This window comes from Nibrella saemangeumensis (assembly GCF_039541915.1).
Taxonomy (GTDB): domain Bacteria; phylum Bacteroidota; class Bacteroidia; order Cytophagales; family Spirosomataceae; genus Nibrella; species Nibrella saemangeumensis.
Genome location: NZ_BAABHD010000080.1, coordinates 57,672 through 169,048, shown reverse-complemented (window position 1 = coordinate 169,048; position 111,377 = coordinate 57,672). Strand labels below are relative to the sequence as shown.

Below are 111,377 nucleotides of genomic sequence, written 5' to 3'. Positions count from 1 at the left end.
GGGCAGTGATGTTGAACAGACATGACAGGTAATTCAAGTTTGGCGACTTAAAATTACCGCCCGACTGGGCTTTTCACTTCATATCATTACTTTTTCAGGACTACCGAAAGTAAGACTTTTAATAATACGGAGGTTAACCTTTTGATTTAGCGGTAAAGTATCTTTAGGCTTTTTAGCTTGATTTGAAGATAGAAAAATCTTAAAATTTATGTTTTGACTTTTTGGTTAAAGAAGGGTATTTATAAAGTTTTACCTTGTTGCTAATACATTACAGACTATTATATCGTAGCTGATTGCTGATGAATCGTGATGAAAGGTAAGCTTTAAGTAAATATGAAAAGAGCAGAGTTTACGAACAAATGGATTTATCAAACGGTAAAAGCAAACCCGACTGTCGTAGTCGGGTTTGCTTTGGCTTAAAGAAAAATACATAGTTTGAAACTCGCCCAATTTAGTACAACAGGAAACGCGTTTATATCGACCCGTTCAGCACGGTGTCAATGGGGGCGGGTTGACCGTTTGGCTGAGGTTGTTGCTGGGGCTGGGTCTGAGGTATCTGCTGTTGGGGGTACTTTTGTTGCTGTGGTGATTGCTGCTGCGGGTAGCCGGGTTGGGGGCCGGGGAGGGCGGAGCCATCGTAGTAGGGACGCTGGTAGGGGTTGTTGACGATTTCTACGCCGGTGATGAAGTACTTGGTGTCGCCATTCCAGGGCAGGCGGACCAGCTTTTCCTCGTAATGCAGCGTGATGCGCTGGCCGGTTTTCACGGCCTGATTAATTCGATTCGCTATAGAGTCATTTTTTACGGAAAACTCAAAGAATTGTGGGGTCAGGGAGCCGGTCTCGCCGGAGAAGCCGCCGACGTTCAGGACGCCTTCCCAGGTTTTGAATACATAGCCCCGGCGGCTGAACTTGGATACCGTGCCGGCACGTTCGCCGTCGCTGTAACTCCAGGCGGTGAGGTAATAGAAAACACCAAAAACGATTAGCAGAAATATCAGGAGGAATAGGCCAAGTCTCATAACTATGGGGTGCTTATATAGGATAATTCACAAATGAACAAAATATTTGGAATATGCTCATAGACTTAACCTGCTATCGGGCTGGGTGGTTTACCGAATTTAGATTGTGGTAGCCATGTCTGCCAGCTTATCGGTATATTAGGAGGTATTTTCCTGGGATGCTGTGTGTTGCAACCATCCCTGACCTGACCATGAACGATGTACGTTACCTCCGCCGGCTGTTTTTAGTAGTCGGGCTTCTCTATATAGGCATATCTTCTTTGCTCGCGCAGACAACGGTACAAACTACTACGCTGACCGGGCGCGTGACCGATGCCGCTACGGGTGAGGGCCTGCCGTTTGCCAATGTCTTTATCAACGCTACTACCAAAGGCACTACCACCGACGAACAGGGCCGCTACCGCCTGACCGGTGTACCGCTGGGTACGGTCGAGCTGGTAGCGTCTTATTTGGGCTATCAACCCGCCAATCAGTCGCTCCGTCTGGAGAGTACGCAGACCCGTGAGGTAAATCTGGCGCTGACTAGTACCGGCGTTACGCTGGATGCGGTTACCGTAACTGTAAAGAAGGATAAAACCTGGCAGCGGCAGATGCGGACCTTTGAGCGTGAACTGCTGGGCGGAGGGCCGTTCGGCCGTCAGTGCGAAATTACCAATAGCCATGTGGTGACATTTACTGAGTATAATGGCCACCTGAAAGCAGAGGTGTCGGAGCCACTGGTGATCGAGAATAAAGCGTTGGGGTACCGGTTACGTTATGAGATGCAGCATTTCGACTATAACAAAACAATTACTTACTACGGCGGAAACAGCCGGTTTGAGGAAATGCAGCCGGAAAATCCGAAGCAGGCAGAACGCTGGCGGCTGAACCGGCTGGTCGCCTATGAGGGTTCACTCCGTCACCTGATGGCCAGTCTGGTGGCTGGTAACTTTGAACAGGAGGGATTTCTGGTGTATCAGGTTAATCCGTCCATAATGCGCACAATGGACCGGCCGACCTTGTTGCGGGATGTAGGGCGTCGGTTACAGCCTGTCAGCCTGGCTACGCTGATCCAGCCGGGGCGGCTGTCGTTTGAGCGCCGGCTGGTGTCGGCGGCCCCGCTGGAAATTTTTTATACGAAAATCAATTCCCGCACTTCGCCCTATTCGGATGTGGCCTATGCCTGGTCGCAGATGGCCTTGCCGCAACGCACGATGGAAATGACCGCCGACGGCTGGATTACCCTGCCGAATGGTATGGAGGTAAAAGGGTACCTTGGCAACGAGCGTTTAGGGAGCCTGCTGCCCGCCGACTGGAAACCGGAGGTCAAGCCGGCCGTGAACAGTGAGCAGCTGGCAGGGGAGGGGCAGGTACTGGCGGCTGACCGGCGGCAGGATTCGCTGAGCCGGGCCTGGACGCAGAACCATACCCGACCCACGCCGGCCGTTTACGTTCAGACGGACAAGTCACTCTACGCGACGGGTGACCGGCTGTGGCTGAGCGCGTACGTGCTGGATGCCGTCTCGCACCGTAAACTGGATGGGGAGGATGCCCTGCATATCGATCTGGTGTCGCCCGATGGTAAGGTGATTCAGCATCAGTGGCTGCGGGTGGCCGACGGACGCGCTACGGGCGATTTCCGATTCTCCGATACGCTGGCAACCGGCACGTACCGGCTGCGGGCCTATATCGATGAGGAGCGGGTCTTGCCCCGCCCGGCGTTTGAGCGTACGCTATCGGTGTATAATCTCGTACGGAGTACATTTGCTGGAAAAGCTCTTAACACCGATAGTCTTGACGTGCAGTTTCTGCCGGAGGGTGGGCAGTGGGTGGGTGGCCTGTCTACCCGCTTAGGCTTTAAAGTGGTTGGACGTGACGGGCTCGGCAAAACTGTATCCGGGCGGATCGTTGATGAACAGGGCAACGAACTTGTTTCCTTTACCAGCAATGCCGTTGGCATAGGCAGTGTTCTGGTTACCCCGCAGGCTGGCCGTAGCTATCGGGCGGACGTTCCGGCGGGGACTGTCCGGCAAACGGTGGCGCTGCCGCCGGTAGCAGCGGAGGGGCTGGTGCTGACGGCCGATATGGTGAGTGATACCCATCAGCTTGTGTTGCGGGTGCAGGCCTCGGAGCGGTACCGCAGCCAGCCTGTGTACCTGGCGGTGCAAAGCCGGGGTCTGCTGCTGTATCAGGCCAGGGTGCAGTTGCAGGACGGAAAAGCCCGGCTGTTCGTGCCGGCGGCCAAGCTGCCGGAAGGGATTGCTCAGGTAACCTTGTTAAACGCGCAGGGCCATCCGCAGGCTGAACGACTGGTGTTTGTGCCGGAAAGGATCGCTCCGGTGGCGGTGAAGGTAGTAGCCGATAAATCGGAATACAAACCCCGCGAGCGAGTCCGCCTTGACCTCAAACTGAATGATGCTTTCAATGCCGCACCCGTCGGCTTTTTCTCCGTAGCCATTACGGATGCCGGTCAACTGCCAGACGACAGTGTTGCTGCAGACATCCGGACGCACCTGTTGCTGACGGGTGACCTCCGTGGCCGGGTTGAACAACCGAACCGCTATTTCACCAGTAAACGTGTGGAAACGCGCCGGGCACTCGACGATCTGCTGCTCACCCAGGGCTGGCGACGCATCAGCTGGATCGGTGCCGATGCAGTGACCGATACCATCGGCGGTATTGTACTGAACGGGCGGGTGCTGGACGAGAAGCAGAAACCGATCCCGTACGCCGAACTGCTGATTTCGTCGCTGAATACCCGGCCCTCTTTTTCCAAGTCGGTCGGAGCGGACCGGGATGGCTTGTTCCGACTGAACGGCCTGGCCTTTGCCGATACGGCGCGGCTGGTGGCGCAGATCATGGACCCCCGGCTGAAGCCCCTGAAAGGAAAGATTGTGCCGGAAAAGCCCGAAGCACTCTTTGCCCGGTCAGCCATCCGGACGCAACCGCCCGATTGGTCGCTGCTGAAGGGTCAGCTCGAAGCTGCTCAACTGCGGCAGCAGGCCGATCCGGAGCTGTACCGCGACAAGCAGGCCAAACTACTGAAGGAGGTAGTGGTTCGGGGGTTCAAACCAGCAGAGCGGCCGGCGCATGTGCAGCGGGTCAGTATCCACAACAGCGCCGATGCCACCCTGCTCTTTGATGAGAAGTCACCCCGGTTTGGCAATTTGTACGATATGCTGATTGGCCGGATAGCCGGGGTGCAGGTAACCCGAGGGAATGATCCCGAAACGCAGGCGATGCGTTATCAGGTGACCGTTCGCGGCATCGGTAGTTTCATCAGCAGTACTCAGCCGCTATTTTTAATGGACGGTGTACCTATTGAAGATCCCGACGGAAATGCCCTGATGCCCTTCAATCCGAATGATATTGAGCGGATTGAGGTATTGAAAAATGGCGGTACGGCCGGCATTTACGGGGTACGGGGCGGCAATGGAGTAATCGCCTTTTATACTAAGCGCACTGTATCGGAGGTATCAAAGGAGCCGGGCAAGGGTGTCAGCGCCTTCTCACTGATTGGTTTTTCCGCCCAGCGGGAGTTTTATACGCCCCGCTACGGCAGCGAAGCGCCCGACCTCAACGACCGCATCGACCGGCGGGATGTGCTGTACTGGAAGCCGCTGATGCAGACCGACTCCAAAGGGCAATCGGGCATCGCGTTTCCCTTGTCTGATGTGGTCCGCACCCTTCGCGTTGTCGTCCAGGGCATCACCGCCGACGGCCGGCCGGTTTCGGGGACAACATTGATCAAGGTACAGTGACACTATTTGGAGCGAATGGCGATGACTGGGTCCATGCGGGCGGCTGCAAGAGCTGGAATGATACCGGAGATGACGCCAATAATAGACGATACCCCCAGACCGAGCAGGATATTGCCGAGGGAGAGCTGGATGTCGAGTGAGCCCAACTGCATGAATGACAGCAGGTACACCAGCAGGATGCCGACCAGCCCACCGACCAGGCTCAGCAGCACGGCTTCGAACAGAAACTGAAACAGGATAAAGTAATTTTTGGCACCCAGCGATTTCTGGATACCGATGATGTTGGTGCGCTCCTTCACCGACACAAACATGATATTGGCGATGCCGAAGCCACCTACCAGAATGGAGAAACTGCCGATGACCCAGCCGGCCAGCGTCAGCACACTAAAGATACCGCCGATGGCAGCCATCAAAGCCTCCGGCCGGTTGATGGAGAAGTTGTCTTCCTGGGCGGGTTTAAGGCTGCGCCGGGCGCGCAGGACGCCCCTGATCTCACTTTCCAGTTCCATTAAATCTTCGTCGCCGGCCCTGCCTTTTACCGCTATCGATACACCGGGACGGATGGACTGGAATAGCTTGGCAAAGGTGGGATAGGGGATGATACACCGCTCATCGGGTGGACCGTTCACGTCAATCAGACCCGTTCCCTGCCGCTCCTGGACGCCAATAATTATAAAATTTAAGCCACTAACCTTCAGCGTTCGGCCAACGGCATACTGACCGGGAAATAGATTATCCGCCAGGTCGGCACCAATGATCGCTACGTTACGCCCGGCCTCCATCTCCTGGGGTTGAAAATAACGACCCTGCTCGATGGGTACCTCCATGATGACATTATACGCGTACGTTACCCCAAACACGCGGGCTTTCATCACGTTGTTCTGGTTCTTGACCGTTACGTTACCTTTACCGCTCATAGCTGTAATAGCTTCGGCATTCTCCAGCCGGTCGGCCAGCATCCGGTACTCAGCATAGGTAGGTTCGGGGCGCTGGAAGTACCGCCACCAGGGGAAGCTGGGGTCAAACACAAACGGCCACTTCTGCACGTACAGGGTACGGTCGCCGATCACACTGAGCCGGTCTTTGATACTGCGTTCCAGCGAATCAACCAGCGTGAAGACGGCGATAATGGCGAAGATACCAATGGTGACGCCCAGCAGCGAAAGGGTAGTGCGCAGCAGATTGGACCGGAGCGCCTGCCAGGCAAAACGGAAACTTTCGAGAACTTGGCGGAGAAATCGCATGGTCGTTAGCTGTGATCAGTAAGCAGATTGCCGTTGGTCGTTACTTGTCAAAGTTACCTTTTTTAGACTCGTTGCCAAAACGTTTAGGGCTAAACCGTAGTACGCATGGATTATTGGCTTGTTTTTGTAGTTTAGTGGTTTGAGCGTATTACAACCTGTGATTCATGAACCGTTCCTTATCACTTGTCACCGTTTTCCTGTCGGTTGTTCTGCTGACGTCGTCCTGCCGCAAACCCGTCAGTTTGCGCGAGGGGCAGGGCGTCTACCAGTACGACAGCGAAAAGTCCCGTACCGGCTCCGACCGCTTTTTCTCCAATAAACCGGGAGTGATAGCTTCCAGCGGCATGGTGGCCTCGGCGCACCCGGAGGCTTCCCGGGTTGGTGTCGACATCCTCAAAGCTGGGGGTAATGCCGTCGACGCGGCCGTGGCCGTGCAGTTTGCGCTGGCGGTCGTTTATCCGGTGGCCGGGAACATCGGCGGAGGAGGTTTCATGGTGTACCGGGACAAAGCGGGTACTGCCTATACCCTAGATTTTCGCGAAAAAGCACCCGCTAAGGCGCATAAAGACATGTACCTCGACGCAGCCGGCAATGTCGTTCCCGATCTGAGTACGCTGGGCCACCTGGCAGTTGGTGTTCCCGGTTCGGTCGATGGTATGGTCGAAGCCCACCGCCGGTTCGGGAAGCTGCCATGGACGCAACTGCTTCAGCCGGCAATTGATCTGGCCGAAAAGGGTTTCGCGCTGACCACCATTCAGGCGGCCGGATTAACCAGTACCCTGCCGCTGATTCGTCAGGTAAACCCCGGTAAAACCTATTTTCAGAAAGCAGATACTACCGCCTGGCAACCGGGTGAACAACTGGTACAGAAAGACTTGGGTGCGGTACTTCGGCGCATTCAGGCCCAGGGGCGGGCGGGTTTTTATGAAGGCGAAACGGCCCGGCTGCTGGTGGCCGAGATGCAGCGGGGACGCGGCCTGATTACCGATGAGGACCTTAAAAACTACCGCTCAGCCTGGCGTGAGCCTATCGTTGCCCCTTACAAAAATTACAGGATCATTACCATGCCGCCCACGTCGAGTGGCGGAGTAGCGCTGGTGCAGCTCATGCGGCTGATGGAGCCCCTGCCGATCCGGCGCTGGGGCTGGAACACCGATTCGACCGTGCAGGTGATGATTGAAGCCGAACGGCGGGTCTATGCCGACCGGGCCAAGTTTCTGGGTGATCCGGACTTTGTGAAAATGCCGGTCGACCAGCTTACCTCCCGCGATTACCTGACGTCCCGCTGGGCCGATTTTAGTTATGCCAAAGCAACTGATAGCCGGCAGGTAAAAGGAGGCATGATTCCGGGTTACGAAAGTATGGAAACCACCCACTTTTCGGTAGTGGATAAAGACGGCAACGCGGTATCGATAACGACTACGCTGAACGGGGGGTATGGCAGCAAGGTTGTGGTGGGCGGAGCGGGATTTCTGCTCAACAACGAAATGGATGATTTCAGCGTAAAACCGGGGGTGCCGAATATGTTCGGGCTCATCGGCAACCAGGCCAACGCCATTGCGCCGGGCAAACGCATGCTATCGTCGATGACGCCGACCATTGTCGAAAAAGAGGGTAAGCTATACATGGTCGTGGGTACCCCCGGCGGTTCCACCATTATTACCTCCGTGTTCCAGACCATCATGAACGTGCTTGAACACGGCATGACAATGCAGGAGTCGGTGAATGCGCTGAAGTTTCATCACCAGTGGCTGCCCGACAAGACCACGTTTGAGAGTGGGGCTTTCTCGGAACAAACCCTTCAGTACCTCCAGAGCCGGGGCTATACGCTGGAGCGCCTGACCAACTCGCTCGGCCGGATGGACTGCATCATGGTTCGCCCTGACGGCACACTTGAAGGCGCATCCGATCCCCGGTCCGACAACACCTCCATGGGCTATTGATCACCTATAATCCCGGTTTTCGTCGGCAAACATCGCTCACCTCCCTGAGGTTGTATCTAAAACGACAACTCAACATGAAACGCATACTCCTTCTTTATTTGACGCAATGCCTGTTCTGTACCCTTGTGCTGGCGCAGCAGAAAGCCACTACCAGTGACCTGCGGGCACAATTGAACCGCATGTATACCGAAGACCAGCAACAACGGCAGGCATACGCCAAAACCGAGCAGCAATACGGTTGGGGCTCCAAAGAAGCGCAGGAGTTCCGGGCCAGGCTCAAAACTATGAACGACCGCCACCTACAGGAGGTAGACCAGATCATCAGCCGCCAGGGGTATCCAGGGCGTAGTCTGGTGGGCCAGCCGCTCGATCAGGTCGCCTTTATGATTATTCAGCAAAGTACCGACAAAGCCGTTCACCAAAAATACCTGCCGCTGATCACCGAAGCGGCTAATAAAGGTGAACTCGACAAAGCCAGTGCCGCCATCCTGACCGATCTGGTTCGTATTCAGAATGGCGAAAATCAGGTATACGGCACCCAGGTCCGCGTCAACAACCAGGGACAAAAGGAACTCTACCCCATCGAAGACCAGGCCGGCATTGACCGGCGCCGGAAGCAAATGGACCTCGAACCGCTGGATGCATACCTGCGGAGGATGGGGGTGAAGCAATAGCAGTAGGCAGTTCTCAGTAGGCAGAAAATGAGATCCGGTACATATGCCTACTGCTCACTGCCTACTGAAAACTGCACACTAAAACTTCGCCTGATTTTTAGCCGCGATCAACAGCGATTGCAGCTTGCCAGCGTCGATTTCGTCGGGGGATTCGAACTTGATATGACGGAGCAGTTTGCCCGTTCCCCGTAGTTTTCCGTCGGGGTCGGGGATGAGGGTGCCATAATGAAAACCCAGGTTGACGCTCGACGTCAGCGGAGCGATATAGCAGATTTCCTCTGACATATGGGGGCCGCTTCCGTACTTAATGGTTTTATATCCGGTATGAACTTCTTCGATGGCATCGGGCAAAACGGTGCGAACAAGTTCGCGGATTTTCAGCGCAATATCCTTGACTTCAGGCTTATAGCTGTCCAGGAAGTTTTCTACTGATGTTGTCATTTTGCAGTCGGTTTTGGGTTAAGGTACGGATTAACCCTATACGACGCAACGAAAACTTATCTATTTCTTATCCTGCAACAGCACCAGCCAGGCTTCGCGAACACGGTTTTCTTTGAGTAACTGTTTGGCTTTAGTATGCAGCAAATCAGGCAGATACTGACACCCGTTACGGGCTTCCTCAAACATATCATCGATGCCATCGGCCTGCCGAAAGTTCACAATTTCTTCACGTGCGGGCAGCTCGTCAATGGTCGCCAGTTTGCCTAAATCGCTGCCGGTCAGGATGCGGCTGTTGCGGATTGGGGCCGGTAACTGGTCAACTCCGATACCGCGTTGCGGCCGCGCTACCTCAAAAAGCGCTTCACCATGCGCCCGGCAGTAATACTCGCCCCCCATGCGGCCTACCAGATCAATCCGGCGCTGGTCAATTACACCTTTTTCGTCAAAAATATCGTCCCGAAAATGAGCCAGCCTTACTTCACAAATGACCAGGTTGGCCGCTCCGGGGCCATTCCCAATAGTTACGACCTGCTGCACGGCACATTCGTACGAAACCGGCGACTCGGCCACCCTCGGCGGGCGTACCCGCTCCGACGGTACCGGCGTAAAGCCCGCTTTGACAAATTCATCCACTCCCCGCTCATACTCGGCACTCGCCAGCGACATCTGCTCCACCATGTCGTAGTTCACGATATTGATGACCACCTCCGGCACCTCCTCGATGTTCAGCAGCGTATGTTTCTTCTGACCATGGCGGTTATTGTTGGGCGCAAACGCCAGCGTCGGCGGGTTGGAGCCGAAAACATTAAAGAAACTGAACGGACTCAGATTCACCCGGCCTCCGGCATCGACGGTGCTGGCAAACGCAATAGGCCGCGGCCCGATGGAGCCGATCATCAGCCGGTGAAACTCCGGCTGGGATAAGTCTTTTGGATCAATACTTCTCATATTATTACCTCCGTGAATCTCCGTGTTCCTCTCTGCAATAACTAAATTGTTTCACAGAGGAACAGGGAGATTCATAGAGAAGTTATGGTTCCGGTTACTTCACCAAATTCAACGGTCGTCTGGTCATTCTTTGCAATACCCCGCATGGTGATGGTATCACCGTCCTGCAAAAAGGTACGGGTAGAGCCGTCCGGCAAGGTCAGGGGCTGTTTGCCGTTCCAGGTCAGTTCCAGCAGGGAGCCGTAGCTGTTTGGCGTGGTGCCTGATATGGTCCCGGTGGCCATAATGTCACCGACATTGAGGTTACAGCCGTTGATGGTATGGTGGGCAATCATCTGCGCGGCATTCCAGTACAGGTGCCGGGCGTTGGAGCGACTGATGAGCATTTCTGGCCCATTGGCGGCCTGTAGCGTTACCTCCAGGGTAATATCAAAATGGCCGGGCTTTGCTGTCTGCAGATAAGGCAGGGGTACCGGCTCCTGCTTCGGCCCGGCTACCCGGAACGATTCCAGCGCATCGAGTGGTACGATCCAGGGCGAAATAGACGAGCCAAAATTCTTACCCAGAAACGGCCCCAGCGGCTGGTACTCCCACCGCTGAATATCCCGCGCCGACCAGTCGTTGAACAGCACAAATCCAAAAATGTAATCTTCCGCTTCTTCCACCGAAACCGGCTCACCCAGCTTAGATGATTTGCCAATCACTATCCCCATCTCCAGTTCAAAGTCCAGGGCTTTTGACGGACCAAAAACCGGCTTGTTATCCGGCCCAAGAAACTGTCCTTTCGGCCGGCGGATGGGTGTACCCGATACAACAATGGAGGATGCCCGCCCGTGGTAGGCCACCGGCAGGTGTTTCCAGTTAGGCAGCAGCGGTTCACCATCGGGCCGGAACATACGGCCGACGTTGGTTGCGTGCTCTTCACTGGCGTAGAAATCGGTATAGTCACCGACGCGCACTGGCATGTGCAGCGTCGCCCGCGAGCGGTGAATCAGTACCTGTCCGGCAACGTCTTTCAGTGCTGCCTGGTCGTTGGCCAGGAGGTCGGCGAGGTGCTGGTGGACCTCCCGCCAGATGGGGCGACCCAGTTCCATAAAATCGTTGAGATAGGGTTTGGTAAAGACGGCCGGGTCGATTGATAAATCATTAAAAAAGCCCAGCAGGCCAATCACCTCCAGGTCCAGAATATGGTCACCGACCAGAACGCCCGCCCGCGGGCTGCCAATATCATAACTGAAGATTCCGTAGGGATAGCTCATTCGTCGTGGTTAAAGTTGTTGTATATGGAGTCCATGATGCGGACGAAGTGCTGGTAGTCGTCTTCGCTGAGGCTACCCCAGCCTTTGCGCCGGATTTCGACGACGAGAGGGAGCACTTCATGGTATTTGTGTTTGCCCTCAAGGGTCAGGAAGATGAGGAATTTACGACGGTCGTTATCGGCCATGCGTCGCTCGGTCAGGCCTTTTTTGCAGAGCAGGTCAATGATGCGGGTTACGGTTGGCGCGTCTTTGGTGGTCATGTCCGCCAGCACGTTCTGACTAATACCGGGGTTTCGATAGAGGTGGTCAATTAGCACCCACTGGTCAACGGTCAGGTCCACATCAGCCTCGTTGAACCGCTTCTGCAAGGCATTTCTGATTCGCTTAATGGTGGTGTCAATCTTGAAAAAGTAAGCGCGCTGGTCCGACGGGTGCGTCATAGTTGTACAACGGTTTTCAGTACAACGGTTTTGTAAACCGTTCCTGCGGGAGAGTGTCCAGGATGCCTGGAATATAACGAGAAGAAACGGTTTGCAAGACCGTTCTACAGAACCAGCAACCCCTCCAGCTTCTCCTCAATCTCGGCAATGGAATGGAACAGTTGTTCGTACGACTCAATCACAAAATACTGATCCTGGTAGCGGTCGATGATGTAAGGGGTGCGCAGCAGCGTCTCCACATCATACGGGATTCGCTTCGGTACGTCGCTGTACAGGCTGTATGACGTCTCGCCCACCGATGACAGAATGCCGCCCCCATAGATCTTTAACTGCCCGTCTTCCTGAATCAGCCCGAACTCCACCGTGTACCAGTACAGCCGCGAAATCATCTCGATGGCTTCATCGCTTTCTATAAATCGCAATGCAATCCGGCTTAGAGCGGCCAGAAAATCGCAGAACGATTGGTTCGAGAGCAGCGGGACATGGCCAAAGGTATCATGGAACATATCCGGCTCCTGCAGGTATTCGAGCTGGTCGCGTCGGCGCAGCCAGGTGGTGGCCGGGAAGTTGCGGTTGGCCATCAGCTCAAAAAACTCCTTGTTGGCAATCAGCCCCGGCACAGCCGACACCCGCCAGCCTGTCAACTGCTCCAAGCGGGGATTCAGGTCTCGTTCAAAGTGGGGGATGTGGTCGGCCACAAACCCCGTCTTCTCAATGCCGTCCAGGTACGCCTGGCTGGCTTTACCCGGCAACTGCGCCATCTGGCGCTCAAACAGAATGCGCCAGACTTCCTGGTCATCGGGGGTGTATTTGTTATATTCCTGAGTCATAATGGTAAAGAGTGAAAGAGTGAATGAGTGAAAGAGCGGTTACACTACCTGTTTATCGCGCTTTCACTCTTTCGCGCTTTCACCTTTTAAAGCGTTCCTCTCAATTCCTGCTCCCGTTCTATTGCTTCGAATAAGGCTTTGAAGTTGCCTTTGCCAAACGATTTGGCTCCCTTGCGCTGGATGATTTCAAAAAACAGCGTCGGGCGCGGACAAATCGGCTTCGTAAAAAGCTGTAGCAGATACCCTTCCTCGTCGCGGTCGACCAGGATGCCCAGCGGTCGCAGCGTAGCGATTTCTTCGTCGATGTGGCCGACGCGGTCGAGCAGGTCGTCGTAGTACGTGTCGGGGACTTTCAGGAACTCAACACCCCGGTCGCGCAGCGCCATCACAGTTTCTACGATGTTGTCGGTTGCAACCGCAATGTGCTGTACGCCGGAACCGCCGTAGAAATCCAGATACTCTTCCACCTGTGATTTCTTCTTGCCCTCGGCTGGTTCGTTGATGGGGAATTTAATACGCCCGTTGCCGTTGCTCATCACCTTGCTCATCAGCGCGGTGTAGTCGGTCGAAATGTCTTTGTCGTCGAACGAGATCAGCTGCTTAAAGCCCATAATGTTGGCGTAGAAGTTAACCCATTCGTTCATTTCATTCCAGCCGACGTTACCGACCATATGGTCGACGTACTTCAGGCCCACCGGCTCCGGCCGGTAATACGGGTTCCAGGCTTGAAAGCCGGGCATAAACACGCCGTTGTATCCGTTGCGCTCTACGAAAATATGGACGGTGTCGCCGTAGGTATGAATACCCGAGCGGACAATATAGCCATGCTCATCTTCTTCGCGGGTCGGTTGCATGAACGGCCGGGCACCGCGTTGCGTCGTCTCCTCAAAAGCCGCCGTGGCATCATCGACCCAAAGGGCAATAACCCGGACGCCATCCCCGTGCTGGTCGATGTGGCGACCTACGTCGGTACCGCCTTTCAGCGGGGAGGTCAGCACCAGCCGGATTTTATCCTGCACCACTACGTACGAATCACGGTCTTTCAGGCCGGTTTCCAGCCCCGCATGGGCCAGCGGCTGAAAGCCAAACGCCGTCTGGAAGTAATGAGCCGCCTGTTTGGCATTGCTCACGTATAGTTCCAGATAATCGGTGCCGTTTAGTGGCAGGAAGTCCACTGCGTCGGGCGTCAGCAGGGCTTCGTTGGTTTCAAATGCTTGCATAACTGTTTGTTGATGTTGATGAGGTTATTCTAACCATGATTTATAATACTTGCCATCGTCGATTCGCATGGCCTGTTCCGTCAGCATCAGCGGGCGGAAGGTATCGACCATCACGGCATACTCCTGCGTCTCTTTCTTGCCAATGCTCCGCTCCATAGCACCGGGGTGCGGACCGTGCGGAATGCCGCCCGGATGCAGCGTAATGTGCCCTTTGGCGATGTCGTTGCGGCTCATAAAATCACCGTCTACGTAATACAACACCTCATCGGAGTCGATGTTGGAGTGGTTGTACGGAGCCGGGATGGCCTTCGGGTGATAGTCGTACAGACGGGGGCAGAACGAGCAAACCACAAAGGAATCGGTCTGGAACGTCTGGTGCACGGGTGGCGGCTGGTGTACGCGACCCGTTATCGGCTCAAAATTGAAAATGGAGAAACCGTACGGGAAATTGTAACCATCCCAGCCAACCACGTCGAATGGGTGTGATGCGTATACCAGCGAGTGCAGCGAACCCTGTTTCTTGATCTTCATCAGAAACTCACCCTTCTCGTCGTGCGTCTCCAGGTCACGCGGCAGAACAAAGTCCCGCTCACAGAACGGCGAATGCTCCAGCAACTGCCCGAAGTGGTTCCGGTAGCGCTTGGGCGTGTAAATCGGCGTGTGAGACTCCAGGTACAGCAGCCGGTTATCGTCGCTGTTGAACTCGATCTGGTAGATCATGCCCCTCGGAATCACCAGGTAATCGCCGTATTCGAAAGGGATGGTGCCAAGCAGCGTCCGCAGGTTACCGGAGCCCCGGTGAATGAACAGCATCTCGTCGGAGTCGGCATTCTTGTAGAAATACTCGGTCATGGACCGACGCGGTGCTGCCAGGCCGAAGATCACATCCTTGTTGACTAGCAGCGGCACCCGGCTCTCGATAAAATCGTCGACGGGGGTAATGTCGAAGCCGATGAGTTTGCGCGACAGCATATTTTTCTCCACTGCCAATTTCGGCTCCATGGCTACGCTCTCCAGCACCTCTTTTACCATAGTCGGACGGTGGATGTGGTACAGCAGCGACGACATGCCATCGAATCCGATGGTGCCGAACAGCTGCTCGTAGTATAGCCCCCCGTCCGGCTTCTCAAACTGCGTATGCCGTTTGGGAGGAATCTGACCGAGTGTATGGTAGAATGGCATGGGATACTAAATTTTGTTGGGTTTTATTCCGGCGGAGATACGAATTTGTACCTCCACCGGCGTTTATTGATGAAGTATAATTTAGTTGCTTAAACAACTATTGTTTTACTTACAATTATAACGCTAATTTCTCTATTGTATAACGATTCCAATAAAGTTTTATCAGTAATTATGATTAAGCGGTTTCCGAAGGCCACAAAAATAGCCGTTAGGTGAGCTGTACTGGTTTTTACTAACTTTGCCCGCCTTTACCAGTTAACCAAGCAAGCCATTAACTACTCAACCAATAAGGGCTTTACTCAAACGCATAACATCAATCGAATGCAACCTACTCTTCTCATTCTGGCGGCCGGCATGGGCAGCCGCTACGGAGGTATCAAACAGCTTGACCAGTTCGGCCCGAACGGTGAAACCATTATTGATTACTCCCTGTACGATGCCATACGGGCTGGTTTTGGCAAGGTCGTATTCATAATCCGTGAAGAGTTGCGGGATGATTTTGAAGAAGTTTTTAAACCGAAACTGGACGGCCGCATTGCCTATGAGTATGCCATCCAGAGCCTGCAATCGTATGTTCCGGCCGATCTGGGTGCCGTTCAGCGCACCAAACCCTGGGGAACCGGCCACGCCATGTTATGCGCCAAAGAGCAGACCGATACCCCGTTTGCGGTGATCAACGCCGATGATTTCTACGGGCTGGAAGCTTTCCAGATTATGGGTGAGTTTCTGCAAAATGATACCAACGACCAGCTACACGCTATGGTCGGTTATGAAGTGCAGAATACCCTTTCCGAGTATGGTTCTGTATCCCGCGGGGTGTGCGCGGTAGATGACAAAGGCAACCTGGCGTCGGTGATCGAACGGACGAAGATTTACCGGAAAGAGGGACAGATTGTCTACGAGGAAGCCGAAGGCCTGACACCGTTGACGCCGGACACACCGGTATCCATGAACTTCTGGGGCTTTAAGCCGGCCGTATTTCCGCTGGTGCAGCGGCAGTTTGAGGAGTACGCCCGCCTGAATTTTGATGCGCCTAAGGCGGAGTTTTATATTCCGACGGTGATGACGGCATTGATCCAAAACGATCAGGGAGCCTGTAAGGTGTTCCGGAGCCGGTCAGAATGGTTTGGGGTAACGTACCCGGACGATAAGCCGATGGTGCAGGCATCCCTGAAACGGTTACACGATTCCGGGACATACCCGGCCGATCTATGGGCGTAGTGAAAAGCTCCTGACGGGCTGAGTGGCCCGTCAGGAAATAAAGCTATATTATTCAGCAGCGTCCCGGGTCGTGCGAATCAGACTTATCCCGGTGAAGAAGAAGATCCCACCCAGGACAGCGTAGATTATGGATGCCCGGGCGACACCACCCTGCATCATATCCATGGCACCGTAAATCAGTCCGGCGATGCCAAGCAGCGTCAGGATGATTCCGAAAATTCGTTTGACATTCATAAGTTGAGTTGTTTATGTTTATCAGACACTTTTCCGTGTCGGAATAGATAACTACTTTTAAATCGAATCGTCCCTGAAACCTAGCGATTGGCCTTTGGCAGGACGCGTGTTAACTGGTTTGACCACCCACTTCATGAATGACTTTTTTGACCGTCGGCTGCTGCTGAACGGCTATATAACCTTAGCGGGCAGTATTCTGATGGTGATTATCATTAAAGTAACGCCCTCTATTCACCTGCCGTTTCTGGCGGCTGCCGCCCTGTCGGCCGGTCTCGGCTTTATTGAGCCGCGCCGGGGTTGGTTTCTGGCAATTCTCCAGGCCAGCTTCATCTGGCTGGGATACGAGCTGTTTACCAACCCGCCCCGCATCTCGTCCGACATCGAGATCGAGACGTTTAGCCTTTACGGTGCTATGCTGCTTACCTTCGCCGGTAGTTTCATTGGAGGAATGCTTAAGCGGGCGCTGGACAAGCCAGGTAGTCGCTGATGGCGTAATCCATTCACTCACGCAACTTTCGCTCCGGAGTCATCCATGATGGTATGGCGTCCGGATTTTTTGTAATTTTAAGGTATGTTTAAGCTATCGGCTACCCCGTTTCGTGATTTAGCGCAGTCGTTTGAAGGCGACTTGTATTATAATGATACCCCCCAGCATACCGCCCAACGGATGCTGTATGCTACCGATGCCTCCGTTTACCAGGAAATGCCCACGGCGGTAGCGCTGCCCCGTACCGTCGACGATATTAAACGGCTGGTGCGCTTTTCACGGCAGCACGGCATCGGACTTATACCCAGGGCCGCCGGTACCTCGCTGGCCGGGCAGGTGGTCGGAAACGGTATTGTGGTCGATATATCAAAATACTTTGGGGGAATATTGGAAGTCAACGCCGAAGAGCGCTGGGTGCGGGTACAGCCGGGCGTGATTCGCGATGACCTCAACGCCATTCTGAAGCCCTATGGTCTGTTGTTTGGACCGGAAACCTCTACCGCCAGCCGGGCCATGATCGGCGGGATGATCGGCAATAATTCCTGCGGTCTGCACTCGATTATCTGGGGCACCACCCGCGATCACCTGCTGGAGGCCAAAACCATCCTGAGCGACGGAGCCGAGGTAACGTTCGGACCCCTGACTCAGGACGAGTTTGACGCCAAATGCCACGGTGAAAACGTAAAAAGCCCGCTGGAACAGCAGCTCTACCAGCAAACCCGCGAGTGGCTGACCAATTCAAATATCCAGCAAAACATCCGCGAGGGTTTCCCCAAGCCCACTGTTACCCGCCGGAATACCGGTTATGCCGTGGATGCCCTGCTGCCGTTTTTTACCCACGCTGCCCAGCATATTTCCAATCCTCTCGTCACCGCTTCCGGCGAGATCGAGGAAACGCAGTTAGAAGCTGAACAGCGGATTGCAAATCCGCCACAGGACCGGTCAGGACCGGAACGACGAGCCGTTTCAAATCCTGACCAGCTCATTCCCTTCAACTTCTGTAAACTTATTGCTGGCTCGGAGGGAACGCTTTGCTTTGTGACCGAAGCGAAGCTGAACCTGATCCCGTTACCGCCGAAGGAAGTAACGCTGGTGTGTGCCCATTTTATGACTATCCGGGAAACGCTCGAGGCAAACCTGGTGGCCCTGGCGCATCAATGCTCGGCCTCCGAGGTGGTCGATGATTATATCCTGCAACTGACCAAGACCAACATTGAGCAGGCGAAAAACCGGGTGTTTGTCGAAGGTGATCCAAAGGCCATTCTGATGGTTGAGTTTCACGACGAGACGCTGGAGGGTGTCCGGCGTAAGGGTGAGGCTTTCATTCGGGCGTTGCAGGAAAAAGGGATGGGTTATGCATACCCGGTGCTGTACGGTAGTGATTCGAAAAAAGCCTGGGATCTGCGGAAAGCGGGTCTGGGCATCATGTACAACATTCCCGGTGAAGCAAAACCGGCCAACGTCATTGAAGACTGTGCAGTAGACGTGCGTGACCTGCCCGACTTCATCGACGAACTGGATCGCATGTCTACCGAGAAACATGGCCTTCAGCTGGAGTATTCGGCGCATGCCGGGGCGGGTGAACTGCACGCGCTGACACTCATGAACCTGAAGACATCGGAAGGCCGGAAGGCGTTTCGGGATCTGCTGGTCGATACGGCGGCTCTGGTAAAAAAGTACGGTGGGTCCCTGTCCGGAGAGCATGGCGACGGCCGCCTGCGGGGTGAATTTATCGGCTTTATGCTGGGCGAGGAGAACTTCCAGCTCATCAAAGACACCAAGCGGCTGTGGGACCCACACGGGGTATTCAACCCCGGCAAGATTGTGGATACCCCGCCGATGAACGAGTTCATGCGGAACGAACCCGACCGGGAGGTGCCGCAACCCCAGACCATTTTCGACTTCTCGGCCGAAGGCGGCCTGCTTGCCCTGGCCGAAAAATGCTCCGGCTCCGGCGATTGCCGCAAAACCGAAATTACCGGCGGCACCATGTGCCCCAGCTACATGGCCACCCGAAGCGAACGAGATACCACGCGGGCTCGGGCCAATATACTGCGCCATTTTTACACCAATAAAGCCAATCCGTCTGACTACGACTACGAGGCCGTAAAGGACGTGCTGGACCTCTGCCTCTCCTGCAAAGGCTGCAAAGCCGAATGCCCCTCCAGCGTCGATATGGCTCGGATGAAAGCCGAGTTTACGCAGCAGCACTACGCCGAAAAAGGCGTGCCGATGCGGGCGCGGCTGGTGGGCAATTTCACCAGAATGATGTCGCTGGCCAGCATTGCTCCCTGGGCCTACAACGCCATCTATAACACACCTGCCCTGCGTAAACTGGCCAACCGCCTGGTCGGCTTTCACCCCGACCGCACCATGCCGATGCTGGCAGATACGACGCTGCGGAAGTGGTTTTCCAGTAGGCAGTTGTCAGTGGGCGGTGGGCAGAAAGGAGTAGGCAGTAAACAAGGGGAGTCCAGTCTGCCTACTGCCAACCGCCAACTGCTGCCTGTAAATCTCTTCTGCGATGAGTTCACCAACTACAACGACGTAGAAGTTGGGCAGAAAGCCATCATGCTGCTGGAGCGGTTGGGCTACCCGGTAGCCATACCGGACCACATCGAGAGCGGCCGTACTTATCTGTCGAAGGGACTGGTCGAAGAGGCCCGGAAGATTGCTATCCGGAACGTAACGATGCTGAAAGACATTGTTTCGGAGCAGCAGCCGCTGGTCGGTCTGGAGCCGTCGGCCATTCTGACGTTCCGCGACGAATACCCGGACCTGGTGCCACACGACCTTAAAGCCGATGCGCAGCACATTGCCCGTCATACCTATCTGTTTGAAGAATGGCTGGCGCAGGAGGCCGACGCCGGACGTATTAAACCGGATGTCTTCAGCACCGAGACACGGCTGATTAAGGTGCACGGGCATTGCCACCAGAAAGCCTTATCGTCGCTGGTGCCGGTGAAGAAGATCCTGTCGCTGCCGAAGAATTATTCGGTGCAGTTGATTCCCTCGGGCTGCTGCGGGATGGCCGGTTCGTTTGGCTACGAAGCGGAACACTACGACGTCTCTATGCAAATTGGCGAACTGGTGCTGTTTCCAACGGTACGGCAGCAGCCGGACGACGTGATCATTGCCGCACCGGGCACCAGTTGCCGGCACCAGATCAAAGATGGTACGGGCCGTAAAGCCCAGCATCCGGCGGAGATCCTATACCAGGCGCTACGGTAAACTCACTGCTGGCACTTGTATACATAGGTGTGCTGGGTTTTACGCGTAGTGGGGTTGGTCTGGCTGGTGAGGTAGGATAGGCTCGTCTGCTCCTGCGCCGTTAGTTTCTTGAATTCATCGCGTGTCGACGTAAATGTGGTGGTTTCCCGACGGGTGCGGGTGTTGTTGGCTGCAACCGAGTAGGTGGTATAGCCCATAATAGTGCCGGAAGTCCAGAAGCGGCCCGGCAGCGTTTCTGCGCCCTGGGTCAACGCCACAAGCGTGAGAACTATCGGTTGAGGAACAGTGGCGAACGGAGAGGGTTGCGCATCCTGCGTATACTCGGTTTCGGTGGTCGTGACCGATCCGTTCCGGAGCTTGTCCTGAGCCCGCTCCAGGGTAATATTGCCGTTTGCATCGTACGTAAACGTAAACGTCCGCTCAATGATGTTCGAAGTGGAGGGGACTACCTGGCGATTTTCAACCAGGCGGCTCAGCTTACCGGTTGGGAGGTATTCCAGGCTGTAGACTGTTTGTAGCTGATTATTGCGGGTGTATGTGGCCCGGTAAGGCTTGTCGGACGCCTGCGTCAGCGCATACTCAAAGGCAATGGTCAGTTGGTTCTGGGTATCGGTAACGCGGGAAAGCCGGTTGCCGTTGTATTCCAGCCGAAAGCCCGCCAGTCGATCAGTGTTGCGCTCAAAAACTGAGGTAAGCTGCCCCCCCGTGTAGGTAAAGCTGCGTTCGACCAGGGTCGATAAGCGGCCGCTCTGGTCGAGTTGTTCGGTAGCGCCTACCAGGTCACAGACCGGCGGAGCCGCTACCTTTTTGGGTTCGCAGGCGAAAAAGCTCAGCAAGCAAAAAACCGATAAAAGCGGTAGGACAAAGCGATTTTTTCTCATTGTTCCGGAAAATGCAATCACAAATCTATCGCGTTTGTACAGGCGAACCAACGAAACCACGTTAATTTGTGTAGTATAGCAACCAAGCCGTCAGGCTGTTATTGACCCCTATGACCGCCGATAGTCAGCAGCAACTTTTAATTGAACGCATCCGGGCCATTGATCATCCCGAAGCCATCCGGCGGTACTTTGGGCTTCTGAAAGAGCTGATCGACATCATTAACCTGCCCAACGGCGATCCGCGGCTGGCCTTTGTGGTAGGAAAAGATAAATCGCTTACCGCTAATATTAATTTCTTCCCTGCTTTACGACTTACCCGCCCTTACAAGAGCGAAGTTGAATATGGCCTAACTATCAAAAAGGAGTGCCGGGAGCGATTGGCTGCCCTGACTGAGGTTGACTTTATGCCGGTAACTGAGAAATCAGATTACTGGATGGTGGTCATAGGTCAGTCTAATGTGCACCTATTGCATCACCCTGGGTTGCGGAAGTGTTGGGAGGATTGCTTATTAGAACTAGTCGAATCATCCAAGAGAGGACCGCATACGGCTCAACATAGCAGTTTGATATACCGGGCGGCTGAAGATGAGGGTTTAAGGGAAGACCTGATTCGTCGTTCAACAGGTAAAAGCGGGACTACACGTAGGTATTGGGTATTACATTCTAATCCGGATATTTACGATTCAAGGGCCGAACTGGAGGCAGCGGATAAAGGAGAGTTTAGGGTAGCTCAGGGAAATAAAGATAAACTGAATATTGGCGATGCTTTTGCTCTTTGGCAATCAGGTACAAAGGCCGGTCTGCTTGCTTTCGGGGAAATTATCGATAAGCCCTCCGTACGTACTCGGGCCGAAGATGATAACCGGTTTGTAAAGAATGCTGAACGACTGAAGCAGGAGCGGTTAGCGGTAACAGTCCAGTACAAAGAGAAGCTGCTTGAAAACCCGACAACCAAAAATACGATACTTGAGCATCCGTTGCTAGGTCGGCTGAGGGTGTTTCAAAATCCACAGGGAATCACTAATGCCGAATTAACCGAGGAGGAATTTATTACGCTTCGTCAGTTAGCCGGCCTGAACGGCTTATTTGAGGAGCCGGAAGAAAGCTATCAGAAAATTAGTATAAAGCCCGATATTCCCCGCAACCTGATCTTTTACGGCCCCCCTGGCACTGGTAAAACGTATCAGGTGCAGCAACTGGCCGGGCAGTTCGAGACCGATTTCATTACCTTTCATCAGTCGTACGGCTACGAGGAGTTTGTGGAGGGTATCCGGCCCGAAACCCGCAACAGCCAGATTACCTACAAAGTAGCCAAAGGTGTTTTTTACAAAGCCTGCGTAGCGGCCGTGCAGAAGGCCGGATACGCTACTCTGGCCGATTGCATGAACGACACGCCCGACCAGCGGCAGCACCGACTCCGGCAGGCCCCACCGCATCTGCTGGTAATCGACGAGATCAACCGGGCTAACATTTCCAAAGTATTCGGCGAGCTCATCACCCTGATTGAGCCCAACAAACGACTGGGCGAAGCCAATGAGTTGTGGGTTATGCTGCCGTATTCGCAGGAGCGGTTTGGGGTGCCTGCCAATCTGTACATCGTCGGTACTATGAATACCGCCGACCGGTCCATTGCTCTGCTGGATATAGCGCTGCGTCGCCGGTTTAGCTTTCGGGAGATGCTGCCGGAGCCGGCGTTGTTGTCCGTAGTCGATGACATTGATCTGGCAGCCCTGCTGCGCACTCTCAATGAGCGCATTGAATACCTCTACGACCGCGACCACCAGATCGGTCATGCTTATCTGATGCCGGTAACCTCGCTGCCGGAGCTGTGTGAGGTATTCCGCGACAAGATCATTCCGCTGCTGCAGGAGTATTTTTACAACGACTGGCAAAAGATTCAACTGGTGCTGGGAGACAACAAAGCCTGGGGTAAATTACCCGAACACAAACTCGTCCGGGTAAAAAAGCAGTACTCCGCGTCTTTAGCTAAAGAACTCTTCGGCGAGGAGCCCGACGAATACGCCGAGGTTATTACCTTTGAGGTTAATCCGCATTTGCTTCGGCAGGAATACGAGCTGGTTCCCAAAGAAGTGTTTGTGCATATTTATCAGAAGACTTGATTAGTACAACGGAATACAATCGCTTCGGCGATCCGATCCGTTGTACACGCAACCATGAAAGCCCTCGTTCTAACCGAATACAAGCATTTTGAGGTACAGGATGTACCCAAACCCTCTATTTATCCTGATGAAGTGCTGGTCCGCGTGAAGGCCGTTGGCATTTGCGGCAGCGATGTTCACGGCATGGACGGTAGCAGCGGCCGGCGGATTCCGCCCCTCGTGATGGGCCACGAAGCCTCAGGTATCATCGCTGAAGTAGGTGAAGATGTCACCGACTGGCACGTAGGCGACCGTGTTACCTTCGATTCAACCGTGTATTCGCTTGACGACTGGTACAGCCGTCGGGGTATGTACAACCTCAGCGATGGCCGCGAGGTATTGGGCGTCTCAACGCCGGATTTCAAGCGTCAGGGGGCCTTTGCCGAATACGTGGCGGTGCCGCAGCACATTTTATACAAAGTGCCCGATAACGTCTCGTTCACCCAGGCTGCCCTGGTGGAGCCGGTAGCGGTGGCGCTGCACGCCCTGAGCCTGACACCCATGCAGGTTAATGATTCGGCGGTGGTGGTTGGGGCCGGTATGATTGGCCTGTTCGTGATTCAGGCGCTGAAGATTGCCGGCTGCGGCAAAATTATCGCCCTCGACCTCGACAATGACCGGCTGGCGCTGGCTACCAAACTCGGTGCTGATGTGGTGATGAACCCGCAGGAGACCGACGTAACCGTTGAGGTAAAAGCCCTGACCAGTGGCCGCGGTGCCGATGTGGCGTTTGAGGTGGTGGGTATTGGGTCAACGGTCAACATGGCGATCGACTGTGTGCGAAAGGGCGCTACCATCACGCTGGTGGGTAATCTGACGCCAAGGGCAGAAGTGCCGCTGCAGGCCATCGTCACGCGTCAGTTGCGGCTGCAGGGTTCCTGCGCCATCAACGGTGAGTACGAAGCCGCCTTAAGCCTGATCTCTTCCGGCAAGATTGATGTTGAAGCAATTCTGAGCGCCGAAGTATCGCTGGACGAAGGGGCCAACTGGTTTCAGCGCCTGTACGATAAAGAGAAGGGGCTGATAAAAGTGGTATTGAAGCCGTAATAAATTAGCGGGCCTGGGTACCATCGTAGATAATAACACGCTCGGCCGGAGTGCCTAACTTCCGCGTAATTTCCATTCGCTCGGCATTCGTTAACTTGCTTTGATCGACCTGGCTACCGTCGCAACGGTACGTCAGACAGCCGATGCAGGACATATAGCTCATGTAAATATTGAAATAGTCCTGGTTGTTGACTGTAACCAGTGTTATGGTGGTAATAGCGGAATCTTTCCCCTGCTTTATGTCGCTGATTTTCTGCCGCAGCCAGGGTAGCTTGTTGGCCGGATCTTTTACCCCGCAGGCCCGTATGTTCTTCGACGCGGCTATTGTCCTGTCTCTCTGACAGGCTCCGGTCAGCAGGCCTAAAACAATCAGGAGTAGCACTGCCTGTTTCATAAACGTGTTCGCGTAAACGATTTTTTTGTTAAGACCCAACGGATTGCCAGTTGGTTGGAAAGACCGCTAAAAACAGTAGTGTAGGGGTTGGTAGTTACTATACAAACCCACGTCACTACCATGAAAGGCATTCGTTACCTGCTGTTAGCAAGCTATTTACCCATGGCTGCCCTACGGGCTCAGCCGGACACCGTGGCCCGCAGTGAACAGATCAGCGCCCGGCTGCACTACGGCTTTATCATTCCGCATTCCGAAAGCATTCGCGCCGTTTCCAATACCAATCCGGCCGGACTGGAACTGACCTACAGCCGGATGGCGCTGAGCCGCCGGGCCTGGGAAAACTGCAACTGTTTTGCCCGTATTGGTGCCTATCTGAACTATACCTCCTTCGCCAACCCGATGGTGCTTGGCGAAACGTTCGGCGCGGGGGGGTATTTTGAGCCGTTGCTGGCGTACCGGGGGCGCACTACGTTTTCGCTGCGGGCAACGGCGGGGCTCGCCTACCTGACGCGGGTGTATGATGAGCAAACCAATCCGCAGAACATGTTCTTCAGTATGCCCCTCAGCGGGCTGATGGCCCTAAACCTGAATGCCTACTATCGTCTTGCGGACCAGCTCCAGTTAGTGACATCAGTCAACTACAATCACATCTCCAATGGCGGCACCCGGCAGCCCAATAAGGGTATGAACTTTCCAACGGCTTCCATCGGTCTGGCGTACCAGCCGCGCCGGGAAGTAATACCCGACTCCCGGCAATGGCGGGCGGCCCCACTGACACAACGATGGCTGGCGCGGGCGTTGCTGTTCGGGACCATTAAGGTGCTGGAGTCCACCGACGAGTTTCCCGAAACACCCCGCACCCAATGGGGCACCACGCTGACCACCGGGTACCGGGTTAGCCGGCTCCATGCTTTCTCGGGGGGCTTAGAGTACGTCAATGATAATGCAGTTCGGGAATATATCCGGCGCGACAACCAGCCCGATAATTTCCGGCAACTGGCCCTGCTGGCCGGCTACGAACTATGGCCCGGCCGTTACACCTTCAGCATCCATATGGCGTACAACGCCCTGAGGCCCGGCCCTAATTATGCCGATAAGATTTATCAGCGCTACCAACTGCTGTACCGGGCACCGTCGGGCTTAACGGCCGGCATTGGCCTCAAAGCCGACCGACAGGTCGCCGATGGCTTTGATGTACGGCTGGGGTATGGATTTTGAGTATACCGATTATTGATCTTTATAAGTAGCGACCATATGTAAGAGTCTTTTTAGCTAAACTCTTATCACTACCCATGAACATTGCCCTTGTCGGTCCCGGCAAAGTAGCCCACCTGCACGCCCAGGCCACACGCCAGATACCGAATACCAAACTGGTGGCCATATACGGTCGTACTCCGGAAAAAACAGAAGCCTTTGCGCAGCAATACAGCATCAAGGCCTATACGGATGTTGCCGAAATGGTGACGCAGGAGCAGGTAGACATCACCATCATCTGTACTCCGCACCCCGCCCACCGCGACCCAACCATTGCCGCGCTGGAAGCGGGCTCGCACGTGCTGGTGGAGAAACCCCTGGCGGCTACCCTGGAAGACTGCGACGCCATGCTGGAGGCAGCGCAACGGTCGGGTCGGCAACTGAGTGTAATCAGCCAGCGCCGGTTTTATACACCCTGCAAGCGTATCCGGCAGGCGATTGATTCCGGTAAAATCGGAAAGCCGGTTCTGGGCACCGTGCATACGCTGAGCTGGCGCGATGAGGCCTATTACCGCAGCGATCCCTGGCGGGGCTCGTGGCAGGGAGAAGGCGGTGGCGTACTGGTCAACCAGGCTCCGCACCAGCTCGACCTGCTGCTCTGGTACATGGGCGAAGCGGAGGAGGTATATGGCGTCTGGCGCAACCTCAACCACCCATATATAGAGGTGGATGACACGGCGGTGGCGGTAGTGAAATTCAAAAACGGCGGCATTGGCAATATCGTAGTCAGTAATTCGCAGAAACCTGGCATTTATGGCCGGGTCCATGTACACGGGGAGAATGGGGCTTCAGTGGGTGTAAAGACCGATGGTGGCGCTATGTTCATCGCCGGTATGCTACCCATTCTCGACCCGCCCGTTAATGATCTGTGGACGGTGCCGGGCGAAGAGAAGCTGCTGGAAGGCTGGGAGGACGAAGATTCGGATGCTTTCCGAAACATTGATGCCTCTACCTACTATTTTGTGCAGCAGATCACCGAGTTCTGCGAAGCCATCCGGGAGAATCGCCCCCCGCTTGTGACCGGGCAGGATGGCCGCCGGGTCGTTGAGCTATTTACCGCCATCTATGAATCGACCAGAACGAATGGCGTGGTGACGATTGCTCAACTGTAAAATTACCATTTGGTATACTACATAACCTATTGCCTTCGTATGTAGTTGAGGGTATAATTCCTAATGACTCAACGACATATGAAAACCAGGACGGTTTTTTATCTGCTTTGCCTGCTGGTACTGGCCGGTAGCTGCCGGCGCGAAAACGTGCCGGATCGGGCAAAAACGACCAAGACAACCTCATCGACCTCAACTTCAGTCTGGGAAGAAAAGCGAAAGCAGGGAGTTGACTTCACCGCCTTCGGCGGAACGCCAGCCTGGTCGCTGGACGTTGATTTTGCTAAGAACATCCGGCTTAAAGCGCAGGGTAATAATGTGCTGACCACCTCCCTGCCCGAACCGAAACCCTATGGTAAAAACGGCGGGGTACTCCTCGACACAAAGACCGGGACAGGACGGTTGAGGGTAACGATTGAGCCAGCCGTCTGTAAAGACGACAATGGCCGGGAGTATGCCTACTCAGTTGTGGTGGAGGCCAACAAAAAACGGTATACCGGCTGCGGGGCCTTTCTGCGGGCGGAGAGTCGGCTGAACGATACGTGGGTCCTGGAGTCTTTTAAAGGGCAGCGGCTGCGGCCGGAATTATTCTCCGAACGCCGGTTACCGTATCTGGCGATCAATGTAAAAGACAGTCGGCTGGAGGGATATGCGGGTTGTAACCAGATTGGGGGTAAGGTGCAGACCGACGCCGATCAGGTGCAGTTTGAGCCGGTGACATCTACCCGTAAAGCCTGTGCGTCTAAATTTGAAAGTGATTTTTTAAATGCCCTGCGAAGCGCTACCTTGTACCGTGTTGGCAAAAACCGCCTGACCCTGCTGTCGAACGGCCAATACGTAATGACATTTCGCAAGAAAAATTAATGTATGAAGTTTTTTGTGCCCGCCGTTAAAGACGAAACTGAAGCGGAAAAAGTATACGAAATTCTCCGGAAAAAAGTAAGCCAGCAATACGGTTACCAACCGGGTCCTGCCCGTCTGTACCAGATTGTGTATGAGGATAATGGACAGGAGTTTACCGACACCGTAGGCGAACCAAGTCCGTTTGGTGGAGAGCGGGTTGTGGCGATCTTCCAGGCTGAAGATAAATACCTCGTCTGCACGGCCAACAAAGGGGTGGTCAAAGGTCTGCCAATGATGGTAGGCGACTGGGCCATTACACGGGTTGTTCCCTTCGAAGAGTAGCCGTTGGTTCTACTGAGCGGATCTGTTACCTTTATGGTATAAACTGTTTATACCATGTTATCCACATCACCACCAGACCAGCTTACGTCGGTCAACCTCGATGCGTACTTTCAGCGGATTAGCTACACGGGGGCGCAATCAGCTACCCTGGAAACTCTGCAGCGCATTCACTATCTCCATCCCCAGGCCATCCCCTTCGAAAACCTGAACCCGTTTCTTCGGCTGCCGGTGCGGCTCGACCTGGGGTCATTACAGGAGAAAATGGTGTTTGACGGGCGGGGCGGGTTCTGTTACGAACAGAATAACCTGCTTGCCCACGTGCTCACGGCGCTTGGCTTCACGGTGAAAGGGCTGGCGGCCCGCGTTCTCTGGAACCTGCCTGAGGACGTAACGAATCCGCGCACGCATATGCTGCTGCTGGTACAGGCCGACGGAAATCCGTACATCGCCGATGTGGGTTTTGGCGGCCTCACCATGACGGCTCCCCTGGCGCTGGTGCCGGATCGGGAGCAGCCTACTCCGCATGAGTCATTCCGCCTGCTGAAAGCCGGTGGAGAATTTATCGTAGAAGCGTTTGTCCGGCAGGAGTGGAAAGCGTTGTACCGCTTCGGGCTGGACCCGCACCTGTTACCGGACTACGAACTGGCTAGTTGGTTTTGTGCCACAATCCGGCTTCCCGCTTCCTGAACGAAATTATGGCTGCCCGAACGACACCCGACTGTCGCTACGCTCTGCGGAACACCGAGCTGGCTATCCACCACCGCAATGGCGAAACCGAGCGGCAACTACTGCTGTCGGCGACCGAGGTGCAGGCGGTTCTGGCGTCTGTGTTCCGACTGCAACTACCCCAGCCAGCTCTTTTGGCGATGGAACTCGATAAATTGCTGCTGAGGCTGAGCGCGGCCGAACAGCCAGCCACCAGTCAAAGCCCTAACTAAGCGAACCCCGTATGCCTTATGCCATCTGCGAGTACGGTCTTATCCGCCGGGCCGTTGATTTTGCCAATGTCCTGGACTCGCCGACGGAGTTGTACCTGCCCGATGAGTCATTTGATAGCTTAAAGACGTTCATTGCCGAAAATGATGCAGATGCGGTACTAACCTATGGCTGGCAGAAGGGAAAGGAGGTCATCCGCACGCGGAATTACGTAGGACTGCTGGAGACGCGGGAGGGCGTACAGGTGGAGATCTGGCCGAAGGTACACCCCCCTGCTCCCCAAACCAAGGGGGATGAGCCCCGGCGGGCCTTGCTGACGATGCTGCGGCATTTGCGGGATAGCCCGTTCCGGCACGTGGCCCCGATGCAGTCGGGGGCCGAGCGGCTGCCGTTGTGGGAGGTGTTTATTCAGGCGTTTCTGGACGAAATAACCGTGCTGCTGACCCGTGGTCTTCAGAAAGCCTATGTGTCCGAAGAGGCCGATCAGCGGTACCTGCGCGGAAAACTTCACCTGCCGGGCCAGATTCGCCGGAATACGCTCCATGCCGAACGGGTTGCCGTTATCTGTGACGAGTTCACCGCCGATCTGCCACCTAACCGGCTCCTCAAAACCGGCCTGCTCTATTTGCGTGACCGGGCCAGCAATACCCGTAACCAGAGCCGTATCCGTCAACTGCTTTTTGCGCTTGACGAGGTGCCGCCGTCTGTGCGGGTAAGTACCGACTGGCAGGCTGCCCGGGCCGCCAACCGGCTCTTTGTGCGGTACGGCCCGGCCCTGCAGTGGGTAGACGTACTGCTGCGCGGCCAGGTGTTCGGTATGGCAACGGGCCGGCACTGGCATCCCGCTCTGCTGTTTCCGATGGAACGGATATTTGAAGATTATGTAGCCGCCGGCTTTCGGAAGTATGCTCCCGACGCCGAGGTGCTGATTCAGGAGTCGTCGCAGTACCTGATCAGCGAGCATGGCGGATCGCAAAAGTTCAAACTTCGGCCCGACATTGTTTTGTACCGGCAGGGGCCGTATGGTCAGCAGACACTGGTGCTGGACACGAAGTGGAAAACAATCGACGGCACCGACCAGACCGGCACCTACGGTATCGACCAGGCGGATTTGTATCAGCTGTACGCCTACGGCAAGAAGTACAACGCTACCGAACTGGTTCTGATTTACCCCGCCAATGAGACTTTCCGGCACCCGCTCACCGTCTTCGGCTACGATGCCACCATGCAACTTCGGGTAGTTCCTTTTGACGTACTAAACAGCCTGGAAACGGAAGTACGGAAAATATTGACGGATGAATGATGTTGATAAACGCGGCTATGCGTTAACTTACGCCGTTTGTCGGTAACGCTACCTGCTCCGGCAGCGGCAACCCACTTAATAATACCCCTTTACTCCCTAATCAATGCCACTTGTACTTACCTTTCTGGGCATTCTGGCCCTGGTTTTCCTGGTTCTCTACGTCAAACTGGATACCTTCATTTCATTTTTACTCGTCTCCATTACCTTAGGACTTGTGGCTGGAATGGACGTGCCAGCCGTCGGAAAATCCATTCAGACGGGTATCGGTAGTACCCTGGGCGATCTGGTGCTGATTATCGGCTTTGGGGCCATGCTGGGCCGGCTGGTGGCCGAAAGCGGTGCCGCCCGGCGCATTACCAACGTGCTGATCGGCTGGTTCGGTATCCGGAATATTCAATGGGGGCTGGCGCTGGCCGGTTTTATCATCGGTATTCCGCTCTTCTACAATGCGGGTTTCATCATCGTGGTCCCGCTGATCTTTACCATTGCCATGTCGACTGGGTTACCGATGATGACGGTAGCGATTCCAATGTTATCAGCATTATCAGTAGCACACGGATACCTGCCTCCGCATCCGTCGCCGGCGGCAATTACTGCCCAGCTTGGGGCCAATATTGGTACCACCCTGCTCTACGGAATCATTGTGGCTATTCCGGCGATTATCATTGCCGGGCCCCTTTTCGGTAAAACACTGAAACGCTATAACCCGCGACCTGACCGGGATATCTACAATATCAAAGACGTGCCGGATACCGACCTGCCTGGCGTTGGTATCAGCTTTTTTGTGGCGTTACTACCGGTAGTGATGTTAACCGTTTTCGGACCACTGAAAAGCTTTTTTGCGCCCGATACGGTTGTGGGTAAGCTGGGTATGCTGCTGGCTGAACCCTATATGGGCATGTTAATTTCGGTACTGGTGGCTGTATATGCGCTTGGGTTGCAGCGTGGCCAGTCCATGAAGGCCGTGATGAAGGAACTGGAGGAAGCCATTAAAGCGGTCGCGCCCATCTTGCTGGTCATTGCCGGAGCCGGGGCACTTAAGCAGATCTTCAACGATAGCGGCACCAGTAAATACATCGGTGACATACTAAGTGGCGTACAGATGTCGCCCCTGCTGCTGGGGTGGGGCATTGCCGCTGTTATTCGGGTCTGTATCGGCTCGGCAACCATAGCGGGGCTGACAACTGTAGGTATTGTTATGCCTCTTATTCAGCAGCAGACGATCAAACCCGAATTGATGGTACTGGCAATCGGCTCCGGCAGCCTGATGTTTTCACACATAAACGACGCGGGATTCTGGCTGTTCAAAGAGTACTTTAACCTGAGTGTAAAAGACACGATCATGACCTGGTCAATCATGGAAACCATTGTTTCGGTGGTAGGGCTTTTAGGCGTTCTGGCGTTGAATTTGTTTGTCTAGCTCAGCCATGAAACGATTCTTCCTCGTGGTTGTGGTGCTGCTCGTTATCATCATAGCTGCGCTGTACCGGCCCGACATTCCCGTGGAGGTTTTGCGGGAGCGGTATAAGACGCCGGTTTCGCACGTGGTGGAGGTCGATGGCATGCCGGTACACTACCGGGCCGAAGGTGCCTCGCTGGACACGGTGCCGCTGATTCTGCTGCACGGCTCGGGGGCCTCGCTGCTGACATGGGACGGCTGGATACCTTACTTCAGGAATGATACCCGCATTATCCGGCTGGATCTGCCGGGGTATGGCCTCACGGGGCCGCACCCTAACAATGAGGGCTCCCCGGCGTATTATGCTAAATTTCTGGCGTTCTTCCTGGACCGGCTCAAAATCCGGCGGTGCGATATTGCGGGTAATTCGCTGGGCGGAGCCACCGCCTGGCAGTTTGCGCTGCGGTATCCTGAGCGGGTACGCAAGCTGGTCCTGATCGATGCGGCCGGGTATCCGAACCGGCCCGAAGCCGTACCGGTGGCGTTTCGCCTGGCGCGGCTTCCGGTACTCAGCAGCCTCTTTGCGCATATGACGCCCAAAGCCTTATTCCGCGCCAGTCTGGAGAGCGTGTATGCCAATAACCAAAAAGTAACCGATGCGTTGGTGCAGCAGTATTACGATATGTCGCTGCGGGCCGGCAACCGGCGGGCCTTTGTCCGGCGCGCTTACCAGCCCGATAGCACCTGGCAGCAGATCCGGACAATCCGGCACCCAACCCTGATTATGTGGGGACAGCAGGACCGGCTGATCCCGATCCTGACGGCGTACCGCTTTCACGACGATTTACCGAATGATACGTTACTGGTGTACCCCAATGCCGGTCATGTACCCATGGAGGAATTGCCCCAGCAAACCGCCTTGGATGCCCGACAGTTTCTGAAGAAGTAGACCGGAATTGAAATTCGGGAGATGCAGCTCGTACCAAAATTGTAACTTTGGCCCAACAAAGCTTACTGTTAATTTTAAGCCGGAATACAATCGCTTCGGCGATCCGATCCGGTCTACCTATATGACACCAGACGAACGATTTGCCCGATTGGGCCTCTCGCTGCCGCCGGCTCCAAAACCGATGGGCGTGTATAAACCCTGTTTGCGGGTTCACCTGTTTCTGTATGTGTCTGGTCACGGTACCGTCAAAGACGACGGCAGCCGGATCATTGGCAAAGTAGGGGTCGACATGGACGCCGACGAAGCCAAACTGGCGGCCCGGCAGGTAGGATTAGCTATTCTGTCTACCATAAAAGCAAATCTCGGGAGCCTGAACCGAATCAAACGGGTGATAAAAGTGTTAGGTATGGTCAATGCCACCCCGGATTTCGAGCGCCACCCGTACGTCATCAACGGCTGCAGCGAACTGTTTGCCGCCGTTTGGGGCGAGGAAAACGGCGTGGGGGTTCGCAGTGCCGTTGGCATGGGCTCATTACCCGAAAATATTCCGGTAGAGATCGAAGCTGTATTTGAACTGGCCAGCTAGATTGGGCCGGAACTACCATGTCGGGCAAATTCTTCAGAGAGGTTCTATTGAAAAGACCAGGCAGTGTGCGTATGGAAGAACATTGGTATACCGTTCAGAATGTGGAGCAGATTGACACACCGGCGCTGCTGGTGTACCCCGAGCGGATTGCCCAGAATATCCGGACGATGATTGAGATGGTGGGTGGGCATACCGAACGGCTCATTCCGCACGTGAAAACCCACAAAATGGCCGAGGTAGTGCAGATGCAGCTCGACGCGGGCATTATCAAATTCAAATGCGCCACCATTGCCGAGGCCGAAATGCTGGCTTCTACCGGAGCCCTTCATGTGCTGCTGGCGTACCAGCTGACGGGGCCTAAAATAAACCGGTTCCGTGCCTTGGTGCAGGCCCATCCGGATACCGACTGGGCGTCGCTGGTCGATAATTACGAATCGGCTGAGGAACTGGGGCAGGCTTTTGCGGCTATCAACCGCAAGGCGGTTATTTACGTTGATGTCAACAACGGAATGAATCGCACCGGGCACCTGGTCAACGGCGCACTCGGCCAGTTGTATCATGATCTTAGCCAGGACAGCCGGTTCGACCTGCGGGGTTTTCACGTATACGACGGTCACTTCCGGGATCCGGATTTCAACGACCGCAAGGCCAAAGCCGACGAGGCTTTCGGACAGGTTCGGGTGGTGGCCGATAAACTGGAGCGGAAAGGCTTGCTTTATCCCATGATGGTTGTCGGCGGTACGCCAACGTTTTCCGTACACGCCAAGCGGAAAGATGTCTGGTGCAGCCCCGGTACCTGTCTGTTCTGGGATTGGGGGTATGCCGACAGCCTGCCCGATCAGCACTTCAACTGGGCGGCCCTGCTGCTAACGCGGATTATCTCGAAGCCCGCTGAAGGCGTGGTGACCACCGATTTGGGCCACAAAGCCGTGGCAGCCGAAAACCCCCTGGCGAAGCGTGTGCAGTTTCTGAACCTGGACGGATACGAGGTAATTGGCCAGAGTGAAGAACACCTGGTGCTGCGCGTCGACGACTGGGAAGCCGTTCGGGTGGGCGATGTGCTCTACGGCGTTCCGTACCATATCTGCCCGACGGTAGCGCTGCACGACGAAGCCAATGTCATTGAAGAGGGCCGGCGGACCGAATGCTGGACTATAGCCTCCCGAAAGCGCCGGCTGCAATATTAACCGGGCTCGTCAGTAGTTTTCCGGCGGCTGCTGTCTTATCAGAAAAATAACTGTTTATATGCGTCTGTTTTCGTATACCATCCTGCTTGGTGCTTTATTGCTAACGACAGCCTTCGTTGCCCGTCCCCGGCGGATAATCTTCTTTGGCGATTCCATTACCCAGGCCGGTGTAAATCCCAGCGGCTACATCACCCGCCTGAAAGACATGCTGGCGAAGCAGAACCTGGCTGCCGATTACGAACTCATCGGGGCGGGCATCGGCGGCAATAAGGTGTATGACCTGTTTCTGCGGCTGGAGGATGATGTGCTGGCGAAGAAACCCGACCTGACCTTTGTCTACATCGGCGTCAACGATGTCTGGCACAAACGTACCCACGGCACCGGCACAGACCCGGATAAATTCGTCCGCTTTTACGACGCCCTTATTAAAAAACTGCAGGCGAACGGCAGCAAAGTTATTCTGGTCACGCCCGCCGTTATCGGGGAGCGCACCGACCACTCCAACGACCAGGACGGTGATCTGAACCGGTATTCCAACCTGATACGCGAGCTGGCCGCCAAACATAACCTGCCCCTCTGCGACCTTCGTAAGGTATTTCTGGACTACAATCTGAAGAATAATCCCAAAAACGAAGAAAAAGGCATTCTGACTACGGATCGTGTCCACCTCAACGACATCGGCAACCAACTCGTGGCCGATGAGATGTATAAATTACTGGTAACGGTTAAATAGTTTCAGCGGGGCCGCCCGGCGGTTCAATGTTTCAAGTTCCAAGTTTCGGCGGAGCAACATGAAACCTGGAACCTGAAACAAAATAAAACTATGCTCTTCGACGCTCACCTCGACCTGGCAATGAATGCGCTGGAATGGAACCGCGACCTAACGCAGCCGCTGGCTGTGATTCGGGAGCGGGAAAGTCAGTTGACCGATAAGCCGGATCGGGGAAGGGGTGTGGTGTCGCTGCCGGAGATGCGCCGGGGCGGGATCGGCTTGTGCGTAGCTACGCAGATTGCGCGGTACGTAAAGCCGGGTAACCCCATTCCCGGCTGGCATTCACCGGCGCAGGCCTGGGCGCAGACGCAGGGACAACTGGCCTGGTACCGGGCCATGGAAGATGCCGGGGAGATGGTGCAGATCACCGATAAAGCTGCCCTGCGGCAGCACTTGGCCCGCTGGCAGGGAGAGGAAGATAAAGCCACTTTGCCGGTTGGTTATATCCTCAGTCTGGAAGGAGCCGACTCCATTGTAAACCTGTCGTATCTGGAGCAGGCCTATGCGCAGGGGCTGCGGGCAGTCGGCCCGGCGCATTACGGGCCCGGTACGTATGCCTTCGGCACCGATTCGGAAGGCAGTATCGGCGCAAAAGGCCGGGAGTTGCTACAGGAAATGGCGCGGCTGAATATGATTCTGGATGCCACGCACCTGTCGGATACCAGTTTCTGGGAGGCCCTGGATGTCTTTCACGGCCCGGTCTGGGCCAGCCACAATAACTGCCGGGTACTGGTATCTCACCAGCGCCAGTTCAGTGATGCGCAACTCCGCGAGCTAATTCAGCGGGGAGCCGTTATCGGCTCGGTCCTCGATGCCTGGATGATGGTGCCGGGTTGGGTACGCGGTCAGACAACCCCCCAATCGGCCGGGCTGAAGCTGGAACGTATCCTCGACCACGTTGACCATATCTGCCAGCTGGCCGGTAATGCCAGGCATATCGGTATCGGCTCCGACCTCGACGGCGCCTTTGGCAAGGAGCAATGCCCCGCCGACCTCGACTCCATTGCCGACCTGCAGCGACTCCCCGATATGCTGCGCCAGCGCGGCTATTCAGAATCCGACGTTGAGCGCTTCGCCTGGAAAAACTGGGTAGACTTTCTGGAGCGGGTCTGGCCGTAATTTCACCCTGTTCAGATCACATTTCGTTCATCGGTCAGATTTTAGACCTGTCGATAACATTATCCAGCTAACATAAGTTACTTGGTAGAAAACCCGGGTGCGGCATGCAACACTGCTGCCGTCATTCTCGTATTTGTCCTAAAGCATGGCAGGTTGAAACGCACTGATTCTCAAACCTGACTGTCTTTCGACAACCGGCTCCTGGATAACGGCTGGCAAACTCGACGCACTGTGAAACGATTTTTTCTGACTGCTTTATACGTCATTCTGGCACTTCTGTTCCTGGTGGCTGGCTTTCTGGGCTTTGTTGCGGTAACTCCTTTAGGGCAGCAGTTCGTTACCCGACAGGTAAACCGTTACCTGGCCAAAAAGCTGAAAACACCTTTCTCAATCGGCAGTATTACCTACCGCTTGCCTGACTGGATTGCGCTTGACAACGTGTACTTCGAAACCCCGCAGGGCGATACGCTGCTGTATGGTCGGCGGATGTACGTCAACGTTGATATGATGGGCCTCCTGCAAAACCGGGTGGCGATCAATGATCTCCAGCTGGACAATATCCGGTTGTACTTGAAGCGGACACTGCCCGACACCACATACAACTTTCAGTTTCTGATCGACGCCTTCGATACCGGCGATACCACAACCGTCCGCGATACATCGGCGGCTCCGCTGGATCTGAGCCTGACACTCGTTGGCTTTAACAATGTACGTATCCGGTACCATGACGACGTGGTTGGGATGGATTCAAACTTTTTTCTGGACAGCCTGCGGGCCCGGTTTAATGAGGTAAATCTCCAGAAATCGCGGTACAGGCTGGATAGCGTCCGCGTTTATGGCTTAAATGCCACTGCCCGGATGTACGAAGGCGTAGGTACCAGTGAAGAAACTACCACACCCTCATCAGATACGCTCGATCTGGCGCTGGGTAACTGGAAACTAAATAAGGTGTGGTGGGATTTCCGTACCGACGGTAGTGGTTTTGAAACCAAAGGCAAAGTCGACCGGCTGGACATGACCTCCGACTACTTTTACCTGGCTGGTCAGAAAGTAGGCATCCGGTCGCTGTACATGGCCAATGCCGACATTTCGGCCTTGCAGGAAAAACAGGCCCGCACGGCCGCTCCGCCCAACCGCGAATCGCCCGAAGCCGAAGATGCCGGCTGGAACGTAAAAATTGGCCAGGTCCGCCTGGATAATAACCGGTTACGCTACGACGACCAGAACCAACGCGCCCAGCCCGCCGGCATCGATTATGCGCACCTGGATATGTCGGATTTCAGTGTAATGGGGCAGGGGATTTACTATAGTCCGGAGCAGATATACGGAAAAATCCGGCAGGGACAGTTCCGGGAGAAAAGCGGTCTTGTGCTGCAGCGGCTCGACGCCGACTTTATGTACAGCGACACCATGACCGCCCTGACGCGGTTTTATCTGAAAACCCCCGGCACCCTGCTGCGCGATAAAATGGTGATTCGCTACGATTCGCTGGCGCAGTTGAGCAATCCGTCCAGCCGCGTGGTGGTTAACATGAACCTGCGGCAGAGCTCGGTAGCCGTGGCCGATATTTTGCGATTGATGCCTTCGCTGGCCGATACCCCACCGTTTGCCGGTAACCGGAATGCTGTATTCCGGATCAACGCCAGAGCGGTTGGTACCACAGCCTCGCTTAACATCCCGACGTTCGACATGGCGACGCTGTCGGATACGCGCATCCGGGCCAACGGTCAGCTTCGCAACGTGACCGATCCGAACCGGCTGGTGATGAACATCACGGTGACCGAAGCAAAGACCAACCGGGCCGATATCAATAAGCTGATTCCGCCGAATACCCTGCCCGACTCATTTAGTTTGCCGCCCGCCATGCGGCTGACCGGCCGTATTCAGGGTCAGCTTGATAATCTGGATCTGGATACCCGCTTACAGACCGCCTGGGGAAATGCAACCTATGATGGCTCCCTGCGAGGCTTCTACACCGGCAAGGGGCAGGCGTACAACGGCACGCTGACGCTGGCCAGTTTGGACGCCGGCAAGTTTCTCCAGAACCCGCAGCAGTATGGGCCGATCAGCGGCCGGGCTACCTTTAACGGTCGGGGGCTGGACCCGAACACGATGAGTACCACCTTCGATGTCAACATCACCGAAGCAACGCTGAACGGCTACCGGTACCAGCGCCTGAACGCCGAAGGCCAGCTGGTGCAGGGCAATCTGACCGTGCGGGGCGGACTCGACGACCCCAATGCACAGATTAACCTGAATACCGAAGTCGGGCTGAAGCAGGAATACCCGAGCATTGAAGGTGAAATCAACATTCAGAAGCTCGATCTGGCTGCCCTCAAATTATACGAAAAGCCCCTGTCACTGAATGGTGTTTTCACGGTAGACTTCGAGTCGACCAACCCTACCGCTCCGGAAGGTAAGTTGCAGGCCCGTAACGCATCGGTTACCCTGGAAGGCAAGACGTACCCGATTGACTCACTCTACCTGGTAGCCGATACCGACCAGAACCGCAAGATCCTGATGGCGAGGGTGCCGTTTGGTGAAATAGCGCTGAACGGCGAGTTTCAGTACACGCAACTCGCCGATATATTCATCGGGGAGTTCAGCCGGTACTTCAAGATTCCGGATTTGACCTACAATCCGGTGCAGCCTCCCTACAGCGCCAATATTGAACTGAAAGCCTACCAGCATCCGCTGCTCCAGGCATTTGTACCGGGGCTTACCCGCATGGATACGGTACGGCTGGACGGCTACATCGATAACATCCGCGATACCACCTTTGCCGCCAACATCCGCACCGGGGTTATTGAGTATGACACCACCGTGGTGCAGGGGGCAACTATGTCGCTGGTAGCGGTGAACAACCGGCTCAACATCGACGGCAAAATTAATTCCGTTCAAAACCAGAGTATGAAGCTGAACGAGACCCGGTTGACGGGTACGGCGGCTAATAATCAGCTTCAGTTCTCAGCCGTTACCAAAGACACAACCGGCAAGGACCGCCATGGTCTGACCGGGGAACTGGCGATTGTAGAGAATAACTACCGGTTGAGTCTGAATCGTAATGGCCTGCTGACTAATTACCGTACCTGGGATGCCGATACCTCCGGGTTTGTTCAATACGGAAAAGACGGGATACTGGCGCAGCAGTTCAGGATTCGGTCGGGGCAACAGACACTGACACTAAATAGTGTTCAACCTCAACCTAACGCTCCGTTGCGGGTAGAAGCCCGGAACATCGATCTGTCAGACATGGCTTCTCTTGTTAATCAGGACACTACCATGGTTGGCGGTATTCTGAACGGCGACGTTATTGCCCGCGACATCACAACCAAGCCGGTTTTTACGGGCGATGTGCGGGTTGATAGTCTGGAGGTTATGCAGAAGCCGATTGGAACGCTGACGGCGAAGATGACCAATACGCCTGACGACCGGATTCAGGTGGCGGCCAACCTGTCGGGTACCTACAACCAGGCAGAGGTTACCGGATTTTACAATCCAGCATCGGAAAAAGCACCGCTGGATTTCCGGGTGAATCTGCAGCGGCTGGATGCCCGCACCATCGAAGCGTTCAGTTTTGGCGAACTACGTCAGGCAAAAGGCCAGCTGAACGGTCAGTTTACGGTTACGGGTTCTCCCGATGCGCCCCGGATGAACGGGGCCATCAATTTCGATTCGGTGGCCTTCAATATTGCCCAACTCAATACCACCTACCGGATCGATAAAGAAACCCTGCAGATGAACGGGCAGACCATTGCGTTCCAGGATTTCGCCTTAACCGACACCCTGGGGCGTACACTGATTACAAACGGTACGGTTACCCTGAAAACCATTCCGGACGTAAACTATGACCTGCGCGTGAGGGCCGACAAATTCCTGGTGCTGAATGCCGCCCGTAAAGATAATGATTACGTATACGGCAACGCGGCCATTACGGGTAATATGCGAATCACCGGCAGCGGCAGTAATCCATCCATCGTCGGTACGGTGCGGCTGGAAGACAATTCCAAGGTAACAGCGGTCTTGCCCGACGAATCGATGGATGTAAACGAGGCCCGGCAAACGGTGATCTTCATCGAGCCCGGCGATACCCTGGCGCTGCAGAAATACCTGACCCGCCCCCGGCCGGATACTACCCAGGCAAAGCTGTCCTTTGATAACGTTACCAATACCAATATCTCGCTGAACCTGGAAGCTACCGACCGGTCGGAGATGACGATCGTTGTGGATGAGCTGAACGGCGACTACCTGCGGGTGCGCGGCAACGCCCGGCTGAACGTGGTGATGAGCGCCAGCGGAGATGTCAACGTTTATGGTCGCTATGATGTGACCGAAGGGGAGTATGACATGACCTATCAGGTGCTTAAGCGGCAGTTCAAACTACAGAAGGGCAGCTATATCAACTTCTCGGGCGACCCCATGCGGGCCGATGTGAACATCACGGCAGTCTACGAAACGCTGGCTACCCCGGCCGATCTGATCGCCAACGAATTGCCCCGCCCGCTGCCGGAAGCCCGGCAGAAGATACCGTTCAATGTTCTGCTGAAGATGAGCGGCAACCTGGCCAAGCCGGATATTAAGTTTGACATTGTTGTTCCCGAAAAAAGTTTCGTGTCTACCGGTGAGGTAGTTCGGACGGTGAACGACAAGCTGACGCTTCTGCGCCAGGATGAGTCGCAGCTCAACAAGCAGGTGTTCGCGCTGCTGGTGCTCAATGGCTTCATCACAGAAAACTCGTCCAGCTTCTTCTCGGGTTCGGGCGAAGGCGGTGGTGCCGAAAACCTCGCCCGCAACAGCGTCAGCAAATTGCTGTCGGAGCAATTGGAGCGGATGGCTTCCAACGTGCTGAAGGGTTTCAACGTCGATTTTGATCTGATGTCGTCTAACTCGTACGTAGGAACCGGCTCGTCGTCGCCGGCTACCCGGACGGACCTGAATGTGGGCTTGTCGAGGAGTTTTATGCAGGGACGGCTAAGCGTAGCGGTTGGGCGCAATTTTGTTTTGCAGAACAACACTGCCATTGGCCGCAACCCGTCGGAACTTTTCGATAACGTGTCGGTCAACTATAATCTGACCCGCGACGGGCGTTATATGGTCCGTGCGTACCGGAACAATGCCTATCAGGCTATTCTGGAGGGCTTTGTGATTGAAACCGGGGTTGGCTTCGTCATTACCATCGACTACAATACGCTGCGTCAATTATTCGGAAAGGGGGCCGAATCGGAACTATGAAAGAACGATACCTGGTAGCCCTGCTTGGCTTAGTACTTGGCGGTATGCTGATGGGCGGCTGTAATGTGGCCAAACATCTGCCGGCCAATGAGCGCCTGTATGTTGGTACGGATGTATACGTCAAAGGTGATTCCAGCGTGTCGGCCGATGAGCAGAAAACCCTGAAAGGACAATTGAAAGATATGGCTCGCCCCAGGGCCAACAAAACCCTGTTCGGCTATCCGTATAAAGTTGCTTTGTACTACCTGATGGGCGAACCGAAACGGGAGAATGACTTCCGGGCCTGGTTTCGCAAGAAGTTCGGCGAGCAGCCGGTATTGGCGAGCGCCAAAGCTATTTCGTCGAACGAAACCGTCATGATGGCGTTTCTGGAAAACGAGGGTTATTTCCGGTCGGAAGTAGATGGGCGGCTGGAGGAGATCAAAGGTTACCAGGCCAAAGCCGTCTATGACGCTACCGTGCGGCCCCGCTATTATATTGATTCCGTGGGCTTTCTGATTGACTCCTCAGTGATTCGTAAGGAATTGGCGACCATACGCGACCGGACACTGCTGAAGAAAGGAGATCCTTACCGGTTTGAGGTCATCAAAGGAGAGCAGGCCCGCATCAGCGACCGGTTGAGGCTGCGAGGATACTATTATTTCCAGCCGGATTATGTAGCGGTGCTGGTGGATAGTGCCACGGGTAATCACCGGGTGCGTATGTACATTGCGCTGAAGCCCGATATGCCGGCCGCTGCCGAGGTACCTTACCGGATTCGCGACATCTATGTGTATCCGAGTTACAGCCTGAACCGCGCCGAGCGGGATACCAATCAGCAGAATGCCTATGTACACGAAGGCATCCATGTGGTGGACCCGAACGGTACCTATAAACCGGAACTGTTCACAGATGTGGTGGGCTTCCGGTCCGGTCAGGTATACAACAACCGGGTACAGGATCTCACCTTGTCCCGGTTCATCAGCCTGGGGCCTTATAAGTTTGTCCGCAACCGATTTGAGCCGGCCGTGCAGGGTGATTCGGCGGTGCTTGACGTACACTATTACCTGACACCCTATCCCAAAAAATCCATCCGGCTGGAACTGGCCGGTTTGACCAAGTCCAATAACCTGGCCGGATCGCAGCTGACGCTGAGCTGGCGCAACCGCAATGCCCTGCGCCGGGCCGAACTGCTGACCATCAACGGCACGGCTGGTTTTGAGGTGCAGGTTGGGGGCGGGGTGCAGCAGCCCGTTACCAACAATCGGTTCGGCATTGAAGCTAACCTGACGTTTCCCCGACTGGTATCACCGATTCGGTTCCGGTTTTACCGGCGGCAGGTCCTGCCAAAAACCAACGTGCAGCTTGGCTATGAGTTTATCTCCCGCCGGACGCTCTACAACCTCAACTCGTTCAAAGGGTCGTTCGGCTACATCTGGCGAACCAGCTTCCGCATGGAGCACACCTTTCAGCCGTTCAACGTCAACTACGTAAATACCTCCGGCATTACCGACCGGTTTATCGATCTGCTGCTGGAGGCTGATCCGTCTACGTTCCAGCAGTACTTTAATGTGCTGACGGCTGAGCAGCTTATTCTGAGTACGATTTACTCCTTCAATTTCAATTCATCGCCCCGGACATCAACCCCGCATACCTACCGGCTCAACATCAACCTCGAACCGGCCGGTAACCTGGCCGGGCTGGTTGTCAGAAAGCGCGATGATTTTGGCAATAAAGAACTGTTTGGGGTACCCTTTTACCAGTTCTTCCGCGCCGATTTCGACAACCGCCATTACTTCCACGTAACGCCGGGGCTGACCTGGGCCAGCCGGGTTTTTGCGGGGGTTGGTATCCCTTACGGCAATACCCCCTACGGCAACGCTCCACAACTGCCGTTCATCCGGCAGTATTTCGCCGGGGGAAGCACCAGTATCCGGGCGTTCCGGCCCCGTGCGGTGGGCCCCGGCACCTATTCTCGCAACGCCAATGGCCAGCGTATCCTGCTGCTTCAGGATGGGGGCGGAGACGTAAAACTGGAGTTTAGTACCGAACTGCGGCAGCGCCTGACCCAATACCTGCAGGGGGCTTTATTCCTCGACGTTGGCAACGTCTGGATGTACGCCGACGAAACCACGTATGGTCCAGGCTCAAAGTTTTCCAAAGACTTTTATAAGCAACTAGCCGTGGGTACCGGTGTCGGGTTGCGGATCGACCTGTCGTTCTTTGTGCTCCGCTTTGATCTGGCATTTCCGCTGCGCAAGCCGTGGCTGGACGAAAGCCAGCGCTGGGTATTCGATGAGGTTAAGCCCGGCAACAAGGCCTGGCGCCAGGAGAACCTGATTCTGAACGTTGCCGTTGGCTACCCCTTCTAAACAAAGAAACCCCCGCAGGCCTGCGGGGGTTTCTTTGTTTAGAAGGGGTTTACTCCACCTGCCCGCGAATTTCACCTCCGGGGTAAGCGGTAGTATGAACATTAAAGTAAATCCTGCCCTCTTCCAGCGCCGTACGCAGGTCCTCCAGTGTTTGGCCGGCCAGCGCTCCTCTCAGGTTAGCTGCGGTAAACGTTCCCTCGGCCACGACTCCATTTGACCGGCCAGGGATACCCGGCGGCATAATGAGGTCTACCACAATACCGCCGTTACTACCCGCCGGTGCCAGATGCAAATGCGCCATGGTGATGTCCATAATATTGGAGACAATCAATTTGTAGTACACTTCGGTGCCGTCTTTACTGAACCGCAGTATTCCCTGTCCCTGTGCCCTTGACTCTACGGGTGGCGTGCGAACTTCCTGAGCGCTGGTCAGGTGAGCCGTGAAGTTGTCCCGAACGCCTTTCCGGGCGCTGGCGGCTGAACGTACCGGATCAGGGGTGGCATCTTGCTGCTGGCAGGAAGTAAACAGAGCGGTGCTTACCGCAACGGTCAAAAGTAGTACGCTGACTTTCATGTTCTTTGGATTTAACGGTGAAGAAATTAGAATTAGTTTATAGCACATACGTATGAAAAGCCGCATTGGATGCTTCACCCGAAAAATACTTTAAGTCAGCAGGTTGCCATTATGGAGTAAGATTGGACCGGTACAGCAGGTACATGGTGAAAAAATACGTGATAACCATCAGCAGCGACCCATACGCCAGGACAAACCGCTTCTTTTGCGGCCGGAAAATCAGGCCTGTAATGGCAATGGATGCCATGATAATTGTAGCCAGGATGGAGACAATATGTATGGAAGAAGCTTCAGTAAAAATGGAGCCTTTCGTATAAGCGATATCGTCTATCGCCAGAATCCCGATGTTGAATAGGTTGCTCCCGAATAAATTGCCCACGGCAATGTCGAACGCGCCGATCCGGATGGCCGATACACTGACGACCATCTCGGGAAGTGACGTGGTGGTGGCCAGGAACAGCGTACCGACAAACCCCTGTTGCAGGCCCGTAGCCTCAGCCAGCCGCTCGGCATAGGAGGGGAGGAAGATAGCCGATACCACCACCAGTAACGCAAACAGGCTATACCGGGTAATAGCCGTTTTCAGCGACATGGGGTAGCTTACTACTTCGTCGGCGGGCGTTTGCTCGACTTTGATGTTGGCTTCGTGCCGCTGAATCATCCGAACAGACATCAGATAAATAGCCAGCGAGAGCAGGCTGCCGATGCTGACCCAGCCAAGGGTTGGTATGTGTTCCTGGAAAAGCAGCGAAAAACCGGTGGTGCCAACCAGAATGATACTGAGGGCAGCCGCCAGCGCGTGATTGACGCTTACTTTGGTCACGGCGGGTATGTGGTCCCGGATAAAGAGGTCCATCAGGGCGAGAATCAGCATATTGAACACGCAACTGCCGTATACGTCTCCCAGCGCCAGCTCGGGAGCGCCCACGTAAATGACCGAACTAAGACCGGTAATCAGCTCCGGCAGCGAGGTGACGGCGGCCATCAGGATCAGGCCGAACCAGGCCCCGCCCAGCCCTGTCTGCTCGGCAATGATGTCGCCGTAGTAAGAAAGTCGCGACCCGGCAAGCACAATGACCAGGGAGCAGAACAAGAAGCCACCAACAATTTCCGTTAGTTCAACCATGGCGATGGGGATTAAGTCTGGACGCTAAGCTAAGCAAATCACATCTTTATGCGACCCACGGGTGGTTGCCTTTTTAGCCATCAATGGCAACTTTTGCAACAGCACCGTCGGGCGTGGTAACACCGGGTGTTGTATCTTTGAGTATGAACAGGTTGAAACAGACGATCAGGCAGGAAAACGGTAGCGGCAGGTGGCTGGCACTGATCGCAGGATGGCTGTTCCTGACGGGCCCGGCTGGGGCGCAGGTGGCAGATATGTCGTTTCAGCACTACACCACCGACCAGGGTCTTTCCAACGATGAGGTAAAATGCATCCTGAAAGACCGGCGCGGCTTTATGTGGTTTGGCACCGTTAATGGCCTGAACCGCTTCGACGGGCAGCGCTTTACCGTATACCGGCGCTCCAAAGCGCTACCGGGTCTGCCCGGTAATTTCATCATTGGACTGACGGAAGATGCCGACGGAATTATCTGGGTTGCTACTAACCTGGGCCTTTGCCGGCTGGACCCGGCGCGCGAAGAATTTAGACACATTACTATTCCGCCCAACCGGGACCAGATCGGCGACAACGATGTGGTGTACCCTCTCATCCTTGACCGGGAGGGCTACGGTTGGTTTGCGGGCGTACACCAGCTGTACCGCATCGACCGGAAAACGCTTCAGCTAACTACTTTCCCGCTACCCCGGAATGTCCACTCGTCGTCGGTCCGGCTCTACCTCGACCGCCGTGATAACTTCTGGGTCTTTTCCAGCGGTACCGTCTACCGGTTTGATCGCGCCCGGCAGCAGTATACCTACATACTTGGCCGGGACCAGCATCATCCGCAGGCCAATATTCAGGCGTATAATTTGTTTGAGGACAGCCATCAGCAGCTGTGGCTGTTTAGCGCCGGGCATGGCCTGTTGCGCTATGACCCTAAGTCCGATCAATTTGTTGACGTTCCGGATAACCTCAAGACGGTGTATGCGCTCTGCGAAGACCGCACCCCGGACGGGCGGCTATTTTTCTGGGGAGGAGGGGCCGAAACCGGCCTGTTCAGTGTGGACCCGGTTACGCTGCAACATGCGGTTGTGAAGCCGGAGCCTCGCGATCCCCTGGCGCATAATGGTTCGCCGGTGGAGGCCTTTTACCGCGACCCACAAACGGGCGTGATCTGGATGGCTACGGAGTGGGGCATTCAGAAGATGGATCCCTATGCCCTCAAAGTAAAACGGAAGATGCTGCCGGCTCCGCTTACTGCTAGCCCGGCCGATCGGGTACGTTTTGTGCATCAGGATCGCTTTAACCCCGATCTATACTGGATAGGCACCCAGCGCGACGGCCTGTATCAGTGGAACCGGCGCCTGGATACCTTTACCCGAACGATGGACAGACGGGGCTTGCTGCGACAGGGTATGTACCGGATGGTGCAGGACAATCTGGGTAAAATCTGGCTGTCGCTGCCGAACGATTTAGTGCAGTATGATCCAAAACAGAATGTCTGGTTGTACAAAGAGGATTGGGTGCCTAAGACCGGGCACCAGCTTCCCAATGACATCTACCACCTCGATATTGACCGCAAAGGAGCCATTTGGTTTACAGCCGGGCCGCTGGTCTGTTCGTATAATCCGGTGACGAAACAGTTGCAGACCCGGTCGTTTCCGGTTGCGGTAGGCGGGGAGAACGGCCCGCGTATCTACGAATTCCGGGAGGACTCCAGAGGCCGGATGTGGGTGTATACGGTGGCAGGCCTGTTCCGGTTCGGTGAGCATAGTACCCAGGCGGAGCGGATACCCCTGCAACATGCGGATACCGCCCTACGCTTTTCAGACCGGATCTTTATTACCTTCTCCATTGATTCAAAAGACCGGTTGTGGATTGGTAATATCGGCTTTCTGGCGCAGGCTGATACGAGCGGACGCGTCGTCAGGATCTATAACTCCGATAACGGCCTGATGGCTGACCATGTGCTCGCCATGCAGGAAGACAAAGCCGGTCAGCTCTGGCTGGCGACGGATACGTACCTGCACCGGTTGAACCCGCAGACCGGTACGTTTCAGTCGCTTCAGAAAGAAAACGGCTTATTTTCCAACTTCATCATCACCAGTAGCGTCAACAGCATGAGCCGGAATGCGCAGGGAGAACTGTTTATCGGCTTTGTCAATGCCTTCAACTACTTCGATCCGCTGCGCCTGGTCCGAAATACGGTACCACCCCCGATTGCGGTTACGTCCGTCCTGGTAAATAACCAGCCCCGCACCCTGGAAGACGACCGGCTGATTGCGCTCCAGCCCGGTGATAACTCCCTGTCGGTAGCGTTTGTGGCCCTGAATTTCAGCCAGCCCGAAAAGAATCAGTATGCCTACCAACTGGTCGGCTTCGACAAGGGCTGGGTCCACACCAACGCCCGGACGGCTACCTATACCAACCTGGAGCCGGGCAATTATACGCTGCGGATCAAAGCCGCCAACAACGACGGCGTCTGGAATCAGGAAGGGCTAGAACTGGCGGTGCGGGTCATACCGGCGTATTACCAGACCTGGTGGTTTCAAGGGTTATGTGTACTGGTGCTGGCCGCTATCGGGTACGCCATTTACCGCAACCGCGAAGCGCAGCGCAAAAAGCTGGAAGGCATCCGCAACCGCATCGCCACCGACCTGCACGACGATATGGGCTCCACGCTCAGCAGCATCCGGATTTTCAGCGATGTGGTGCAGCAGCAGATTCAGCCGGTGCGGCCCGAAGCCGTACCGATCCTGCAGCGCATCAGCACCAGCGCTACCACGCTCTCCGAGTCCATGCAGGACATTATCTGGACTATCCAAACCAAATACGACAGCCTGGAGGATGTGGTCACCCGGATGCGGGAGTTCGGCCTGAAAATGGCTGAGGCCAAGGATATTAAGTTTACCATGCAGGTATCCGACAAATTTCACTCGACACGGCTCAACGTGGAGCAGCGCCGGAACCTGTACCTGATCTTTAAAGAAAGTATTAACAATGCCGTCAAATACGCCGACTGTACCACCATCAACGTATTTCTGACGGTTGTGGGCAGGCACCTGAAGCTGGTGATCGAAGACAACGGCCGGGGCTTCGATCCGGCAACGGTCCGACAGGGCAACGGCCTGCAGAATCTCCGGAAACGCGCCGATGAGATTAAAGGGCAACTGACGCTGGAGTCTGCCCCCGGTGCCGGCACACGCATTGAACTGGTAACCAAAGTGTGAGCAGTTGCTTCCGACAGCCCGCTTACACTTCTCAATCGAAAGACAATGATAAAGGTCGTTTATTACGAAGATAACCGGAACCTGCGGGAGGGCATCACCTTCCTGCTCCAGGCGACTCCGCAGCTTGAACTAGTGGGGGCTTTTGCCGATTGCAGCAACATCCGGGAAGAAATCAGGACGCTGGCGCCCGATGTGGTGCTCATGGACATCGACCTGCCCGGCATGACCGGTATTGAAGCGGTGCCGGTAGTAAAAGCCATCTCCCCGCAAACGCAGGTGATGATGCTGACGGTGTTCGACAATGAGGAGAAAATCTTTCAGGCCATCCGCAATGGGGCCAGCGGTTACCTGCTGAAACATACGCCCCCGTCGGAAATTGTCGAAGCTATCTTCGACGTCCACAAAGGCGGGTCACCCATGACCGCCAACGTGGCCCGCAAAGTGCTGCAGTTTTTTCAGCAGCAGCGGTCATCGAAAACAGAAGACTATAACCTGTCGGCACGCGAACTGGACATCATCAAAGGACTGGTATCCGGCTACAGCTACAAGCTTATCGCCGACGAACTGCACATCAGCATCGATACCGTGCGCTCCCATATCCGCCACATTTACGACAAGCTGCACGTTAACTCTAAAACCGAAGCTATCCTGAAAGCCATGAAAGAAGGGCTGGTCTAGGTATGCACCGACATTGCTGCTGCCGTTACCGGCTGGCCGAAACCGTTGCTTTTGATTTTATATACCGGTCGGCATAGCGCAGGAACGTGGGCCAGTTGGGGCCGGTGGTGTGTCCACCGCTATGCTGTCGGAAGGCAATATCGCCGTCGGTGAGGGCTGTCTCAATCGGCGGGAACTCCGTAGTGCCCAGATCTTTTTTGCCCAGCAGTTTGTACACAGGTCCGGCATATACACCGCCCAGAAACATGCCTTTAGCGTCGACCCACTGCCCTTCTACCGTAGGGGAGCCCACACTGATAAACACCGGACGGGGGGCACACAGGGCAACCAGTTCGTGCGCGTCAACGGGCAGGTCATTGGGGGTTAGCGGGCCGGCGTACTTGATAAAATTACCCGCCATCCAGTGGTATTCGGCCGATGATGCTACATTCTCGACCTGCTCGCCAAAGATTCGCCGGTGAATCTTTACTCCGCCTTCGCCCGATGAACCGATAAACCCGATGGCAAACCGGGGTTCGTACGCCATGGTCACAATGGCTGCTTTACCGTAGCGGGACAGCCCTTCAATGCCGACTTGTTTTGCATCCACAGCTTTGTCGGTCTCCAGGTAGTCCAGGGCCCGGCTGGCACCCCACGCCCAGGTCCTGAGGGTGCCCCAGTCGTCAGGTTTGCGGGTTTGTCCTTTGTTGACGAGGCCGATGATACCCTGTGTGAGTCCGGCACCGTTGTCGGCCTGGTAACTGGTCGGGTAAATAACCGCGTAGCCCCAGCCTTTGGCCAGCAGTTGCTGCTGCCAGGTGGGTTCGGCCGGGCGGTTGCCCTGATTGGCGGTCGTTGAGGTCGGGGGCCGGAACCCCGCCGGGAAGCGGAAGCCGTAGTTCATCATGACGGGTACCGGCCCCGACGCGTTGGCGGGTGTCGCCAGCGTCAGTTCGATAGCCACGTTGATGGCCGGGTAGGCAGAGTTATCGACATGCCCAACCAGGTTTTTGACAATAACCGGATATTCCCCGTTCGTTTCTTTTGTTTCGCTGACTACCCGCCAGCTTACCTTCGGCACATTGGCCGGCATACGACCATACACTTCCCGGTCAAAATCCTCAACGATCTCGGGCCGGCGTTTGGTCCACCACTCTTTGGCAGTGGTTACCTGCCTGCCGTTCTTCAGCGTTAGCGGATCGGGCAGGCTGGTGTAGGGCGTTGCTTTCGACTCGTCGGTATTGGCGGCATTAGGCGCCTGCGGATTACCGGAAGGGCCCGGCCGCAAGGCGGTAATGCCCAATTGTTGCATCATCTGCTTATGGTCCTCGGCCGACTTCTGCTGAATAACAGCCTGCGCGGCCATGAACGCTCTCCGCAGAGAGTCCTGATCCTGAGCCACGGCAGACAGGCTAAGTAGGAGGGGGAGTAGCAAAAGAAAGCCAAAGGTTTTCATGGTATCCGGTAAAGGGGTTGTCGGTATTTCTGTAAAAGCACCCGATGCCGGATTACTCCTGATTAGCCCGCTAAAAATATCAGGTGCGTATAATAGCTGGCTTTCCTGCTTTTTAGGGTACGACCGGCCGCCGGTCGATCGGTCAGAATCGTATCCAGATCTTTTTATGACGCTCTATAAGCCATCCCGACGTAACTTTCTCCTGACGACCTTAGGGCTTACAGCCGCCCATATGGGGAGGTCTGCCCCCAGCGCGCCCCTCACCGTCGGTCAGGTTATTGACCGCATCAAAGCCAATGTGGGTATCCCCTGGCGGGAGCAGACGGTCGACAACCTGATTGCCGGTAGTCTGGAGCAGCCCGTAACAGGAATTGCGACCACCATGATGGCTACGCTGGATGCACTTAAGCGGGCCTCTGCCGGAGGCATGAACCTGATCATTACCCACGAACCGACTTTTTTCACCCACCAGGACCGCACGGAACCCTTTCTTCAGGACCCCATCTACCAGCATAAGCGGGATTTTATTGCGAAGCAGGGAATTAGTGTGTTCCATTTCCACGACCACTGGCACGGCCGTCGGCCCGACGGTATCGCGACCGGCATGATCCGGGAACTAGGCTGGGAGCAATACGCCGATCCGCAGCAGCCCAAACTGTTTACCTTTCCCGAAACCACGCTGGCGCGTCTCGCCCAAGGCATAGAGTCGAAACTGAAGATCCGCACCATGCGGGTGCTGGGCGACCCAAATATGCCCGTCCGGCGGGTGCTGGCCAGTTGGGGGAATGTCGGGCTGATGCACGGCATCCCGTATGTAGAGCAGGCCGATGTTATCATTCTGGGGGAAACGCATGAGTGGGAACTGGTGGAGTATATTCAGGATGCCAATGCGGCTGGCCGGAAGAAAGCACTCATCATTCTGGGTCATCTGGTGTCTGAGCAGGCCGGCATGAAGTACTGCGCGGAGTGGCTGAAAGGATTCATTCAGGAAGTGCCCATCGGGTTTGTGGCTGCCGCTGAACCCTTCTGGCGTCCTGACCAACCCGTCCGATAGAAAGAGCAGAGAACGGCATAGCTGGTCGAACAGGCTGATTTGCCACGCTTAGGGTTTACCCTAATCCTGACGGTGTTTCCCCTAAAATTCATACTTCAGGCGGCTGCCGGGCGTAGTAAAGGCCGCAGAAAAGCATTATTTTTATATTCCTTTTAACGAAACGGCGGAACTTTGTATGGCAGAGGCTGGCTTATAGACCTGGATGGCTAAAGGCCGGACCTTGCCTGCCCATTCGTTTTCAATTGACCAATATACCATACGCTCTATAATCCCTAACGTACTTTGGAAAGACGAGTAGCGCTCAAAAACATGGCGGTGGCCCTCGGGGGTCTGATTAGTCTGCCGGCCTGGGCCGAAGGCTGGAACAGGGCTTCTGTCGCGTCGCTTCAGCCGATTCTGTCAGCGGATCAGGACCTGCTCCTGGCCGACATTGTCGAAACCATTATTCCGGCCACCGACACGCCGGGTGCCAAAGCCCTTGGCGTGCATTCCTTTATCCAGAAAATGGTCGCCGACTGCTACGAGAAAAGCGTACAGCAGAACTTCGTCAGCGGTCTGACTACTGTAGCGGGTCTGGCGAGGCAGACCGGCAAATCGTTTGGAGCGCTGGAGGAGATCCAGCGACTTAACCTGCTGAAGCAACTGGAGCAGGCGACGGACGCGGACCAGAAAAGCTTTTACCGCCTGGTCAAAAGCCTGACCATTCAGGGGTACATGACCTCGGAATACGTCATGACGAACATCACCAAATACGAACTGGTGCCGGGCCGCTACCATGGCTGTGTGCCGGTGAAAACGAAAGCTTTGACGGAAAAGAAATAACTCGTTTCAGGTTCAAAGTTCCAGGTTTCAGGGGCCAACCTGAAACCTGGAACTTTGAACCTGAAACTTTGAGCCTGAAAGAAAATGTCATTTATAAACATAGATTCAATCAAAGTAAATACGTTCGATGCCATCGTGATCGGCTCGGGCATCAGTGGCGGCTGGGCTGCCAAAGAGCTGACGGGAAAAGGGCTGAAAACGCTGGTGCTGGAGCGGGGTCGCGACGTAAAACACGTGGTCGACTACCCCACCACCATGATGAACCCCTGGGAGTTTGAGCACCGCAACCGGCTGCCGCTGGCGGTGCGGGAAGCCAACCCGATCGTCAGCAAATGCTACGCTTTTTACGAGGGTACCACGCAGTTTTTTGCCAAAGACGCCGAACAGCCCTACGTGCAGGAGAAACCTTTCGACTGGATTCGGGGCTACCAGGTTGGCGGCAAGTCGCTACTGTGGGCGCGGCAGACGCAGCGCTGGAGTAACTTCGATTTTGAAGGGCCCGCCCGGGATGGTTTCGCCGTGGACTGGCCTATTCGGTACCAGGACCTGGCGCCCTGGTACAGTTATGTAGAGAAGTTTGCGGGTATATCCGGGAACAAAGACGGCTTGGATACCCTGCCGGATGGTGAGTTTCTGCCCCCGCACGAGTGGAACTGCGTCGAAAGCCATTTTCAAAAGCAGATTTCGGGCAAGTACAAGGACCGCCATGTGATCATGGGCCGGGCCGCGCACATCACAAAACCGCAGCCCATTCATTTGCAGCAGGGGCGGGCGCAGTGCCAGCACCGCACCATCTGCGAGCGTGGCTGCCCCTTCGGCGGCTATTTCAGCAGCAATGCATCGACATTACCCTGGGCGGCTAAAACGGGGAAAATGACCCTTCGGCCGAACTCGGTTGTGCATTCCATCATCTACGACGAAAAGAAGGCCGGGCCGACGTTCGGAAAAGCAACCGGTGTGCGGGTGATTGATGCTGAAAGTAAGCAGATGATCGAGTTTTATGCCCGCATCATTTTTGTGAACGCGGCTGCGCTGAACACCAACCTGATCCTGCTGAACTCGACCTCCAGCCGCTTTCCTAATGGCTTAGGCAACGATAGCGGCCTGCTGGGCAAATACGTGGCTTTTCATAACTACCGGGCGGGGGTATCGGCTGAATACGACGGTTTTCTGGATTCGACTACGGATGGTCGCCGGCCGAACAGCCCGTACATTCCGCGGTTCCGCAACGTGTACAAACAGGAAACCGACTTCCTGCGCGGCTACGCGGCCGGTTTCTCGGCGGGCCGGTCTTCCCGCACCAATCAGGAGGGCATCGGCGCGAGTTTAAAACAGAACCTGCATAATCCGTCGCTGGGCGGCTGGCATGTCGGCTCACACATGATGGGCGAGACGATTCCGAAAGAAAGCAACTTTGTCGCGCTGGATCAGTCGCTACGCGATCCGTTCGATATTCCGCAGTTACGGATTTCGGTGGCGTACGACGACAACGACGACAAGATGGTGAAGGACTACCTGGAGCAGATGACCGAGATGTTTACGGCCGCCGGTTTCACCAACATCCGCACCCGCGACGATAAGCGCAACCCCGGCCTGGATATTCACGAAATGGGTGGCGTCCGGATGGGCAAAGACCCCAAAACCTCGCTGCTAAACAAGTGGAACCAGATGCATGCCGTAAAGAACGTCTTTGTCACCGACGGGGCCAGCATGACCTCTACCTCCACGCAGAACCCGTCGCTGACCTACATGGCCTTGACCGCCCGTGCCGTCGATTATGCGGTGAAGGAGATGAAAAAGCAGAGTCTTTAAGTAATATTGCAGAGAAGAGCCTGGCATGTAGTCAGGCTCTTCTTCGTTACCCAATTGGTATTATCCCTAACCCCTGCATTGTATGAAAATGAAGTATACCTTGTTCCTGGCGGGCGTTTTATGCCTGTTCGGTTCAACGATTTCTCCGGTGGTAGCGCAACAGCAGCAGCTCATCGGCCAGTTTGACGGCAGAGCCGATGTCGGCCCGGTAAAGCGTCCCGGAACCGCCACCTACAATGCCAGTACACAGGAGTATACCCTAACCAGCTTGAGCTCCGGTCCGGATGAAGTCTCGATGGTGTGGAAAAAGATGACCGGCGACTTTATTCTCCGTACCAATGTGCAGGGAATTGGCATGGGCGCAGGGCTGCACCGCAGACTGGGCTGGATGGTTCGGTCGGGTCTGGAGCCAGGCGCGTCTCAGGTTAGTGCCGCTGTACAGGACAATGGCGTTACCGCGATGCAGTTCCGCCGGACTACAGGCGGGCAGACGGAGGAAAAACGCTCATCGGTGACGGGTGCCGATGTTATTCAACTGGCCCGGAAAGGCAATACCTACACCATGTCGGTCGCCCGCAACGGCGATACGTTTGTGTCGGAAGAGGTCACCGATCTGGCGTTAGGCGATGAGGTGTACGTGGGGTTATTTGTCGGTTCGGCGAAGAAAGGGACCATGGACAAAGGTGTTTTCCACAATGTTCGCATAGTGGTGCCCGCCCGCGACAACTTTGTGCCGTATCGTGAATATATCGGGAGCAACCTGGAGATTATGGACGTAGCGTCCGGTCGCCGGAAAATCATTTACCAGTCGCCGGAATCGCTGCAGGCCCCCAACTGGACCCTCGACGATAAAGCGCTTATTTACAACAGCAAGGGGCTGCTGTACCGCTTCGACCTGGCCAGCCTGGTGCCGACGGTCATCAAGACCGGCTTCGTTACCAACAATAACAACGACCATGTACTGTCGTTCGACGGCAAAATGCTGGGCCTGAGCCACGGCAGTAAAGAAGACGGCAATAAGTCAATCATATATACCGTACCCGTAACGGGCGGAGTCCCTAAGAAGATAACGCCGATTGGGCACTCGTACCTGCATGGCTGGTCGCCGGATGGCCAGTGGCTGACTTTTACGGGTGAGCGCAACGGGGAGTTTGATATTTACAAAGTCTCCTCGGCCGGTGGCCCCGAAGTCCGGCTGACGACGGCCAAAGCGCTGGATGACGGTCCGGAGTATTCCCCCGACGGGCAGTATATCTACTTTAACTCCACCCGTACCGGAAACATGCAGATCTGGCGGATGAAAGCCGACGGCAGCGAACAGGAGCAGGTGACCACCGATGCCTTTAACAACTGGTTCCCGCATATCTCGCCGGACGGCAAGCAACTGGTGATTCTGTCGTTCCAGAAAGACATCAATCCCAACGACCATCCGTTTTACAAGTATGTGTACCTGCGGCTGATGCCTATCGTAAACGGCAAACCCGATGTATCGAAGCTGAAGGTAATCGCCTACGTATACGGCGGGCAGGGCACCATTAATACGCCATCGTGGTCGCCCGACAGCAAGCGGATTGCCTTCATCAGCAATACCAATTCCATTACCACGGCCGCAGCGGTGAAGTAGGCATCTCGTACCCCGGAATGAAATTCCGGGGCAGGCTTGACTCTCACATGCTGGAGGCCATGATTCCCTTTCTGACGGACCGGATTCCGTTCAAAGAATTGTTATCTTCAGCTTGGTATGATGCTGTATTAGCTGAAAATCGGACCGATTGAATGTACACAGTTCATTGCAGTATTGTTCCGCAATGGCAGTGTGTACGCAATCGCTCATGTGACTAAAGCCAATCTTATAAGCAATTTGAGCCGCTCGTTCAATGTGCTCAACAGTAACAGGAACTGGTTTTAACAGATAAAAAGTATGCAAGTGTTTTCTGATTTCATCTCGGCTGGCTGCCGCTTGTACTTTGGTCAGTGCGAAGGCTAGTTCATTAATGGACAAAGTAGAAATGAAAAACAGGCCATCAACGATGGCCTGTCGGATAAGTTGAGTTGCTTGGTTATACTTGGAAATCTCCTGCTCAACACAATGGTTAACGAGAACGTCGGTATCAAAATAGATCATTAGTGATTCCCCTCCCAGTACATTTCGTCAATTACTTTATTGATGTCAATGTCAGCCGGAATCCTCTTAGGAGGGTGCATCCTGCGAGTTTCGTCCAAATGGGCCAAAACTTCTTGCGGATTGTAACGAGATTCCTTTTCCGGACTGGTGGCAGTGATTGTTATAACACTATCTTCAGTTAAGTGCTCTTTCAACTGCTCCAGCCACTCTGCCGTTAGTTCCTCCCGCTTTAATACGAATGTCGTTTCCATAGCCATTTTGTTTCACCCTTAGCAAGATAACAAATTTTCCCTCAGCTTTGTGCTGAGTATCCAAAGCTGGTCCTTACCTACTTCTGGCCATTTCGGGTAAAACAAGGCGCAATTTGTGTTGGGCTAAGTGCGGCAATGCTTATTTTTGAACAATGATCTACCTCGACAATAACTTTCTGTCTTTAACGCTTCAGCAATCGTTATCTACCTAAACCGATTTTCTATGTGCCACCGAAAATTCTCCTTCGCTGGATAATGAACCTCCCCGAACGGTAGCCGTAAGGGTTGACCTTGAAACTGCTTTAGATTGTAAGGACTGGCTAAGGTATCGGCTAGTGTGGGGGAAACAACTACCCGCAACCGTTCGTCCACACCAATCATACCCCGGTCAAAAGCGGTATGCAAATTGGGGCAAAGCGCAATACCGTTTGTGACTCTGTCGTCTCCAGATATGCTGATTGGCACGATATGGCAGGCTTCAACTAAGGATGAGCCGCTGCTGGAGATAACTCGCATACCCGAAATAGCGCAAGTATGCTCATAAACCATAGGAACCAGCTTCTTAAAAAGACCACCTCGTACAAACCGGACTTCCTCGTCCTCTATTGGCTGCAGTGGTGTGATATACGTGCTTTCCTTTTCATTTAGCAAATAGTTTTCCAGATCCTGCACATAGCTTCTTCCGGCAGTTTTTACCTTCACAAACTCCGCTTTCACTTCGGAGAAATAGGTGTCCAGTAAAGTGGTTTTGAGTTGTAGCCTTGTGGGTATGTTTAGGAGTAGCTGATATAAATCGTCAGCGAAACAGGCGTAGTCGAGTCGTTCACTGAGTACCTGCACACTTCTTATATGTGAGTCAATCGTGACTCCTGGCTTTGGCTTAACAAACCATAACCCTTCGCTTTGCAGGTAAAAGAAGGGTTGAGTAAAGTCGTCCTTATGGGCAGTTTTGACCAGGAGCGCAAAGTTCTCCTTAAACGTACCTACCAGCTCAGGCGATACAACGATGCGATTCTCGCTAATGTTGTTTTTCTCAATTAGCTCAATTAACGTAAGCAGGAAAACCGGCTTATGGGGGGCCGAACCGTATTGCGTTCCTCCGCGCTTAAGCTTTCTGAAACGTTGAATGTATTTCTCTACTAATTTATTGTCAGCCGGTATCGACATGCTGTGGAGAATAAGGCCGTGCCAAACTAAATAACCTTCACTGCTTTGCCAATACCGATAAATCAAAAGAGTCGTAATTTGGGGCTACCATGAGAAAGAAGGTTGTTATTTTAGGTGGCTCCTCCGGTATCGGGCAGGCCACGGCCGAACGGTTTGCCCTCGAAGGCTGGCAGGTGCTCTTAACCGGCGCGGAGGCCCATCAGGGTGAGGAGGTCGTGCGCGGTCTGGCCGGCGAAGGGCACCACGCGCTGGTGGTCGACGTGCGCGACGATGCCGCCATTCAGAAACTGGCTCAGCTGGTTACCGATGAATTTGGCCAGCTGGATGCTTTTGTCAACAGCATCGGTATTGGGCAGAACCTGCCGGTGATCGGCTCCGATCTGGCAGCCTGGGACAATGCCCTGCAGGTTATGCTATATGGCTCCATAAAAACCTGCCGGGCGCTGGTGCCCCTGCTGGTCGACGGTGGACGGATTATTCACATTACCTCCATCCATCATGAGCGGGTGGCTGCGGGTAGTTCGGCCTACGGCATGGCTAAGGCCGCGCTCACCCAGCTGACCCGCTCGCTGGCGGTTGAACTGGCGCCCCGACATATTCTGGCCAATGCCATTGCGCCCGGCTTTGTGAACACGCCCTCATCCATTAAGGCCGATGGTAAGAACGAGCTCGAATCGGAGTGGTTTGTGGAGAACTACGTCAAAAATGCGCATTTGCCGTTGAAACGAGCGGCTCAGCCGGATGAAATTGCCGGGGTGGTTTGGTTTCTGGCCGGCCCGGATGCCAGTTACATGACGGGGTCGGTCCTGACGGTGGATGGAGGATTGACCATTACGTTCTGAGGGTACCCCGGAATACAATTCCGGGGTACTAATCCGGCAGGATGACCGTAAACGTCGAGCCCTGATCCGGTATACCGGAGGCAAAAATGACGCCACCGTGGTTTTCGACGATCTTCTTGCAGATGGCCAGACCGATACCAGTCCCTTCGTAGTCGTTTTTGTTGTGCAACCGCTGGAAAATGGCAAAGATCTTACCGGCAAAGCGATTGTCAAAGCCGATGCCGTTGTCGGTGAAGGTGAGCTGGATATACCGTTTGGCCTTGGGCATGTTGAACTGACCCACTTCTTCGGCGCTCAGGTAGGTGCAGGAGATGTGAATCTTCGGCGCTACGTCTTCCCGCGCAAACTTCAGCGAGTTGCTCAGCAGGTTCTGAAATAATTGCCGGAATTGCGACGGCACTATATTCAGGACCGGCAGCTTGTCGGCCTCAATAACGGCGTTTTTGCTCTCGATCCGGTGCTCCAGCGTTTGCAGTACCTCTTTCAGAATGGTCTGCAGGCTGAAGGGCTGGAACGACACATCGCCCGAGATCATCGACACCGACAGAATATCGTTGATCATCAGCTGCATCCGCTGCGATGAGTCAATGATTTTACTTAACGCAGCCTGCCCGTCGGTGGTGAGGTTCTCGTATTGCGTGACCAGCAGCCGGTCGCCGAAGGTCGAAATCTTGCGGAGCGGCTCTTTCAGGTCGTGGCTGGCAATGTAGGCGAACTCCTTCAGGCTGGCGTTGGATTGCTGGAGTTGCAGGGTCTTCTGAAACAGGCTGCGCTCCATGTCCTTCTGCTCCGAAATGTCGAGGGCCGCCCCCAGCACCTGCTGAACGTTACCTTTCCTGTCTTTTTTAAACACCATTTCCCGCACCAGCATCCAGCGCCAGCCCAACTCCTTGTGGCGCATACGGCATTCATACTGGTACATGTTCTTCCGCTCACCCTTGCCGTTGGATGCGTACTGCATATCGGGCAGTTTACCGGCATCGTCGGGATGAGACAGCACCGACCGGAACGACTCTCCCATGTCGAGGATGTCTTCGGCCGTATAGCCCAGCACCGAGGTAATTTCCTTGTTGACGTAAATAACCTGTTGCTTGGCCAAGTCGTAGAGGTACAGCATGGCCGGGGAGGCATCGGCAATATGCTCAATAAACAACTCCTGCTCCCTGATCCGCTGTTCGGCTTCTACCGTCTCCGTCACATCCATGGAAATGTTAAGCACGTGCTCGACATGACCATCCGGATTGCGGTCGAAAATAGTGCCGTAGGTATGGAACCAGCGGTACTCACCGTTTCGGTGGCGCATCCGGTAGGTAAACTCAACGATCATGTCGTCGGCCCCGGATTCATTGGCTTCTTTCAGCGCCTGTGCGTTCCGCTCCATCATCGAACCCATATCATCCGGGTGGATCAGATTGGCGAAGAAACTGACATCTGCTTCCATGACTTCCCGGGGGTTATACCCGAGCAGTTTTTCCAGCCCCTGGCTCACAAACGTGTACTTGCCGGTGTTGATATTGTAAGAGGCAATGATGGATGGTGTCGCGTCGGCAATCTTCTGAATAAAGTTCTGCTTCTCCAGTAGTTCTTTTTCCGTCGTTTTCTGCAAGGTCACGTCCTGCCCGGTGCCAATCATGCGGATAACCGTACCGGCCTTATCCAGCACAACTTCTCCTTTGGCGTGCAAAACTTTTACGGTGCCGTCGTTAAGAATAATCCGGTGAAAGAAATCATTGGGCTGCTGGTTATCCAGCGAGTTCTTTATGTGCTGGTACGTCAGATTCCGGTCGTCGGGATGAACCAGTTGCAGGAAGCGCTCGAACGTAACTTCGGCTGACTGCGGGACCAGGCCATAAATCCGGTACATTTCATCGGACCAGGCCACTTTATTGGCCGCTACATCCCAGGCCCAGTTGCCGATGTGTGTGAGCGCCTGCGCCTGTTTGTAGAGCGACTCACTTTGCTGAAGTTGCTGCACCATGCGGTGGCGCTCGGTCACGTTCATCACGGTGCCCTTCATAACGGGTACGCCGTTTTCGATGGATATGCTGCCCCTCGACCAGATAATCCGGTCGCCTGTTTCGGTCAGGTAGCGGTACTCGCTATCGTAGATATCCTGATTTTTGATGGCCTGTTCGAGTGCCTGTTGCACCCGGTCCTTATCATCAGGATGGATCTTTCCTAAAAAGCCAGGCAGGCCGTCACCGTCGTTAATGTTCAGGATACGCAACACCTGGGGCGTGTAGGTGGCCTTCATAGTGTGCAGGTTCCACTCAAAGCTGCCCAGTTCGGCTAGTTCCTGGGCCTCCAGCAACTGCTGTTCGCGGTACGCCAGTTGCTGGGCTGTTTCTTTCTCATGGCCGATATCGAAGGCGATACCAATAATCTGCGCCGGTTGCTGCTCGTTGCGCCGGAAAACGGTCTCGTAGCTGCGCATCCAGCGGTAATGGCCGGCTTTATGTTTTACCCGGAACTCAAAGGAGTACACCTCGCCGTCTCTGGCGTTGGCCAGTACCTGCGCGTGTTCAACGCCCCTGGCGATGTCGTCGGGGTGAAGAAGCTGCGTCACCAGTTCACCGCCCATGCGGTGCAGGTCGTCGCGGGTGATACCCAGAATCTTCTGCAGATTCTCGTTGGTATACACTTCTTTGCGCTCCAGCAGGTCGAAGACGAAAATGATACCGGGCGAGGTATTGGTAATGCGTTCAATGAAGTGCAGATGCTCGTTGATCTGCTTCTGCTGGAGGTTAAACAGCGTCTGGAACGACTGGGCCTCCGACTCCATGATATACTCGTCGAACTCCCCGATAATGGCCAGCGAGGTGGCCAGGTCGGTGGTGTAGAGCGGCAGAAACTTGTACAGGGTTTGTTTCCGGACGTAGTTGACCTGCGTAATATCGTCGGCCACGATCTGGTTCTGGTTCACCACCGGAAGCTGATTGGTAACCCACTGCTCCATGGCGTCGCGGATCTGGTCGGGGGCCCGGTTTTCGACAAAATATTGAAAAAACTGACCGGTCGTCAGTTTGGAAAAGGCTACGAGTTCCTCTTCCGGCATCGTGTCGAAGTAAGACAACAGGGTGTTGTTCAGCTGCCTCAGCAATCGGATCTGTTCTCTGACGAATGCCTCCAGGTGGTTGGCAACAATAAATGCCGCAAAACCCGGTAGATGGGTAAAGACGAGTCTGGCGGATTTAGGTTCAGCGGTAGGGGACACGGGGTCTACGGTTTACAGCGTACAAAATCTGAATTTATAAACTAAAAATAGCCAACGGATTGATTAGCAGCCAAAACGCTCAGGTGGTTTCTACCAGCGCTTCCGGTAGCGTGATGATGAACGTAGCGCCTTCGTTGGGCCGGCCTTCGGCCCGGATTACCCCGTTGTGCTTGTTTACAATTTTTTTGCAGATGGAGAGGCCAATGCCGGTACCCTCGTATTCCTGATAACTGTGCAGCCGTTTGAAAACTGCAAAAATTTTGTCGGCATTCTCCATGTCAAAGCCAATCCCGTTATCCTTTACGTAAATCTTGAAATAGCGCGAAGAGAGCCGCTCTTCGGGCAGTTCGGTGAAGTCGTCTTCCCGCATCGTCTCGCCGTAAATATAGATTTCGGGCCGGCTCCCGCGTTTGCAGAACTTCAGGGAGTTGGTGATTAGGTTCTGAAATAACTGGCGCAACTGGCTCGAACTACCCATGATCTGCGGCAACGGGCTGACGTGAAGCTGTGCCTCTCTCTTCTGGATCTCCTCTTCCATGTCGGAGAGCACCTCGTGGACAACCTGGTTCAGATCAACCAGTTCGAAAGTGCTGGATGCGTATTCGCTGCGGGAAAACTGCAGGATATCCTTAATCAGTCGCTGCATCCGGGTGGCGGCCACCAGGATCTTTTCCAGGCTATTGTCTACGTCGGCGTCTGCCTGTCCCAGCAACCGGTTACGAATGCGGTCGCTGAACATCATAATCTTCCGTAGCGGTTCCTGCAGGTCGTGGGAGGCTACGTAGGCAAACCGGTCCAGCTCTTCGTTGATGGCATGCAACTCCTGGTTATTTTTCACCAACTGGGCGTTGAGCAGCTTTACTTTCTGTTCAGAGGCTTTGCGCTCTTCGACTTCACTGGCCAGACTGGCGTTGATGTTCCGCAACTCGGTTTCCTGCGTCATAAGCTGGTTTCGTTGCCGGAACAGCTCCACAAAAATCCCTACCTTATAACGGAGCAGCTGCGGATTGATCGGCTTGTAAATAAAATCAACAGCGCCGGTGCGGTAGCCCTCAAACATACCCTCTTCGTCCTGGTTGAACGCCGTGATAAAAATGATCGGGATATGCCTCAGCTTATCGCGCTGGTAGATCAGCTCGGCGGTTTCGATGCCGCTCATGCCCGGCATCCGAACGTCCATCAGGATCAGGGTAAAATCGTGCTGGTTCAACAGGATCTTCAGCGCGGCTTTACCTGAATCAGCCTTTACAATCTGGTAGTTATCGCGTTCCAGAATGGTCTCGATCGAGAGGAGGTTATCCTCCCGATCGTCGACCACCAGGATTTTTACTTCAGTATCGCTATTCATGGGTGGTGTAACCTTATTTGTACAGCCAGATTCTCATCAGAGACAATAGCTGATCAATCTTCACCGGCTTGGTAATGTAATCCGATGCGCCTGCTTCAATGCATTTCTCGCGGTCACCTTTCATGGCTTTGGCGGTCACGGCAATAATCGGCAGGCTGTTGTTTTTATGCTCTCTTCTGATTTTCTGGGTGGTCTCGTAGCCGTCCATCTCCGGCATCATAATGTCCATCAGCACCATGTCGATCTGTTTGTTTTCCGACAGAATGTGAATGGCTTCCTGGCCGCTTTCGGCTGTGATCACGTTCAGATCATACCGTTCAAAAGCCGTGGTCAGGGCAAAGAGGTTCCGGACATCATCGTCAACCACCAGAATGGTTTTGCCGGTCAGCACATCCTCCTTCGTCCGCAGGTCTTCAATGATCTGCTGCTGGTCGGGCCGCAAATCCAGGTGGTTGAGGTGAATATGAAGAACGGTTTCTTCCAGCAGATGTTCCAGGAAACTACCTTCTTTTTGAAGAATCCGGTTGGTGAGGGCTTTCAAAGCAGTCCGGTCTTTGGCCGTGAGGTCTTTTTCGGTGTATACGAACACCGGCATCAGCGGGCGTTTTTCCTCGTGGACCTTCGCGATAAAACCCGTGCCGGCTGTATCCGGCAGGTCAAGGCTGGCAATCAGGCAGTCGTAGTTCCGGCCGGCCAGCAGGTGCAGGGCTTCTTTGCCGGTTTCGACCCGGTCAATGGTAATCCGGTCGCCGTTTTCGAGCATATTTACGATTGCCGATGCCTGTTGCGGGTTACCTTCCACGAGCAAAATTGTTTTGTTGCGCTTCCGGCTGTACTCGGCAATGTCGCTAAACAGCATGTCGAGCGCCTGATTTTTCAACGGCTTCAGCTGGAAGCTCCGCGCTCCGCGCTGCATGGCCAGCAACCGGTTTTCTTCACCCGAGATCAGGTGAACCGGAATGTGGCGGAAATTCAGGTCATTTTTGAACAGGTCCAGAATCCGCCAGCCGCTGGCATCGGGCAGCTTGACATCGAGCGTAACCGCCACCGGGTTGTAGCTGTTGGCCAGGTTCAGCACTTCGCCGAACGAGGTGGCTACTACGGCCATCAGTTCTTTCTCGTGCGCCTTCTCAATCATGATCCGGGCAAACCGCACGTCGTCCTCCACAATGAGCACGACCCGGTCGCCGGGTTCAATGGTGTTTCGGTCGTCACCAATCTCGTTGATGATCTCGCTGATGCTGTCCAGATCCCGTTCCGGCAGCTTTACGGTTGGTACCGATTGCAGCGGGGTACTGTCGTCGTCACCCTGTTCCAGCTGGTACTCGCTGATGGTAATGGATTTAGCGAGGGTATTCTGCTTATCCGGTTTCGCGTGCGCCGGATTGTAGTGCAGCGGCAGGAACAGTGTGAAGGTACTACCCCGGCCCGGTTCACTGTTCAGTTCGATGGTACCGCCCAGCAGTTCGGCCAGGCCGCGGCTGATGGAGAGCCCCAGGCCGGTACCGCCGTACTTCCGGCTGGTTGAGCCTTCGGCCTGCTGGAAGGCTTCGAAGATGATGTTCTGCTTGTCTTTGGAAATACCGATGCCGGTATCTTTAATTTCAAAGGCCATGACGCGGGTGGCCTGGTCCAGGGTATGATTCCCCCGCTTCCAGGTTCGGCTGGCTTCGTAAATCTTCAGCCTGACTTCGCCTTTATCGGTGAATTTAAAGGCGTTGGACAACAGGTTCTTCAGGATCTGGTTGAGTCGCTGGGCATCGGTCTCCAGGCTTTCCGGTACCCGCTCGTCCAGGTCGATGCTGAAACGCAGGTTTTTACTGTCGGAAATGTGTTTGAACGTCGTTTCCACGAAGCTGGTAATCTCGCGGAACCGAACCTTGCCGAAGTCGGTGGAGATATAGCCGGATTCGATTTTCGACAGGTCAAGAATGTCGTTGATCAGTTGAATCAGGTCGTCTCCGCAACTGTGGATGGTTTTGGCGTACCGCACCTGTTTTTCGCTCAGGTTACCGTCGTGATTTTCGTAGAGCTGCTGCGCCAAAATGAGCAGGGAGTTGAGGGGCGTCCGCAACTCGTGCGACATATTGGCGAGGAACTCCGATTTATACTTGGAGGTAAGCTGCAACTGCTCGGCTTTTTCTTCCAGCGACCGCCGGGCTTCTTCCACCTCCTTGTTTTTGGCTTCTACCTCGTCTTTCTGCTTCACCAGCAGGAGCGCTTTGTCCTGAAGTTCTTCGTTGGTGCGCCGGAGCTTCTCCGTCAGCGACTGCGACTGCGCCAGCAGTTCCTCTGTCCGGGAGTTGGTCTCGATGGTATTCAATACGATACCGATACTTTCGGTAAGCTGGTTGAGGAAGTCCAGGTGAATGGCGCTGAACGGCTCAAAGGAGGCCAGTTCGATCACGGCCTTGATCTCGGTTTCGAACAGCACCGGCAGCACGATCACACTCTTGGGTCTGGATTCGCCCAGACCGGATTTAATGCGGATGTACGACTTGGGTACGTTGCTCAGCAGAATACGCTCCTTCTCCAGCGCCACCTGACCCACCAGGCCCTCGCCCATGGCGAATTCCTTGGTTATATCCACATCGGCCCCGTAGGCGTAGGCCGATACCAGCTTCAGCTTTTTGTTCTGGAGGTCTTCATCCTGCTTCAGAATGTAGAACATACCCTGCTGCGCGTTTACCACCTGTGCCAGTTCCGACAGAATCCGGCGGGTTACCGTGTTCAGGTCTTTCTGTCCCTGAAGCATCTTGGTGAACTTGGCCAGGTTCGATTTCAGCCAGTCCTGCTCCTGGTTGAGCATGGTGGTTTCGCGGAGGTTGGCGATCATCTGGTTGATGGTATCCTTCAGCTCTTCCACTTCCCCTTTGGCATCGACCCGGATGGTTCGGGTCAAGTCACCCTTGGTCACGGCCGAGGCTACCTCCGAGATGGCCCGTACCTGGGTCGTCAGGTTTTCGGCCAGCTGGTTTACGTTCTCCGTCAGACCTTTCCAGGTACCCGACGCACCAGGCACGCTGGCCTGTCCGCCCAGCCGGCCGTTTACCCCTACCTCGCGGGCCACGGTGGTTACCTGATCGGCAAACACGGCCAGGGTATCAATCATTTCGTTGATGGTATCGGTCAATTGGGCAACCTCACCGCGGGACACGATGGAGAGTTTCTGTTTCAGGTTACCCGTGGCTACGGCCGTTACGACCTTGGCGATACCCCGCACCTGGTTGGTCAGGTTGGAGGCCATCATGTTTACGGAGTCGGTCAAGTCTTTCCAGGTACCACCCACGCCCTGCACTTCGGCCTGGCCACCCAGTTTACCTTCGGTACCTACCTCCAGAGCTACCCGCGTTACCTCGGAGGCAAACGAGTTGAGCTGATCCACCATCGTGTTGATGGTGTTCTTCAGGTCGAGGATTTCGCCTTTTACGTCGATGGTTACTTTCTTGGAAAGGTCACCGGAGGCCACGGCCTTGGTCACCTCAGCAATATTCCGCACCTGCAGGGTCAGGTTACCCGTCATCTGGTTTACGGAGTCTGTCAAGTCCTTCCACGTACCCGCTACGCCCGGCACGAACGCCTGGCCACCCAAACGACCGTCGGTACCTACCTCGCGAGCTACCCGCGTTACCTCGGAGGCAAAGGCCCGGAGCTGGTCCACCATGGTGTTGAGCGTCTCTTTCAGCTGGAGAATCTCTCCGCGCACGTCCACCGTAATTTTGCGCGACATATCGCCGTTGGCCACCGCAATGGCCACATCGGCGATGTTCCGCACCTGGGCCGTCAGGTTACCGGCCATCTGGTTTACCGAGTCTGTTAAGTCCTTCCAGGTACCGGCCACGCCCGGTACGTTGGCCTGCCCACCGAGTTTACCGTCGGTACCTACCTCGCGGGCTACCCGCGTTACCTCCGAGGCAAAGGCCCGAAGTTGCTCCACCATCGTGTTGATGGTGTTTTTGAGTTCGAGGATTTCACCTTTAACGTCTACTTCAATTTTGCGGGAAAGGTCACCGTTCGCTACGGCCGTTGTTACTTCGGCAATGTTCCGTACCTGAGCGGTCAGGTTGGAGGCCATTTTGTTTACCGAGTCGGTGAGGTCTTTCCACAGACCCTCCACGCCCGGTACATTAGCCTGTCCGCCTAGTTTCCCTTCCGAACCTACCTCGCGGGCCACCCGCGTTACCTCCGAACCAAAGGAGTTGAGCTGATCCACCATGGTGTTGATGGTGTTCTTCAGCTCCAGAATTTCGCCTTTTACGTCTACGGTAATCTTGCGGGAGAGATCCCCCTTGGCCACGGCGGTGGTCACCTCGGCAATGTTTCGCACCTGACCGGTGAGGTTGGAGGCCATCTGGTTTACCGAGTCGGTCAAATCCTTCCAGGTACCACCCACACCGCGTACTTCAGCTTGTCCACCGAGCTTTCCTTCCGAACCTACTTCCAGGGCCACGCGGGTTACCTCGGAGGCAAACGAGTTGAGCTGATCCACCATCGTGTTGATGGTGTTCTTCAGTTCGAGAATTTCGCCTTCTACGTTTACCGTAATCTTTTTGGAGAGGTCACCGTTAGCCACGGCGGTAGTTACCTCGGCGATGTTCCGCACCTGAGCCGTCAGATTCGATCCCATCTGGTTTACCGAATCGGTCAAATCCTTCCAGGTACCGGCCACGCCCTGCACTTTGGCCTGTCCGCCCAGCTTTCCTTCCGTACCTACCTCCAGGGCCACCCGCGTTACCTCCGAGGCAAACGAGTTGAGCTGGTCAACCATTCGGTTGATCACATCCTTGATCTGGAGGATTTCGCCTTTTACGTCTACGGTAATCTTCTGGGTAAGGTCACCGTTGGCGATGGCGGTCGCCACTTTGGATACGTCGCGGAGCTGCACGGTGAGGTTACCCGCCAGCTGGTTTACGTTGTCGGTGAGGTCTTTCCATACCCCGGCTACCCCTTTTACGGTGGCTTGCCCGCCCAGCTTTCCTTCTGAACCTACCTCGCGGGCCACCCGCGTTACCTCGGCCGAGAAGGAGTTGAGCTGATCCACCATTTCGTTGATGGTGTTTTTTAGCTCCAGAATTTCACCTTTTACGTCTACCGTAATTTTCCGCGAGAGGTCACCGTTGGCTACGGCGGTGGTCACTTCGGCGATGTTCCGCACCTGTGAGGTCAGGTTGGAGGCCATTTTGTTTACCGAGTCGGTGAGGTCTTTCCACAGACCCTCCACGCCCGGTACTTCAGCCTGTCCACCGAGTTTTCCTTCCGAACCTACTTCTCGGGCCACCCGCGTTACCTCCGAACCAAAGGAGTTGAGCTGGTCCACCATGGTGTTGATGGTGTTTTTCAGCTCCAGAATTTCTCCGCGTACATCCACCGTAATCTTGCGGGAGAGATCTCCTTTTGCCACGGCGGTGGTCACCTCGGCAATGTTCCGTACCTGGGCCGTCAGGTTGGATCCCATCTGGTTTACCGAGTCGGTCAGGTTTTTCCAGGTACCCGCTACACCGGGTACTTCGGCCTGCCCGCCCAACTGTCCTTCCGTACCTACTTCCAGGGCCACGCGGGTTACCTCGGCTGAGAAGGAGTTCAGCTGATCCACCATGGTGTTGATGGTGTTCTTCAGTTCGAGAATTTCGCCTTCTACGTTTACCGTAATCTTTTTGGAGAGGTCACCGTTAGCTACGGCGGTGGTCACCTCGGCAATGTTCCGTACCTGGGCCGTCAGGTTGGAGGCCATCTGGTTTACCGAGTCGGTGAGGTCTTTCCAGGTGCCGGCTACACCTTGTACTTTAGCTTGCCCGCCCAGTTTTCCTTCCGTACCTACCTCTCTCGCTACCCGCGTTACTTCAAAGGAGAAGGAGTTGAGCTGATCCACCATCTGATTGATTACATCCTTAATCTGGAGGATCTCACCTTTTACGTCTACGGTGATCTTCTGGGTAAGGTCACCGTTGGCGATGGCGGTTGCCACTTTAGATACGTCACGGAGTTGTACGGTCAGGTTACCCGCCAACTGGTTTACTGAATCGGTAAGGTCTTTCCAGACGCCACCCGCCCCTTTTACGGTGGCCTGTCCGCCCAGCTTTCCTTCCGAACCTACTTCACGGGCAACGCGGGTTACCTCGGCCGAGAAGAGGTTCAGCTGCTTCACCATGCCGTTTACCTCGCGGGCTATCTGAGCAAATTCGCCCTGCAGGACATGATCACCAATCTGCAGCGGCATCTCCTGCGACAGATCGCCTTTGGCCACCGACGAGATTACGTTCGCTATCTCAATGGTCGGGTGTACCAGGTCGGATATCAGCGTGTTAATGGATTCGACGCCGGTGCTCCAGGAACCCCGGGCAGACAGGACTTCGACCCGGTGGGTCAGTTTACCCTGTTTGCCAATCGCCTTACTGGCTTTATTAAGTTCGAGGGTGAGCTGCTCATTCAGGGAGATAATCTCGTTGAGCGTATCGCATATCTTACCGCTGATGCCGAGTTTGTCGATGGGCATCCGAACCCTGAAGTTGCCGTTGCGGACTTCGGAAAGGACACCCAGAAGTTCCCGTTCGTCGAGGCCTCCCCGTTCGGTCGCGGTGGCCCGGGAGAGCAGTTCTTCAAACGCTGCCCGGGATAGTAAGATACCTGGTTCTTTAGCAGCAAGAGATGACGCTTCAATGGTAACTGGTTCTGCCGCAGGCTTGCCGTCTTCGCCGTTGTTCTTGTTTATATGATCAGCCATGAAAATGCAAATTATGACTGGTAAAATTATAATGACCGGAAGGGATAGTCAGCCCGGTTAATAATTTTACCGCATGGCTTTAAAAGCTGCTGTTTACGGCTTTGGCGCAGCATCATTGAACACCTCCAGCACCAGCCGCCACCCGTTGCCGATCTCATGCTTCCAGATGCGGAGGTAACTTCCGTCGCGAACGGGCCCCTGAGCGGACTGGTAGGTGCCGTACACAAAGCCGAGATCACCCGACAAGGCTAGCTGGCCACCAACAGGCCGGAAGCGCATAGATGACTCTGTCTCGAACAGCTGTTTAATAGCCGTTGCTGAACCATAGGGCAGTTGGTTGGGCCGGTACAGTCTGGCTTCTCCGCTGAGGTGGACCGCGTAGGCTTTGGCCACACCCTGCACTATAATTTCATCGGCAAACTGCCGGTCTAACCGGAGCAGATCAGCGAACTGGTCCGAAGAACCCAGGCTCCGGATGGTGGTATAGGTTACGTTTTCGGGTATACGTTCGTCAGACGGAGCCGGGTGCTGAACGCCGGCGTCGATGAGAAAGCGCAGGCGGTTGTCGGGCCGTTGCGTACTCCAGACGGTATTGTAGTGGCCATTTGCTACCCGCTTTCCGTCGACCTCCACATACCAGGGACCGGTTGTGTAACCCATATCGCCGGAGCGGGAGGCATCGGCAAAGGCGGGCCCCCAGATGAGTTTGGCGGGTGATTCTGGTGCCTGGGTCCAGAAGGGTTTGGCGAGGGTGGGTTTCCCGTTGACGAAAACGATGGCAGAGTCAGCCATATAACTCAGAAAGGCCGTTTTGGTGTTCGTCTCCTGTGCTTTCAGGGCAAACGCCCGTTCGTACGCGACAAAGACATCGACCCGCGACTGCGGAAGTGCCGGCAGGGAAATCAGAACAAGACAGAGAGTAGATAAAAGCCTCATAGCAAATACGGCAATAGCATAACCATGTGATTCGCCTGGTCTGACATGACTCTTTTGGGTCATTGGCGTTGCCGAAAATACGCAGTCAGTTTAGATAAGCAAGCCCTGATCGGGTTCTCCGGCGGGTATCCCGCAGATGAACGGGTGATTGCCTCCACAAACGGTACCGGTGGCAGGCATTGCTACCCCTGCCTGGCCGGCTCCCGGCCCGTACCAATTTCACATTCTTATGCGATTGATGCGCGTGCCGCTAACCGCCAACTTTGCATCAACCAAACAGACACAAAAATCAGTACTATCCACACTTTACGAACATGAAAACTCTTTCCACATCTATCCACACCATAAAACGTAATGCCATGAACGGTTGGGCCGGTCTGATGCTCCTGATCGGCATTGGACTGGCCTCCAGCCCGGCGTTCGCCCAAACCACTGTTCCGGGGGTTACCGTACCAGGGACATCCGTTTGGGGTACCGTCTCCGGCGAGGTACGCGACGCGGCCGGTAGACCCTTGGAATTTGTCACGATGCTGCTGCTTCGGGCAAACGACTCAACCCTGGTAAAAGGAGCCATCAGCGATGCCTCCGGCCAGTACACGATCGACAATGTGGCTGCCGGATCGTACCGGGTGGCTACCTCACTGGTGGGATACCAGAAAGTATTTTCGGCTGTTATTGCCGTTGATGCCGATCATCCGAAGGTTATTGTACCCGCGCTGGGGACGAAGGAAGACACCAGGACGCTGGGTGAGGTGAAGGTAACCGCCAAGAAGCCCTTTATTGAGCAACTGGCGGACAAAACGGTGGTAAATGTGGAGAACAGCATTGTGTCCAGTGGCGGCAACGCACTGGAAGTGCTGGAAAAAGCGCCCGGCGTACAGGTTGATTCGCAGAATGACCGCATTAGTCTGAAGGGGCGCGACGGTGTGCTGATCATGATCGACGGGAAACAGACATTTCTGTCGGCGGCTGAGGTCACTAACCTGCTGCGCAACACGCCCAGCAACAGCATCCAGAGCATCGAAATCATCACCAACCCCTCGGCGAAGTACGATGCCGCCGGCAACTCGGGGATTATCAACATCAAAATGAAGCGGGGTACCAACCAGGATGGTACCAATGGCAGTGCTTCACTGGGCGGTGGCTACGGCCGCTTACCGAAAGCGAACGGTGGCCTGACCCTCAACCACAGGCAGGGGAACTGGGCGCTGTTCGGCAACTACAACTACGACTACCGCGAAGCCTTTGGTACCATTGATGCCTACCGGTATTTTAAAGAAGGTAACTCGGTGCGCAACAAAGGTTACCGCCCCAGTGAATTCAGTGGCCATACCTTCAAAACCGGAGCCGACTACTTCCTGGGCAAAAAGAATACCTTCGGCTTTATGCTGAACGGCATGGTGAACAGCAACCGGGCGCAGATCAACAACGATAACTATCTGTACGACAGCCAAAATTCGCTGCAAAGCCTGCTTACCATGATTAATACCTCGAAGCGGACTATGCAGCGGCTGGCCGGTAACGTCAATTACAAACATACGTTCGATAGTTCCCCGAACGGAGGTTCAGGGAAAGAATTGACGATGGACCTGGATTACTCCCGGTTCAGCATCAACCCCCGCGATAATATGGTTACCAGGACGTTTAATGCGGTAAACGAAGAAACGGCGCCGGCGCTTTTCCAGCGAAATACGACCCAGTCGGAGGTGATCATCCGGGCCGCGAAACTGGATTATGTACATCCGCTGGGCAAGAGCGCGAAACTGGAAGCCGGCTGGAAAAGCAGCTACGTGACGACCGATAACGATGTCAGGTTTGAGCAACAGACTGCCGGCGACTGGCAGATCGACCCGAACCGGACCAACCAGTTTGTGTACAACGAGACCATCCACGCGGCTTACCTGAACGGAAGCAAAGACTGGGGGAAATGGTCAGTACAGGGCGGTCTGCGGATGGAACACACCAACTCAGTCGGTAATTCGGTCACCATGAATAAGGTGGTAGACCGGAGCTATACCAACCTCTTCCCGAGTGTCTTTGTCACGCAGAATATCAGCAAAGACCACCAGTTGCGCTACTCGTACAGCCGCCGGATCGACCGGCCAAGCTATCAGGATCTAAACCCGTTCATCTATATCCTGGACCCCTACACCTTCACCCAGGGGAACCCGTTCCTGCGGCCGCAGTACACTAACGCGCTCCAGGCAGCCTACACCTACAAAGGGGCTACCAATATCAGCCTGGGCTATAACCGCACCCTGGATGTGATTACCCACCTACCGGAGCAGAACGACGAAACCAAGGTAACCCGCCAGAGCGTCATTAACCTGAATACGCTGCATAATTACAGCCTGAGCGTCGGTTTCCCCGTGACGATCACCAAATGGTGGAACATGCGCCAGAGCATCGATCTGTACTACAACAAGTACAATGCGGAGTACCTGAACCAGAAGCTCGACTACAGCCAGTTGGCGGCCAACCTGACCATGAACCACAACTTTGTCTTACCCAACGGGTTTACGGCCGAACTATCCGGTTTTTACAGTTCACCCGGTCTTTACGGCATACTCAAACCGAAGAGCATTTATGCGGTGAACATGGGTGTGCAGAAGAGCTTCTGGGATAAAAAGGCCAATCTGCGGGTAAACGTCAACGATATTTTCTTCACGCAGAAGTTCCGGGGAGTTATCGACTACGGCAACCTGAATCTGCGCTTCCTCAGTACGGGAGAGACGCGGGTTGTCCGGGCGACGTTCACCTACAACTTCGGTAATCGTAACATCAAATCGGCCCGCCAGCGCCGGACGAGCGTGGAAGATGAGCAGGGCCGGGTAGGTCAGTAAGTAGCATCAGCGTTATCAACCATTCACACCATTTTGCCATGAAAAACGTACTTGCAATTCTCAGTTTCGCCACTTGCTGGCAGACGGCTGCCGCTCAGCCGGCACTTAGCCCCCGTCTTGATTCCATAGTCCAGCAGTTTGTGCAGCACCGGCAGTTTTCGGGTACGGTGCTGCTGGCGAAAGGCGATCAGCTGCTCTACCACAAAGCATTTGGCCCGGCCGATCGGGAAAAAGGTGTTGCCAACCAGCCGACCACCAATTTCAACATCGCTTCCGTTGGCAAAACGTATACGGCCGCCCTGGTTGGGCTGCTGGCTTCGCAGGGGAAGATTGATCTGCAACAACGATTCCGGCATTACTTTCCGGAGTTCAGCAGTCCGAACCTGTCCGATAAGCTGACCATCCACCATTTGCTGACCCATACAGGGGGCACTAACAACTACATGGAGCACCCGGACTTTGAAGCCAAACGACGTAAACTGAAATCCATCAATGATGTGATGCCCCTGGTGACCAGCATGCCGCTGAGTTTCCAGCCGGGTGAGCGGTACGAGTACTCCAACTCGGGCTTTGTGCTGCTGGGTAAACTCATCGAAAAGGTAACGGGCCTGTCGTATCCGGAGGCTTTGCAGGCATACCTCTTCAGGCCGGCGGGTATCACCAACTCATACCTGCATTATCCGGCTACGTTTATCGCGCCGACCGAAGCGGTTCCGTATTATGTATTCTCCCAGAAAAGTTTTGTCAACGCTACCGAAGATGAGTTTCCGCCCTTTTCCGATGGCGGTATGCAGTCCAACGTGGCCGATATGTGGCAGTTTGCCAAATGGCTGCTGAAACAACCGGAAACGGTAACTGAGCCGCTTTGGACCCAGCGAGTTCCGGCACCGCACCACTACGGCTATGGCTGGAATGTCGAAACGCGCTACGACCGCAAGACCGTCGGCCATAGCGGGGGCGGCCATGGCTTTTCGACTGATTTTCGGATGGTGCCCGCCGATGGCTTCATCGTGGTGGTGATGGCGAATAATCGCACCAATGTTCGGGATATAACCACTGCCATGCTGGATCTGGTCTATACGGGCATTTGGAAGGCACCGAAGGCGTATCAGTCCAGTCTGCTGCTGGATGAAATTGACCGGCGGGGCCTGGAACCCGTGAAAGAAGAGTTAGCCCTGGCTCTGCAACGCGGACAGGCGCCCGGTCAGCGCGACTGGATCGGGCTTATTGACGCTCTTAGCCAGTTGAAACGGCAACCCGAAGCATTGGCCTTAGTGCAACTGGCGGCTATGCATCTGCCGAAAGAATCATGGCCGCTGAACGTAGCTGGTAATCTGTACCGGGAAATGGGCCGTGCCGATTTGGCTAAAGAGTATTTTCAGAAAGCCCTGGCGGTGGAACCGAATAATCCCTGGACAAAAGCGCAACTGGAAAAGCTGTAAGTCTTAGCCTTGTCTTCACGGCCGACCGCAGGTACAGATGGATGCACGTTGAGGAGCTACCGCTTCTGAACTTTCAGCACCATATCGGCCAAAGGCTTAGGGAAGGTCAGCCGTTTGTCGCCGTTGCCCTGGACAAAGTTTTCAACCTGCTCTATTTGTCCTGTAGCGGTATCCATCCATTGCGCCGTGTAATTGCCCTTTGGCAAGTTGAGTACTAACTCCGTTGTCCGGGGGCTCACACTCTCCGCGTAGACGATGAACTGATTGGTTTGGTTTGTTAACGTTTGGGTATGCATCAGGCCGGGTGCCGCTTTCACGAGCGATGCGTCCGGCCTGAGTTGCGCCAGGTCCAGCGACTCCAGGAATTGCTTCAGCACCGCCAACTGCTGCCGCAATTGCGGACTACCCCCGCCGGGTGCTTTGTAGGTTGTATCCTGTCCCTGCTCAGCGCCCACCGAAAACGAGTAATCGAGGTGATTGAACAGGCCCCCGCCGGCCAGCATAAACCGCCAGGCCTGTCGGCGGTAGGTATGGTCGGCAGAGCCGGCAAAGCCCGTTTCGTTGAAGCCGATCACCTTGTTAAGGTGGTAATTCATGGTTACGGTTTCCGGTTGGGCGTAGTGGAAGTTGAAGATGGAAACATTCGGGTCCGGATCGGTGATGGGGTACCGGAAGTTGCCGATGTTTTGCGAAATCAGGTGCTTCTTTCGGAGTTTGGCTTCCTCTTCGGTAATCCACTCGGCTACGCGTCGTTGCCAGTCGTTGGCCCGCTGGGCTACCACTTCCAGCGTCGCTTTCCATTGGCCGGACTTCATGTCTTCGGCCGGAAAATACTCGTTGAACGTCAGGACCGTATCCTTGAGGTCGGCCCACGGTTCGTTCTGGATCTCGTAATACAGGTTGTCGAAGCTGTTGAGTTCCCGAACGATTTTCTTGACATACTCCTCCTGAAACGCCAGGATGTTGCCGTTGTTGGGGGTGTTCACATCCAGCGGGTTGATGTCATCGGTGTAGTTGATGTTGTTCTCCCGGTTGAACGGCGAGTGTTCCCAGCCGGCACCGTAATACGATGAAAACAGCGTAATCTCTACCACCACATTGTTCCGCTCCGCTTCCCGCATAAAATCCTTCAGCCGGGTGAAGTATGCATCGTTCCACTGGTTCAGGTCCAGCTTGTTGCCGCCCAGCGCGAAGCCCGGCTGGGTGCTCCGGCTCCAGGGCAGGATAAGGCGGTCCGGGCTTGGGGCCAGCGTATTTCTAGCAATCCCGAACGCCCCCTGCTTCTCAAAGTAAGCGCCGGTAAACACGCGGGTGGTATTCAGCCCGTCGCGGCCCAGCGTCTGCAGGTAGGTTTTGTAGTCGAAAGCCAGGTTGATAACGGCTCCGTAGTGTTCGCCGGAGCCGACCAGCACCGTAGGTTGGCCTTTGTACTGAAAATAATGCGGGTTTTGCGGCAGCAGGCGCAGGGGCTGGGCGGAAACGGAGACTGTAGCTGTACTAAGCAGAAAGAGCAACAGAAGCCGGCAGTACATAGTTGGAATGTTTTGGTGTTGATGGGTTAGTAATGACTTTATGAGCTTTTGGGTGGTGTTAGCTCAATCAAAAAGACTTCAATGCCTGGAATGTTTCGGAAGCCAATATCAGCAGTTAAAAGTGTAAGCCCAAAGTATTGAGCAGTAGCTACAATTAGAGCATCCGGTAATTTAATCCTCCGATTTTGTTTTAATACAGCAGCTTTTTGCTTTACAACCGGTGGTAAATCGATAATAACGCAGGTGTCCAGCATAGAGTGAATAATTTCTTTTTCTTCTGGACTTATACGATAACGACCTAAGAGTTCTATCTCTGTGACAAACGAGACAGCAAATGAATAATCTGCAAAAAGGGCCGCTTCTGGGCGACCCTCTAATAGATAGATTAGAAAATTTGTATCTGCTAAAAAATCAACTCCATTCATTACGAACCTCAGCTTGGTAGGTTAAGCCATCCAGGCCACGCTTTAGTTTGCCCACAAACTGACGCAGGTTTCTCCGAGACGGCCGCTTTTTTGCTAAGATGGCCTTTAGCTCTTCAGGTGATGTATTTTTATTAATTATGATTGTCATTATTCGCTCTTTTGCGAAAGTTACAAAATCTTACTTACAGAGTCAATTAGTAGCGAGGGGGACAAAAACGCTGCACCTGAAGGATAAACGTTGTCTGCGTTACCTTCAGGTACAGCGATTAAACAGGCACTTACCGGGCGTTCGGGTTCAGGTCGGTTTCGCGGGCCGGCAGGGGCATGGCAAACCGGTCGCTTTTCCAGTCGAGGGGCTGCTCGCCGGCGCGGTCACCCGCCGGAATGGGCAGGCTCAGGGCCTGGAGGTAATACAGCCGGTCGTCTTCAAAGGCCAGCTCGCGCATGCGCTCCACGTGAATATCGTCTTCGGTCAGCGTGGCGGCTGTAATCGTGGGGATACCAGCCCGTCGACGAACGACATTGATGTCTTCGGCGGCTCCGGCCCGGTCGTTGTCGCGGAAGCGGATGATGGCCCGCGTCAGGTACATTTCGGCGATGCGCATCAGGGGCAGACTGAACAGGTTGTTGTTTGCCGGCGCATTCAGGCGGTTCCATTTATTAGCCCACACGTAGGTACGGGTATACGAGTTATACTCCGAGCGCGGATCAAAACCAGCCGGAATAGCCCGCCAGAGCTGTGTCAGCCGTTTATCGGGGTGGTTAATGATAAAGTTGGCCTGGGTACCCAGCGTAGCCGGTGGCCGGTTGGCCGGTACGTTGGTGATGGTAAACTCATCCGGTGTCCAGCCGGCGGCTTTCAGGAACGCATCGGAGGCTGAGATAATGCGCCCGCCGTTGATCTGCGTAGCGTTACCCCGTGCCGTAAAACCCATATAGGCCCCGGCGGGTGATCCTTTCCATTGCTGCTGCGCGGTGTTGTACTGCACATACTGCCAGACCACTTCTTTACCTTTAGCACCCAAGCCGGTTTTATTCCAGGCTTCAATCGGGTCGTCCGTAAGCGGGTAACGACCGGAGTTGATCAGGATATCGGCCTGCTCTTTGGCTTTCGCGTAGTTTTTCATCTGGAAGTGAACCCGCGCCAGCAGAAAACGGGCAGCATCGCGGGTGGCTCGGTCCTGGTATTCGTTCGGATCGCGTTGCGGGTTAAAGGTCTCCGGCAGCAGCTTAACGGCCTGGTCAAGATCGGCCAGCAACAGATCATACACCTGCTGCACCGTGGCGCGGCCGGGATTGGCAAACGGCTCCTTCGACGGCTTGGTGTTCAGGATAATGGCCGGGGCGCTGTTGTTGGCCCCGTAGGCCGGCGCGTGCATCCGTACCAGCGTAAAATACACCCACGCCCGCAGGAAATAACACTCGCCCACGAGCCGGTCGGTCCAGACCGGGCCGTACTGGTCTTTGAAGGGCCCGTTTTTCTCTACCCAGCCAATTACCTCATTTGCCAGAGCTACGGACTGGTAGGCACCCAGCCACATATTGCCGTAGTTCGAAATGTCGTTGCGGTTGTTTTTCCGGGCATACAGGTCCTGCGACCAGTCGTCGGTAACGCCGGCGGTGTGCAGCAGCCCCAGATCGGAGAACAGGGCCTCGTGGGTAAACTGAAGGCCATGTAAGCCCCGGAACCCTTCGTAGCCGCTGATGCCGTAGTACGCACCAGCTACCAGGCGCTCCAGGTCAACGGTGCTGCCCCACTGGTCGGTGGCTAGATTGGTTTGCTGGCGGGCCGAATCGAAAAACTTCTCTTCGCAGGCGGTAGTGCCGGCCAGCAGCAGCAGACTCAGTACACTTATTTTTATGGATTTCATGCTGTAGCGTCTTTAAGATTAGAAGGTTACACTGATACCGGCATTGTACGCCCGCACCTGCGGCAACGGCAAGTTGCCCACGAAGCCCTGCCCGAGGTTCCGGGTCTGTGAGTCGCCCAACACGACCAGTTCAGGGTCCAGACCGGGGTAGCGGGTGAAGGTCAGCAGGTTCTGGGCGTTGCCGTAAATGCGGACGTTCTGCATTTTCAGCCGGCCGACAACCGAGCGGGGCAGCGTGTACGATAACTGCAGGGTCTTCAGCCGCAGAAAATCGCCTTTGTACAAAAAGCGGGTGGTGCGGGTGCCCAGCGTCTGCGGAGCCGGCTGTCCATTGGCATTCAGATTATTGTCGCGCAGGTTCCAGGTCGGCTTCGGGTAGATCGCACTCTTGTTCGACTCCGACCAGGTGTTACCAATCACATCGGCCCGGATGACGTTAGCACCGGTCCGGACATAAACCGTACTTTCTTCGTGGCTGTCGTAGATATAGTTGCCGCCCTGGAAGGTAAACAGGGTATTCAGCTCAATGCCTTTGTAGCTGAACGTGTTGGTCAGACCACCAAACCAGGTGGGCAGCGCGGTCTTGCCGTCCTGCACAATCCGGTTGGCATTGATGTTGGCCTGGGTAGCCCGCAGCATATTACCGGTCTTCACGGTTTTGCCGGTTTGACGGAGTGCATTCTGGTCAATCTCGTAGATGGTTTCAAATCCTTCGCTGTCGAGACCGGCGTATTCGGCCAGGTAGAAAGTCGACAACCGGCCTCCAATCTGGGTGATAGACACGCCCTGCTGAATACCCGTGGCTATTGGCAGCGAGCCGCTCGGCAGTACCTGAAACTGAGGGGTCAGTTTCAAAATTTTGTTGTTGACGGTCGAGAAATTAAAATCGGTCGTCCAGCGGAAACCACCCCGGTCGATATTGACGGTTCCCAGTTGCAACTCAAAGCCTCGGTTGCGCAGGTCGCCAATGTTGGTAATCACCACCGAGCTACCGGGACCAATCCCCACATTCGGCGCAACCGGTACGTTCAGCAGCATATCGCGGGATACGCGGTTGTAGACCCCAACGGAGCCGGACAGCCGGTTGTTGAGCAGTCCGAATTCGACCGCGGCATCCATCTGTTCGTTCTTCTCCCAGCGGATATCGGGGTTCGCCAGTACGCTAAAGCCGAGGGCGGCCGACTGACCGTACACCGGCCAGTTGACGTAGTTGTTCAGGTAAGCAAAGCTGCGGATGTTGGCGTTACCCGTCTGACCGTAGCTGGCCCGCAGTTTCAGCAGGTTAAACTGGCGCAGGAACGACGACTGCTGGGCAAACTCCTCACTAGAGATGATCCAGCCGGCTGAGGCCGCCGGGAAGTTACCGTACCGGTTGTTGGGACCGAAGGCGGTTGAGCCATCGCGCCGGAAGCTCAGTCCCAGCAGATACCGGTCGTTGTACTTGTAGTTGACCCGCCCGAACATAGACCGGAAAAACTGATCGCCAAAAATACCCGATACGCCCACCACAAACTGGGTGGCCCCGTTGGCAATCTCCCCGATCTCCTGTTGATTACCCACTACGCCCTCAAAGGCATAGTCCTGCCGGCGCTGTACCGTCTTCTGAATTTCGTAGCCGGCCGTGGCCTGCAGTTCGTGTTTTTCGGCGAACTGCCGGTTAAACGTGGCATAAATATTGGCGCTGCGGTTGTTGACGAACCGTCCTTCTTCCTGCGCCACGCGGTTGTAGCGAATCACGTCGCTGGCCCAGTAAATGCCGTTGGAGTTCAGGAAGTCGGCCGACGCTTCACCGTGGATGGCCAGACCTGGCAGCAGGGTGTATTCCACAAAGGCGGTACCGATGGTGCGGTTCTGGTAGTTCAGGTTGCTGAAGTTAGATGGGTCCTGGCCGGCCACCACGTTACGCCCCCGCAGCGGGTCAAAGTAGGTACCGTCAGGATTGTAGACCGGCATAATCGGCAGGGAGCCCAGGTTCGCCTGACCCCAGCCGCCGGTTGCCCCAAAGTTCTGGCGACCTATCCCCCCGCCATTGTTGCCGATACCGATTTGCGGCTGGCTGAACTGCAGGTACGAGAAGTTTATTTTGGCCCCGGCCCGGATCTTATTCGTGGGTGAGAAATCGAGGTTGGCGCGGGCTGCGTAGCGGGTCAGCCGATGCGTTTTCAGGACACCTTCTTCGTCGCGGTACTGGCCGGAGATGAAGAACGCTCCTTTGTCGAAACCGTTGCTCGTCGACAGGTTGGCCTCCGTGATCTGGCCCTGTTGCAAAACCTGGTCGACCCAGTTGGTATTCGTCTGCTCAGCCAGTTGCCGATTCCAGGTAGGGAGCGGTCCGAACTGCGCACCGCTGATACCGGCTGGTGTCGGCAGCGCGTTGTTGGACAGCACCATCGGGTCAAACTTCTCCTGATTGGCCGGGATACCGAACCCGATGCTGTTGCGCCGGGCTTCGTCTACCAACTGCAGCCACTGCGACCCCGATGCATAATCGATGGTTTTTACGGCATTGGATACCCCCCGGTTCAGGTCGATGGTGGTGCGGGCCTGCCCGCGCTTACCGGTTTTTGTCGTGACGATGATTACCCCGTTGGCACCTCGTGATCCGTAAATCGCTGTAGCAGCTGCATCTTTCAGCACTTCAATGCTTTCAATATCGTTCGGGTTCAGGTTGGAGAGCGGATTGAGGGTGTTACTGGTGCGCCCTGAACCAATCCCGCTGATGTCCTGGTAGATCACCATGCCGTCGATCACGTACAGCGGCTCCGTACCCGACGAAATAGAACTGGTACCTCGCACCAGCACTCGGACAACGCCACCGGGCGCTCCGCTGGCCTGAGTCACCTGCAAACCGGCCGCCCGTCCCTGCAGGGCGGCATCGAACGAGGGAACAGGCAGCGTGGCCAGTTCGGCTCCTTTCACGGTCGATACGGCTCCGGTTACGTCCCGCTTCACTTGTGTACCGTAGCCTACCACTACAACTTCGGATAACTGCCGGGTATCGGCCATCATCCGTACATCAATGGTAGAGCGGTTGCCGACGGGAACTTCCTGTCTGGCGTAGCCGATGTAACTGAACACCAGCACCGCATTAGCTGGAACAGTAAGTGTGTAACTGCCCTCACCGTTGGAGGTAGTACCGGTGGTGGTACCGCGGATGGTGATGCTTACGCCCGGCAGCGGCTCGCCACCGTTATCGGCGAAGACCGTGCCCCGAATGCTGCGTTGTGTTTGAGCCTGAACGCCCTGTATCACCAGACACAGGAGTAGCCAGAGTACGTTTTTTTTCATAGTGAATGGGTGAAGAAGATGAATTGGTTGGTTGTATTGAATTCACGACATTAAGTGTAAAAATTACACCAATAAAAAGAACAGACAAAAAAGCAATTATTGGCCAGTTTCCTTCTTTTATAAGGGATATAGCCAGATAAATGAGTGTAAATTTTACACTCAAAAATAATGCGCAGGTTGATTAATCCAAGTGAGAAAAGGATAAATATTTCTTAGGACGTTTATAAAAGGAAAATTCGGGAGATGGGTGCCCTTTGATGGCACCAGCTGGGTACCTTACAGTTCAAAAAGGAATCCCTTTTCGAGGTACTCGCGGTAGCGGTCGGCATCGAACTCGTAATAGAAGGCACCTCGCTTGGAGGTGTCTTTCTGTTTTTCCTCCAGCTTCTGCAGCAGGTTCATGGCTAACACCTTCTTGTTAAAATTCCGCTTGTCGAGCGGGCGGTCCAGAATGGATTCGTACAATTGCCGCAGTTCGGTCATCGTAAACTTTTCGGGCAGCAGTTCGAAGCCGATGGGTTGCAGCCGTATGCGCAGGCGCAACTGGTCAATGGCTTTCCGGAGCATTGTGGGATGGTCGTACACCAGATCCAGGTTGAGAATCTGGGAGAGCGGATGCCAGGTAGCCTGGTATTGGGGCGATAGCTGTTCGAGCGTGGGTTCCACCCGAATCAGGGCGTAATAGCAGGTGGTAATTACCCGTTCGGTGGGCACCCGGCGTACCTCGCCGAAGGTGTACACCTGCTCCATATAAATATTATCGAGACCCGTCAGGCGCTGTACGGTTTGCAGGGCGGTTTCGTCCAGACTCATTTCCGGTGTGACAAAACCGCCCAGCAGCGCCCAGTGCCCTTTGTAGGGCTTATACGGAAACCGGTGGAGCAGGACGTGCAATTCGGTGCGGTGAAAGCCTAAAATGACACAATCTACGGTATGATGAAAAGAGGGTTCCTCGCCGTGGTATTCCGGCACCGTATCCTGCGGCTGACGGGCAAAGGTTTTATCGGCGTATCCGTACATGGTGAATTATAGTGACTGGAATACGTGTAAAAAATACACCTAAGGTATGCGATTTTTTAAAGGGGACGCAAGTACGCGGTTAAAGACCGGTTGAGCCTTTTTCTTACGGCAGCGCAAAGGCAACATATTGATGCCCTTTTTTGGTGCCCATCTTGTTGCCTCCGCAGGCTATTACCACATACTGTTTGCCGTTTACTTCATACGTGCAGGGCGTTGCGTAACCACCAGCGGGGAGTTGGGTTTGCCAGAGCAGTTTGCCCGTCTTCATCTCGTACGCCCGGAACATCTCGTCTTTGGTGGCCCCTATAAACAGTACTCCTCCGGCGGTAATGACCGGTCCCCCGTAGTTTTCGGTTCCAGTGGGCGCAATACCTTTAGCGGTTAGCTCCTTAAATTCACCGAAGGGAATTTTCCAGACGTACTCGCCGGTGTTCAGGTTAATGGCGTTGAGCGTTCCCCAGGGTGGGCTGATGGCCGGGTAACCTTTTGCATCCTGAAACTTGATGTAGCCGGTGATTTTGTAGGGAACATACGGTTGCCTGGTTGCCGGAGCCGCCGTGGCTTCCTGCTTTTCGTCGCCGAACAGGAAGGCAACCAGCGCCTGCTTCTCGGCGGCCGAAAGTTGCGTAAAACCGGGCATCATGCCCTTGCCGTGGCTGACGATCTGGTGGACATACGCCCGGTCGCGACGCTGATTAATGTCGGTTAAGGCCGGATAGCCGCCCTGGGGGTTACCTTTGCGCTCGGCTCCGTGGCAGGAGGAGCAGTTTTGCGTGTACACCCGCGCACCGGTGCTCAGGTGGGCCAGCGCATCCTGCCTGGGTGCGTCCAGCATCGTTAGTATCCACGCCATCTCGTTGGAGTTGACGTACATGATACCATCGGGGCCAACGGCCGCTCCACCCCATTCGGCGCCACCGTCAAAGCCAGGGAAAACGATGGTACCCTGCTTGCTTGGCGGTTCGAACAGGCGCTTGCGTACCCGGCGCAATATGGCCTGTAGGGAGTCGCGGCTGGTTGAATAGGGGTTGACATCGTCATCCGAAAGCGACTGACGGGCAAAGGGAGCCGGCTTTACCGGCAGCGGCTGGGTTGGCCAGGTGGTTTCGCCGGGGAGGTCGGAGGCTGGTACCGGTACCTCTTTGATCGGGAACAGGGGCTTACCCGTTACCCGGTCGAAGACGAATACGTGGCCGGATTTGGTCACCTGCGCTACGGCATCGATTTTGCGGGGCCGGCCGTCGGGGCCGTTCTGCGTAACCGTCAGCAGGTTCGGTGGTGCGGGCGGGTCACGGTCCCACACATCGTGGTGCACAAACTGGAAGTGCCACAAGCGCTTTCCTGTCTTGGCATCCAGCGCCAGCAGGCAGTTGGCAAACAGGTTTTGTCCGTTGCGGTTGCCGCCGTAGAAGTCAAACGCTGCCGAACCCGTTGGTACATACACGATGCCGCGCCGACGGTCAATCGACATACCCGACCAGTTATTGGCACCTCCCACTTCGGTGTTTTTGTAGGCATCTTTAGGCCAGGTGTTATACCCGTATTCGTCCGGCTGCGGAATGGTATGGAACACCCACGCCAGTTTACCCGTCCGGACGTTAAAGGCCTGCACATGACCGGGTGCGGCATCGGCTCCTTCTGACAGCCGCATCGGCATGATAATCAGATCCCCATAGAGGGTGCCGGGGGTGTTGGAGATGACAAATTTGTTCTTCGCTGTTTCACCCAGACCGGTTTTAAGGCTCACCCGGCCGGCCTCGCCAAACGAAGGAACCGGCTGCCCGGTGCGGGCGTCCAGCGCATAGAGCCATTCACCGGCCGTATACAGAATCCGCTTATCGCTGGCTCCGTCGCTCCAGTAGGTAACCCCCCGGCTGGTGCTAAGGCCATTTTTATTTTTATTACCTGAAAAGAGCCAGAGCTGACGACCGGTGGCCGCTTCAAGCGCAAACGGTTGTACCGCAGCCGTCACTCCGTACAAAACCCCGTCGACCATAATGGGGCTTACCTGCATCTGGCCGGTATCGGGGGCCGAGTAGGTCCAGGCCACCTGGAGGTTCTGTACGTTGCCGGTGTTGATTTGCGTTAGGGTGGAGTAGTGATTGCGGTCTGGGCCACCGAGGTATTCGGGCCATTCACGGTCTGAGGCTGCGGTGTTCTCCAGGGAAGGGGTATAGGCAGGTAGCCAGAAGGCCAGCGCGAGCAACGCGCCGACCGGCAGGAGCAATCGTTTCATAAGGTCAGGGTATAAAGCCGAAATTTACTAAATGAAACGGCTTTTATCCAGCTTTTTGCTAGTCCACCCGGTAAGTTTAGCGAATATCCGCGTACAGCCGCCTGAGTTTTTCGGGCGAGTAGCCGACCCCCCACAGGAAACCTACATACAGGAAAATAGCGTTGGCCCGCCAGAAGCCCCATTTCTCCACTCGCCGGTCCGACGATTCTACCACCCGGTTAACCTGCCGGATGCGACCAAACCGAACCAGTTTCAGCAGCAAATCGGCTTCTTCCATAATCGGCAGGTCATCGGTATAGCCGCCACAGGCCAGAAACTGCGCCCGGCGGCAAAAGATCACCTGATCCCCGAACAGCAGCCGGGCTCCCTTGAAAAAGAACAGATGCGGCCGGAACAGCAAGGGCGCGTAGTAGCTTTTAACGTAGTTGTGAAACGACGTTAGCCAGCGCGTACGCATGGGGCCCCGCATCAGCGAAATAAACCCGCCGGCTGCCGTGTGCGGGTCGGCCAGGGTTTGCTGCATCACGGCCAGACCATCATCAGGTAAAGTGGTATCGGCGTGCAGGAAACAAAGAATATTGCCGGTAGCGGCCGTCGCTCCCTGGTTCATCTGTGCCGCCCGGCAGGCAACCTGGCTATGCTGAATTTTAAGCAAAGGCATATTCAGCTGCTGCGCGCGCAGCAGCTGAATGGTCCGGTCGGTGCTGCCGCCATCCACCACAATAACCTCCACCGGAGCCGGAAAAAGCTGCCGGATCTGCCGCAGTGTGCGCGGCAGGGCTTTTTCTTCGTTCAGTGTCGGAATAATGATGGATACCGTTGTCATACTTCTAAAACCACCCTGCGCCGGGGATTCGGAAGGGCCAGGGGATGGAAAGGAGCATAACCAGCAGGCCCAGGCCGTAGAAAACAAAAACGAAACGGTGCTTATCAACCGCATTGGCCGCTTTGCGTGAGCGGGAGCGTCCAACGGTGATCAGCGCGATGGCAATCAGCATACCGACCGTGTGTTCAGCCGTGTAAAAGCGATAGATCTTTTCGCTCATCATGCCGAAGTCAACTTTAGGGCTGATGAAGTAAAGAATCAGACCGATCAGTAACTGAACATGCGTTAAGACCATTGCCAAAACGTATAGTTTGTTATCTGAGGCTGCGTACTCGTCCCGTGAGCGCCATTTGCTGAACGCCACGCCAATGGCCGCCAGTAACAGAATGAGAACTAACCAACGAAGCCCGGAGTGGGCGTGAAGCAGTATGTTGTAGAGCATGCTGTGGTAGCGATTAAGTAATCGAATGGATTTCTTCGGCAAAGAAACAACCAAATGCTCAACTTTCGGCGAAAAACGATTGTTAGCCTGTTATGATTTTGTACAACGTCACCATCAATATCGACAAAGCCGTTGAAGAAGAATGGCTCCGCTGGATGAAGGAAGAGCATGTGCCGGAAGTGATGGCCACCGGCATCCCGGTTGCCAGTAAGGTGCTGCGACTGCTGACCGAAGTAGAAAACGGCGGCTCTACGTATACCTTTCAGTACACGTTTAACACGCTGAAGGAGTATGTCATCTACCACGAACGGTACTCCCCGGCCCTTCAGCAAAAGGTCCTCGACCGCTACCCGAACAAGTTTGTGAGCTTCCGGAGCCTGCTGGAAGAGGCTTGATTGTAATTTTACCCCCCGCCCTGAAGGGAGCCCGCTGGCGCATACCTATTGCTGACGCTTATAATGGCTTTTGCGAAGCTATGTGCGCCAGCGGGCTCCCTTCAGGCCGGGGGTAAAATTTAACTGCCTACTGAAAACTGCCCATTACCTACGGCTTTCTTCCGGCTGCGTCGCTTATCTACCGTCATCAGAAAAGCGGGGAGGAGAATCAGGTTGGAGGCCATACCCATCAGCAGGGTAATGGAGACCAGTATGCCCAGGGCCACGGTGCCCTGGAAGGTGGAGGCTCCGAAGATGGCGAAGCCGGCAAACAGGATAATGGCCGTGTAGAACATACTGATGCCCGTATACCGGATCGTGTGCGATATGGCCTGGCTGATGCTGACCTTGCTGTTGCGGAGCTCGTCGCGGTACTTGGTAATAAAGTAAATAGTGCCATCCGACGAAATGCCAAAGGCAATGCTGAAAATCAGGATGGTGGAGGGCTTCAGGTGAATGTCAAAATACCCCATGATACCCGCCGTAATCAGCAGCGGCACCAGGCTGGGGAAAATGGCGATCAGGCTCATCCGGATGTCGCGCAGCAGGGCGATCAGAATAATGGAGATCAGCACGATAGCCAGCGCCGTACTTTCTTCCAGGTTTGTCAGCAGGTAATCGTTACCTCGGGTGAACACGACGCTGTTTCCCGTTAGGTTTACGGTATACTGCTCGTCTTCGGCGACGCGCTGACCGGTCTCCCGATCGATGTTGAAGATGGAATCGACTTTGGGTTGCAGCGTACTCACCAATTCTTTTATACGCACGGTGCCCACATCGGCCATCTGGAAGCTGACCCGTGTGTACCGGCGGTTGCTGTCGAGGTGGCTTTTGAAGCGATTTTCGGAGCCTTTGAGTTGTGGGGCATAGGCCGCCAGTTTACTCATTTCGAGGGCCGGCGGCAAAATGTAATATTTTGATTCGCCACCGCGGTAAGCCTGGTAGAAGAACTTGACAGCCTCAACAATGGAGATGGGCCGCGTAAACTCCGCGTACTTCTCAAACTCCCGCTGCATCTGCCGGATCTTGGTGAGCGTCTGGGGACTAAGCACCCGGCCGTCCTGCCCGGCATCGATGGATACCTCAAACGGCATGACACCCCTGAAGTTCTTCTCGAAAAATTTCAGATCGGTATAGATCGGATCGTTGTGGGGCAAATCATCCACCACGTAACCAATGGCCGTGATGCGCGTCAGGCCAATGATGGAGGCTACTACGGCAATACCGATGATGGAGTAGATAACCGGCCGGCGGTGGTGAACAATATGATCTACCCACCGTAAAAACCGGGTGATGTGTTTGCTGTCCAGATGGCCGCGCTGCTTCTCCGAGGGTACCGGCAGGTAACTGAACACAATCGGGATCAGGATGAGCGACATGGCATAGGTAGTCAGCACCCCCAGGGACGCTACCATACCGAACTCCAGTAACAGCGGACTGTTGGTAAAGTAGAAGACAAAGAAACCAATCGCGGTGGTCAGGTTGGCGTAGAAGGTGGTCTCGCCGATCTTCTCGATGGCCAGGCTCAGTGCCCGCATCTGGTTGCCGTGGCGGCTCAGTTCCTCGTGGTACTTATTCAGCAGAAAGATTGCGTTCGGGACCCCAATGACAATGATCAATGGGGGAATCAGCCCCGTCAGCAGCGTTATTTTATACCCAAACAGCACAATGTAGCCCACCGACCAGATTACGCCGACACCCACTACGCCAATGGCGATGAGCGCCACCAGGAGTGACCGGAAGAAGGCCAGCAGAATAATGGCCGTGACCACAAACGCCAGCGCCATAAACAGCATCATCTCGCTGCTGACCTTGGCTGTAAACTCGGTCCGGATGTAGGGCATACCCGACAGGTGAACCGGTACATTATGCCGGACGCCGAACGCCTGCACCGTCCGTTTAATGCCCCGGACAATGTCGATGCGATTTTTGGTGTTCAGTTTTTTCTGGTCAAAGGTAACGGCCATCAGATGTGCATGGTTACCTGCACCGCCTGACACAAACCCTTCGTAAAAAGGGAGTGATTCAATGCTGCTGCGGATGCTGTCGACCTCGGCCTGTGTGGTGGGCGGGCGGGCTACGATGGGCACAAACCGGAACCGGCTCAGGCTATCGTCGCGGATAATCCGGAACAGATTGGCGTTGGATACCACATCCTTTATGCCGTCGAATCGCTTAATCTGCTGGTTCAGGGCGTACCAGTCGTTGAAAAACGCCAGCGTGTACATCTTATCGGTATCCACACCGATGGCCATCACGTTGCCATCTTCACCGTATCGGCTTTTAAACTCTTCGTACAGGGCAAAGTCCGGGTCAGTCCTGGGCAGAATCTTGGCCATCTCGTAGGAGAGCTGGACGCGGCTTGCCTGATAAGCCATAAAAAGAGTTGCCACCAGAATCCCTGCCAGCAAAGCCACCCGGTTTTTGAGGATAAATGTAGAGATACGGTGCCAGATCATGGAATACGGTACGTGGGTCGGGTGCGCAAGTTACAAAAGGGGGCCGGGTTTACGAAACAAAATTAGGACGGTCCCGTGCGGGAACTTATCTTGATATAATACAAGCTTAGTTAGAAATTTGTCTATTCGCCGTTTTTTGGTACTGGTTAGCCAGTGATTCGGCAGAGAAAGGTAACCTCGTAATTAACAGAAATTTCTTTTGCTTTTCTGAACAAAGGGAGCTTTTTGCTGCTTACAGTAAGCATACGACTGCGTCTAAAAATAGTTATATACGTTGCCGTAATCTGGTTAGCCATTTCAATGCTATGAATGCTGAAAATAGTAACATATTGGGAAGCCACTACCCGAAAAATGTCGCCTTTGTGGGCGATTACCTCCCCCGCCAATGCGGTATTGCCACCTTTACGGCAGACCTTTACCAGTCTTACCACCAGTTTTTTCCCGACGCCAACCCCATTGTGGTTTCGGTCAATGATACGCCCAAAGGGTACGCCTATCCGGATGAGGTTCGGTACGAGTTCTACCAGCACCGTCAGGAGTCGTACGGGAAAGCCGCCGAGTTTCTGAATACCAAAAACGTGGAAGTCGTCTGTCTGCAGCATGAGTACGGAATCTTTGGCGGTCCGGCCGGCAACTACATCCTGACGCTGCTGCAAAACCTGAGGGCACCGGTAGTTACTACCTTCCATACCATTCTTGAAAATCCGGATCAGGACCAACTGGAGGTGCTGCGGAGCATTGCCGGTCTCTCGGCCCGCGTTGTCTGCATGACCGAGAAGGGAAAAGGGTTTCTGACGACGATTTATGGCATTCCGGAAGAGAAGATCGACCTGATTCCGCACGGCGTTCCCGACATGCCCTTCGTTGATCCGCACTTCTACAAAGATCATTTTGGCATGGAGGGCAAGCAGATGTTGCTGACCTTCGGGTTGCTGTCGCCCAACAAAGGCATCGAAAATGTAATCCGGGCGCTGCCCCGCATTGTTGCGCAGTTTCCCAACGTGGTGTACACCGTATTGGGCGCAACTCACCCTAACCTGGTGCGCGAACAGGGGGAGGTCTACCGCGAAAGCCTGCAGCAACTGGCTGTCGAATGCGGAGTGGCGGAGCACGTGCAGTTTACCAACCGCTTTGTCGAACTACCCGACCTGCTCGAATACCTGGGGGCCACGGATATCTATGTTACGCCCTACCTGAACCCGGCGCAGATTACCTCCGGTACGTTGTCGTATGCCTTCGGCTGCGGCAAAGCCGTGGTATCGACTCCCTACTGGCATGCCGAGGAACTGCTCAGCGACGGCCGGGGTATTTTGGTGCCATTTGGTGATTCGGAGGCCATTGCCGATAGTATTATCCACCTGCTGGAGGATGAGACGCTCCGTCATACCATGCGCAAGAAAGGGTATATGATGGGTCGCGATATGATCTGGGAGCGGGTAATCGGGCGCTATGGCGACACGTTCTCGCAGGCGCACCAGCGCTCCAGCCGCCGGCAGGTTCTGCAAAAGCCGGAGACAACCGACTGGTTCAATCTGCCGGCTGTTCGCACCGACCACCTGTTCCGCTTATCCGACGATACCGGCATTATCCAGCACGCCCGCTTTCACCTGCCCTGCAACGAAGAAGGCTACTGCACTGACGATAATGCGCGGGCCCTGGTCCTGACCCTGATGCTCGAAGCAAGCGGGCTGGCCGACCGGAAGCTTTCTGCCCTGACCGATACGTATGCCGCTTTCCTGAATTATGCCTATTCTCCGGAATACCGGCGGTTTCGCAATTTTATGGGCTACGACCGGCGCTGGCTCGAAGAGGTTGGTTCTGAAGACAGCACCGGCCGGGCAATCTGGGCGCTGGGGGCCTGCATCGGGCGGAGCCGGGACCAGAACCTGATTACCTGGGCTATGGGCATGTTTGAAAACGTGCTGCCTCATGTTGCCGATATGACATCGCCCAGAACCTGGGCCTTTGTGCTGCTGGGCATCAGCGAATACCGGAAGAAATTCAGCAATGACCGCCTGATCAAAACCATTCATCAGCAACTGCTGGAGAAACTGATGCTCCTCTTCAACGCAACCGCTACGGATGACTGGCCGTGGTTTGAGGAAAGCCTGACGTACGACAACGCCAAACTGCCGCACGCCCTGCTGCTGTCCGACGATCAGGCCATGATCGAGGCCGGTCTGCGTTCCCTGCGCTGGCTGATGGACCTGCAAACGGCCGAAACCGGCCACTTCCAGCCGATCGGGTGCAATGGGTTTTACGTAAAAGGACAACCCCGTGCTTATTATGACCAGCAACCGGTTGAGGCCCACAGCACGATCTCGGCCTGCCTGGCTGCTTATGAACTAACCGGCGATGGCGACTGGTACCGGCAGGCCCTCAGCGTTTATACGTGGTTTATGGGTCAGAATGACCTGAGCCTGCCCCTGTATGATTCGCAGACGGGCGGCTGCCGGGACGGACTGCACATCGACCGGGTTAACCGGAACCAGGGGGCCGAATCGACACTGTCGTACCTGTTGTCGCTGACCGAACTCCATATTGCCCAGCGGCAGTTGGCGGGTACTCCCCAGCTTTCGTCGAACATAGTTTAACCTGGTCAGGCAATAAGCACGCAACAGGTTTAGTTTTTAGGTAAATCATTAACCAGAGCGGTTTTCTGGTAGTTACAGTTGGTAATTCATACTATACGCCATCCCTGAACCACAGATAACCCATATAGCTGAGGCAGATGAGTATCAGAGCAACCCGTACCGGTATTGTCCTGCGGCCCGACCCGACCCGTGTGTTGTTTCGTCCCTTTGATTTTGGGAGTACAATGCGCACCCTGAAAATTATTGCCAGGGTCAACGCCATGACGGAAGAGGAGGTAGCGCAGAAATTAACCGAAGTAAACCGCGAATTCGGCAGCCGCCACTATAAAATGGAGCGATACCTGCTGAACCGCTTTGAGCAGATGCGCCCGCACCTGCTGACCGATGAAGTGCTGACTCAGGAACGCAAACTGCTACTAGGGGCGTACTTCACCATGGAGTATTCACTGGAGTCGGCCGCTTTATTCAACCCCTCCATGATCTGGCACCCCGATCAGACGAATGTGCCGCCTGGTTTCAAACGCTTTATTCTGAGTCTGCGGGCTACGGGCGAAGGCCATATTTCATCGATCTCCTTCCGCATGGGTTACATTGATCAGGACGGTAAGATCATTCTGCGGAAACCGTCGCGGTATGTCACCTCGCCGGATATTCTGCCCAATCCTATTTTTTACCGGGCGTCGTTTGAGCGCAAGCTGTACGAACTCCGGCTGTCGAACAGCATTACCGAGAAAATGATGTTCGGCCTCGGCGATGAATTTACCCAGCAGGAACTGGAGGCTACCGTCAAACGCGTCACGTCGCAGTACCGCTACAATGCCGAGTATGAAACCATTGCCGGCGGTATTCTGGCCCTGGCCAGATCGAATTACGAACTGGACTTCGACAATGATGAGAGTCTGGACGAACGCTGTATTTTCCCGACCTCGCCCAACGAAACCAACGGAATCGAAGACGCCCGCTTTGTGCAGTTTACTGACGACGATGGTACCGTAACCTACTACGCGACCTATACCGCCTACAACGGCCGGGTTACGTTTCCGCAGCTACTAGCCACCAGCGATTTTATTCGTTTTAAAATCAGTACGTTAAATGGAGCTGAGGTGCAAAACAAGGGGATGGCGCTGTTCCCGCGAAAGATCAACGGCCGGTACGCCATGTTGTCGCGGCAGGACGGGGAGAATATTTACCTCATGTATTCCGACGATCTGTATTTCTGGCAAACCAAAGAGTTGATTATGAAGCCGACTTACCACTGGGAGTTCGTCCAGTTGGGTAACTGCGGCTCCCCCATTGAAACCGAAGCCGGCTGGCTGGTGCTGACACACGGGGTAGGGGCCATGCGGAAATACTCCATTGGAGCGGTGCTGCTGGACCTGAATGATCCGTCGAAAGTAATTGGCCGGCTAAAGGAGCCGCTGCTGAGCCCCGACGAAAACGAACGCGAGGGCTACGTGCCCAATGTGGTGTATAGCTGCGGGGGCCTTATCCACAACAATGACCTGATTATTCCCTACGCCATGTCTGACTACGCCAGCAGTTTTGCAACGGTGAACGTACAGGAGTTGCTGAAGGTGCTTACCGGAGCCGACAAAATGGAGGAGGTAGCGCTTCAGGTTTCCCAATAGCCATAGCAGGTGATATCTATACAAAAACAAAAGAGGTTATCCCTGCGGTAACCTCTTTTGTTTTTGTGAGTCCTTATGCCTGCTTAGTCAACATCCCAGAACAGGCGGGTTGCCAGGGCGTCGATGTTACCCTGTGCTTTTACGTTGTCGCCGTTGGAGCCGGACTCCGTGTTCGGGTAATAGAACCGGAGCGGACGCTTGGTGTCTACGACCTGCATACTCTGCGGGGTAGCTGGCAGGTTGGTCCGGCGGTATTCCGACCAGGCTTCCAGCCCGCTGAAGTTAACCAGCGCAAGCCACTTCTGGTACGCAATCGCTTCGAGCTTATCAGACGAAGCCGCCCAGTCGTAATTTTTGACGCCACTACCTTTGAACTCTGTACCCGTGAAGCCTTTAACACCCAGTGTACGGAACGACTGCGCAATACCGGCTTCAAAGTAAGATTGCGGAGTACCCTGCAGGGTAACATCACTGTAACGCTGCTTTGCCTCGGCCAGCAGGAACTGCACTTCAGCCGCGGTCATCAGAATAAACGCCCGGTTAAACTCACCTTTCACCAGCAGGCTTGGGCCCACGGAGGTGGTATTGGCCGGTAAGTATCCCGAACTGGCACCAAAGGGTGTTCCCGAGTAATTAGCCGCGATTTCGGCGCGGGTACTCACGCCGGGGTTCGAGCCGTTCTCTCCACCGTTTGCGTAGGCAATGCGCTTCATGCGCAGGGTGTCACCACTGGCTTTGAGGTTGTCGATCAGAAACTTCGTCGGGCGGGGGTAGTTGTTCAGGGCCCGCTTGGCTCCGTTGGCGTCGTAACCCCAGCGGTCGTAGATCGGATTCAGCTTGCCGGCGGTTGCCAGGTAAAAGGTAGAGCCACCTACGCCCACGTCTTCGCCCGTAATAAAGCCAGAGCCTTCCGTCACGATTTTGTTGATCTCGGTCTTGATGTATGATTCTCTACCCTGCACACGTGACTGACGCATCAGAATCCGCATTTTAAGGGAGTTGGCAAACTGAGCCCACTTGGTGGTATTGCCCCGGAATACCAGATCGGAGCCGGTGAAGGCACTGGAAAACGGATTGGCTTTCAGGTCGGCAATGGCTTCGTCCAGCAGGGGGGTCAGCGCTTCGTAAACGGCTTTCTGGTCATCGAACTTCGGTGCCAGCACTTTGCTGCCTTTCAAGGCCTCGGAGAAAGGTACGTTGCCGTACATATCCACCAACTGCTGAAACAGCATGGCTTTCATCACCTTGGCCGGGCCTTTCAGGAACTTCTGGTTGTAGGCGTCGGCATTGTCAATTACGAACTGGAAATCCTGCAGGTTATCGTAATAGCTATCCCAATAGTTGAAATCGCCGTTGGTAAAGTTATAACCAAACTGGGCGTTATTGATTATGTATCCGTTCGACTGCGTCCAGTGGCCGGCCCAGTACGAGCCAATTTCATTTACGCCCAGCATGTTATTGACCGAGGTAGCCGTGTTGACGGCATTCGTAAAAACAAAGTTGGGCGATGCCGTAGGCAAGGTATTGGGGTTTGTATTGACGTCCAGGAACGTCTTGTTACAAGCTGCCCCGGCCACCGCTACAAACGCGATTATGATGAATGACTTTACTTTCATGGTAAACTGATAATTAATTTTTTAGAAACCGAGGTTGATGTTCACACCATACTGACGAACCGGCGGAGTCTGACCGGTATTGTTGATGCCCTGACCGTTACCCGTGGTGAAACTGAACTCAGGATCCGTGTAGTAGTTCATCTTATCCACGATGGTAAACAGGTTCCGGCCGTATAGTGCAATGCTGGCGGTCGAGAACAGCCGGGTTTTGGTCAGCAGGTTTTGCGGCAGGCGGTACGACAGGTTAATATCGCGCAGCTTGATGAACCAGGCGTTGTTTACGAAGTTTTCTGAAATCAGGCGGTAGCTGTCTACCCACAGGCCATATTCGGCTTCGCGCACGTTGACCGTGGTGTTTGGTATCACTTTGCCGTCTGAATCCAGGTACGCTGAGTTCGGGAAGATATGCGGAGCGCGATTTTCGGTCCACTTACCGGCACCGGTAAAGGTCATCTGACGACCCAGGTCGCTGAACATAACATTGCCACCGCGGTATTCGAAGTTAAACGTAAAGGCAAAGTCGCCATACTCCATCTTTGAGCCTAAACCGGCAATGTGCCGGGGCAGGGTACCACCACGTGACGACAGTGTAGTCTGACGCAGCGGATAGCCCGTTGTGGCGTTGACCAGCCGGTAGCCGGAACCATCGGGGGCGTACTGGTAGCCGTCGGTCTTCAGCATCGGAAACCTGGATCCTACAATTACGTTGGTGTTGGCGTATGAATAGCCACCGTACTGGAACTCGGTAATGCCCGGATACAGGCTAAGTACTTTGTTATCGTTGTACGAGTAGCGCACGCTGGCATCCCAGGTAAACTTACCGCCCCGGGCAATCAGGTACTTCAGTTCCGCTTCGTAACCCCAGTTTTTGGTTTCGCCCACGTTGATCAGCAGGTTGCTGAAACCCGTTGAATTCGGCACCCGTACGGTAATCACCTGGCCTTTTGAGTTGGAGGTGTAAGCCGATACATCCAGGTTGATCCGGTTGTTCAATAGCTGGAACTCACCACCCACCTCGGCGCTATATACGATCTCGGGCTTCAGGTTCGCATCCGGCAGGGTGTTACCGACCGTCAGACCCACCGTGTTGCCGTACGGGAAGTTGGCCCCGTTGCCGTATACCAGGTCCAGACCATATAGCGGGATATTATCGTTGGCGTTCTTGTTGTAGCTGGCCCGCAACTTGGCGAAGTTCAGGAATGAACTCTTGACGTTCGGGAACGCATCGGTCGGAATGAACGATACCGCTACCCCATAGTACGGGAACGACCACATATTGGCCGGGCGATCTGCCTTGTAGAACCGCGAGGTGGCATCGTACCGGAACGTGCCGTTCAGGATCAGCCAGTTGCGGTAGTTCGAGGTCAGGTCGGCGTAATAGCCATACCGGCGCTCCAGCGTGTTGGACTCACCACCAGTCAGCTCACCCTGGCGGTTGGCTACGTTGTAAACGTCCGGTACCACAATGGAGCTGGAGCCTACTGAGATCAATTTGGTGTAGCGCTGATATACACTGTGACCCAAAATCAGTTTGTTCGAGAACGGACCGAAATCCTTAGTCAGGTGGGCCTGGAATTCGTTGTTGATCACGTTTTCTGTTCCTGAGTAGTCAGACACGCTGCCCAGGTTGTCGGTGATAGCGCGGTAGATACCCGTACCGTCACCATCCCGGAACCAGGGAGCGGGAATAAACGATTTTGTTTTGGCCCAGTCTGAATACAGGAATTTACCGACCGTGTTCTTCCCCGTCCGGGAATTGTTCATTACCCCGATCCGCTCCACAAACATCAGCCAGGGCGTTGCCTCATAGGTCAGGTTCAGGTTACCGCTGATGTTGGCGTCCTTGTACTTCAGGCGGTTGTTGTCGGCGTTGAAATACGGGTTGTTGTAGTAGTCGTTGTAGAAGCCGTTGGGGTTGGCGAACTTGTTGTTCTGCCAGTCTCTCAGGTCGTTCAGCGGCAGGTTGGCCGGCTGGTTGATCACGTCGAAGTAAAAGTCAGCGCCCGTCCGGTCGTAGGCTGCCTGGGTATACGAGGCATTGAAACCGGTCTTTAGCTTACCCGACTCTTTCGTGGCCGACAGGCGAATACCGGTCCGGTCGCTTTTGTCGTGGGGGACAATGCCCTGAATCTTCTGATTTTCGGCCGACAGGTAGAACGAACTGGTTTCGTCGCCACCCTGGAAGCTAACCTGGTTGTTGACCGAAACACCGGTGTCGAACGCCTTGAAGCGGCCGTTCGGAACGGCCGCGTACGGGATAATGTACTGGCTGCCGTCCTCGACCGTACGACCCATAATGCGCATAGAGCCGTCGAACGGATCGCCAAACTGCTGGTTTTCGTACGAACGCCAGTTGGCTTTCATCCGAACCAGGTGGTCGTTGCTGTAGCCGGCCGTGCCGTACGACTGGTAGTAGTGGGAACCAGAGCCGTATTGATCCTGAAACTGGGGCAGAAAACTGATCTGGTCAAAGTTGGTACTGTTGGATACCGAAACCCTGAGTTTACCCTTTGTCCCTTTTTTGGTCGTAATAACCAACGCCCCGTTGATACCCGCCGAGCCGTAGAGGGTAGCCGCCTGGCCACCTTTCAGGACCGTTACCGACTCAATATCGTTCGGATTGATCAGGGCCAGTATCGTCGACGTAGTCTGCATACCGTCCAGGATCACCAGCGCTTCGTTGTTACCGGTCAGCGACCGGTACCCGCGCAGAACGATCTTCACGGAGGGATCAACGCTGTTGTTGATGTTGTACACGGCCAGACCTGTTACTTTCCCGGAGAGGGCCTGGGCCAGTTGCGGAGAGCGGCCCACGGTAACGTCTTCCGTCTGCACTTTGGATACGGCGTAACCAATTTCCCGCTGGCTTTTCCGTATACCCTGAGCCGTTACTACAACCTCCTGAAGCTGAGAAGCATCGGGTTTCAACGTAAAGTTGATGGTGGTCTGGTTTTCCAGCTTTACGCTTTCGGTAGAGAAACCGATAAAGCTCACTTGGAGGATGTCCCCTTTTGCAGCCGTGAGCCGGTAGTCACCATTCTGGTCGGTGGTAGTTCCCCGCGTGGTTCCTTTGATGAGCACACTAACGCCGGGGAGCGCCGAGCCATCTTCTGCGGTCGTTACACGACCCGTCACTGTAACGTTCTGCGCCAGTACAGGCAGACAGAGGACCATCGCCAGTAGCCAGCTACTGAGTAGAAGTTTTCGCATGTAGGTTAAGAAAAATGTGAATGATTATTTTGAAGTGGCACAAATGTAATCGTATAAATTTTTTTTGCAAATGCTAGTGCAATAAGCTGGATTTGTTTAAAAAATAGGTAAAAGATTTATATATAGTATACCTATTTGAATATTTTTTAAAAGAATTGATAAATTCCGTTTATGGTATCTATTAAAAATGTTTATTTATCAATGGGTTAAATGCAAAAAGCTATGCATTTAAATTTTGGATTTTAAAGGGATTTAAGCCGGTGAATTACATGATCGCTCCACACTATACGAATAGAACCCTCCAACTTTAATCTCTTTTTAATAAACAATCGGCGTAGAGGGGTTAAATCTTTAAACGGCGCATTTCCTACAGGCGCTTTCATGATGATTCGTTGGTTTTCTACCTTTAATCTATTTTTAATGCAATAGCTTTACCAGGGTAAAAGCCCCTTATAACGGTATTTTGCCTTTTATGGCTTGCTCGTCATTTGAAAAAGCATATTATGATGGCGTCAAGGGGTGTAAGAGATAAAATTGTTCGGCAAAAATTTATATTACCCAAATTTTGTAGTGTTCTGCTTTTTTTTCACTTTTGAGATTTAGTTTTCTAATTATTTCTTAATCTCTACTAAACACTCATCATTTATGCGAAGACTTCTAATTGTGCAGCTTCTGCTGTGCATGTTGAGTCTGCCCCTATTAGCCCAGGACCGGGCAATCAGCGGTAGAGTCACCTCCTCAGAAGACGGTTCAGCGTTACCAGGTGTAAACATCTCCGTAAAAGGTACCACGCGCGGTACCAGCTCAGATGCCAATGGTCAGTACCGTTTAAATGTGCCGGCCGGAGCCCGACTCGTATTCAGCTTTATTGGTTTTACGACCCAGGAAGTAGCCGTAGGCAATCAGTCAGTTGTTGATGTACGGCTGGTCAGTGATGCTTCCCAACTGGAGGAGGTCGTTGTAACGGCCCTGAACATTGGCCGCGATAAGCGGTCGCTGGGTTCATCGGTACAGGCTATTTCACAGGAAAAGCTGAATATTGCCCGTGACCCGAACGTAGCCAATGCCCTGGCTGGTAAAATTGCCGGAGTGCAGGTATTAGGTCAGTCAGGCGCTAAGTTTGGCTCTCCCAGCATCCGGATTCGCGGGGTCAATACCCTGTCTGGTGGCGACCCGCTGTACGTGGTGGATGGTACGCCGACCGACATCAACCAGGTTAACATGGACGATGTGGAGCAACTGACCGTGCTGAAAGGCCCGGCCGCTACCGCGCTGTACGGGAACCGGGCCGCCGGTGGTGTTATTGTCATTACCACTAAGCGGGCAAAAGCGGGTGACACCCGGCTCGATATCAACCACAGCACCACGCTGGATATGGTAGGTATGCTGCCAAAGTACCAGAACGAGTACGGTGGCGGTTATTCGCAGGATTGGGATACCTTCCAGTTCAACCCGGCCATTCACCCGGCCGCCTGGCAGGCATTTAACGGTCAGAAGATTCTGGACTACTCGGCCGACGAGAGCTGGGGGCCGCGCCTGGATGGCTCTCCGCACCGGTCAGCCGCTTCCTGGCAGCAGGGGCCGGAGTTCGGGCAGTTGACACCGTTCTCTCCGCAGCCGAACAACGTACGTGATTTCTTTGAGAAGCCGGTCAGCAATAACACCAACATCGCTTTCTCCCGCGGTACCGAAGATTTTCAGTCCCGGATTTCGTACACGCACATCATCAACAACGGTATCATTCCCAACAGCCGGCAGACCCGCGATTTCGTCAGTACCAAAAACTCACTGACCTTCGCCCGGAATCTGACTGCTAACCTGAATTTCAATTATACGTCTACGCGGGGCGTTAACGTACCGGCCGACGATTATGGCTCATCAGGTGGTTTATTGAATGGTTTTAACCAGACCGTCGGTTCATTCAACCAGTGGTTCCAGCGCCAGCTTCGGATTGAAGACCTGCGCAATTACAAGAACCCAGACGGTACCTTCCGGAGCTGGAACATTGGCGGTCCGCTGGATCCTAAACCAAAATACTGGGATAGCCCCTACACGCAGGTATACGAAAATACCAACGAACGTCGGGATAACCGCTTGTTTGGCGACCTGGGTCTGAACTACAAGTTTACCGACTTTCTGTCGCTGAACCTGGTGGCGCGTCGCGACCAGCGCCAGTATGCGCAGGAAGGCCGGATTGCTTACGGTACGCTGAATGAGGCCGGCCGGGGTGGTTTTGCCAACTTTGTACAGAACGCGGTTGAGAACAACTACGAAGCCATTGCGAGCTTTAACAAAACCTTCGACAAGATTTCGGTGGTTGCCAACGGTGGTGGTAATATCCGCTACAACCGGGTCAACAACTTTGGGCAGCAAACCGTTGGTGGTCTGACTACCCCCGGCTTCTTTAATATCGCAGCTTCCAAAGACCGGCCGAACGTTACCAACCAACTCTTCGAGCGCCGGGTAAACAGCTTGTTTGGTAATGTTAGCTTAGGTTACAACAACATTGCCTTCATCGAAGCGTCGATCCGGAACGACTGGTCGTCGACCCTGCCGAAAGCCAACAACTCGTACCTGTATCCGGCTATTTCGGGGAGTTTGATCTTCTCTGATCTGCTGCCGCAGAACAACGTACTGACCTACGGCAAAATCCGGGGTGGTTACGCCCAGGTGGGTACCGACGTAGGGCCGTACCAGACCGCTCTGACGTACCTTACCGGTAACCCGTACCAGAGCAGTCCTACGCAGTATCTGCCGACGCTGCTGCCGAACGAGAACCTGAAGCCGGGCTTGACTTCGTCGTACGAAGGAGGTATTGATCTGAAGTTCCTTAACAACCGGCTGGGTCTGGAATTTACGGCTTACCGGAATGACAACAAGAACCAGATCATTCCGCTGCCGGTGGCACCGACCAGTGGTTACAGCAATGCTTATATCAACGCGGGTCTGATCCGGACCACGGGTCTTGAACTGCACCTGTACGCCAACCCGGTCCGCTCTGCAGATGGGTTCAACTGGGACATTGACCTGAACGTCGACCGCAGCCGCTCAAAAGTGGTTGAACTGTCGCCGGGTCTGACTAACTACCAACTGGGTTCTACCTGGCGGGGTCTGACCATCAACGCCCGCGAAGGCGAAGACTGGGGTCTGTTTGTAGGCCGGAAGATCCGGCGCAACGACGCCGGTGTGCCCGTTCTGCTGAATGGCCAGTACCAGTATGACCTGAACCAGCCGCTGGGCTCCGTACTGCCCCAGTTTAAAGGTGGTTTGCTGAACACGCTTACCTACAAGAACCTGACCATGCGGGTGAACACCGACTTTATTGTAGGCGGTAAGTTCTTCTCCGTGACGCGGATGTTCAACGCCTACTCGGGTCTGGGTGCCGAAACCGTGGGTAACAACGAACTGGGCAAGCCGAAGCGCGATCCCGTAGCCAACGGGGGTGGCCTGCTGATCGATGGTGTCAACGCCGACGGTACACCAAATACCAACCGTGTTGAAACCCAGGATTTCTACGCGAACCTGTTTGCGCTGCACGAGTACTGGATGTACGACCAGACGTTTGTGAAGCTGCGCGAAGTGTATCTGGGCTATACGCTGCCCCGGCGCATTCTGGGTAACCGGGTGAAGTCGGCAACGGTAGCGTTTATTGCCCGTAACCCGCTGCTGATCTACAATGCCGTAGGCGGTGGTGTCGATATCTCAGAAGCCGAATCGTTCTGGACGGAAGGTGGTCAGTTGCCGCCGGTTCGCTCGTTTGGTATCAACCTGAGACTTGGTTTCTAATTCTTTTTCTCAAGATCACATGAAAAAATTAGTGCATAAATCACTGGTACTTGCCGGTTTGTTGATGGCCGCAACAGCCTGCAACGACTTTGGGGACATGAACGTGAGCCCCAATAACCCGGCCAACCCGAATACCGCCAGCCTGCTGACGGGAGCCATGCGGAACGTAGGTACTGCCGTTACCAATATCGTGCCGGCGCTGTATGTGCAACAGTTCGGTGATGTAACGTATATTGAGGAGTCGCGGTACCGGACGGTCAACTTTGATTACAACACCTGGTATGCCGGGCCACTGAACAACCTTCAGTACATCATCGATCTGAACACCAATCCGGAAACCAAAGTTGCGGCTGCCGCCAATGGTTCCAACAACAACCAGATCGCCATTGCCCGGATTCTGAAGGCATATTACTTCCAAAGCCTGACCGACCGCTGGGGCGATATTCCGTATTCGGAGGCTCTAAAAGGCAATAAGAACTTCACCCCGAAGTTTGACAAGCAGCAGGACATCTACAACGACCTGTTTAAGGAGTGGAAAGAAGCCGTAGCGCAGTTTGACGGCGGGGCAACGGTGCAGGGCGATATTCTGCTCGGTGGTAACGTAGCGCGCTGGAAGAAGTTTGCCAACTCGCTGCGGGCTATTGCTGCCCTGCGGTTGTCGAAAGTAGATCCGGCGAAAGGTAAGGCTGAGTTTGCGGCCGCGTTGGCCGACGGCGTGCTGACGTCTAATGCCGATAATGTGACGTACCGCTACCTGGCCGAAGCCAACAACGAGCACCCCCTGTATAACAACTACATCACGACTAATCGGAAAGATTATGCCGTGAGCAACACGTTTGTTGATTACCTGAAGAAAACCAGTGATCCGCGTCTGCCGGCCCTGGCCGAAAAGAATATCAACGGCGACTACGTAGGAGTTCCGTACGCGGTGTTTCCGGTAGCCTGGACGGCGCAAGGCGTCTCCCTGGCGGCATCGACCCTGCGTCAGCAAAACTCGCCGGTCAATGTGGTTACGTACGCGCAGATTCTGCTGGCCCGCGCCGAAGCCGCTAAGCTGGGCTGGACCGCGGAAGATCCGAAGAAACTCTACGAAGAGGCCATTAAGGCTTCGATGGAAATGTACGGGGTGTACACGGAAGCCGCTTATGCAGCTTACCTGGCTCAGCCGGATATTGCTTACAACGACGCTAAAGCGATCGAGCAGATTGCCATGCAGCGTTGGATTGTACTGTTCTACAATGGGAACGAAGCCTGGGCTGAATGGCGCCGGACGGGTTTCCCGGTGTTGACACCAGCCAAGAATCCGTTCAATAACCTGACGGATGTACCCCGGCGACTGGCATACCCGACTACAGAGTCTACGCTGAACCTGAACAACTACAACGAGGTAATTGCCCGGCAGGGAGCCGACGTGCTGTCGACCCGTGTGTGGTGGGATAAGCAGTAAATAGGCGTTAATGGTAGACCTGCGTCAGCCCGATCTTGTCGGGCTGACGCAGGTCTACGTTTTATATATAGGGTTGATAGCCACTCGATCTATGCGCCAAAAAAAAGTTATTGGTTTTTTGATAGGACTTTGCATTGTAGGCTATTTAGTTTACAAGTTTAAAGAATTAGAGGAGCAAGGAAAAAAAGACCGATCGTTCAAATTGTTCGTAGTTGAAGATGCTTCCAAACCCTATGAGTTTGCTGTAACAGGAAAAGGCTTGGTTAACTTCCAGATTCTGCTGCAAGGCTTCGTGGATGACTCAGCCACCGTTGACCTACATACTCGGCTGGCAAAATACAAGCAATTCAGGATAATGGGCCGCGTAGATTTGAACCACATAGGTGATTTTTACGAAGGCCGGGAGCCGCTTATTATTACCTACACGCCAATGAAAGCCAGAAAAGGGCAATTACGTATTCTAGCGAGGACGCAGTAGATGCGGTAATTGCCCGGCAGGGAGCCGATGTGCTGTCGACCCGTGTGTGGTGGGATAAGAAGTAGACGGAAATTAAAAGACAAAGAAAAAGCGGGTCAACAAAGTCGACCCGCTTTTTTATTACGCTTTATCCAACTATTTAGTCTTTTATGTCTGGCTCTCGTCTGATTGTCGATTACCAAAATAAAAATTTTTGTTTGAAATGTACAAATAATTGGACGTTAATTTTTTTTGCGGTCAAAAATGAACATGAGTTGCTACCAGGTAACCCGAACAGTGGCAATCAGGTTACGGCCCGGTGCGCTGATGCCCGAGGCAAAAACGCGGTAATTTCGGTCCAGCAGATTTTCCAGATTAACCTGAACCAGTAGCAGCCGGCTGAGCTGATAGCTGCTCCGCAGGTTAACCGTATACCAGCCCGGCATGCCCTGCGGAGTAGCGTATACGATGTTGTCTTCCCCAATCAGGTTATAATCGTTAAGTTGTTTGGCTCCATTGAAAAGCACGTTGGCTTCGGCTCGAAACTGCTTCTGCTGCCACCGCAACCCGGCCTGCCCAAACAGGGGCGGAATATGATCGAGCGGGTAATCGGTGGTATCGGTTTTGATGCGCCCGTAGGTATAACTGAGGTTGCCATAAGCTGAGAGCGCGCTGGTGAACTGTGCAGTCAGCCGTGTGCTGAACCCGTAGAGGTAGGCCTGCTGGGCATTGGTTTGCATCACTACCCGGCTGGCGCGGCCGTTGTACAGCACCGTCGCTTGTCCGTTCAGGGTGGCAGGCTGCGTGGTGATGGCTTGCGCGTAGCGAGTGTAAAAACCTTCGGCCTCCAGGGTAAACCGCTCTCCGAGACGTTTCTGAATGCCGGCGTCGGCATTGTAAGTCCGTTCGGGCTTCAGGCTGGGATTGGGTACGATGAGTGTGCCGACAACGGATTCAAAAACCTTCGCCAGATCATCGACATTGGGAACCCGATACCCCGACGCCAGCGATGCTGCCAGCCGCCAGTTACCCGGCAGGCGCGTTACCCAGCCCAGGCTGCCCGTGAGCGCAGCATTGCGCTGGGTGACCTCCCCGAACGGAAACGGAAAAAAGGTCTTGTCGGAAAAGCGGGCGTACAGACGGTTTAGCCCGTAGCGGGCTCCGTAACAGAACGACGAGCGAGTGCTGACAGCGACCGTGCCGGATACGTACGCCGACAGCGATTGCGTATCCGAACCGCCGTCCGGGTAACGGGTATCCAGCGGTGTCTGCATGCTGGTCAGGATATTTTCGCCGTAGGCCGTTGACTGCACGTTGTTGTAGGTAGCTTCCAGTCCGTACCGGAGATCGTGTGCGGGGCTAATCTTCTTTTGCAGGTCGGCGTTTAAAGTCCAGATACCCAGCCGCTCAATGCGGTGCTGAAGCGTGTTGTTGCCGAATCGCCGGTTGTGGCGGCTCTCTTCAATGGTCTGGTAGGCGGCAATTACCTGGAGGTTATCGGCCATACCCTGTTCCATTCTGCGCATGAAGGTATAGGCCGTGAGCAGTCGCTCCTGCGGGCCGTAGTACCACTGGGCGTGTCGTAACCGTCCCTGACCGTCAACCTCTGATAATCGATCGTAGCGCGGAATATCCGAGGTTGTCGAGTACTGCACGTTCAGCAGGTGACTGGTGCGCTCAGCAGGCTGAAAGAGAACTTTCTGCAACAGGTCGACCTGTTTATACCCGGAGGGTGTCTGTTTATTCGGATCGGGGTTCGATAGCAGCACATCGGTATTCGTTTCCCGGCCGGCGTAGAACGGGCGCAGTCCCAGGCTGCCGATGCGGGCCGGACGCCTATTCCCCTGCCGAAGGTCACCGAAGTCGGAGCCGGTAACGCTGGTCGCCAAAGCCCATCGGCCGGTGCTGAAGGCATTATCAGCATGGAGGGTTTTCTCAGCGGCTGCGGTACTGTAGCGGGCAAAGGCGTTCCCCTGTGCAACCATCCCGGCTATAGGGGTAAGGGTTTGCAGATAGATAACGCCCCCCAGCGCATCGCTGCCGTATTGCACGGAGCCGGGACCCAGGGCTACCTCGGCCTTTTCGAGTATGCTGTTATCGACCGTCAGGATATTTTGCAGGTGCCCGCCCCGGTACACCGCATTGTTCATCCGGATGCCGTCGACGACCAGCAGTACTTTATTGGCTTCAAACCCGCGCAGAATCGGGCTGCCACCGCCCAGCTGGCTTTTCTGCACCAGTACCTGGCCGCTCTGCTGCAATACCTCGGCAGTGGTCGGCTGGTTCAGAAACCGGATGTCACTGCGGTTGATTACCCGCACGGGCTGAGCTACCTGACTCTGCGGCTGAGCGATCCGGCTGGCCGAGACTACGACCTCATTAATCTGTACGGCATCTTCAGAAAGGAAAACCGTGTATGCCTGCCGGCGAATCTGATCCCAGTTCAGCCGTACCGGCCGGTACCCTACCCGGTGGATAGTGATGGCATGTAAAGAGTCGGAGAGCGTAACCTGACCGGCTTTGCTGGTGAAGTGAGTTTCTAGCTGGGTCCGCACTTCGGCGTTTTCGAGGGGATGCCGGGATTGCTGGTCCAGTACCGTCAGGCGCTGGCTCCGCCCCGACAGGGTAAAAAGCAGGAAAATAAAGGTAAACAGGTATTTCATCAACGGGTTAAACCAGGTTATTAAGAAATGAATGACACAGGGCTGCAACCGACAAAATACAAACTTTTCGGGGACGAAACAGTTATAATTTAACCAAAAGGCAGATCAACGTTATGAAAAGCGACGAAGAAAAAGACGATATCTACACCCAGAAAACCACGCAGCGCGACGTTGGCAAACACGATGAGTTTGAGAACGTGGCGAACGCAATGGGACCGGGTGACGAAACAGAAGACGTAGCTCAGGATGGTCGCAATGACCGTTTTCTGGGTGGTATGGATATGGACAGCCAGAACGGCGTAATTCGGATGGGTGACCGGGATAACAGCACGATGGAGGTGACCGAAGAAGGGCTGAAAAGTGTGACCGGCCAGAGTGAGCAGTCTAAGACCGCTACGGTTGACGTAACGACCCACGGTCCCGACGACTATGCCTCCGCCGAAGATACTCCGGCGCCTAAGGCGCAGGAGGCCGCTAAAGAGCAGGATGGGCGCACAACGGAGTGGGATGCCCGTGAAGGCGGGGCTACCCAGGAAGAAGCTGAGGATGAAATTTCCCAAACAGGGACTTCTACTACGCACCGCCCGACCTATTAAACCCGCAATGGGGTGTTAAATTAGGTTTGGTACGAATTTGGCACAGGTTTGATTATTACATGTGAAACCCGGGTTGACCGTTTACGGCAACTCCTTAAAATAACAACGTTATGAGCCTGACAAGCAAATCCCGTAAAGAGACGACGGAGTCTCACGCGGCCCGGCGGAGTCATAATACCATGGGTATGGCCCCCGGCATGATTCAGTTAAGTGATTTTGACATTCGCGATCAACAGACATCCAACCGGATTGATACGAATACACCGAATGTACCGGAGGATACTATGAACGCTAAAGCCGAAGCTGAAATATCGGACAGCGACACGGAGAATACACCCAGCCGGGCCGATATTGACGAGGCTCGCCGGGCGTCCTGGGGGCAGCCGACTATGGAGGAAGACGAAATGGTAACTGATGAAGATTCGCCGAGAGTGGCTTACCGGAATCAGGACCATGATATGGGTGCCAGCCGCGTAGACGATGCCGACTGGAATACCCGCACCGATCATGATGAAGATATGTCGAACACCCGGCCCCGTGGAATGGATCGGATGTAAGCCTATTTTCTTTGCAAACATAAAAGCGGACCCTACGGAGTCCGCTTTTATGTTTAACAGGCGTTGATAGCCAGGGCATACCTTGTTGCGTGTGGTAATCTGAGGTTTAGCGTATATCTTTCGGCCCGGATCTACCCTTCTTCAGTATGCTCAGGCTGGTACTCCTGTCCATGGGAAGCTTTGTTTTTTTGATAGGGTTCAACGACAGTACCATGCTTTATGGACTGGATGAGACCAAGAACGCCCAGTGCGCCCGCGAAATGCTCGCCCGCCACGACTGGATCGTACCCACCTTCAACGGTGAGCTTCGCACCGATAAACCTCCGCTTCATTATTACGTCATGATGCTGGCCTATCGGCTCTTCGGCGTAAACGGCTTTGCCGCGCGCCTGGGCTCCGGTCTGATGGGCGCACTGGTTATTCTGATGACGTTCCGGATGGCGGAGCGTAACCTGAGCCGGCAGGCGGCCACCTGGTCGGCGCTGGTGTTGCTGGCGTCGCTGCATTTTTCGGTGCAGTTCCGGATGTCGGTGCCTGATCCCTACCTGATTGCCTGCCTGACGCTGGCGTTCTGGAGCGGCTACGAGGCCCTGAAAACCGGGAAGGCCAAATGGGCTTTGGCCACCTGGATGGGTATGGGTTTGGGTGCATTGGCTAAAGGCCCGGTAGCCCTGCTCTTGCCGGTACTAACGGCGGTGGCGTATCTGACTGTTTCCCGACAGTGGTCATGGTCAAAAGTAGGTCGTCTGCGGCCATTTAGCGGAATTTTGCTATTTGCGCTGGTGACGCTTCCCTGGTACTGGGCGGTGCACCAGCAAACGGACGGTGCCTGGACGCAGGGGTTTTTTATGAAACATAACGTTGGCCGCTATGCCGCAGCGATGGAGGGGCATGGCGGGTTCTTCGGCTTGCCCGTGCTTTATGTACTGGTAGGGCTGCTGCCATTCTCGGCCTTTTTGCCGCAGGCCCTTCGGCGGGCAGTGCAACAGCGACGGGAAAATTCGTTTGGTTTGTTTTGCCTCACGGTAGCCGGGGTAATCGTCGGCTTCTTTATGTTCTCCGGGACCAAGCTGCCCAATTATACGGTACCGGCTTATCCGTTTCTGGCCGTACTGCTGGGCGATGAACTGGCCCGGCTGACCCAGGGCTGGCGTACCGCGCCGGCAACCCGGATCAGCTTTAACGTCGTGGCGGTAATCATGTTGCTGCTGCCGGCTGGTATTGCCCTGGCGCTGTATCTGGACCCACACCTCAGCCATGTTGCCTGGGCAGGCGGATTATTTATGCTATTGCCCATGGGCGTGTTGCTGATGCTGCATTTCCTCCGGAGACAGCACCTTCGGCCGGCTTTGCTGACGATTGCTGGCGCCTTTATGGTTTCTGCCTGGGTGTTGTATGGATTGGCTTATCCGGTAGTTGATCGTGAAAACCCGGTGCAGGTAACGCTGCCGTCACTGGCGGGGCGCCAGCCCGTGGTGGGGTATAAGCATTTTAACCCCGCGTTTGTGTTTTACCTGAACCGGTGTATCCCGCTGCTGGAAACCCCCGAGCAGTTGCACCGGCAGTTGCTGGCTCACCCGGAAACGAGGGTAATCAGCCGCACAGACCATCTGGTGGAACTCAGCAGCCTGCCCTACCTGTTAGTCGTTCATCAGCGTCGTGATCTGTTTGAACGGCCAACCACCGTAATTTTAGAGCGACGCGAGAGCATCTCCCAGCGCTAGTATGCATCCACACACTACCTCCTCTGAACGGTTTACCCCTGTCCCGGCTTTCTGGCAGCGTCCGCGTTTCTGGCAGTGGCTGTCCGTTGCCCTGGTGGTACCGGCCCTCTTTTTCAACCTTGGCTTTCTGCCGCTTGATACCGGCTCGGACGAACCGCGCCGGGCGCTAGTTGCCCTCGAAATGCTGCTCTCCGGCGATTACATTACCCCCACGCTGAACGGCGAACTGTACCTGAACAAGCCTCCGCTGTACAACTGGCTGATTGCCGCTTCGTTCAGGCTGTTTGGCAATTATTCGGCGTTTGCGCTGCGTTTTCCGATGGCGGTGTCGCTGCTGCTGTATGCCCTTACGGTCTTTGCCTTTGTACGCCGGTATGCCACGCAGCCCATTGCGTTTGCGGCCGCATTGATGCTGGTCACCAACGCCCGCGTGCTGCTCTACGATTCCATGCTGGGGCTGATCGACATTACGTTTTCCTGGGTCACCTACACGGCGTTTCTGCTGGTGTACCATTATGACCAGAAAAAGAAATACACCGCTCTGTTTGTCACGACCTACGCGCTCACTGCTATCGGTTTTCTGATGAAAGGGTTACCGTCGGGCGTTTTTCAGGGCCTGACGCTGCTGGCCTGGTTTGGCTATACCCGGCGCTGGAAACTGCTGTTCCATCCGGCTCATTTTCTGGGTATCGGCGTGTTTATGCTGATAGCAGGAGCCTATTACATAGCGTACTTTACCCGCAACAACATACCCGTTACCGAGGTGTTTGGCGTATTATTCTACGAAAGCAGCCGGCGAACGGTAGTGGAGTTTGGTATTGGGGAAACGCTGCTGCACCTGCTGACCTTTCCAATCGACATGCAGCATTATTACGCGCCCTGGATGCTGCTGATTGTGCTGCTGTTCCGGCCGGGTGTCCGGCGGCTGCTGACCGAGAACCGCTTTATCCTGTTCAATGCGCTGACGTTCTTTGTCAATTTCGTGGTTT

Annotated in this window: 74 protein-coding genes and 1 pseudogene (1 of these 75 only partly in view); 41 read left to right on the top strand and 34 right to left on the bottom strand. The window is 54.7% G+C overall.

Annotated elements, in window-relative coordinates; translation table 11 throughout:
• Positions 1 to 472 precede the first annotated feature (472 nt).
• A complete protein-coding gene (locus tag ABD949_RS24115) occupies positions 473 to 1,021 on the bottom strand; it encodes a hypothetical protein (protein WP_345247822.1) in 549 nt (182 codons plus the stop codon).
• A 191-nt stretch (positions 1,022 to 1,212) separates the two neighbouring features.
• Between ABD949_RS24115 and ABD949_RS24110 the strand changes: the two genes are divergently transcribed.
• A complete protein-coding gene (locus ABD949_RS24110; protein ID WP_345247819.1) occupies positions 1,213 to 4,761 on the top strand; it encodes a carboxypeptidase-like regulatory domain-containing protein in 3,549 nt (1,182 codons plus the stop codon).
• A gap of 2 nt (positions 4,762 to 4,763) precedes the next feature.
• On the opposite strand, the gene ABD949_RS24105 is transcribed toward ABD949_RS24110, so the two are convergent.
• Positions 4,764 to 6,005, bottom strand: coding sequence for an ABC transporter permease (locus tag ABD949_RS24105; RefSeq protein WP_345247817.1), 1,242 nt, complete (start codon positions 6,003 to 6,005; stop codon positions 4,764 to 4,766).
• A gap of 164 nt (positions 6,006 to 6,169) precedes the next feature.
• On the opposite strand from ABD949_RS24105, the gene ggt reads away from it, so the two are divergent.
• Together ggt and ABD949_RS24095 are read left to right on the top strand one after the other, a co-directional pair.
• Positions 6,170 to 7,948 carry a gamma-glutamyltransferase gene (gene ggt, locus ABD949_RS24100; RefSeq protein ID WP_345247815.1) on the top strand — a complete coding sequence of 593 codons (1,779 nt, stop codon included), beginning with the start codon at positions 6,170 to 6,172 and terminating at the stop codon, positions 7,946 to 7,948.
• A gap of 74 nt (positions 7,949 to 8,022) precedes the next feature.
• The gene (locus ABD949_RS24095) at positions 8,023 to 8,622 is read left to right on the top strand and encodes a DUF6624 domain-containing protein (RefSeq protein WP_345247813.1); all 600 of its coding nucleotides are present in this window, start codon (positions 8,023 to 8,025) and stop codon (positions 8,620 to 8,622) included.
• 78 nt (positions 8,623 to 8,700) lie between these two features.
• Here ABD949_RS24095 and ABD949_RS24090 read toward each other — a convergent pair whose 3' ends face one another.
• The 7 genes from ABD949_RS24090 to ABD949_RS24060 all read right to left on the bottom strand — a co-directional run bounded on the left by ABD949_RS24090 (position 8,701) and on the right by ABD949_RS24060 (position 14,942).
• Complete coding sequence (locus tag ABD949_RS24090) at positions 8,701 to 9,063, bottom strand: DUF1801 domain-containing protein (RefSeq protein WP_345247811.1); 363 nt, start codon at positions 9,061 to 9,063, stop codon at positions 8,701 to 8,703.
• A gap of 60 nt (positions 9,064 to 9,123) precedes the next feature.
• Positions 9,124 to 10,011 carry a flavin reductase family protein gene (locus tag ABD949_RS24085; RefSeq protein ID WP_345247809.1) on the bottom strand — a complete coding sequence of 296 codons (888 nt, stop codon included), beginning with the start codon at positions 10,009 to 10,011 and terminating at the stop codon, positions 9,124 to 9,126.
• 71 nt (positions 10,012 to 10,082) lie between these two features.
• Entirely contained in the window at positions 10,083 to 11,270 is a 1,188-nt protein-coding gene (fahA, locus tag ABD949_RS24080; protein WP_345247807.1) for a fumarylacetoacetase, read from the bottom strand.
• Positions 11,267 to 11,710 (bottom strand): MarR family winged helix-turn-helix transcriptional regulator, encoded by a 444-nt coding sequence (locus ABD949_RS24075; protein WP_345247805.1) that lies wholly within the window; start codon positions 11,708 to 11,710, stop codon positions 11,267 to 11,269. The genes fahA and ABD949_RS24075 overlap by 4 nt, the downstream gene beginning before the upstream one ends.
• Positions 11,711 to 11,814: 104 nt before the next feature.
• Positions 11,815 to 12,540, bottom strand: a complete 726-nt coding sequence (gene phhA / locus ABD949_RS24070; RefSeq protein WP_345247803.1) for a phenylalanine 4-monooxygenase — start codon at positions 12,538 to 12,540, stop codon at positions 11,815 to 11,817.
• Between the two features lie 86 nt (positions 12,541 to 12,626).
• Positions 12,627 to 13,760: a 4-hydroxyphenylpyruvate dioxygenase gene (gene hppD, locus ABD949_RS24065; protein WP_345247801.1), complete on the bottom strand. Its 1,134-nt coding sequence runs from the start codon at positions 13,758 to 13,760 to the stop codon at positions 12,627 to 12,629.
• Between the two features lie 24 nt (positions 13,761 to 13,784).
• The gene (locus ABD949_RS24060) at positions 13,785 to 14,942 is read right to left on the bottom strand and encodes a homogentisate 1,2-dioxygenase (protein ID WP_345247799.1); all 1,158 of its coding nucleotides are present in this window, start codon (positions 14,940 to 14,942) and stop codon (positions 13,785 to 13,787) included.
• A 321-nt stretch (positions 14,943 to 15,263) separates the two neighbouring features.
• Between ABD949_RS24060 and ABD949_RS24055 the strand changes: the two genes are divergently transcribed.
• A complete protein-coding gene (locus ABD949_RS24055) occupies positions 15,264 to 16,163 on the top strand; it encodes a nucleotidyltransferase family protein (protein ID WP_345247797.1) in 900 nt (299 codons plus the stop codon).
• Positions 16,164 to 16,211: 48 nt separating this feature from the next.
• Here the strand turns inward: ABD949_RS24055 and ABD949_RS24050 are convergent, their stop codons facing one another.
• Entirely contained in the window at positions 16,212 to 16,397 is a 186-nt protein-coding gene (locus tag ABD949_RS24050) for a hypothetical protein (RefSeq protein WP_345247795.1), read from the bottom strand.
• Positions 16,398 to 16,530: 133 nt separating this feature from the next.
• Here ABD949_RS24050 and ABD949_RS24045 point away from each other — a divergent pair, with 133 nt between their 5' ends.
• Both ABD949_RS24045 and ABD949_RS24040 read left to right on the top strand, forming a co-directional pair.
• Positions 16,531 to 16,884, top strand: coding sequence for a hypothetical protein (locus tag ABD949_RS24045; protein WP_345247793.1), 354 nt, complete (start codon positions 16,531 to 16,533; stop codon positions 16,882 to 16,884).
• Between the two features lie 84 nt (positions 16,885 to 16,968).
• Positions 16,969 to 20,115 (top strand): FAD-binding and (Fe-S)-binding domain-containing protein, encoded by a 3,147-nt coding sequence (locus ABD949_RS24040; protein WP_345247791.1) that lies wholly within the window; start codon positions 16,969 to 16,971, stop codon positions 20,113 to 20,115.
• A gap of 2 nt (positions 20,116 to 20,117) precedes the next feature.
• Here the strand turns inward: ABD949_RS24040 and ABD949_RS24035 are convergent, their stop codons facing one another.
• Entirely contained in the window at positions 20,118 to 20,951 is an 834-nt protein-coding gene (locus tag ABD949_RS24035; protein ID WP_345247789.1) for a hypothetical protein, read from the bottom strand.
• Positions 20,952 to 21,106: 155 nt separating this feature from the next.
• Between ABD949_RS24035 and ABD949_RS24030 the strand changes: the two genes are divergently transcribed.
• Entirely contained in the window at positions 21,107 to 23,116 is a 2,010-nt protein-coding gene (locus ABD949_RS24030) for an McrB family protein (RefSeq protein WP_345247787.1), read from the top strand.
• 54 nt (positions 23,117 to 23,170) lie between these two features.
• Positions 23,171 to 24,202, top strand: a complete 1,032-nt coding sequence (locus ABD949_RS24025; protein WP_345247785.1) for a galactitol-1-phosphate 5-dehydrogenase — start codon at positions 23,171 to 23,173, stop codon at positions 24,200 to 24,202.
• 4 nt (positions 24,203 to 24,206) lie between these two features.
• On the opposite strand, the gene ABD949_RS24020 is transcribed toward ABD949_RS24025, so the two are convergent.
• Positions 24,207 to 24,596, bottom strand: a complete 390-nt coding sequence (locus ABD949_RS24020) for a hypothetical protein (RefSeq protein ID WP_345247783.1) — start codon at positions 24,594 to 24,596, stop codon at positions 24,207 to 24,209.
• Between the two features lie 120 nt (positions 24,597 to 24,716).
• Between ABD949_RS24020 and ABD949_RS24015 the strand changes: the two genes are divergently transcribed.
• The 14 genes and pseudogenes from ABD949_RS24015 to tamL all read left to right on the top strand — a co-directional run bounded on the left by ABD949_RS24015 (position 24,717) and on the right by tamL (position 43,978).
• Positions 24,717 to 25,814, top strand: coding sequence for an acyloxyacyl hydrolase (locus ABD949_RS24015; protein ID WP_345247781.1), 1,098 nt, complete (start codon positions 24,717 to 24,719; stop codon positions 25,812 to 25,814).
• A 74-nt stretch (positions 25,815 to 25,888) separates the two neighbouring features.
• The gene (locus tag ABD949_RS24010) at positions 25,889 to 26,962 is read left to right on the top strand and encodes a Gfo/Idh/MocA family protein (RefSeq protein WP_345247779.1); all 1,074 of its coding nucleotides are present in this window, start codon (positions 25,889 to 25,891) and stop codon (positions 26,960 to 26,962) included.
• Between the two features lie 78 nt (positions 26,963 to 27,040).
• The gene (locus ABD949_RS24005; protein WP_345247777.1) at positions 27,041 to 27,823 is read left to right on the top strand and encodes an META domain-containing protein; all 783 of its coding nucleotides are present in this window, start codon (positions 27,041 to 27,043) and stop codon (positions 27,821 to 27,823) included.
• 3 nt (positions 27,824 to 27,826) lie between these two features.
• The gene (locus ABD949_RS24000) at positions 27,827 to 28,144 is read left to right on the top strand and encodes a hypothetical protein (RefSeq protein ID WP_345247775.1); all 318 of its coding nucleotides are present in this window, start codon (positions 27,827 to 27,829) and stop codon (positions 28,142 to 28,144) included.
• Positions 28,145 to 28,198: 54 nt separating this feature from the next.
• A pseudogene (locus ABD949_RS23995) lies at positions 28,199 to 29,082 on the top strand (arylamine N-acetyltransferase family protein).
• Between the two features lie 11 nt (positions 29,083 to 29,093).
• Positions 29,094 to 30,383, top strand: a complete 1,290-nt coding sequence (locus ABD949_RS23985; protein ID WP_345247768.1) for an McrC family protein — start codon at positions 29,094 to 29,096, stop codon at positions 30,381 to 30,383.
• A gap of 103 nt (positions 30,384 to 30,486) precedes the next feature.
• On the top strand, positions 30,487 to 31,803 hold the full coding sequence (locus tag ABD949_RS23980) for a gluconate:H+ symporter (RefSeq protein WP_345247766.1): 1,317 nt from the start codon (positions 30,487 to 30,489) through the stop codon (positions 31,801 to 31,803).
• 7 nt (positions 31,804 to 31,810) lie between these two features.
• Complete coding sequence (locus tag ABD949_RS23975) at positions 31,811 to 32,731, top strand: alpha/beta fold hydrolase (protein WP_345247764.1); 921 nt, start codon at positions 31,811 to 31,813, stop codon at positions 32,729 to 32,731.
• Between the two features lie 121 nt (positions 32,732 to 32,852).
• Positions 32,853 to 33,317, top strand: a complete 465-nt coding sequence (locus tag ABD949_RS23970; protein WP_345247762.1) for a RidA family protein — start codon at positions 32,853 to 32,855, stop codon at positions 33,315 to 33,317.
• A 71-nt stretch (positions 33,318 to 33,388) separates the two neighbouring features.
• Positions 33,389 to 34,504 carry a D-TA family PLP-dependent enzyme gene (locus ABD949_RS23965; RefSeq protein ID WP_345247760.1) on the top strand — a complete coding sequence of 372 codons (1,116 nt, stop codon included), beginning with the start codon at positions 33,389 to 33,391 and terminating at the stop codon, positions 34,502 to 34,504.
• A gap of 58 nt (positions 34,505 to 34,562) precedes the next feature.
• Positions 34,563 to 35,237 (top strand): SGNH/GDSL hydrolase family protein, encoded by a 675-nt coding sequence (locus ABD949_RS23960; RefSeq protein WP_345247758.1) that lies wholly within the window; start codon positions 34,563 to 34,565, stop codon positions 35,235 to 35,237.
• Positions 35,238 to 35,327: 90 nt separating this feature from the next.
• The gene (locus ABD949_RS23955) at positions 35,328 to 36,395 is read left to right on the top strand and encodes a dipeptidase (RefSeq protein WP_345247756.1); all 1,068 of its coding nucleotides are present in this window, start codon (positions 35,328 to 35,330) and stop codon (positions 36,393 to 36,395) included.
• A gap of 231 nt (positions 36,396 to 36,626) precedes the next feature.
• Positions 36,627 to 41,627, top strand: coding sequence for a translocation/assembly module TamB domain-containing protein (locus ABD949_RS23950; RefSeq protein WP_345247754.1), 5,001 nt, complete (start codon positions 36,627 to 36,629; stop codon positions 41,625 to 41,627).
• Positions 41,624 to 43,978: a translocation and assembly module lipoprotein TamL gene (gene tamL / locus ABD949_RS23945; protein ID WP_345247752.1), complete on the top strand. Its 2,355-nt coding sequence runs from the start codon at positions 41,624 to 41,626 to the stop codon at positions 43,976 to 43,978. The genes ABD949_RS23950 and tamL overlap by 4 nt, the downstream gene beginning before the upstream one ends.
• A gap of 49 nt (positions 43,979 to 44,027) precedes the next feature.
• On the opposite strand, the gene ABD949_RS23940 is transcribed toward tamL, so the two are convergent.
• Entirely contained in the window at positions 44,028 to 44,552 is a 525-nt protein-coding gene (locus ABD949_RS23940; RefSeq protein ID WP_345247750.1) for a CHRD domain-containing protein, read from the bottom strand.
• A gap of 109 nt (positions 44,553 to 44,661) precedes the next feature.
• On the bottom strand, positions 44,662 to 45,678 hold the full coding sequence (locus tag ABD949_RS23935; RefSeq protein ID WP_345247748.1) for a sodium:calcium antiporter: 1,017 nt from the start codon (positions 45,676 to 45,678) through the stop codon (positions 44,662 to 44,664).
• A 143-nt stretch (positions 45,679 to 45,821) separates the two neighbouring features.
• Between ABD949_RS23935 and ABD949_RS23930 the strand changes: the two genes are divergently transcribed.
• Positions 45,822 to 48,887 carry a ligand-binding sensor domain-containing protein gene (locus tag ABD949_RS23930; protein WP_345247746.1) on the top strand — a complete coding sequence of 1,022 codons (3,066 nt, stop codon included), beginning with the start codon at positions 45,822 to 45,824 and terminating at the stop codon, positions 48,885 to 48,887.
• A 45-nt stretch (positions 48,888 to 48,932) separates the two neighbouring features.
• Positions 48,933 to 49,565 carry a response regulator gene (locus ABD949_RS23925; protein WP_345247744.1) on the top strand — a complete coding sequence of 211 codons (633 nt, stop codon included), beginning with the start codon at positions 48,933 to 48,935 and terminating at the stop codon, positions 49,563 to 49,565.
• Between the two features lie 25 nt (positions 49,566 to 49,590).
• Here ABD949_RS23925 and ABD949_RS23920 read toward each other — a convergent pair whose 3' ends face one another.
• Positions 49,591 to 51,000 carry a glucuronyl esterase domain-containing protein gene (locus ABD949_RS23920; RefSeq protein ID WP_345247742.1) on the bottom strand — a complete coding sequence of 470 codons (1,410 nt, stop codon included), beginning with the start codon at positions 50,998 to 51,000 and terminating at the stop codon, positions 49,591 to 49,593.
• On the opposite strand from ABD949_RS23920, the gene ABD949_RS23915 reads away from it, so the two are divergent.
• The 4 genes from ABD949_RS23915 to ABD949_RS23900 all read left to right on the top strand — a co-directional run bounded on the left by ABD949_RS23915 (position 50,999) and on the right by ABD949_RS23900 (position 56,312).
• Positions 50,999 to 52,054 (top strand): Nif3-like dinuclear metal center hexameric protein, encoded by a 1,056-nt coding sequence (locus tag ABD949_RS23915; RefSeq protein ID WP_345247740.1) that lies wholly within the window; start codon positions 50,999 to 51,001, stop codon positions 52,052 to 52,054. The genes ABD949_RS23920 and ABD949_RS23915 overlap by 2 nt on opposite strands.
• A 282-nt stretch (positions 52,055 to 52,336) precedes the next feature.
• Entirely contained in the window at positions 52,337 to 52,876 is a 540-nt protein-coding gene (locus ABD949_RS23910; RefSeq protein ID WP_345247738.1) for a gluconate 2-dehydrogenase subunit 3 family protein, read from the top strand.
• 84 nt (positions 52,877 to 52,960) lie between these two features.
• Positions 52,961 to 54,688 carry a GMC oxidoreductase gene (locus ABD949_RS23905; RefSeq protein WP_345247736.1) on the top strand — a complete coding sequence of 576 codons (1,728 nt, stop codon included), beginning with the start codon at positions 52,961 to 52,963 and terminating at the stop codon, positions 54,686 to 54,688.
• An 82-nt stretch (positions 54,689 to 54,770) separates the two neighbouring features.
• Positions 54,771 to 56,312 (top strand): TolB family protein, encoded by a 1,542-nt coding sequence (locus ABD949_RS23900; protein WP_345247734.1) that lies wholly within the window; start codon positions 54,771 to 54,773, stop codon positions 56,310 to 56,312.
• Between the two features lie 90 nt (positions 56,313 to 56,402).
• Here ABD949_RS23900 and ABD949_RS23895 read toward each other — a convergent pair whose 3' ends face one another.
• From ABD949_RS23895 to ABD949_RS23885, 3 genes are all read right to left on the bottom strand, one after another.
• Complete coding sequence (locus ABD949_RS23895) at positions 56,403 to 56,813, bottom strand: type II toxin-antitoxin system VapC family toxin (RefSeq protein WP_345247732.1); 411 nt, start codon at positions 56,811 to 56,813, stop codon at positions 56,403 to 56,405.
• On the bottom strand, positions 56,813 to 57,064 hold the full coding sequence (locus ABD949_RS23890; RefSeq protein ID WP_345247730.1) for a hypothetical protein: 252 nt from the start codon (positions 57,062 to 57,064) through the stop codon (positions 56,813 to 56,815). The genes ABD949_RS23895 and ABD949_RS23890 overlap by 1 nt, the downstream gene beginning before the upstream one ends.
• Before the next feature lie 204 nt (positions 57,065 to 57,268).
• Complete coding sequence (locus ABD949_RS23885) at positions 57,269 to 58,297, bottom strand: HNH endonuclease (RefSeq protein WP_345247728.1); 1,029 nt, start codon at positions 58,295 to 58,297, stop codon at positions 57,269 to 57,271.
• A 23-nt stretch (positions 58,298 to 58,320) separates the two neighbouring features.
• Here ABD949_RS23885 and ABD949_RS23880 point away from each other — a divergent pair, with 23 nt between their 5' ends.
• Positions 58,321 to 59,073, top strand: a complete 753-nt coding sequence (locus ABD949_RS23880; RefSeq protein WP_345247726.1) for an SDR family NAD(P)-dependent oxidoreductase — start codon at positions 58,321 to 58,323, stop codon at positions 59,071 to 59,073.
• Between the two features lie 28 nt (positions 59,074 to 59,101).
• On the opposite strand, the gene ABD949_RS23875 is transcribed toward ABD949_RS23880, so the two are convergent.
• The 4 genes from ABD949_RS23875 to ABD949_RS23860 all read right to left on the bottom strand — a co-directional run bounded on the left by ABD949_RS23875 (position 59,102) and on the right by ABD949_RS23860 (position 71,292).
• Positions 59,102 to 62,287, bottom strand: a complete 3,186-nt coding sequence (locus ABD949_RS23875) for a PAS domain-containing sensor histidine kinase (protein WP_345247724.1) — start codon at positions 62,285 to 62,287, stop codon at positions 59,102 to 59,104.
• A 79-nt stretch (positions 62,288 to 62,366) separates the two neighbouring features.
• Complete coding sequence (locus tag ABD949_RS23870) at positions 62,367 to 63,635, bottom strand: sensor histidine kinase (protein ID WP_345247722.1); 1,269 nt, start codon at positions 63,633 to 63,635, stop codon at positions 62,367 to 62,369.
• A gap of 13 nt (positions 63,636 to 63,648) precedes the next feature.
• Positions 63,649 to 70,356: a HAMP domain-containing protein gene (locus ABD949_RS23865; RefSeq protein ID WP_345247720.1), complete on the bottom strand. Its 6,708-nt coding sequence runs from the start codon at positions 70,354 to 70,356 to the stop codon at positions 63,649 to 63,651.
• Positions 70,357 to 70,449: 93 nt separating this feature from the next.
• Positions 70,450 to 71,292, bottom strand: a complete 843-nt coding sequence (locus ABD949_RS23860; protein ID WP_345247717.1) for a DUF4440 domain-containing protein — start codon at positions 71,290 to 71,292, stop codon at positions 70,450 to 70,452.
• Between the two features lie 314 nt (positions 71,293 to 71,606).
• Here ABD949_RS23860 and ABD949_RS23855 point away from each other — a divergent pair, with 314 nt between their 5' ends.
• On the top strand, positions 71,607 to 74,135 hold the full coding sequence (locus tag ABD949_RS23855; protein ID WP_345247715.1) for a TonB-dependent receptor domain-containing protein: 2,529 nt from the start codon (positions 71,607 to 71,609) through the stop codon (positions 74,133 to 74,135).
• 38 nt (positions 74,136 to 74,173) lie between these two features.
• Positions 74,174 to 75,577 carry a serine hydrolase gene (locus ABD949_RS23850; protein ID WP_345247713.1) on the top strand — a complete coding sequence of 468 codons (1,404 nt, stop codon included), beginning with the start codon at positions 74,174 to 74,176 and terminating at the stop codon, positions 75,575 to 75,577.
• 56 nt (positions 75,578 to 75,633) lie between these two features.
• Here ABD949_RS23850 and ABD949_RS23845 read toward each other — a convergent pair whose 3' ends face one another.
• The 8 genes from ABD949_RS23845 to ABD949_RS23810 form a co-directional block, all read right to left on the bottom strand.
• Entirely contained in the window at positions 75,634 to 77,109 is a 1,476-nt protein-coding gene (locus tag ABD949_RS23845; RefSeq protein WP_345247711.1) for a hypothetical protein, read from the bottom strand.
• Between the two features lie 38 nt (positions 77,110 to 77,147).
• Complete coding sequence (locus ABD949_RS23840) at positions 77,148 to 77,534, bottom strand: type II toxin-antitoxin system VapC family toxin (RefSeq protein WP_345247709.1); 387 nt, start codon at positions 77,532 to 77,534, stop codon at positions 77,148 to 77,150.
• Positions 77,535 to 77,812: 278 nt separating this feature from the next.
• The gene (locus tag ABD949_RS23835; RefSeq protein WP_345247707.1) at positions 77,813 to 79,405 is read right to left on the bottom strand and encodes a RagB/SusD family nutrient uptake outer membrane protein; all 1,593 of its coding nucleotides are present in this window, start codon (positions 79,403 to 79,405) and stop codon (positions 77,813 to 77,815) included.
• A gap of 18 nt (positions 79,406 to 79,423) precedes the next feature.
• Positions 79,424 to 82,693: a SusC/RagA family TonB-linked outer membrane protein gene (locus ABD949_RS23830; protein ID WP_345247705.1), complete on the bottom strand. Its 3,270-nt coding sequence runs from the start codon at positions 82,691 to 82,693 to the stop codon at positions 79,424 to 79,426.
• Positions 82,694 to 82,969: 276 nt separating this feature from the next.
• Positions 82,970 to 83,713: an NUDIX hydrolase gene (locus ABD949_RS23825; protein ID WP_345247703.1), complete on the bottom strand. Its 744-nt coding sequence runs from the start codon at positions 83,711 to 83,713 to the stop codon at positions 82,970 to 82,972.
• A 103-nt stretch (positions 83,714 to 83,816) separates the two neighbouring features.
• On the bottom strand, positions 83,817 to 85,949 hold the full coding sequence (locus ABD949_RS23820; protein ID WP_345247701.1) for an outer membrane protein assembly factor BamB family protein: 2,133 nt from the start codon (positions 85,947 to 85,949) through the stop codon (positions 83,817 to 83,819).
• Between the two features lie 76 nt (positions 85,950 to 86,025).
• Positions 86,026 to 86,775: a TIGR04283 family arsenosugar biosynthesis glycosyltransferase gene (locus ABD949_RS23815; RefSeq protein WP_345247699.1), complete on the bottom strand. Its 750-nt coding sequence runs from the start codon at positions 86,773 to 86,775 to the stop codon at positions 86,026 to 86,028.
• Between the two features lie 4 nt (positions 86,776 to 86,779).
• Positions 86,780 to 87,217, bottom strand: coding sequence for a cytochrome B (locus ABD949_RS23810; protein ID WP_345247697.1), 438 nt, complete (start codon positions 87,215 to 87,217; stop codon positions 86,780 to 86,782).
• 92 nt (positions 87,218 to 87,309) lie between these two features.
• On the opposite strand from ABD949_RS23810, the gene ABD949_RS23805 reads away from it, so the two are divergent.
• Positions 87,310 to 87,612, top strand: coding sequence for a DUF4286 family protein (locus ABD949_RS23805; RefSeq protein WP_345247695.1), 303 nt, complete (start codon positions 87,310 to 87,312; stop codon positions 87,610 to 87,612).
• A 119-nt stretch (positions 87,613 to 87,731) separates the two neighbouring features.
• Here ABD949_RS23805 and ABD949_RS23800 read toward each other — a convergent pair whose 3' ends face one another.
• Positions 87,732 to 90,110, bottom strand: a complete 2,379-nt coding sequence (locus ABD949_RS23800) for an efflux RND transporter permease subunit (RefSeq protein WP_345247693.1) — start codon at positions 90,108 to 90,110, stop codon at positions 87,732 to 87,734.
• 305 nt (positions 90,111 to 90,415) lie between these two features.
• On the opposite strand from ABD949_RS23800, the gene ABD949_RS23795 reads away from it, so the two are divergent.
• The gene (locus tag ABD949_RS23795) at positions 90,416 to 92,704 is read left to right on the top strand and encodes a glycosyltransferase family 4 protein (protein ID WP_345247691.1); all 2,289 of its coding nucleotides are present in this window, start codon (positions 90,416 to 90,418) and stop codon (positions 92,702 to 92,704) included.
• 137 nt (positions 92,705 to 92,841) lie between these two features.
• On the top strand, positions 92,842 to 94,332 hold the full coding sequence (locus tag ABD949_RS23790; RefSeq protein ID WP_345247689.1) for a glycoside hydrolase family 130 protein: 1,491 nt from the start codon (positions 92,842 to 92,844) through the stop codon (positions 94,330 to 94,332).
• Positions 94,333 to 94,415: 83 nt separating this feature from the next.
• Here the strand turns inward: ABD949_RS23790 and ABD949_RS23785 are convergent, their stop codons facing one another.
• Together ABD949_RS23785 and ABD949_RS23780 are read right to left on the bottom strand one after the other, a co-directional pair.
• On the bottom strand, positions 94,416 to 95,948 hold the full coding sequence (locus tag ABD949_RS23785; protein ID WP_345247687.1) for a SusD/RagB family nutrient-binding outer membrane lipoprotein: 1,533 nt from the start codon (positions 95,946 to 95,948) through the stop codon (positions 94,416 to 94,418).
• A gap of 21 nt (positions 95,949 to 95,969) precedes the next feature.
• Complete coding sequence (locus tag ABD949_RS23780; protein ID WP_345247685.1) at positions 95,970 to 99,158, bottom strand: SusC/RagA family TonB-linked outer membrane protein; 3,189 nt, start codon at positions 99,156 to 99,158, stop codon at positions 95,970 to 95,972.
• A gap of 645 nt (positions 99,159 to 99,803) precedes the next feature.
• Between ABD949_RS23780 and ABD949_RS23775 the strand changes: the two genes are divergently transcribed.
• The 3 genes from ABD949_RS23775 to ABD949_RS23765 are packed head-to-tail and all read left to right on the top strand — an operon-like array spanning position 99,804 to position 104,869.
• On the top strand, positions 99,804 to 102,944 hold the full coding sequence (locus ABD949_RS23775) for a SusC/RagA family TonB-linked outer membrane protein (protein ID WP_345247683.1): 3,141 nt from the start codon (positions 99,804 to 99,806) through the stop codon (positions 102,942 to 102,944).
• 19 nt (positions 102,945 to 102,963) lie between these two features.
• Complete coding sequence (locus ABD949_RS23770) at positions 102,964 to 104,391, top strand: SusD/RagB family nutrient-binding outer membrane lipoprotein (RefSeq protein WP_345247681.1); 1,428 nt, start codon at positions 102,964 to 102,966, stop codon at positions 104,389 to 104,391.
• Between the two features lie 10 nt (positions 104,392 to 104,401).
• Complete coding sequence (locus ABD949_RS23765; RefSeq protein ID WP_345247679.1) at positions 104,402 to 104,869, top strand: hypothetical protein; 468 nt, start codon at positions 104,402 to 104,404, stop codon at positions 104,867 to 104,869.
• 257 nt (positions 104,870 to 105,126) lie between these two features.
• On the opposite strand, the gene ABD949_RS23760 is transcribed toward ABD949_RS23765, so the two are convergent.
• Positions 105,127 to 107,511, bottom strand: coding sequence for a TonB-dependent receptor plug domain-containing protein (locus tag ABD949_RS23760; protein WP_345247677.1), 2,385 nt, complete (start codon positions 107,509 to 107,511; stop codon positions 105,127 to 105,129).
• Positions 107,512 to 107,624: 113 nt separating this feature from the next.
• On the opposite strand from ABD949_RS23760, the gene ABD949_RS23755 reads away from it, so the two are divergent.
• The 4 genes from ABD949_RS23755 to ABD949_RS23740 all read left to right on the top strand — a co-directional run.
• Entirely contained in the window at positions 107,625 to 108,107 is a 483-nt protein-coding gene (locus ABD949_RS23755) for a hypothetical protein (RefSeq protein ID WP_345247675.1), read from the top strand.
• 110 nt (positions 108,108 to 108,217) lie between these two features.
• Positions 108,218 to 108,664: a hypothetical protein gene (locus ABD949_RS23750; RefSeq protein WP_345247673.1), complete on the top strand. Its 447-nt coding sequence runs from the start codon at positions 108,218 to 108,220 to the stop codon at positions 108,662 to 108,664.
• A gap of 146 nt (positions 108,665 to 108,810) precedes the next feature.
• Positions 108,811 to 110,388 (top strand): ArnT family glycosyltransferase, encoded by a 1,578-nt coding sequence (locus tag ABD949_RS23745; RefSeq protein ID WP_345247671.1) that lies wholly within the window; start codon positions 108,811 to 108,813, stop codon positions 110,386 to 110,388.
• Between the two features lies 1 nt (position 110,389).
• Positions 110,390 to 111,377 carry the 5' portion of an ArnT family glycosyltransferase gene (locus ABD949_RS23740; RefSeq protein ID WP_345247669.1) on the top strand. 662 nt of this gene lie beyond the right edge of the window, so only the first 988 of its 1,650 coding nucleotides appear in the window; the start codon lies at positions 110,390 to 110,392; the stop codon falls past the right edge of the window.

Excerpts from the sequence above, each read along its gene's own strand:
- ABD949_RS24115 (WP_345247822.1), bottom strand. The coding sequence starts at position 1,021 with ATGAGACTTGGCCTATTCCTCCTGATATTTCTGCTAATCGTTTTTGGT.
- ABD949_RS24110 (WP_345247819.1), top strand. The coding sequence starts at position 1,213 with ATGAACGATGTACGTTACCTCCGCCGGCTGTTTTTAGTAGTCGGGCTT.
- ABD949_RS24105 (WP_345247817.1), bottom strand. The coding sequence starts at position 6,005 with ATGCGATTTCTCCGCCAAGTTCTCGAAAGTTTCCGTTTTGCCTGGCAG.
- ggt (WP_345247815.1), top strand. The coding sequence starts at position 6,170 with ATGAACCGTTCCTTATCACTTGTCACCGTTTTCCTGTCGGTTGTTCTG.
- ABD949_RS24095 (WP_345247813.1), top strand. The coding sequence starts at position 8,023 with ATGAAACGCATACTCCTTCTTTATTTGACGCAATGCCTGTTCTGTACC.
- ABD949_RS24090 (WP_345247811.1), bottom strand. The coding sequence starts at position 9,063 with ATGACAACATCAGTAGAAAACTTCCTGGACAGCTATAAGCCTGAAGTC.
- ABD949_RS24085 (WP_345247809.1), bottom strand. The coding sequence starts at position 10,011 with ATGAGAAGTATTGATCCAAAAGACTTATCCCAGCCGGAGTTTCACCGG.
- fahA (WP_345247807.1), bottom strand. The coding sequence starts at position 11,270 with ATGAGCTATCCCTACGGAATCTTCAGTTATGATATTGGCAGCCCGCGG.
- ABD949_RS24075 (WP_345247805.1), bottom strand. The coding sequence starts at position 11,710 with ATGACGCACCCGTCGGACCAGCGCGCTTACTTTTTCAAGATTGACACC.
- phhA (WP_345247803.1), bottom strand. The coding sequence starts at position 12,540 with ATGACTCAGGAATATAACAAATACACCCCCGATGACCAGGAAGTCTGG.
- hppD (WP_345247801.1), bottom strand. The coding sequence starts at position 13,760 with ATGCAAGCATTTGAAACCAACGAAGCCCTGCTGACGCCCGACGCAGTG.
- ABD949_RS24060 (WP_345247799.1), bottom strand. The coding sequence starts at position 14,942 with ATGCCATTCTACCATACACTCGGTCAGATTCCTCCCAAACGGCATACG.
- ABD949_RS24055 (WP_345247797.1), top strand. The coding sequence starts at position 15,264 with ATGCAACCTACTCTTCTCATTCTGGCGGCCGGCATGGGCAGCCGCTAC.
- ABD949_RS24050 (WP_345247795.1), bottom strand. The coding sequence starts at position 16,397 with ATGAATGTCAAACGAATTTTCGGAATCATCCTGACGCTGCTTGGCATC.
- ABD949_RS24045 (WP_345247793.1), top strand. The coding sequence starts at position 16,531 with ATGAATGACTTTTTTGACCGTCGGCTGCTGCTGAACGGCTATATAACC.
- ABD949_RS24040 (WP_345247791.1), top strand. The coding sequence starts at position 16,969 with ATGTTTAAGCTATCGGCTACCCCGTTTCGTGATTTAGCGCAGTCGTTT.
- ABD949_RS24030 (WP_345247787.1), top strand. The coding sequence starts at position 21,107 with ATGACCGCCGATAGTCAGCAGCAACTTTTAATTGAACGCATCCGGGCC.
- ABD949_RS24025 (WP_345247785.1), top strand. The coding sequence starts at position 23,171 with ATGAAAGCCCTCGTTCTAACCGAATACAAGCATTTTGAGGTACAGGAT.
- ABD949_RS24020 (WP_345247783.1), bottom strand. The coding sequence starts at position 24,596 with ATGAAACAGGCAGTGCTACTCCTGATTGTTTTAGGCCTGCTGACCGGA.
- ABD949_RS24015 (WP_345247781.1), top strand. The coding sequence starts at position 24,717 with ATGAAAGGCATTCGTTACCTGCTGTTAGCAAGCTATTTACCCATGGCT.
- ABD949_RS24010 (WP_345247779.1), top strand. The coding sequence starts at position 25,889 with ATGAACATTGCCCTTGTCGGTCCCGGCAAAGTAGCCCACCTGCACGCC.
- ABD949_RS24005 (WP_345247777.1), top strand. The coding sequence starts at position 27,041 with ATGAAAACCAGGACGGTTTTTTATCTGCTTTGCCTGCTGGTACTGGCC.
- ABD949_RS24000 (WP_345247775.1), top strand. The coding sequence starts at position 27,827 with ATGAAGTTTTTTGTGCCCGCCGTTAAAGACGAAACTGAAGCGGAAAAA.
- ABD949_RS23985 (WP_345247768.1), top strand. The coding sequence starts at position 29,094 with ATGCCTTATGCCATCTGCGAGTACGGTCTTATCCGCCGGGCCGTTGAT.
- ABD949_RS23980 (WP_345247766.1), top strand. The coding sequence starts at position 30,487 with ATGCCACTTGTACTTACCTTTCTGGGCATTCTGGCCCTGGTTTTCCTG.
- ABD949_RS23975 (WP_345247764.1), top strand. The coding sequence starts at position 31,811 with ATGAAACGATTCTTCCTCGTGGTTGTGGTGCTGCTCGTTATCATCATA.
- ABD949_RS23970 (WP_345247762.1), top strand. The coding sequence starts at position 32,853 with ATGACACCAGACGAACGATTTGCCCGATTGGGCCTCTCGCTGCCGCCG.
- ABD949_RS23965 (WP_345247760.1), top strand. The coding sequence starts at position 33,389 with ATGGAAGAACATTGGTATACCGTTCAGAATGTGGAGCAGATTGACACA.
- ABD949_RS23960 (WP_345247758.1), top strand. The coding sequence starts at position 34,563 with ATGCGTCTGTTTTCGTATACCATCCTGCTTGGTGCTTTATTGCTAACG.
- ABD949_RS23955 (WP_345247756.1), top strand. The coding sequence starts at position 35,328 with ATGCTCTTCGACGCTCACCTCGACCTGGCAATGAATGCGCTGGAATGG.
- tamL (WP_345247752.1), top strand. The coding sequence starts at position 41,624 with ATGAAAGAACGATACCTGGTAGCCCTGCTTGGCTTAGTACTTGGCGGT.
- ABD949_RS23940 (WP_345247750.1), bottom strand. The coding sequence starts at position 44,552 with ATGAAAGTCAGCGTACTACTTTTGACCGTTGCGGTAAGCACCGCTCTG.
- ABD949_RS23935 (WP_345247748.1), bottom strand. The coding sequence starts at position 45,678 with ATGGTTGAACTAACGGAAATTGTTGGTGGCTTCTTGTTCTGCTCCCTG.
- ABD949_RS23930 (WP_345247746.1), top strand. The coding sequence starts at position 45,822 with ATGAACAGGTTGAAACAGACGATCAGGCAGGAAAACGGTAGCGGCAGG.
- ABD949_RS23925 (WP_345247744.1), top strand. The coding sequence starts at position 48,933 with ATGATAAAGGTCGTTTATTACGAAGATAACCGGAACCTGCGGGAGGGC.
- ABD949_RS23915 (WP_345247740.1), top strand. The coding sequence starts at position 50,999 with ATGGTATCCGGTAAAGGGGTTGTCGGTATTTCTGTAAAAGCACCCGAT.
- ABD949_RS23920 (WP_345247742.1), bottom strand. The coding sequence starts at position 51,000 with ATGAAAACCTTTGGCTTTCTTTTGCTACTCCCCCTCCTACTTAGCCTG.
- ABD949_RS23905 (WP_345247736.1), top strand. The coding sequence starts at position 52,961 with ATGTCATTTATAAACATAGATTCAATCAAAGTAAATACGTTCGATGCC.
- ABD949_RS23900 (WP_345247734.1), top strand. The coding sequence starts at position 54,771 with ATGAAAATGAAGTATACCTTGTTCCTGGCGGGCGTTTTATGCCTGTTC.
- ABD949_RS23895 (WP_345247732.1), bottom strand. The coding sequence starts at position 56,813 with ATGATCTATTTTGATACCGACGTTCTCGTTAACCATTGTGTTGAGCAG.
- ABD949_RS23890 (WP_345247730.1), bottom strand. The coding sequence starts at position 57,064 with ATGGAAACGACATTCGTATTAAAGCGGGAGGAACTAACGGCAGAGTGG.
- ABD949_RS23880 (WP_345247726.1), top strand. The coding sequence starts at position 58,321 with ATGAGAAAGAAGGTTGTTATTTTAGGTGGCTCCTCCGGTATCGGGCAG.
- ABD949_RS23870 (WP_345247722.1), bottom strand. The coding sequence starts at position 63,635 with ATGAATAGCGATACTGAAGTAAAAATCCTGGTGGTCGACGATCGGGAG.
- ABD949_RS23865 (WP_345247720.1), bottom strand. The coding sequence starts at position 70,356 with ATGGCTGATCATATAAACAAGAACAACGGCGAAGACGGCAAGCCTGCG.
- ABD949_RS23860 (WP_345247717.1), bottom strand. The coding sequence starts at position 71,292 with ATGAGGCTTTTATCTACTCTCTGTCTTGTTCTGATTTCCCTGCCGGCA.
- ABD949_RS23855 (WP_345247715.1), top strand. The coding sequence starts at position 71,607 with ATGAAAACTCTTTCCACATCTATCCACACCATAAAACGTAATGCCATG.
- ABD949_RS23850 (WP_345247713.1), top strand. The coding sequence starts at position 74,174 with ATGAAAAACGTACTTGCAATTCTCAGTTTCGCCACTTGCTGGCAGACG.
- ABD949_RS23845 (WP_345247711.1), bottom strand. The coding sequence starts at position 77,109 with ATGTACTGCCGGCTTCTGTTGCTCTTTCTGCTTAGTACAGCTACAGTC.
- ABD949_RS23840 (WP_345247709.1), bottom strand. The coding sequence starts at position 77,534 with ATGAATGGAGTTGATTTTTTAGCAGATACAAATTTTCTAATCTATCTA.
- ABD949_RS23835 (WP_345247707.1), bottom strand. The coding sequence starts at position 79,405 with ATGAAATCCATAAAAATAAGTGTACTGAGTCTGCTGCTGCTGGCCGGC.
- ABD949_RS23830 (WP_345247705.1), bottom strand. The coding sequence starts at position 82,693 with ATGAAAAAAAACGTACTCTGGCTACTCCTGTGTCTGGTGATACAGGGC.
- ABD949_RS23825 (WP_345247703.1), bottom strand. The coding sequence starts at position 83,713 with ATGTACGGATACGCCGATAAAACCTTTGCCCGTCAGCCGCAGGATACG.
- ABD949_RS23820 (WP_345247701.1), bottom strand. The coding sequence starts at position 85,949 with ATGAAACGATTGCTCCTGCCGGTCGGCGCGTTGCTCGCGCTGGCCTTC.
- ABD949_RS23815 (WP_345247699.1), bottom strand. The coding sequence starts at position 86,775 with ATGACAACGGTATCCATCATTATTCCGACACTGAACGAAGAAAAAGCC.
- ABD949_RS23810 (WP_345247697.1), bottom strand. The coding sequence starts at position 87,217 with ATGCTCTACAACATACTGCTTCACGCCCACTCCGGGCTTCGTTGGTTA.
- ABD949_RS23805 (WP_345247695.1), top strand. The coding sequence starts at position 87,310 with ATGATTTTGTACAACGTCACCATCAATATCGACAAAGCCGTTGAAGAA.
- ABD949_RS23800 (WP_345247693.1), bottom strand. The coding sequence starts at position 90,110 with ATGATCTGGCACCGTATCTCTACATTTATCCTCAAAAACCGGGTGGCT.
- ABD949_RS23795 (WP_345247691.1), top strand. The coding sequence starts at position 90,416 with ATGAATGCTGAAAATAGTAACATATTGGGAAGCCACTACCCGAAAAAT.
- ABD949_RS23790 (WP_345247689.1), top strand. The coding sequence starts at position 92,842 with ATGAGTATCAGAGCAACCCGTACCGGTATTGTCCTGCGGCCCGACCCG.
- ABD949_RS23785 (WP_345247687.1), bottom strand. The coding sequence starts at position 95,948 with ATGAAAGTAAAGTCATTCATCATAATCGCGTTTGTAGCGGTGGCCGGG.
- ABD949_RS23780 (WP_345247685.1), bottom strand. The coding sequence starts at position 99,158 with ATGCGAAAACTTCTACTCAGTAGCTGGCTACTGGCGATGGTCCTCTGT.
- ABD949_RS23775 (WP_345247683.1), top strand. The coding sequence starts at position 99,804 with ATGCGAAGACTTCTAATTGTGCAGCTTCTGCTGTGCATGTTGAGTCTG.
- ABD949_RS23770 (WP_345247681.1), top strand. The coding sequence starts at position 102,964 with ATGAAAAAATTAGTGCATAAATCACTGGTACTTGCCGGTTTGTTGATG.
- ABD949_RS23765 (WP_345247679.1), top strand. The coding sequence starts at position 104,402 with ATGGTAGACCTGCGTCAGCCCGATCTTGTCGGGCTGACGCAGGTCTAC.
- ABD949_RS23760 (WP_345247677.1), bottom strand. The coding sequence starts at position 107,511 with ATGAAATACCTGTTTACCTTTATTTTCCTGCTTTTTACCCTGTCGGGG.
- ABD949_RS23755 (WP_345247675.1), top strand. The coding sequence starts at position 107,625 with ATGAAAAGCGACGAAGAAAAAGACGATATCTACACCCAGAAAACCACG.
- ABD949_RS23750 (WP_345247673.1), top strand. The coding sequence starts at position 108,218 with ATGAGCCTGACAAGCAAATCCCGTAAAGAGACGACGGAGTCTCACGCG.
- ABD949_RS23745 (WP_345247671.1), top strand. The coding sequence starts at position 108,811 with ATGCTCAGGCTGGTACTCCTGTCCATGGGAAGCTTTGTTTTTTTGATA.